105 protein-coding genes (2 of these 105 running past the window's edge) are annotated in these 115343 nt (G+C 60.0%); 45 read left to right on the forward strand and 60 right to left on the reverse strand.

Annotation, left to right across the window (positions count from 1 at the left end):
- Nucleotides 1–9, forward strand: partial view of a class I SAM-dependent methyltransferase gene (locus tag JOE33_RS02555; RefSeq protein ID WP_187625997.1) — the 3' end only. 954 nt of this gene lie to the left of the window's left edge; the window shows 9 of its 963 coding nt (coding positions 955–963); its start codon lies off the left edge, out of view; the stop codon is at nucleotides 7–9.
- Nucleotides 10–54: 45 nt separating this feature from the next.
- On the opposite strand, the gene JOE33_RS02560 is transcribed toward JOE33_RS02555, so the two are convergent.
- Nucleotides 55–894, reverse strand: coding sequence for an IclR family transcriptional regulator (locus tag JOE33_RS02560; RefSeq protein ID WP_010432634.1), 840 nt, complete (start codon nucleotides 892–894; stop codon nucleotides 55–57).
- A 241-nt stretch (nucleotides 895–1135) separates the two neighbouring features.
- Here JOE33_RS02560 and JOE33_RS02565 point away from each other — a divergent pair, with 241 nt between their 5' ends.
- The 9 genes from JOE33_RS02565 (at nucleotide 1136) to moaA (ending at nucleotide 10521) form a co-directional block, all read left to right on the forward strand.
- Nucleotides 1136–2164 (forward strand): ABC transporter ATP-binding protein, encoded by a 1029-nt coding sequence (locus tag JOE33_RS02565; protein WP_032613893.1) that lies wholly within the window; start codon nucleotides 1136–1138, stop codon nucleotides 2162–2164.
- Entirely contained in the window at nucleotides 2161–3033 is an 873-nt protein-coding gene (locus JOE33_RS02570; protein ID WP_003317898.1) for an ABC transporter permease, read from the forward strand. Before JOE33_RS02565 ends, JOE33_RS02570 begins: the two co-directional genes overlap by 4 nt.
- Before the next feature lie 3 nt (nucleotides 3034–3036).
- On the forward strand, nucleotides 3037–3831 hold the full coding sequence (locus JOE33_RS02575; protein WP_003348289.1) for an ABC transporter permease: 795 nt from the start codon (nucleotides 3037–3039) through the stop codon (nucleotides 3829–3831).
- 17 nt (nucleotides 3832–3848) lie between these two features.
- Nucleotides 3849–4139, forward strand: a complete 291-nt coding sequence (locus JOE33_RS02580) for a (2Fe-2S)-binding protein (RefSeq protein WP_054992896.1) — start codon at nucleotides 3849–3851, stop codon at nucleotides 4137–4139.
- On the forward strand, nucleotides 4136–5527 hold the full coding sequence (locus JOE33_RS02585) for an FAD/NAD(P)-binding oxidoreductase (RefSeq protein ID WP_122528979.1): 1392 nt from the start codon (nucleotides 4136–4138) through the stop codon (nucleotides 5525–5527). Before JOE33_RS02580 ends, JOE33_RS02585 begins: the two co-directional genes overlap by 4 nt.
- Complete coding sequence (locus JOE33_RS02590) at nucleotides 5524–6708, forward strand: FAD-dependent oxidoreductase (RefSeq protein WP_187625998.1); 1185 nt, start codon at nucleotides 5524–5526, stop codon at nucleotides 6706–6708. Before JOE33_RS02585 ends, JOE33_RS02590 begins: the two co-directional genes overlap by 4 nt.
- A complete protein-coding gene (locus tag JOE33_RS02595; RefSeq protein WP_032613883.1) occupies nucleotides 6705–7757 on the forward strand; it encodes an ABC transporter substrate-binding protein in 1053 nt (350 codons plus the stop codon). Before JOE33_RS02590 ends, JOE33_RS02595 begins: the two co-directional genes overlap by 4 nt.
- Nucleotides 7758–7911: 154 nt before the next feature.
- Nucleotides 7912–9261, forward strand: coding sequence for a sodium:proton antiporter (locus JOE33_RS02600; RefSeq protein WP_054992900.1), 1350 nt, complete (start codon nucleotides 7912–7914; stop codon nucleotides 9259–9261).
- Nucleotides 9262–9522: 261 nt separating this feature from the next.
- On the forward strand, nucleotides 9523–10521 hold the full coding sequence (moaA, locus tag JOE33_RS02605) for a GTP 3',8-cyclase MoaA (RefSeq protein WP_003317890.1): 999 nt from the start codon (nucleotides 9523–9525) through the stop codon (nucleotides 10519–10521).
- Between the two features lie 40 nt (nucleotides 10522–10561).
- On the opposite strand, the gene JOE33_RS02610 is transcribed toward moaA, so the two are convergent.
- From JOE33_RS02610 to JOE33_RS02640, 7 genes are all read right to left on the reverse strand, one after another.
- A complete protein-coding gene (locus tag JOE33_RS02610) occupies nucleotides 10562–11095 on the reverse strand; it encodes a DUF3833 domain-containing protein (protein ID WP_032613880.1) in 534 nt (177 codons plus the stop codon).
- Between the two features lie 17 nt (nucleotides 11096–11112).
- The gene (locus JOE33_RS02615) at nucleotides 11113–11631 is read right to left on the reverse strand and encodes a chalcone isomerase family protein (RefSeq protein WP_010432665.1); all 519 of its coding nucleotides are present in this window, start codon (nucleotides 11629–11631) and stop codon (nucleotides 11113–11115) included.
- 216 nt (nucleotides 11632–11847) lie between these two features.
- Nucleotides 11848–12165 carry a hypothetical protein gene (locus tag JOE33_RS02620; RefSeq protein ID WP_032613878.1) on the reverse strand — a complete coding sequence of 106 codons (318 nt, stop codon included), beginning with the start codon at nucleotides 12163–12165 and terminating at the stop codon, nucleotides 11848–11850.
- Nucleotides 12166–12782: 617 nt separating this feature from the next.
- Entirely contained in the window at nucleotides 12783–14744 is a 1962-nt protein-coding gene (locus JOE33_RS02625; protein ID WP_222943756.1) for a methyl-accepting chemotaxis protein, read from the reverse strand.
- Nucleotides 14745–15113: 369 nt separating this feature from the next.
- A complete protein-coding gene (gene poxB, locus JOE33_RS02630; protein WP_032613876.1) occupies nucleotides 15114–16832 on the reverse strand; it encodes a ubiquinone-dependent pyruvate dehydrogenase in 1719 nt (572 codons plus the stop codon).
- 157 nt (nucleotides 16833–16989) lie between these two features.
- Nucleotides 16990–18879: a penicillin-binding protein 2 gene (gene mrdA, locus JOE33_RS02635; protein WP_032613874.1), complete on the reverse strand. Its 1890-nt coding sequence runs from the start codon at nucleotides 18877–18879 to the stop codon at nucleotides 16990–16992.
- A gap of 138 nt (nucleotides 18880–19017) precedes the next feature.
- Entirely contained in the window at nucleotides 19018–19425 is a 408-nt protein-coding gene (locus JOE33_RS02640; RefSeq protein ID WP_162235644.1) for a helix-turn-helix domain-containing protein, read from the reverse strand.
- Nucleotides 19426–19570: 145 nt separating this feature from the next.
- Between JOE33_RS02640 and JOE33_RS02645 the strand changes: the two genes are divergently transcribed.
- From JOE33_RS02645 to JOE33_RS02665, 5 genes are all read left to right on the forward strand, one after another.
- Complete coding sequence (locus JOE33_RS02645) at nucleotides 19571–20428, forward strand: SDR family oxidoreductase (protein WP_096125388.1); 858 nt, start codon at nucleotides 19571–19573, stop codon at nucleotides 20426–20428.
- A 97-nt stretch (nucleotides 20429–20525) separates the two neighbouring features.
- Nucleotides 20526–20834 (forward strand): RcnB family protein, encoded by a 309-nt coding sequence (locus JOE33_RS02650; protein WP_010433214.1) that lies wholly within the window; start codon nucleotides 20526–20528, stop codon nucleotides 20832–20834.
- Nucleotides 20835–21179: 345 nt separating this feature from the next.
- Nucleotides 21180–21668: a DUF3828 domain-containing protein gene (locus tag JOE33_RS02655; RefSeq protein WP_010433212.1), complete on the forward strand. Its 489-nt coding sequence runs from the start codon at nucleotides 21180–21182 to the stop codon at nucleotides 21666–21668.
- A 63-nt stretch (nucleotides 21669–21731) separates the two neighbouring features.
- Nucleotides 21732–21935 (forward strand): hypothetical protein, encoded by a 204-nt coding sequence (locus JOE33_RS02660; protein WP_004404016.1) that lies wholly within the window; start codon nucleotides 21732–21734, stop codon nucleotides 21933–21935.
- Between the two features lie 153 nt (nucleotides 21936–22088).
- A complete protein-coding gene (locus tag JOE33_RS02665) occupies nucleotides 22089–22286 on the forward strand; it encodes a hypothetical protein (RefSeq protein WP_163023547.1) in 198 nt (65 codons plus the stop codon).
- On the opposite strand, the gene JOE33_RS02670 is transcribed toward JOE33_RS02665, so the two are convergent.
- On the reverse strand, nucleotides 22283–23743 hold the full coding sequence (locus JOE33_RS02670; RefSeq protein WP_187625999.1) for an MFS transporter: 1461 nt from the start codon (nucleotides 23741–23743) through the stop codon (nucleotides 22283–22285). The genes JOE33_RS02665 and JOE33_RS02670 overlap by 4 nt on opposite strands.
- A 61-nt stretch (nucleotides 23744–23804) precedes the next feature.
- Entirely contained in the window at nucleotides 23805–25061 is a 1257-nt protein-coding gene (locus JOE33_RS02675) for an Nramp family divalent metal transporter (protein ID WP_236274687.1), read from the reverse strand.
- A 793-nt stretch (nucleotides 25062–25854) separates the two neighbouring features.
- On the opposite strand from JOE33_RS02675, the gene JOE33_RS02680 reads away from it, so the two are divergent.
- A complete protein-coding gene (locus JOE33_RS02680) occupies nucleotides 25855–27273 on the forward strand; it encodes an MFS transporter (RefSeq protein ID WP_032613868.1) in 1419 nt (472 codons plus the stop codon).
- A 22-nt stretch (nucleotides 27274–27295) separates the two neighbouring features.
- On the opposite strand, the gene JOE33_RS02685 is transcribed toward JOE33_RS02680, so the two are convergent.
- The gene (locus JOE33_RS02685; protein ID WP_003407519.1) at nucleotides 27296–27520 is read right to left on the reverse strand and encodes a DUF6555 family protein; all 225 of its coding nucleotides are present in this window, start codon (nucleotides 27518–27520) and stop codon (nucleotides 27296–27298) included.
- Nucleotides 27521–27634: 114 nt separating this feature from the next.
- On the reverse strand, nucleotides 27635–29185 hold the full coding sequence (gene norR / locus JOE33_RS02690; protein WP_032613866.1) for a nitric oxide reductase transcriptional regulator NorR: 1551 nt from the start codon (nucleotides 29183–29185) through the stop codon (nucleotides 27635–27637).
- 357 nt (nucleotides 29186–29542) lie between these two features.
- On the opposite strand from norR, the gene JOE33_RS02695 reads away from it, so the two are divergent.
- The 5 genes from JOE33_RS02695 to JOE33_RS02715 are packed head-to-tail and all read left to right on the forward strand — an operon-like array spanning nucleotide 29543 to nucleotide 35486.
- The gene (locus JOE33_RS02695; protein ID WP_187626000.1) at nucleotides 29543–30994 is read left to right on the forward strand and encodes a UbiA family prenyltransferase; all 1452 of its coding nucleotides are present in this window, start codon (nucleotides 29543–29545) and stop codon (nucleotides 30992–30994) included.
- Nucleotides 30991–32307 carry an FAD-binding oxidoreductase gene (locus JOE33_RS02700; protein WP_209924031.1) on the forward strand — a complete coding sequence of 439 codons (1317 nt, stop codon included), beginning with the start codon at nucleotides 30991–30993 and terminating at the stop codon, nucleotides 32305–32307. Before JOE33_RS02695 ends, JOE33_RS02700 begins: the two co-directional genes overlap by 4 nt.
- On the forward strand, nucleotides 32304–33044 hold the full coding sequence (locus tag JOE33_RS02705) for an SDR family oxidoreductase (protein ID WP_122528970.1): 741 nt from the start codon (nucleotides 32304–32306) through the stop codon (nucleotides 33042–33044). Before JOE33_RS02700 ends, JOE33_RS02705 begins: the two co-directional genes overlap by 4 nt.
- Nucleotides 33041–34009 (forward strand): lysylphosphatidylglycerol synthase transmembrane domain-containing protein, encoded by a 969-nt coding sequence (locus JOE33_RS02710; RefSeq protein ID WP_096140301.1) that lies wholly within the window; start codon nucleotides 33041–33043, stop codon nucleotides 34007–34009. The genes JOE33_RS02705 and JOE33_RS02710 overlap by 4 nt, the downstream gene beginning before the upstream one ends.
- 52 nt (nucleotides 34010–34061) lie before the next feature.
- The gene (locus JOE33_RS02715; RefSeq protein WP_122693884.1) at nucleotides 34062–35486 is read left to right on the forward strand and encodes a glycosyltransferase family 39 protein; all 1425 of its coding nucleotides are present in this window, start codon (nucleotides 34062–34064) and stop codon (nucleotides 35484–35486) included.
- Nucleotides 35487–35541: 55 nt separating this feature from the next.
- Here JOE33_RS02715 and JOE33_RS02720 read toward each other — a convergent pair whose 3' ends face one another.
- From JOE33_RS02720 to JOE33_RS02735, 4 genes are all read right to left on the reverse strand, one after another.
- On the reverse strand, nucleotides 35542–37368 hold the full coding sequence (locus JOE33_RS02720; protein WP_010433177.1) for a glycoside hydrolase family 15 protein: 1827 nt from the start codon (nucleotides 37366–37368) through the stop codon (nucleotides 35542–35544).
- Entirely contained in the window at nucleotides 37361–38161 is an 801-nt protein-coding gene (locus JOE33_RS02725) for an SDR family oxidoreductase (protein WP_010433174.1), read from the reverse strand. The genes JOE33_RS02720 and JOE33_RS02725 overlap by 8 nt, the downstream gene beginning before the upstream one ends.
- A gap of 66 nt (nucleotides 38162–38227) precedes the next feature.
- Nucleotides 38228–39265: an NADP(H)-dependent aldo-keto reductase gene (locus JOE33_RS02730; protein WP_010410606.1), complete on the reverse strand. Its 1038-nt coding sequence runs from the start codon at nucleotides 39263–39265 to the stop codon at nucleotides 38228–38230.
- Between the two features lie 97 nt (nucleotides 39266–39362).
- Complete coding sequence (locus JOE33_RS02735; protein WP_010433171.1) at nucleotides 39363–41174, reverse strand: ABC transporter ATP-binding protein; 1812 nt, start codon at nucleotides 41172–41174, stop codon at nucleotides 39363–39365.
- An 88-nt stretch (nucleotides 41175–41262) separates the two neighbouring features.
- On the opposite strand from JOE33_RS02735, the gene JOE33_RS02740 reads away from it, so the two are divergent.
- The gene (locus tag JOE33_RS02740; protein ID WP_054992913.1) at nucleotides 41263–41688 is read left to right on the forward strand and encodes a DUF1810 domain-containing protein; all 426 of its coding nucleotides are present in this window, start codon (nucleotides 41263–41265) and stop codon (nucleotides 41686–41688) included.
- Nucleotides 41689–41695: 7 nt separating this feature from the next.
- Here the strand turns inward: JOE33_RS02740 and JOE33_RS02745 are convergent, their stop codons facing one another.
- The 3 genes from JOE33_RS02745 to JOE33_RS02755 form a co-directional block, all read right to left on the reverse strand.
- Nucleotides 41696–42766, reverse strand: a complete 1071-nt coding sequence (locus JOE33_RS02745; protein WP_054992914.1) for a DUF1615 domain-containing protein — start codon at nucleotides 42764–42766, stop codon at nucleotides 41696–41698.
- An 87-nt stretch (nucleotides 42767–42853) separates the two neighbouring features.
- The gene (glsB, locus tag JOE33_RS02750; RefSeq protein ID WP_010433163.1) at nucleotides 42854–43762 is read right to left on the reverse strand and encodes a glutaminase B; all 909 of its coding nucleotides are present in this window, start codon (nucleotides 43760–43762) and stop codon (nucleotides 42854–42856) included.
- A gap of 70 nt (nucleotides 43763–43832) precedes the next feature.
- A complete protein-coding gene (locus JOE33_RS02755; RefSeq protein WP_010433162.1) occupies nucleotides 43833–44648 on the reverse strand; it encodes a class II aldolase/adducin family protein in 816 nt (271 codons plus the stop codon).
- A 234-nt stretch (nucleotides 44649–44882) separates the two neighbouring features.
- Between JOE33_RS02755 and JOE33_RS02760 the strand changes: the two genes are divergently transcribed.
- Nucleotides 44883–45920, forward strand: coding sequence for an ABC transporter substrate-binding protein (locus JOE33_RS02760; protein WP_187626001.1), 1038 nt, complete (start codon nucleotides 44883–44885; stop codon nucleotides 45918–45920).
- 191 nt (nucleotides 45921–46111) lie between these two features.
- Here the strand turns inward: JOE33_RS02760 and JOE33_RS02765 are convergent, their stop codons facing one another.
- From JOE33_RS02765 to JOE33_RS02795, 7 genes are all read right to left on the reverse strand, one after another.
- Entirely contained in the window at nucleotides 46112–48520 is a 2409-nt protein-coding gene (locus JOE33_RS02765; RefSeq protein WP_209924032.1) for a TonB-dependent receptor, read from the reverse strand.
- A 282-nt stretch (nucleotides 48521–48802) separates the two neighbouring features.
- Nucleotides 48803–49204 carry a biopolymer transporter ExbD gene (locus tag JOE33_RS02770; RefSeq protein WP_004412667.1) on the reverse strand — a complete coding sequence of 134 codons (402 nt, stop codon included), beginning with the start codon at nucleotides 49202–49204 and terminating at the stop codon, nucleotides 48803–48805.
- Between the two features lies 1 nt (nucleotide 49205).
- Nucleotides 49206–49934, reverse strand: a complete 729-nt coding sequence (locus JOE33_RS02775) for a MotA/TolQ/ExbB proton channel family protein (RefSeq protein WP_010437171.1) — start codon at nucleotides 49932–49934, stop codon at nucleotides 49206–49208.
- Between the two features lie 130 nt (nucleotides 49935–50064).
- The gene (locus tag JOE33_RS02780) at nucleotides 50065–50877 is read right to left on the reverse strand and encodes an energy transducer TonB (RefSeq protein ID WP_010437168.1); all 813 of its coding nucleotides are present in this window, start codon (nucleotides 50875–50877) and stop codon (nucleotides 50065–50067) included.
- Between the two features lie 421 nt (nucleotides 50878–51298).
- Nucleotides 51299–51793 (reverse strand): copper chaperone PCu(A)C, encoded by a 495-nt coding sequence (locus JOE33_RS02785; protein ID WP_025991000.1) that lies wholly within the window; start codon nucleotides 51791–51793, stop codon nucleotides 51299–51301.
- The gene (locus tag JOE33_RS02790; RefSeq protein ID WP_003424002.1) at nucleotides 51787–52392 is read right to left on the reverse strand and encodes an SCO family protein; all 606 of its coding nucleotides are present in this window, start codon (nucleotides 52390–52392) and stop codon (nucleotides 51787–51789) included. Before JOE33_RS02790 ends, JOE33_RS02785 begins: the two co-directional genes overlap by 7 nt.
- 174 nt (nucleotides 52393–52566) lie before the next feature.
- Nucleotides 52567–53118 (reverse strand): LacI family DNA-binding transcriptional regulator, encoded by a 552-nt coding sequence (locus JOE33_RS02795; RefSeq protein WP_003317850.1) that lies wholly within the window; start codon nucleotides 53116–53118, stop codon nucleotides 52567–52569.
- A 179-nt stretch (nucleotides 53119–53297) separates the two neighbouring features.
- Between JOE33_RS02795 and JOE33_RS02800 the strand changes: the two genes are divergently transcribed.
- Both JOE33_RS02800 and JOE33_RS02805 read left to right on the forward strand, forming a co-directional pair.
- A complete protein-coding gene (locus JOE33_RS02800) occupies nucleotides 53298–54458 on the forward strand; it encodes an efflux RND transporter periplasmic adaptor subunit (RefSeq protein ID WP_025991001.1) in 1161 nt (386 codons plus the stop codon).
- A 33-nt stretch (nucleotides 54459–54491) separates the two neighbouring features.
- The gene (locus JOE33_RS02805) at nucleotides 54492–57614 is read left to right on the forward strand and encodes an efflux RND transporter permease subunit (RefSeq protein WP_187626003.1); all 3123 of its coding nucleotides are present in this window, start codon (nucleotides 54492–54494) and stop codon (nucleotides 57612–57614) included.
- Between the two features lie 42 nt (nucleotides 57615–57656).
- On the opposite strand, the gene JOE33_RS02810 is transcribed toward JOE33_RS02805, so the two are convergent.
- Together JOE33_RS02810 and sfnG are read right to left on the reverse strand one after the other, a co-directional pair.
- A complete protein-coding gene (locus tag JOE33_RS02810) occupies nucleotides 57657–59249 on the reverse strand; it encodes a sensor domain-containing diguanylate cyclase (RefSeq protein WP_010433412.1) in 1593 nt (530 codons plus the stop codon).
- Nucleotides 59250–59569: 320 nt separating this feature from the next.
- Entirely contained in the window at nucleotides 59570–60670 is a 1101-nt protein-coding gene (gene sfnG, locus JOE33_RS02815) for a dimethylsulfone monooxygenase SfnG (RefSeq protein ID WP_010433415.1), read from the reverse strand.
- A gap of 324 nt (nucleotides 60671–60994) precedes the next feature.
- On the opposite strand from sfnG, the gene JOE33_RS02820 reads away from it, so the two are divergent.
- Complete coding sequence (locus tag JOE33_RS02820) at nucleotides 60995–61330, forward strand: hypothetical protein (RefSeq protein ID WP_010433418.1); 336 nt, start codon at nucleotides 60995–60997, stop codon at nucleotides 61328–61330.
- 206 nt (nucleotides 61331–61536) lie between these two features.
- Complete coding sequence (locus tag JOE33_RS02825; RefSeq protein ID WP_096125807.1) at nucleotides 61537–62574, forward strand: LLM class flavin-dependent oxidoreductase; 1038 nt, start codon at nucleotides 61537–61539, stop codon at nucleotides 62572–62574.
- A gap of 512 nt (nucleotides 62575–63086) precedes the next feature.
- On the opposite strand, the gene JOE33_RS02830 is transcribed toward JOE33_RS02825, so the two are convergent.
- The 5 genes from JOE33_RS02830 to glnT form a co-directional block, all read right to left on the reverse strand.
- Nucleotides 63087–64412, reverse strand: coding sequence for an ammonium transporter (locus tag JOE33_RS02830; protein WP_209924033.1), 1326 nt, complete (start codon nucleotides 64410–64412; stop codon nucleotides 63087–63089).
- Between the two features lie 547 nt (nucleotides 64413–64959).
- Nucleotides 64960–66300, reverse strand: coding sequence for an FMN-binding glutamate synthase family protein (locus JOE33_RS02835; RefSeq protein WP_010434814.1), 1341 nt, complete (start codon nucleotides 66298–66300; stop codon nucleotides 64960–64962).
- 15 nt (nucleotides 66301–66315) lie between these two features.
- The gene (locus JOE33_RS02840) at nucleotides 66316–66999 is read right to left on the reverse strand and encodes a protein glxC (RefSeq protein WP_032614689.1); all 684 of its coding nucleotides are present in this window, start codon (nucleotides 66997–66999) and stop codon (nucleotides 66316–66318) included.
- Nucleotides 66996–67916 carry a glutamine amidotransferase family protein gene (locus JOE33_RS02845; RefSeq protein WP_096140493.1) on the reverse strand — a complete coding sequence of 307 codons (921 nt, stop codon included), beginning with the start codon at nucleotides 67914–67916 and terminating at the stop codon, nucleotides 66996–66998. The genes JOE33_RS02840 and JOE33_RS02845 overlap by 4 nt, the downstream gene beginning before the upstream one ends.
- 117 nt (nucleotides 67917–68033) lie before the next feature.
- Entirely contained in the window at nucleotides 68034–69368 is a 1335-nt protein-coding gene (gene glnT, locus JOE33_RS02850; protein WP_010434809.1) for a type III glutamate--ammonia ligase, read from the reverse strand.
- Nucleotides 69369–69657: 289 nt separating this feature from the next.
- Here glnT and JOE33_RS02855 point away from each other — a divergent pair, with 289 nt between their 5' ends.
- Entirely contained in the window at nucleotides 69658–70263 is a 606-nt protein-coding gene (locus JOE33_RS02855) for a helix-turn-helix domain-containing protein (RefSeq protein WP_003423969.1), read from the forward strand.
- A gap of 48 nt (nucleotides 70264–70311) precedes the next feature.
- On the opposite strand, the gene JOE33_RS02860 is transcribed toward JOE33_RS02855, so the two are convergent.
- The 4 genes from JOE33_RS02860 to JOE33_RS02875 all read right to left on the reverse strand — a co-directional run bounded on the left by JOE33_RS02860 (nucleotide 70312) and on the right by JOE33_RS02875 (nucleotide 74090).
- Nucleotides 70312–71478, reverse strand: coding sequence for a DUF1624 domain-containing protein (locus tag JOE33_RS02860; protein WP_187626233.1), 1167 nt, complete (start codon nucleotides 71476–71478; stop codon nucleotides 70312–70314).
- Nucleotides 71479–71529: 51 nt separating this feature from the next.
- The gene (locus JOE33_RS02865) at nucleotides 71530–72090 is read right to left on the reverse strand and encodes a carbonate dehydratase (RefSeq protein WP_024646862.1); all 561 of its coding nucleotides are present in this window, start codon (nucleotides 72088–72090) and stop codon (nucleotides 71530–71532) included.
- Nucleotides 72091–72101: 11 nt separating this feature from the next.
- Nucleotides 72102–73007 carry a GTP cyclohydrolase FolE2 gene (folE2, locus tag JOE33_RS02870; RefSeq protein ID WP_074594344.1) on the reverse strand — a complete coding sequence of 302 codons (906 nt, stop codon included), beginning with the start codon at nucleotides 73005–73007 and terminating at the stop codon, nucleotides 72102–72104.
- 174 nt (nucleotides 73008–73181) lie between these two features.
- Nucleotides 73182–74090, reverse strand: a complete 909-nt coding sequence (locus JOE33_RS02875; RefSeq protein ID WP_003408081.1) for a LysR substrate-binding domain-containing protein — start codon at nucleotides 74088–74090, stop codon at nucleotides 73182–73184.
- Between the two features lie 206 nt (nucleotides 74091–74296).
- On the opposite strand from JOE33_RS02875, the gene JOE33_RS02880 reads away from it, so the two are divergent.
- From JOE33_RS02880 to JOE33_RS02915, 8 genes are all read left to right on the forward strand, one after another.
- On the forward strand, nucleotides 74297–75817 hold the full coding sequence (locus JOE33_RS02880; RefSeq protein ID WP_096131408.1) for an ABC transporter substrate-binding protein: 1521 nt from the start codon (nucleotides 74297–74299) through the stop codon (nucleotides 75815–75817).
- 101 nt (nucleotides 75818–75918) lie between these two features.
- Nucleotides 75919–76836: an ABC transporter permease gene (locus tag JOE33_RS02885; protein ID WP_003348343.1), complete on the forward strand. Its 918-nt coding sequence runs from the start codon at nucleotides 75919–75921 to the stop codon at nucleotides 76834–76836.
- An 8-nt stretch (nucleotides 76837–76844) separates the two neighbouring features.
- Nucleotides 76845–77753, forward strand: coding sequence for an ABC transporter permease (locus JOE33_RS02890; protein WP_032614679.1), 909 nt, complete (start codon nucleotides 76845–76847; stop codon nucleotides 77751–77753).
- 16 nt (nucleotides 77754–77769) lie between these two features.
- Nucleotides 77770–78771: an ABC transporter ATP-binding protein gene (locus JOE33_RS02895; protein ID WP_004418028.1), complete on the forward strand. Its 1002-nt coding sequence runs from the start codon at nucleotides 77770–77772 to the stop codon at nucleotides 78769–78771.
- On the forward strand, nucleotides 78768–79790 hold the full coding sequence (locus JOE33_RS02900) for an oligopeptide/dipeptide ABC transporter ATP-binding protein (protein WP_096131406.1): 1023 nt from the start codon (nucleotides 78768–78770) through the stop codon (nucleotides 79788–79790). The genes JOE33_RS02895 and JOE33_RS02900 overlap by 4 nt, the downstream gene beginning before the upstream one ends.
- Nucleotides 79787–81214 (forward strand): M20 family metallopeptidase, encoded by a 1428-nt coding sequence (locus JOE33_RS02905; RefSeq protein WP_096243689.1) that lies wholly within the window; start codon nucleotides 79787–79789, stop codon nucleotides 81212–81214. Before JOE33_RS02900 ends, JOE33_RS02905 begins: the two co-directional genes overlap by 4 nt.
- Nucleotides 81211–82362 carry a M20 family metallopeptidase gene (locus JOE33_RS02910; RefSeq protein WP_187626150.1) on the forward strand — a complete coding sequence of 384 codons (1152 nt, stop codon included), beginning with the start codon at nucleotides 81211–81213 and terminating at the stop codon, nucleotides 82360–82362. The genes JOE33_RS02905 and JOE33_RS02910 overlap by 4 nt, the downstream gene beginning before the upstream one ends.
- Nucleotides 82363–82590: 228 nt before the next feature.
- Nucleotides 82591–84114, forward strand: a complete 1524-nt coding sequence (locus JOE33_RS02915; RefSeq protein ID WP_187626151.1) for an amidase family protein — start codon at nucleotides 82591–82593, stop codon at nucleotides 84112–84114.
- Nucleotides 84115–84123: 9 nt separating this feature from the next.
- On the opposite strand, the gene phnP is transcribed toward JOE33_RS02915, so the two are convergent.
- From phnP to JOE33_RS02985, 14 genes are all read right to left on the reverse strand, one after another.
- Complete coding sequence (gene phnP, locus JOE33_RS02920) at nucleotides 84124–84876, reverse strand: phosphonate metabolism protein PhnP (protein ID WP_187626152.1); 753 nt, start codon at nucleotides 84874–84876, stop codon at nucleotides 84124–84126.
- Entirely contained in the window at nucleotides 84867–85433 is a 567-nt protein-coding gene (gene phnN / locus JOE33_RS02925) for a phosphonate metabolism protein/1,5-bisphosphokinase (PRPP-forming) PhnN (protein WP_003423939.1), read from the reverse strand. Before phnN ends, phnP begins: the two co-directional genes overlap by 10 nt.
- On the reverse strand, nucleotides 85433–86578 hold the full coding sequence (locus JOE33_RS02930) for an alpha-D-ribose 1-methylphosphonate 5-triphosphate diphosphatase (RefSeq protein WP_010434785.1): 1146 nt from the start codon (nucleotides 86576–86578) through the stop codon (nucleotides 85433–85435). The genes phnN and JOE33_RS02930 overlap by 1 nt, the downstream gene beginning before the upstream one ends.
- Complete coding sequence (gene phnL, locus JOE33_RS02935; protein WP_010434784.1) at nucleotides 86572–87288, reverse strand: phosphonate C-P lyase system protein PhnL; 717 nt, start codon at nucleotides 87286–87288, stop codon at nucleotides 86572–86574. Before phnL ends, JOE33_RS02930 begins: the two co-directional genes overlap by 7 nt.
- Before the next feature lie 41 nt (nucleotides 87289–87329).
- Nucleotides 87330–88151, reverse strand: a complete 822-nt coding sequence (gene phnK / locus JOE33_RS02940) for a phosphonate C-P lyase system protein PhnK (protein ID WP_003403603.1) — start codon at nucleotides 88149–88151, stop codon at nucleotides 87330–87332.
- Nucleotides 88148–89035, reverse strand: a complete 888-nt coding sequence (locus JOE33_RS02945) for an alpha-D-ribose 1-methylphosphonate 5-phosphate C-P-lyase PhnJ (RefSeq protein WP_003367174.1) — start codon at nucleotides 89033–89035, stop codon at nucleotides 88148–88150. The genes phnK and JOE33_RS02945 overlap by 4 nt, the downstream gene beginning before the upstream one ends.
- The gene (locus tag JOE33_RS02950) at nucleotides 89032–90111 is read right to left on the reverse strand and encodes a carbon-phosphorus lyase complex subunit PhnI (protein ID WP_122578577.1); all 1080 of its coding nucleotides are present in this window, start codon (nucleotides 90109–90111) and stop codon (nucleotides 89032–89034) included. Before JOE33_RS02950 ends, JOE33_RS02945 begins: the two co-directional genes overlap by 4 nt.
- Complete coding sequence (gene phnH / locus JOE33_RS02955; RefSeq protein WP_010436598.1) at nucleotides 90111–90707, reverse strand: phosphonate C-P lyase system protein PhnH; 597 nt, start codon at nucleotides 90705–90707, stop codon at nucleotides 90111–90113. The genes JOE33_RS02950 and phnH overlap by 1 nt, the downstream gene beginning before the upstream one ends.
- Nucleotides 90707–91171, reverse strand: coding sequence for a phosphonate C-P lyase system protein PhnG (phnG, locus tag JOE33_RS02960; protein ID WP_010436601.1), 465 nt, complete (start codon nucleotides 91169–91171; stop codon nucleotides 90707–90709). Before phnG ends, phnH begins: the two co-directional genes overlap by 1 nt.
- A 14-nt stretch (nucleotides 91172–91185) precedes the next feature.
- Nucleotides 91186–91935 (reverse strand): phosphonate metabolism transcriptional regulator PhnF, encoded by a 750-nt coding sequence (gene phnF / locus JOE33_RS02965; protein WP_096140499.1) that lies wholly within the window; start codon nucleotides 91933–91935, stop codon nucleotides 91186–91188.
- A 36-nt stretch (nucleotides 91936–91971) separates the two neighbouring features.
- Complete coding sequence (gene phnE / locus JOE33_RS02970) at nucleotides 91972–92760, reverse strand: phosphonate ABC transporter, permease protein PhnE (RefSeq protein ID WP_003403611.1); 789 nt, start codon at nucleotides 92758–92760, stop codon at nucleotides 91972–91974.
- Between the two features lie 28 nt (nucleotides 92761–92788).
- Nucleotides 92789–93799 carry a phosphonate ABC transporter substrate-binding protein gene (gene phnD, locus JOE33_RS02975; protein WP_010436606.1) on the reverse strand — a complete coding sequence of 337 codons (1011 nt, stop codon included), beginning with the start codon at nucleotides 93797–93799 and terminating at the stop codon, nucleotides 92789–92791.
- A gap of 44 nt (nucleotides 93800–93843) precedes the next feature.
- Complete coding sequence (gene phnC, locus JOE33_RS02980; RefSeq protein ID WP_122693869.1) at nucleotides 93844–94677, reverse strand: phosphonate ABC transporter ATP-binding protein; 834 nt, start codon at nucleotides 94675–94677, stop codon at nucleotides 93844–93846.
- A gap of 240 nt (nucleotides 94678–94917) precedes the next feature.
- Complete coding sequence (locus tag JOE33_RS02985; RefSeq protein WP_032614658.1) at nucleotides 94918–96807, reverse strand: methyl-accepting chemotaxis protein; 1890 nt, start codon at nucleotides 96805–96807, stop codon at nucleotides 94918–94920.
- 333 nt (nucleotides 96808–97140) lie between these two features.
- On the opposite strand from JOE33_RS02985, the gene JOE33_RS02990 reads away from it, so the two are divergent.
- The 3 genes from JOE33_RS02990 (at nucleotide 97141) to JOE33_RS03000 (ending at nucleotide 100580) form a co-directional block, all read left to right on the forward strand.
- On the forward strand, nucleotides 97141–97968 hold the full coding sequence (locus tag JOE33_RS02990; protein ID WP_054993043.1) for an HDOD domain-containing protein: 828 nt from the start codon (nucleotides 97141–97143) through the stop codon (nucleotides 97966–97968).
- 170 nt (nucleotides 97969–98138) lie between these two features.
- Nucleotides 98139–100115 carry a DNA topoisomerase III gene (locus JOE33_RS02995; protein ID WP_187626153.1) on the forward strand — a complete coding sequence of 659 codons (1977 nt, stop codon included), beginning with the start codon at nucleotides 98139–98141 and terminating at the stop codon, nucleotides 100113–100115.
- 63 nt (nucleotides 100116–100178) lie between these two features.
- Complete coding sequence (locus tag JOE33_RS03000) at nucleotides 100179–100580, forward strand: RidA family protein (protein WP_187626154.1); 402 nt, start codon at nucleotides 100179–100181, stop codon at nucleotides 100578–100580.
- Nucleotides 100581–100587: 7 nt separating this feature from the next.
- Here the strand turns inward: JOE33_RS03000 and JOE33_RS03005 are convergent, their stop codons facing one another.
- The 3 genes from JOE33_RS03005 to JOE33_RS03015 form a co-directional block, all read right to left on the reverse strand.
- Nucleotides 100588–100899: a DUF6482 family protein gene (locus JOE33_RS03005; RefSeq protein WP_025991095.1), complete on the reverse strand. Its 312-nt coding sequence runs from the start codon at nucleotides 100897–100899 to the stop codon at nucleotides 100588–100590.
- A gap of 178 nt (nucleotides 100900–101077) precedes the next feature.
- Entirely contained in the window at nucleotides 101078–102874 is a 1797-nt protein-coding gene (locus tag JOE33_RS03010) for a methyl-accepting chemotaxis protein (RefSeq protein WP_010436626.1), read from the reverse strand.
- Between the two features lie 161 nt (nucleotides 102875–103035).
- The gene (locus JOE33_RS03015; protein ID WP_010436628.1) at nucleotides 103036–104649 is read right to left on the reverse strand and encodes a methyl-accepting chemotaxis protein; all 1614 of its coding nucleotides are present in this window, start codon (nucleotides 104647–104649) and stop codon (nucleotides 103036–103038) included.
- A 208-nt stretch (nucleotides 104650–104857) separates the two neighbouring features.
- Here JOE33_RS03015 and JOE33_RS03020 point away from each other — a divergent pair, with 208 nt between their 5' ends.
- Complete coding sequence (locus JOE33_RS03020; protein ID WP_010436630.1) at nucleotides 104858–105802, forward strand: DNA/RNA non-specific endonuclease; 945 nt, start codon at nucleotides 104858–104860, stop codon at nucleotides 105800–105802.
- A gap of 123 nt (nucleotides 105803–105925) precedes the next feature.
- Here JOE33_RS03020 and JOE33_RS03025 read toward each other — a convergent pair whose 3' ends face one another.
- From JOE33_RS03025 to JOE33_RS03045, 5 genes are all read right to left on the reverse strand, one after another.
- A complete protein-coding gene (locus JOE33_RS03025; protein ID WP_187626155.1) occupies nucleotides 105926–106762 on the reverse strand; it encodes a DUF1206 domain-containing protein in 837 nt (278 codons plus the stop codon).
- A gap of 108 nt (nucleotides 106763–106870) precedes the next feature.
- The gene (locus JOE33_RS03030) at nucleotides 106871–107962 is read right to left on the reverse strand and encodes an SMP-30/gluconolactonase/LRE family protein (protein WP_025991096.1); all 1092 of its coding nucleotides are present in this window, start codon (nucleotides 107960–107962) and stop codon (nucleotides 106871–106873) included.
- Nucleotides 107963–108081: 119 nt separating this feature from the next.
- Nucleotides 108082–108381, reverse strand: coding sequence for a hypothetical protein (locus JOE33_RS03035; RefSeq protein ID WP_025991097.1), 300 nt, complete (start codon nucleotides 108379–108381; stop codon nucleotides 108082–108084).
- Between the two features lie 25 nt (nucleotides 108382–108406).
- Nucleotides 108407–108916 (reverse strand): DUF2778 domain-containing protein, encoded by a 510-nt coding sequence (locus tag JOE33_RS03040; protein ID WP_074594322.1) that lies wholly within the window; start codon nucleotides 108914–108916, stop codon nucleotides 108407–108409.
- Nucleotides 108917–108939: 23 nt separating this feature from the next.
- Nucleotides 108940–109440, reverse strand: coding sequence for a type VI secretion system tube protein Hcp (locus JOE33_RS03045; RefSeq protein ID WP_010436640.1), 501 nt, complete (start codon nucleotides 109438–109440; stop codon nucleotides 108940–108942).
- Between the two features lie 329 nt (nucleotides 109441–109769).
- On the opposite strand from JOE33_RS03045, the gene JOE33_RS03050 reads away from it, so the two are divergent.
- The 3 genes from JOE33_RS03050 to JOE33_RS03060 all read left to right on the forward strand — a co-directional run bounded on the left by JOE33_RS03050 (nucleotide 109770) and on the right by JOE33_RS03060 (nucleotide 111685).
- Entirely contained in the window at nucleotides 109770–110141 is a 372-nt protein-coding gene (locus JOE33_RS03050) for a hypothetical protein (protein ID WP_010436642.1), read from the forward strand.
- Between the two features lie 2 nt (nucleotides 110142–110143).
- The gene (locus tag JOE33_RS03055; protein WP_010436644.1) at nucleotides 110144–110326 is read left to right on the forward strand and encodes a DUF1289 domain-containing protein; all 183 of its coding nucleotides are present in this window, start codon (nucleotides 110144–110146) and stop codon (nucleotides 110324–110326) included.
- Between the two features lie 105 nt (nucleotides 110327–110431).
- The gene (locus JOE33_RS03060) at nucleotides 110432–111685 is read left to right on the forward strand and encodes an MFS transporter (protein ID WP_010436646.1); all 1254 of its coding nucleotides are present in this window, start codon (nucleotides 110432–110434) and stop codon (nucleotides 111683–111685) included.
- A 6-nt stretch (nucleotides 111686–111691) separates the two neighbouring features.
- Here JOE33_RS03060 and JOE33_RS03065 read toward each other — a convergent pair whose 3' ends face one another.
- On the reverse strand, nucleotides 111692–112441 hold the full coding sequence (locus JOE33_RS03065) for a carbon-nitrogen hydrolase family protein (protein WP_025991099.1): 750 nt from the start codon (nucleotides 112439–112441) through the stop codon (nucleotides 111692–111694).
- Nucleotides 112442–112602: 161 nt separating this feature from the next.
- Here JOE33_RS03065 and JOE33_RS03070 point away from each other — a divergent pair, with 161 nt between their 5' ends.
- Nucleotides 112603–113904 carry an Nramp family divalent metal transporter gene (locus JOE33_RS03070; protein WP_010436649.1) on the forward strand — a complete coding sequence of 434 codons (1302 nt, stop codon included), beginning with the start codon at nucleotides 112603–112605 and terminating at the stop codon, nucleotides 113902–113904.
- Between the two features lie 185 nt (nucleotides 113905–114089).
- Nucleotides 114090–115343 carry the 5' portion of a TonB-dependent siderophore receptor gene (locus tag JOE33_RS03075; protein WP_054992975.1) on the forward strand. 858 nt of this gene lie beyond the right edge of the window, so only the first 1254 of its 2112 coding nucleotides appear in the window; the start codon lies at nucleotides 114090–114092; its stop codon lies off the right edge, out of view.

Here is a 115343-nt window from a genome sequence, read left to right on the forward strand (position 1 = left end):
TGGGCGTAACGGGCCAGGACTGACAGCCGCCTCGAAGCTGAAGAAGCATGCTGCTTAATCAACCTGCCCGAACACTTGACTGGGCCGTCGCAGCGACGGGTCGAACGGGTTGATTCGGGCACTGATGGCCGTGGCTTCGCGCTTGAGCAGTTCGACCACGGTCGTCAGGCGATCCGGTCCCAGCCGGTCGGATATGGTCGCCACGCTGAGCGCAGCCACTGCACGACCGCTGCGGTCCAGTATCGGCACTGCCAGCCCGGCCATGCCCGGTAACGCGCCGGTGTTGCGCCCGGCGTAACCCTGGCGACGCACGTTTTCCACCTCCGAACGCAGAAACACCTCGTCGTACAGGTGAAAGTCCTTGAGCCGTGGCAGGTTGTAGGCAATGACCGTTTCCCGCTCGTCCTCGGGCAGAAACGCAAGAATCGCCAGGCTGCCCTGCCCCACGCCCAGGGCAACACGGCCGCCGATGTCGCCGGTGAACGTGCGGATCGGGTACGGACCTTCGCTGCGGTCCAGGCAGATCGCATCGAAACCGCTGCGTGCCAGCAGAAACAGCGAATCACCCAGCGAGGCGGACAGGCGCAACAGACTGGGGCGCACCACGTCACGCAGGTTGCCGGTATTACCCGCCTTGGCGGCCAGGGCAAAAAACTCGATGCTCAAACGATAACGCTTGCTGAGCAGATCCTGCTCGACCATGCCCTCATCCATCAGGCTGCGCAGCAAGCGATGCGTGGTGGGTTGCGACAGCCCGACACGCTGGGCGAGTTGCGTGACCCGCTCGCCGCCTTCATCACAATCGCCCAGGCAGCGCAGCACCGCGAACAGCCGGGAAACGGCTCCCACACCGACCTCAGCTTTCGCATTATTCCGATCAGTGGAATTATCCATGACAATATCTCTTTATATTTCCACTAAAAGAATTAATTCAAAGAAAGATGTTATTCAGTGAAATTCCTTGTTGAGCCCATCCTAGCCTTCGCCCTACTCTCAGTCCACAGGGGCGATTTGAACAATCATCGGTAGCCGACTCAGAGCGAGCGCCAACGTCCACAGAATTGCATGACTTCATTTCGCATCTGCCCATGACAAACGCGTGCTTCGGCGCGCATGCACAAAGGTGGAAGCAGGCATGGCATTTCTGCAGCTCGAAGGTCTCTCCAAACGCTACGGCTCCATTGACGCGGTCGTTGCCACCAACCTGGCCGTCGACAAGGGCGAATTCGTTTCACTGCTCGGCCCTTCCGGCTGCGGCAAAACCACCACCCTGCAAATGATCGCCGGTTTCGTTGAAGTCAGTGACGGACGCATTGTGCTCGACGGGCGCGACATCACCCACGCCAAACCCAGCAGCCGAGGCCTCGGCGTAGTGTTTCAAAGCTATGCGCTGTTTCCGCACATGACCGTGGCCGACAACGTTGCGTTTGGCCTGCGTATGCGCAAGGTGCCTGCCGCCGAGTTGCACCCGCGTGTCAGCCGGGTGCTGGAGCTGGTGCGCCTTGGTCAGCATGCCGAGCGTTATCCGCGCGAGTTGTCCGGTGGTCAGCGCCAACGGGTCGCATTGGCTCGCGCACTGGTGATCGAGCCGCCAGTGCTGCTGCTCGACGAGCCGCTGTCCAACCTGGACGCCAACCTGCGCGAAGAGATGCAGTTCGAGATCCGCCGCATTCAGAATGAAGTCGGCATTACCACGCTGATGGTCACCCATGATCAGGCCGAAGCCCTGTCGATCAGCGATCGGGTGGTGGTGATGCAGGCCGGTCGTATCACCCAGATCGACGAGCCTTACAAGCTTTACGAACACCCGCGCACCCGCTTCATCTCGAGCTTCGTCGGCAAGGCCAACATGTTGCAGGGTGATCTGGACAGCAGCGGCATCCCGCAAATTCGTCAGAAGCCGGGCGATGGCAGCCTGACCCTCAGCCTGCGTCCCGAAAAGATCGATCTGGTGGCACCTGGCTGCGGGCGACTGTCCGGGCGCATCGTCACGCGCTATTTCCTCGGCAGCCAGTGGCTGTATCGCATCCAGACCGGCATTGGCGAAGTGACGGTAGTACGCCGTAACGACGGCCAGGCGCCGCTGGAACAAGGCGCAGCGGTCGACATGGACTGGCCCACCGAATTGCTGCGCGTGCTGGATGCCGACGAGGTGCGCGCATGAGCCTGCTGAGCGAAATGCGTCAGGGCGGCCGCGGCTATTGGCTGTCAGCGCCGGCGCTGGCGTTGTACATCGGCTTGCTGGTGTTGCCGCTGGGTCTGACCCTGGTGCTGTCGTTCAACGTGTTCGACTATCAGGTCGGGGTGAAAAGCGACAGCTACACGCTGGCCAACTACATGGCCGTGGTCACCGACTCGTATTTCTATGAAATCTTCCTGCGCACCTTCTGGATCAGTGCGCTGGTCACCCTGCTGTGCGTGCTGATCGGCGTGCCGGAAGCCTACATTCTCAGCCGCATGGGCACGCCTTGGCGCTCGATCTTCCTGATCCTGATTCTCACGCCGCTGCTGATCTCGGTGGTGGTCCGGGCATTCGGCTGGAGCCTGCTGTTGGGCGCGGACGGCCTGATCAATCAGGTCATCCAGTTCATGGGCGGTCGCCCGGTGAAACTGCTGTACACCCCGTTTGCCGTAGTCATCGCTCTGGTCCACGTCATGTTGCCGTTCATGATCATTCCGGTCTGGACCTCGCTGCAGAAGCTTGACCCCACCGCCGAACAGGCCGCGCTGTCGCTGGGCGCCAGCCAGGCGAAAGTCATGCGCCTGATCGTGCTGCCGCAAGTCATGCCGGGCGTGCTGTCCGGGTCGCTGATCGTGTTCGGTCTGGCCGCCAGTTCGTTCGCCATTCCAGGCCTGCTCGGCGGGCGCCGCCTGAAGATGGTCGCCACGGTGATCTACGACCAGTACCTCTCGGAGCTGAACTGGCCGATGGGCGCGACCCTTGCCGTGGCGCTGCTGCTGGTCAACCTGCTGGTCATGCTGTCCTGGAACCGCATGATCGAAGGCCGCTACAAAAAAACTCTGGGGGAATGATCCATGTCCAAGAACGGTCCGTTGGCCCTCTCGTTTCATGCGCTGGTAGTGATTTTCATGATGGCCCCGCTGGTCGTGGTGTGCCTGGTGGCGTTCACCCCGGAAAACACCCTGAGCCTGCCCACCACCCATTTTTCGCTGCGCTGGTTCAAGGCAGTCTTCGAGCGCGCCGACTTTATCGATTCGTTCTACAACAGCCTGATCCTGGCGTTCGTATCGGCGACGCTGGCCACGCTGATCGCGGTACCCGCCGCACTGGCAATCACGCGTCATACATTTCCCGGTCGCAATTTTTTCAATGCTCTGTTTCTGTCGCCGATCATCATTCCGCACCTGGTGTTGGGGGTGGCGATGCTGCGCCTGTTTGCGCTGATGGGCGTGAACGGCAGCTTCACCTGGCTGATCTTCGCCCATGTGCTGGTCATCACGCCCTATGTGCTGCGCCTGGTACTGGCAGCGGCGATCGGCATCGACCGCAGCGCCGAACACGCCGCCGAGTCACTGGGGGCCGACCGCTTCACGCTGTTTCGGCAGATCACCCTGCCAATGATCCTGCCCGGCGTGGCGGGCGGCTGGCTGCTGGCGTTCATCAACAGCTTCGATGAAGTCACGCTGTCGATCTTCGTTACCTCGCCCGCGACCCAGACCCTGCCGGTGCGCATGTATGTCTACGCCACCGAATCCATCGACCCGATGATGGCCGCCGTGTCGGCACTGGTCATCGCCCTCACCGCCGCCACCATGATCCTGCTCGACCGGGTCTATGGGCTGGATCGCGTGCTGGTCGGCAAACACTAACCCGGAGCTTTCACGTTATGGCATTGCTGAAACGACTGACCGAACATGATCGCCCGGTTGTGCCCTTCACCCTTGACGGCGAGCCGGCCAGCGGTCTGTTGGGCGATACCTTGCTGACCGCGGTACTGACCGCCAGCGACCACTTGCGCGGCAGTGACTTCAGTGCCGAACCTCGTGCCGGTTTCTGCATGATGGGCGCCTGCCAGGACTGCTGGGTGAGGCTGGGTGACGGTCAGCGCGTGCGTGCCTGTTCGACGCTGCTGGAGGCCGGTCAGGCAGTGATTCGTGAGCCGGGGCGGTGCGTATGAGCGATCAGGCCATTGCCATTATCGGCGCAGGACCGGCCGGCATTCGCGCCGCCCAGACGCTACTGGCCCACGGCATCAAGGCCTGCCTGATCGATGAAGGGCTGCGCGGCGGCGGCCAGATCTACCGTCGCCAGCCGGACAACTTCCAGCGTTCGGCCAAGGCGCTCTACGGCTTTGAAAGCGCCAAGGCGGTCGCGGTGCACGAGGCGCTCGACACGCTGGCAACGCAGATCGACTACCGGCCGCAGACGCTGGTCTGGAACGCCGAAGATCATCAACTCGATACCCTGCAAAACGGTAACGCCGCCACCCTCGACTTCAGCCACCTGATCGTCGCCACCGGTGCCACCGACCGAATTCTGCCAGTATCCGGCTGGACCCTGCCCGGCGTGTACAGCCTGGGCGCAGCGCAGATCGCGCTCAAATATCAGGGCTGTGCAATTGGCCAGCGTGTGGTGTTTTGTGGCACTGGCCCGTTGCTGTACCTGGTCGCCTACCAGTACGCCAAGGCTGGCGCGAAGGTGCTGGCGGTGCTCGACAGCGCGCCGTTTTCGGCACAATGCAAGGCATTGCCGGCGCTGCTGGGCCAACCGGCGCTGCTGGCCAAGGGCATCTATTACCGCGCGTGGCTGAGCGCACACGGCATTCCCGTGCATCAAGGTGCGCAGCTCACACGCATCGACGGCGAAAAACGCGTAGACGGCATTCAATGGCAACGTAACGGCAAATCGGGCCGCCTGGCCTGCGACGCGGTCGCTTTCGCCCATGCGTTGCGCAGCGAGACGCAACTGGCCGACCTGCTGGGCTGCGAATTCGCCTGGAGCCCGCTCAACCGGGCATGGCTGCCGACCCGCGACGACTGTGGACGCAGCAGCGCGTCAGGCATCTACCTGGCGGGCGACGGCGCGGGAATCATGGGCGCGGACGCTGCGGAAATGGCTGGAGAACTGGCCGCGCTCGGGCTGCTGCAAGACATCGGTGTTGTCGCAGACACTGCACGTATCGATACGCTGAAAACCGCACTGCGACGCATCGAGCGCTTCCGCCACGGGCTGGAAACCGCGTTTCCCTTCCCTGAGGACTGGGCCGCCAACGTGGCGGATGACACGCTGGTGTGCCGCTGCGAAGAAGTCTCCGCAGGCGAGATTCGCAGCGCCGTGCAGGACGGCCATTGGGAGATCAACCGGGTCAAGGCCATGTGCCGGGTCGGTATGGGTCGCTGCCAAGGCCGGATGTGTGGTCTGGCAGCGGCCGAGATCATTGCCCGCGAGAGCGGCCTGCCCGTCGAGCACGTCGGCCGCCTGCGCGGTCAGGCACCGATCAAGCCACTGCCCTTCGGGCTTGATACGCAGCGCATGGAGAAGCCATCAGTGGAGACGCAAGCATGAGCACACTGATTGAAACCGATGCGATTGTCATCGGCGGCGGCATCGTCGGCGCCTCGGCAGCCTTGACGCTGGCCCTGAAGGGCAAGCGGGTCGCCGTGCTGGAGCGCGATTTTTGCGGGTCGCACTCCAGCGGCGTCAATTACGGCGGCGTACGTCGTCAGGGCCGTACGCTGTCGCAGCTGCCCTTGTCGCAACGGGCGCACCAGATATGGGGCAATCTGCGCGAACTGATCGGCATCGACGGCGAGTACCAGCGCTCGGGCCATCTCAAACTGGCGCGCAGCGAACAGGACATGAATGCCTTGCGCGCCTACGCCGAAGCCAGTCAGGGATTCGGCCTGGATTTGCAGTTGCTTGATCGCGATCAACTGCGCGTCCGTTATCCCTGGGCAGGCGATGTCGCTGTCGGTGCATCGCTGTGCGCTGACGATGGACACGCCAATCCACGCCTGGTCTCGCCGGCCTTCGCCCGCGCTGCGCGTCGGGCGGGCGCACAGGTGTTCGAGCAAGCGCCGGTCAGCGAAGTCAGCCACGACGGCAACGCCTTCGTCGTCACGACCGCCAGCGGCCTGACACTGCGCGCCACCTGGCTACTCAACTGCGCCGGGGCCTGGGCCGCAGCACTGGCAGCACAATTCAACGAACCGGTGCCGATGTATTCGGGGCATCCGGCGATGCTGGTGACAGAACCGCTGCCGATGTTCATGGATGTCAGCACCGGCGTCGAAGGCGGCGGCATCTATGCCCGACAAGTGGCACGCGGCAATTGCGTCCTGGGCGGCGGACAAGGCTTTGCTCTCGACCCGGCGCGCGCGAGACCGGGGCAGGCGGCGGTGCTGGATATCCTGCGCAACGCCGTCGAGCTCTACCCGCCACTCGCCGGCGCCCAGGCGATCCGCACCTGGAGCGGCACCGAAGGCTACCTGCCGGATCGCGAACCGGTATTGGGCCCGAGCCTGAAACAGCCGGGTCTGCTGCATGGCTTCGGTTTTGCCGGGGCGGGCTTTCAGATCGGCCCGGCAGCGGGTGAAGCGCTGGCCGAATGGGTCTGTGACGGCGCCTCACGGATCCCGCTCGATGCCTTTTCCATCGGCCGCTTTCAGCAAATCGCCCTGCACCCCCCTGCTATCGAACCTGTTACGAACGTCATCCCATTGCACAGAGGAAGGTCGTCCCTATGAAAAACACCAAACGTCTCGCCCTCACCGCGCTGTCCTGCCTGCCGCTGGCCGCCGCACTCCTTTCCACGCCTGCCCGGGCCGAAACCACGCTGTACCTGGGCATGAACGGCGGGACCATGGAGCGCCTGTATGCCGATCAGGTGCTGCCGGCTTTCGAGAAGGCCAACAACGTCAAGGTGGTGATCGTGCCTGGCACGTCGGCCGATATCCTCGCCAAGGTTCAGGCGAGTAAGGACAACCCGCAGATGCACGTCATCTTTCTCGACGACGGCATCATGTACCGGGCCATTTCCATGGGCCTGTGCGACACCCTGAAACCCAGCGCCAGCCTGGCCGACCTGCCTGAAAAGGCCAAAATCAAGGAGCAGGCGGCAGCCGTCAGCCTGGGTGTGACCGGCCTGGCCTACAACACGCGAATGTTCAAGGAACAGGGCTGGAGCGCACCCACCTCGTGGATGGACCTGGCCGACAAACGTTTCAAGGACAAGGTGGTGTTCCAGTCACTGGCCTCCTCGACCTTCGGCCTGCATGGCTTTCTGATGTTCAACCGTATCCAGGGCGGCAGCGAGAAAGACGTCGAACCCGGCTTCAAGGCCTGGCCGAAAACCATCGGCCCGAACGTGCTGGAATACATCGCCAGCTCGGCCAAGATCTCGGAAATGGTGCAAACCGACGAAGCCGCCCTGTTCCCGCTGACGCCGACCCAGGTCACCGCGCTGAAGATCAAGGGCGTACCGGTGGAATACGCATCGCCCAAGGAGGGCGGCGTGGTGTTGAACGTGGCTGAATGTGCGATCGCCAACAACAATCAGCCGGAGCTGGCGCAAAAGCTGGCGGCCTATCTGCTGACCCCGGAAGCACAGGCGCCTGCGCTGGAGTTCGGTGACCAGATCCCGTCGAACCCGAAAACCCCGACCACTGACAAGACGCGCAGTCAGGTCGAGGCCATGGAGAAGTACCTGGAAACGGCGGTGACCATCGACTGGGATCAGGTCAATCAGATCCGTCCCGAGTGGAACGCACGCTGGAGCCGCAGCATCGAGCGCTAGCCCGACGCACGCCTGCACGCTGGATGCGCCCGTACTGGCCGCCAGCGGCAGCGTTTTGCAACCGCCCGGCAAATTATTTCAACTTATTACCGCATAGGGCAGTCCCACCGTTACGCCCTCTTCTCAAGGCGCATTCAACGGTGGTTCTTTCTCTATGAGTTTTCTGGTCTGCATGGGCGTGCTCGGCGTTTTATTGATGCTGTTGGCACTGACCTCTTCCTTTTTACGCTGGATGCCGGTGACAACCTCGGCAGTCTGCCTGGCGTTCGGTTTCAGCATCGGCCCGATGGGCCTCGATATCGTCGATCTCGATTTCAAGGCGTCTCATGAGTGGCTTGAGCGCCTGACCGAGGTGGCCGTGCTGTTTTCACTTTTCGGGACCGGCATCAAGCTGCGCTTACCGTTAAAGGGCAAGGCCTGGCACTCGGCGTATTGGCTGGCCGGGCCGGTGATGCTGGCGACGATTGCCGGAGTGAGCTTTGCCGCTCATTACATTTTCGGTATCGACTGGACCATATCCTTATTGCTCGGCGCCATGCTTTCACCCACCGACCCTGTACTGGCGGGAATGGTGCAGGTCAACAGTGCGCAAGATCAGGACCGTCTGCGTTTTGGCTTGTCGGGCGAGGCCGGGCTCAACGACGGCACCGCGTTCCCATTCGTTATTTTTGCGCTGCTCTATCTGACTTCCGGTGGAGGGATGGCCAACTGGGTACAGGACTGGCTGATCAAAGACCTGATCTGGGCAGTGCCCGCTGGCCTTCTGATCGGTTATGGCATGGGCCGAGGGGTTGGCCACCTGATGATTTTTCTGCGCATCAAAAACGCCGACAGTACCACCTCCCCCAACGACTTTTTGGCCCTGGCGCTTATCGCGCTGGCTTATGTGGTTGCCCAAAGCGTAGGGGCCTTTGGCTTTCTCTCGGTATTCGCCGCAGGCTTTGGCTTGCGTCAGGCCGAAGTGCGCACCACCCGCTCGGAACTGCCCTCCGAACATGTGGCACAGCCGGTGCTCGGGCACATGACAGCATCACTGGAAAAAGGCACCGTGGCCGAATCCGATGACCTGAGCGATTCACAATTGGCCGCCGGGGTGATGATGGGCGACATGCTGGCGTTCGGCAGTCTGGTGGAGCGCGCAATGGAAGTACTGCTGATCACATTGCTGGGCGCTGCGCTGGCCACTTATTGGGACTGGCGCGCCGTCGGCCTGGGGCTGGCGTTGTTCTGCGTCATACGCCCGGCCAGTGTCTGGCTGCTGGTCAGCCGACGTCTGCTAAACCGGAAACAGAAGGCACTGGTCGGCTGGTTCGGCATTCGCGGCATCGGCAGTCTTTACTACCTGTGCTTCGCTCTTTCCCATGGCCTGGCGGACGACGTCGGGGATGTCGTGATCGGTATGACGCTGTCGGTGGTGGCCTTGAGTATCCTGCTGCATGGCATCAGCATTCAGCCGTTGCTGGAGCGTTACGAGCGCAGCGCTTCAGCCAATCCTGATCCATGACGTCAGCGTGGCGTCGGTAATAGAGCAGGTCGATGAGCGTATCGGAACAAGCAATTGGACTGCGGCATTTCGACTCGGTTAGCGTGGCGTCATGCAGCCGGTGCAAACAGCAATGCGTGCAGCTACTATGTAATCCGTACAAGGCACTTTGCCAGTCTGCGATCAGGCCTGAAGTCGGCACGCTGTAATTTGGCTGAACCCTGGTAACGCACTGGCCTCCAAACCCGGTAATACAGCCCACTCGATTAGTTAGAAGGTGAAATGTCAGAACCCGTCCTGATGGACCGCTTTGCACGTAAAGTCGATTATCTGCGCATGTCGGTCACTGACCGCTGCGATTTTCGCTGCGTGTACTGCATGGCCGAAGAGATGACGTTTCTGCCTCGGCAACAGATTCTGTCGCTGGAGGAGATCCTCCAGGTGGCCGAGCGCTTCGTGGCACTGGGTACGCGCAAGATTCGTCTTACCGGTGGTGAACCGCTGGTGCGTGCAGGCGTGGTAGGGCTTTGCGAAAAGATCGCCGCCCTGCCCGGCCTGCGTGAACTGTGCATGACCACCAACGGTTCGCAGCTGGACAAGCTGGCTGCCCCGCTGTTCAAGGCCGGTGTCACACGCCTGAACATCAGCCTGGACAGCCTTGATCCCCAGCGTTTCCGCGAGCTGACCCGCACGGGCGATCTGCACAAAGTGATTGCGGGCATCGATGCCGCCAACGCCGCCGGTTTTGTGCACACCAAGCTCAACTGCGTGGTGATGCACGGTCGCAACGATGATGAGATCAACGACCTGCTGGCGTTCGCCATCGATCGCAACCTGGATGTCTCGTTCATCGAAGAGATGCCGCTGGGCATCATCAGCGAGCACAGCCGCGCCGAGTCCTTCTACTCCAGCGATCAGGTGCGCGAACGCATTGCCGAACGTTACACGCTGGTGCCGTCGACTGATTCGACTCAGGGGCCGTCGCGCTACTGGCGTCTGGCCGAGGCGCCGGGCATTCGCATCGGTTTCATCTCCCCGCACAGCCATAACTTCTGCGGCACTTGCAATCGCGTGCGCATGACTGTCGAAGGTCGCTTGCTGCTGTGCCTGGGTAACGAGCATTCCGTGGATTTGAAAGCGGTATTGCGCGCCAATCCCGGCCAGCCGGAAAAGCTCGAAAAAGCCATCATCGACGCCATGCAGCTCAAGCCGTGGAGCCACAACTTCACCCACGACGATGGCGTGCAGGTAGTTCGCTTCATGAATATGACGGGCGGCTGAGTAGCCGCCCTGAAGGATGACGCCTCATACGAGGCGTTATTTATTTACCGGCCTTGCGAAAGAACAACGTGATCTGCCCGACTTCGACACCCAGCTTGGTCATCGAGGAACGATTGGCCATGGTCTGCGCGTCGATCAGGTACATCCAGTCATCCAGGCTCACGTCATACTCGGTGCCATCCACCGGCAGCCTGAGCACATAGTTCCAGTGGAAGCTGTTGCCTGACACTTCGCCATAGGCCTCGCCAACCACGTCACCTGCCGTACCCTTCCAGCGCCCAGGACCATCGGGACGCAAGCGCCACTCCCGAACCTGCTTGGTGCCGTCGCTGTAACTGAAGGCCTCATGCATGACCAGCACTTCGCCTTCGCTGTGCCCGTCGATCACCACGGTGAAGCGCTTTGTGACTTCACCAGAGCGTTTTTGAAACATTCCCCAGGCTTCGACACGCCCAGTGAAGTACTGGCGCAGATCGAGCTTCGGCGTTTCCTGACTGTAACGGGTTACCGGCACGCCACCGCAGCCGCTCAGTACAAGCCCCACACACAGCATTAACATCCACTTTCTCAGCATGCGCCCTCCTTGATGGGTCATGAGCCGGTACTGCCGAGCAACTGCTCGCGAAGTTCGGGGTTACGGGTTTTCGGGTCCAGCCAGATGGAAAAGAAGGCCTTGGCGAACTGGCTGTCGGGCACCACATGCTGGAGCTTGTCGCCAACATAAAACCTCGCTTCGCGACCAGGCAGGTAGACGCCGGTAATCTTCATGCCCGGCTGAACGTCGACAAATGACTGGTTCATCTGCTGTCGCCATTCGGTCAGTTGCTGCTCATTCACCTTCGACCCGGAAATACGCTTGATCTCATCGATACTGGCATCGACCAGATCTTCACGATCAATGGCGCGATGGTAGGTCAGTTCAAGTGCCAGTGGCGCGTCTGCCACGAAAGGTTTGACCGGGCTGAGCAATCGGGCCGTATAAACACGAAAGCCGAACAGACTAAGGTCTCCGCCGCCGACGACCTGAGCATTGGGCAATGCCTCGCGCCAGTCCGCCGAAGCGCCGGCGCTGAGTAACATCACCAACCATAACCATCGTGGCGCACGCATCGGCAACCTCATCTATGTCATGTGCAGGCACTGCAGTGGCAATCACGGCAGGCAGCGAGTGAAGACAGTCAGGGTCGCTGACTCATGGCCGGAATCTATACCACCGAAAACACTTTGTACAACCTGTAGACCATCGCCCCTCTTGGCGCCGAAAAGCAAAAAGCCTGTTCCCGACCGGGATCGGGAACAGGCTTCAGGACCTGCGGAGCCCTGGGCTCAGGCAACCTGTGAGTGCGCCTGCCGGCGAGTCTTCTGCCATTCGCCTTTCAGCGCCTGCAGCGTGTCCTCCATGTAGGCGCGATCGGCAGCGGCTTTCTTGCCGACATAACCCTGGCCACGACGGAACATCTTCAGGGACGCGCGCAGTTGCGGATGCGCATCACGAAACTCGTGCTCCTGGGTGAACGGCGACATGGCGTCGACGCGAACTTCACCCGACTCGGCAACCCAGGCGATATGGTTATCCAGCGTGTCTTTGCACGCAGCAAACAGACGAGCCAGTTCATCAATAGTCGGTTGTGTGTTGATATTCATGTTGATGCCCCTTCGCTCATAGACTGTTCAATAATTGATACATCAAGTTCATTCGCCAGAACGTCAGCAACGCAACACGATTGAGTGTGCGTCGAATACCGTTCCAGCCCTCAAGGACATGCAGGTAGCCTTGATGAAGAGCCGCTACACAGCGGCATCAGCGTAGAGAGAAGAAGTCACGAAACCCAAAGACCCGGCCCAGGATCGGTAATCGATCCATTACAAGCATCATGAGGACATTTCGCCAGCTTCTCGCCCTTATCGACGACAAATGCCAGTTCAGCTCCATCAATCTGCCTTGTGGGCAGCCTACATCCGGGAACATCTCGACGGCTTGCCGAGCCTGTTCATCACACCTTTTGCAGCGCTCCCGATCAGGGAGACAGCTGCATAATGCAAGGGCAAATGGGGTGCGTCAACAATTATGTAGTGATTATTTTTAGTCACTACATAATCGTAAGCGGAACGTGGGGTTACATGAATAGGTGACTGAAGGGTCATGACTGACAGGCTATCAAGGGTGATCAGTTACCGCGGCACGACAGTATCCGGGGACCAACAAAAAGGCCTGAAAGCTTTCGCTCCCAGGCCTTTCACAACACACGAGCAACTGACTGTCAGCTCACCTTGAAGCGGCCCACCAGACCCTGCTGCTGCTCAGCCAGACGCGCCAGTTCGCGGCTGGTGACGGCGGTCTGCTCGGCACCGGCACTGACCTGGATGACCAGCGAGTTGATGTCATCGACGTTGCGATGAATCTCTTCGGCAACCAGACTCTGCTCTTCCGCGGCAGAAGCGACCTGGATGTTGCGGTCGCTGATGGTCGCGATGCCTTCGGCGATCTCTTCCAGCAGTTCACCAGCGCGTACGACATTGCTGGCACCCTCCTGCGCCTTGCCCAGGGTTTCCTGCATCGACGCTGCTGCGCGTTCCGAGCCGGACTGCAGGTTGGCGATCATTTTCTGGATGCTGACGGTAGAGTCCTGAGTCTTCTTGGCCAGATTGCGCACTTCGTCGGCAACCACCGCGAAACCACGCCCCTGCTCGCCGGCACGAGCAGCCTCGATGGCTGCGTTGAGCGCCAGCAGGTTGGTCTGGTCGGCGACGCCACGAATGACATCGAGCACCGAGGAGATCGAGTTGCTCTCGCCCTTGAGCTCGTCAATGATCCGTGAAGTCTCTTCAGCCTGCACCGAGAGCCCCTGAATCAGGCCGATGGTGTTGTCGATTTCGGTCTTGCCCTGCACGGTGCTGTTGTTGACGCGCTGTGACATCTCGGCCGCGTCGGTGGTGCTGCGCGCGACATCCTTTACCGTGGCACTCATTTCGCTGATGGCAGTGGCGACCTGATCAGTGCCCTGGCGTTGTTGCGCCACGTTCTGACTGGTTTGCAACGCCACAGCGGAAGACTGCTCGGCGGCGGTGGCAACCTGCGCCGTGGCGCTGCCGATTTCACTGATGACCTCACTGATCTGATGCGCCATGTTGTCCAGATTGCGCGAGATCTCGCCGAACTCGTCCTTGCCGACATAACGGGTCCGGGCGGTCAGGTCGCGGGTGGAAAGTGCCATCAAAGTGCGGTTCACATCGACAACCGCGACCTTGATGTTGCGGATGATCACCGACGCCAGCCACAACACTACGATCAGCATCAGAACGACAGTGGCAACCGCCACGTACAGGCTGCTCTGAGCGGAGCTGCGCGCATCCGTTGCCAGGCCGACGACGTTCTGGCCAAGTTCTGCTTCTACATTGGCCATCATGTCGATACGTGCGGTAGAGAGGTTGAACCAGTCTTCCGGCTTGACGTTGAGCGGGTCACCCAGCGGAGTATCGAAGCCCAGACGCTGCAAGCGCGCCACTTCGAGCGATCCTGGTTGCTGCAGAACGGCATTGAGTTTGGTTTTGAAGGCTTCCGGCGACCAGCGCTGGAACGCTTCGAAGTAACCGGAGAACTCGCCCAGGTTGCGACTGAAGCGTGATAACAGTGCGGCGTCGAAACGGTTCTGGTTGAATGCCAGGCCGAGCAATACACGTTCGCGACCGGCACGCTCCTTCATATCCACGAACTGATTGAGCGAACTCAGGCCGCGCAGTATTTCCGGATCCTCGATGCTCGATTCCAGTGAATAGGAGAAGCCGATGAGGGTTTTGATAATGTCAGTAAAACGCGTGCCGGATTCTGTGCTGTTGATCCCGAGTGTATCGACCTTGAGGCGCAGGGCGATCAGGTCCTCGAACGCACGGTTGACCTTTTCCGGGCCGGGAATGCCGTCAGTCGACTGAGCGCGCATCTCGCTTATCGCGTTGTCGGTTTCCTGACGAAACGTCTTCAGTTTGTCCTGCATGGACTTGCCGCCGCTGCCCAAAAACACGCCGCTGGCCCCGCGCTCGCGCTGGAGAGTGGTGACGACGTCACTCAGCTTCTGTGCGGCACTGCTGGCCGTCACTGCGCGCCTCATGTCACCGAGATTTTCGCTTTTGTCAGCCACGAACAGACCTGCGAAGGCCAGAAAGCCAAACAGGGGAAATATTAAAATAAGCAGCAGTTTCATACTCAAAGGAGCATTTCTAAGCATTGCAGACCTCATGACGTGCAGACTTTTCTATAAAGACTATCCAGGGCGTAACGTTCTGTAGCGTCGACGTTTTTTTGTCGCCAGGGACTGTTCGGTAATCAGCCTGCCGTAGCCGGTCTTGCTTCCGTACCACTGTCTCGGCTGTGGGCACAGAAGCTTTACCCACTATTTGAATTTGTTAATTCAAACAGCGAACTCAATGAGTAAAAGGTGTGAGAAGTTTGGATCCACAAATAATGACCGCCTTGAGCAGTCATTATGAAAAGAGCGATGTAAAGACGCCGAGATTGTCACCTGCAACAGTGGCGACAATCTCGGCGGATAGAAGTTGCAACTTTTTCTATTCAACCCATCAGTTTTTATAATGTATTAACGCAGGTTGGTTTTCGCCAGTTCCAGCACTTCACTGCCGCGCCCGCTCATGATCGCGCGCATCATGTACAGGCTGAAGCCCTTGGCCTGGGCCAGCTTGATTTTCGGTGGGATGCCCAGTTCCTGCTTGGCCGTGACGACGTCGATCAGCACCGGACCGGGATGATCGAACGCCTTGCGCAAGGCGGCGGGCAGCTCTTCAGCGTTCTCGACGCGCAGGCCCAGAATGCCTGCGCCCAAGGCAATACCGGCGAAGTTGGTTTCATGCAGATCAGTGCCGTGCGGCACGTAGCCGCTGGCTTTCATTTCCATGTCGACAAAGCCCAGCGAGCTGTTGTTGAACACCACCATCTTGATGGGCAGGTTCAACTGACGGATGCTCAGCAGGTCCCCCAGCAACATGGACAGGCCGCCGTCGCCACACAGGGCTACAACCTGACGATCCGGATGTTCAGCCTTGGCCCCTAAAGCTTGTGGCAAGGCGTTGGCCATCGAGCCGTGGTTGAACGAGCCAAGCAGACTGCGCTTGCCGTTCATGTGCAGGTAGCGCGCAGCCCACAGCGTCGGCGTACCGACGTCGACGGTAAAGATCGCATCGGCATCGGCCTGCTCGTCGACCAGTCGAGTCAGGTACTGCGGGTGAATCGGCGTGCCATCCGGCGTCGGGGTGGCCAGCTCGTCCAGTTCTTCACGGGCTTTGGCGTAGTGTTTCAGGGCCTTGTCGAGGAAACGGCGATCGGTATGCGGCTTCAGTTTAGGCTGAAGCGCATCGAGGGTTTCCCGCACACCGCCGACCAGACCCAGCGCCACCGGCGTACGGCGACCAAGCTGGGTCGGATCGAGGTCGATCTGGATGATGTTGGCTTTTTCAGGGTAGAAATTCCGATACGGAAAGCTGCTGCCCAGAATCACCAGCGTGTCGCAGGACAGCATGGCGTGGTAGCCGGAGCTGAAACCGATCAGGCCGGTCATTCCGACGTCGAACGGGTTGTCGTATTCGACGTGCTGCTTGCCGCGCAATGCATGAACGATCGGCGCGCCCAGCGTATCCGCCAATGCCAGAACCTGCTTGTGAGCACCTTCACAACCCGCACCGCACAGGAGTGTGACGGCTTTGGAATCGTTGAGCATTTCAGCCATCGACTGCAGGTCGTTTTCGGCAGGCACCACGTTGGGCGCAGTGGCCTCGATCCATTTTGCCGCCACATCCGGCGCATCGCTGAGCGCAACGTCGCCCGGCAAGACAATCACCGCAACACCTTTCTGGCTGATCGCGGCACGCATGGCACGCTCCAGCACTCGCGGGAACTGCTCTGGGTTACTGACCAGTTCGACGAAGTGGCTGCACTCTTTGAACAGCTCCTGCGGATGGGTTTCCTGAAAGTAATCCAGACCGATTTCCGAAGACGGAATGTGCGCAGCAATTGCCAGTACCGGCACCCGGTTGCGGTGGCAGTCGTACAGGCCGTTGATCAGGTGCAGGTTGCCCGGTCCGCAGCTGCCGGCGCAGACCGCCAGTTTGCCGCTGGACGCCGCCTGGGCACCGGCAGCAAAGGCTGCGACTTCTTCATGACGGGTGTGCATCCAGCGAATCGAATCGGTGCGTTCCAGGCTGTCGGTCAGGCCGTTGAGGCTGTCACCGGACACCCCCCAGATGTGGGAAACACCTGCCGCTGCGAGGGTTTGCGCGAGATGGTCGGCAATGGTCTTGGACATGCGGGGTTCCTTGTCGAGGCAATGATAATGAGTACGGTAAAACGCGCGCAGCGCTCTGCCACGCCTGTTGTGGTCGACCCGATGCATTCTCGACAGTTCAGAAAACCTGAGCCCTGTTCAGGGCTCGGTCATTAGGCCAGCGCTTTAAAAAGGCTGATCAGGCGTGGGGGTTGCCCGGCGCCTTGACGGGGGTGGCGTACTCCGGCTTGAGCTTGCCGTCGCTGTCCAGCAGCCAGGCATCGAGAATCTCCCGCACTACAGGACCTGCCACCCGGCCACCCGCCTCGCCGTTCTCGATGGTCACCGACACGACGATCTTGGGATGGTCGGCAGGCGCGAAACCAACGAACAAGGCGTTGTCGCGATTACGCTCGAGGGTCTTCAGGCGGTTGTAGCGCTCGCCCTGCTTGATCGCCACCACCTGTGCCGTACCACTTTTGCCGGCGATGCGGTACTGAGCGCCCTTGGCCGCGTCCCGCGCAATGCCGCGCGGGTCGTGCATGACCATCTGCATGCCGGTATTGACCTGATTCCATTCATTGGGATCGCGCAGCACGATGTTGGGCATCGGATGCTCGTCGACAGGCGCTTTATCACCGACTTCCATCGCCAGATGCGGTCGATGCCAGACACCCTTGCTGGCAATCAGTGAAGTGGCCTGAGCCAGTTGCAACGGCGTGACCTGCATATAGCCCTGACCAATGCCGAGAATCACCGTTTCGCCGGGGAACCAAGCCTGTCGACGCGTGGCCCGCTTCCATTCGCGGGACGGCATCAGCCCTGCAGACTCCTCGAACATATCCAGTGAGACCTTCTGGCCGATGCCGAACATAGTCATGTAGTCGTGCAGACGGTCGATGCCGAGCTTGTGCGCCACCGTGTAGAAATAGGTGTCATTGGAACGCATGATCGCCGTGTCCATGTCCACCCAGCCATCGCCACTGTGGTTCCAGTTGCGGTATTTGTGGTCGAAGTCCGGCAACTGGAAATAGCCAGGGTCGAAGACCTTTGTCGAGGCCGTCATCACGCCACTGTCGAGCCCGGCAATCGCCACTTCCGGCTTGACCGTCGAGCCCGGCGCATAGAGGCCGCGCAGCACGCGGTTGAACAGTGGCCGGTCGATGGAATCGCGCAGCGCGGCATATTGTTTAAAGCTGATGCCAGTAACGAACAGGTTGGGGTCGAAGCTGGGTTTACTGACCATCGCCAGCACGTCGCCGGTTTCGGGGTCCAATGCAACCACCGAGCCGCGTCGATCACCCAGCGCGTTTTCCGCCGCGGCCTGCAGGTGCGCGTCCAGCGTTAGGGTGATGTTCTTGCCCGGCACCGGGTCAGTGTGTTTCAGCACGCGCAGCACGCGACCCTGGGCATTGGTCTCGACTTCTTCGTAGCCTACGTGGCCGTGCAGCTCGGACTCGTAGAAGCGCTCGACGCCGGTCTTGCCGATGGATTGCGTGCCGCGATACTCGTTATCGAGATGGGCCGCTTCCTTTTCGTTGATACGCCCGACGTAGCCGATCGAGTGAGCGAAATGGGCGCCCAACGGATAATGACGAACGAACTGCGCCGCCACGTCTACGCCCGGCAGCAGGTACTGATTGACCGCCAGCGTTGCGATCTGTTCTTCGGTGAGTTCGTAAAGCAATGTAGCCGGTTCGAACGGGTGGCGAACCTGCTTCAGTTCCTTGTCGAACAGAATCCGGTCTTCATCGGGCAGCTCCAGCAGGGTCATCAGCTCATCGATCACCTTGTGCCAGTCGCCTGCGCGCTCACGGGTCAGGGTCAGGTTGAAACTGGGACGATTGTCGGCAAGCACTTCGCCATTGCGGTCAAAGATCAAACCGCGCTCGGGCGGGATCGGCAGTACGTGAACACGGTTGTTTTCGGAAATGGTCGAGTGGTAGTCGAACTCGGTAACTTGCAGGAAATACATGCGCGCGACCAGACAGGCAGCCAGCAGGCCAACCAGCACTGCGCAGGCAATCAGACGCTGATTGACCAGCCGCGTCTCTTTTTCGTGGTCTTTCAGGGGAATTGGATTGGGCATTTCTACAGCTTCTCGGTGAAGGGCAAACGGCGCAACTGAACGTGTATATAAAGATTTCGGCGCGCACCATACCAAGAAGCGGCTGATTGCAGGCGATCAAGCCGACAATCGCAGGATGAAAAATCTGTCAGAAAAGGCTCATTCGGGCGGGGTGTGCAGCGTATTCGACGCTTCGCGGGCCTGCATGATGCGCGGCAGATTGGTCTCGATCCAGGTGACGAGGGTTTCAACCTGCAAGGCGACCTCTTCGCCCATCGGGGTCAACCGGTATTGAACATGCGGGGGCACCACTGGCAACGACTTGCGGCTGACAAAACCGTCATGCTCCAGATGCTGAAGGGTCTGTGCGAGCATCTTCTCGCTCACCCCGCCGATCTTGCGACGTACTTCGCTGAAGCGATGCATGCCACCCCGCAACACGACCAGCACCAGCACGCCCCAACGGCTGCAGACGTGATTGAGCACCACCCGCGAAGGACAATCAGTGGCCAGCACCTGGCCCTGACGAACCAGCGCCAACAGCGTCTCGGCCGTTTCCGGCTGCAGGCCTGCCTGCGTAACACTTGGTTGCGAGGCGCTTGATTGCGAAGCGGATTCACTCACGACACTTACCTTTTTGTACGTACTTACTAAAGGTAAGCATCATGACTATGCTGGCGCTTCCTTTCAACCTGATTCAAGGAATCATTCCATGATCGTTGTCACCGGTGCCACCGGCCAGCTTGGCCGCCTCGTCATAGAACAATTGCTCAGCCGCGTACCGGCTTCGCAAATCGTCGCAGCCGTGCGCAGTCCGGAAAAGGCCGCTGATCTGTCCAGGCAGGGTATTCAGGTTCGTCACGCCGACTATTCACAGCCGGCAACACTGGACAGCGCATTTGCCGGCGCCGACAAAGTACTGCTGATTTCTTCCAGCGAAGTGGGTCAGCGTCTGCCCCAGCACAAGGCGGTGATCGATGCGGCCAAACGCGCCGGGGTCGCACTGCTGGCCTACACCAGTGTTCTGCACGCCGACACCTCGGCATTAAGCCTGGCCAGGGAGCACCGCGAAACAGAAGAGTACCTGCGCGCCAGCGGTTTACCGTTCGCCTTGCTGCGTAATGGCTGGTACACCGAGAACTACACCTCAGGCATTCCCGGCGCGCTGGCCCATGGTGCGGTAATGGGCTGTGCCGAAGAGGGCCGTATCAGCTCTGCTTCGCGCCTGGATTACGCCGAGGCGGCCGCTGTGCTGCTGACGTCGGAAACGACACAGGCCGGTAGCGTGTATGAACTGGCAGGCGACGAGTCCTACACGCTGTCCGAATTTGCGGCGCAGCTATCGACACAGAGCGGCAAGTCCCTGCCTTACGTCAACCTGCCACAAGCCGAGTTCGAAGCCGCGCTCGTCCAGGCAGGCCTGCCGGATTTCGTGGCACAGTTGTTGGCCGATTCCGATGCAGCCGCTGCCAAGGGCGCCTTGTTCGATGACAGTCGCCAGCTGAGCGCGCTGATAGGCCGCCCGACCACGCCACTCTCTGCAACCATCGCCGAGACCCTGAAAGGCTGAGCACAGCAAACCCGATCGAATGATTTGCAACAGTGGGGGTCCGAGTTATTACGAGGCATTAAGCCATCGCCTGATACCAAAGACTGGGAGTCTTCACATGAATAGCAAATCGTTGATCGCCTGCATGACCTTGCTCGGCTGCTTTTCCGCCGTCACCCTGCCCGTTCACGCAGCAGAGACGGCGGATCCGAAAGTCACCGAATCCAAGGACAACGTCCACGAGCTGGAAGTAGGCTCCCGCGTTCCGGAAAAATATCGCCGCAGCGATCTGGAAGTGAAGGACTGGAAAAGCAAAGGCCTGGAAACACCCGCCAAGGAAAGTGAATGGGTGAAGATTAATAACAAGTACGTGCGTTTCCAGAAGGTCAATGGCCAGATCATGGATATCGTGCCGGTCAAGAAGTAAGAACGACCCTGTCTGTTGCTCGCGCTCCGCGCGAGCACGTCCAAGTGACGCAGGCTTGACGACGAACATGCCAGTGCAGCGTATGTTTCGATAACTCCCCTGTGCAAACGCCCCGATGAATGCTCGACGCATGGCAAGCTTCTTTGAATACAGTGGGAAGTTCCCGGGTCCAGGGAGTGCCGGCAACATGCAGCGCATTAAATGAATACCCCTCAATCCGCTTCTACCCGCCCGCCTCCCCCTGCTGCACATGACCAAAAACATTGCTTTTTTGTCCGCTTGGCTTACAAATGCACTGTCATATGCCTGTCACCCTCACTGCCACCTTTTCTGCGAGCCCGCTCCATGTCCAGAACCGTCGCCATTGCCTTCGCCTGCCTGCTTTCAACCACCGCCCATGCGGCCTGCCCGGCTGCGACCCCGGTCGATACGGCGCGCTGGATTTACGAAAAGCATCAGGATTTTTATCTGAACGGCAAAGGTAGCGCTGATTATTTGTCCAAGCCTCTGCTGAGCCTGCTCAAGAAGGACTGGGCGTGCCAGAACGGCGATCAATGCGCCGTCAGTGCCAACCCGTGGACCGACGCGCAGGACGGTGATGTGCAAAAGCCGATTGACTGGAAGCTGGTGTCCAACTCGGACAAGCAGGCCGTGGTCGAAATGACCTATAACCTGGGCTACAAGGACGCCCCTCAACAGCCGGTCGCCAGCCAGACGACACGCCTGCTGCTGGCCAAAAATGCCAACAGTTGCTGGGTGCTGGAGAATCTTCAGGGGCCACAGGGCGTTGCGTTGATGCAGAGCCTGGAGGACTTTCCCTACGAAGGTGATTGATCGGCCTTGAAACAATCCGCCATTCTCGGTATCACAGGCACTTGAATTTCACGAGCGAGCACAATGAATACCTTTGAGCAATCGATTATTGAGGCTGCGCAGGCCGCCACGCCCAATAACACCGATGCCGAACGCGAAGCTGCCAGAGTTGCCGCCACGCAGGCGGTAGCCGAAATCATGTCCACCCGCAAAGGGCTGGACCGCACTCTGGCGCTGGCCGAGTTGCTGGACTCCTACTCGGAACACGATGATCAGGAAGACGAATAGATCGCTCGGCACGATGCAAAACATGATTGGCCTGTTTATTTACCTGCGGCATTAAAGAAAGCTGGCCTTGCCGCCGACAACCCGATTGGGTGGACTGACGATAGCCACCCATTCAATTAGTGCGCTCGGATGCGACCTATAAGGGGACCATCCGTGCAGATCGAACAGTTGCAAGACATGCAGGCGTACATCAGGCGTACTGCCGACGACCTGGAGCTTGTTTCGGCCAACCTGGCAGGACATCTCCTGTACCTTGAGCGAAGCTCGCGGGCACACGAAGCGCAAGAGGTCAGTGAGCGGATCATTGGCCTGCGTGCCTCCGTAGACAGCCTTCGCGGCATATTCCGCTAACGGACTTCTGGGTCCCCCGCCTGCGACAACGGTCTCGCCACATCTTCCAGAGACTTGCGCTCGGCAGCCGCGCCCCATATCGACTGCACAATCGCCGCCAGCAACATCAGCCCTGCGCCTATCAGATAGCCGATCAGCACATTGCTGCGCTCACCTGTTTCGATCAGCTCGCCGAACAGCGTCGGGCCAATCATCCCGCCCAGTCCTGTACCGAATGCGTAGAACACCGCAATCGCCAGGGCACGGATCTCCAGTGGAAAGGTTTCGGCGACGGTCAGGTAGGCCGAGCTGGCCGCGGCCGATGCAAAGAAGAAAATCACCATCCAGGCGATGGCTTGCTGGGTGACGTCCAGCAAACCTTGCTGGAACAGATAGCCGCTGATGGCCAGTAGTACGCCCGAGACGCCATAGGTGAGGCTGATCATCACCCGTCGACCGACCACGTCGAACATTCTGCCCAGCAGCAGCGGACCGCAAAAGTTGCCCAGCGCCAGTGGCAGCACGTACCAACCGACGCGCTCGGCCGGCACGTCATAGAAGTCGGTCAGCACCAGGGCATAGGTGAAAAAAATTGCGTTGTAGAAAAACGCCTGGGCCGTGAGCAGCGTCAGGCCTACCAACGAACGCTGACGAAACGTCACCAGCAACGTTCTGGCGACCTCGCCCAGCGGCGTGTGGTCACGGGCATGCAAGCGCAGGGGTTTTCCCGCTACGGCGGGCAATACGTGGCCCTGGCGCTGCAAGTCTGCTTCTATCTGCTCGACGATCTGCTTCGCCTGTTCAGCCTGGCCGTGTATCAACAACCAGCGCGGGCTCTCTGGCAGCCACAGGCGCATCAGCAGAACCAGCAGCCCCAATACCGCACCGATCCCGAAACACAGGCGCCAGCCCAGTTCGGCGCCGATCCACAGCGGATCGAGCAAGACAATCGAGCCAATCGCACCGAGCGCAGCGCCCAGCCAGAACGTACCATTGATGGTCAGGTCGACCCACCCCCGATAGCGGGCCGGGGTAAATTCCTGAATGGTCGAATTAATGGCCGTGTACTCGCCGCCGATGCCCATGCCGGTCAGAAAGCGGAACAGCATGAAGCTCCATACACTGAAAGAGAACGCGGTGGCGGCCGTCGCACCGACATACAGCAGCAAGGTGATGAAGAACAGTTTGCGACGCCCGAGACGGTCCGCCAGCCAGCCGAAGAACAACGCGCCCAGCACTGCACCGGCAATGTAAGCGGCGCCTGCCAGGCCAATGTCGCTGTTGGTGAGGTTGAGCGCCGGACTAGCTTTCAAAGCGCCAGCTACCGAACCTGCGAGGGTCACTTCCAGGCCGTCCAGTAGCCAGGTGATCCCGAGCGCCACGACCAGCAAGGTATGAAAGCGGCCCCAGGGAAGACGGTCCAGACGGGCTGGCAAATCGGTTTCGAAGACGCTGCCCTTGTCGTTCGGTGTGCTCATGTCCGGCTACCTGACGGCTGACATTGGTGTCAGGTGTGAGAGTCGCTGCAGCCGGTCAAGTTCAGCTGATCCAGAACCACAGCAACGTCAGGTTGGCCGCCGAGATCAGCCCGAACAGCCCCCAGGCAGCCGTTTTGACCAGCCGGCTGTTGACGAACGGCCCCATCAATTGTGGGTCGCTGGTAAAACGAATCAACGGCCAGAGCGCGAATGGCAATTGCAGGCTCAGCACGACCTGACTGAGCACCAGCATCTGCCCAACCGAGCTGTCACCCAACCAGACCACGCCGATCAGCGCCGGAATCAATGCCAGCGCACGGGTGATCAAGCGCCGCTGCCAGCACGGAATTTTCGCCTGCAGAAAACCTTCGAGCACCACTTGCCCGGCAATGGTGCCGGTGAATGTCGAGCTCTGCCCCGCCGCCAGCAAGGCAATACCGAACAACACGCTGGCAATCGCGCCGCCTACCAGCGGATCGAGCAGGTGATAGGCGTCCTGAATCTCAACCACCTCGGTATGCCCGGTCTTGTGAAACGCTGCAGCAGCGAGGATCAGAATCGCCGCATTGATCAGCAGTGCCAGACTCAGCGAACCGATGGTATCGAGCCGCGCATAGCGAATCGCGCTGGCCTTGCTGGCCTGGTCCGAACCGTTGACCCGCGTCTGCACCACGGATGAGTGCAGATAAAGGTTATGCGGCATGACGGTGGCACCCAGAATGCCGATGGCAATGTACAACGGCTCCTGGCTGCTCAACACATCCCAACTCGGCTTCAGGCCCGCGACGACGTCCGGCCAGAACGGCTTGATCAGAAACAACTCGACAGCGAAGCAACTGGCGATGGTTGCAATCAGCCCCAGCACAATGGCTTCCAGACGACGAAAATTGGCCCCCTGCAAGGCCAGCACAATCAGCGTATCGAAGGCGGTCAGCACCACACCGGTGGTGATGGAAACACCGAGCAACAGATGAAACGCCAGCGCAGTCCCCAACACTTCCGCCAGATCGGTGGCAATGATCGACAACTCTGCCAGCAGCCACTGGCCCTTGGCGACCTTGCGGCTGTAATGAGCCGCGGACAACTGCGCCAGATCACGGCCGGTGACGATGCCCAGACGCGAGCAAAGGTTTTGCAGCACCATGCCGGAAAGGCTGGCCAGCACCACTACAAACAGCAATGAATAACCGAAACGCGAGCCCGCCTCGATAGCTGTCGCCCAGTTACCGGGGTCCATGTAGCCGATGGAAACCAGCAGGCCAGGCCCGACGAACAGCATCATCTTGCGCAGCAGGGAGGCGTTTGACGGAATGGCCACGCTATCGGTGGTCGCCGAGGGGCAAAAAGGAGCAGTGGCTGTGGTGGGCAGTTTGTACGTCACGGGAACCAGTCGAGCAGAAGAATGAAGAAGCTCATCCTAAGGTTTTGCGACACATGTTGATACATGCGCAGCGAAATCGGCCCCTTGCTTTCAGCGGATGGGGAAGATTATTTACAGAAGCTTCCCTCGGTGGACTCGAACAAACCACTCGACCGCGGATCGGCCAGGCAGACCATTGAATACTCAGTGATCTGCCTTGAACTGTGCCTTCGCCTGAGATGATAGTGCCGACCATCGGCTTTCCGTTAATCAAAGGTTACGGTGGCTTTGGTTTCCTGGAAGTTCGACATATAAACATCCTTGTTATTGAGTTCAGTTATTAACGCTGTCTCAGGCAATGCCATCCTCAACGACGTTCATCTATAGCCGTCATTTGGATGCAACTTTCCATGTTGCACATACCCTTGGATGCAGCGTAGCGCACGATGCCGGCGACGCAGCTCCGGCTTGACGTGATCCGACCGATAACGCGCCGCAGACCGGGGCTATCTCATGGTCTGAAGGTCGATACATCAAGCTGAACTGGCGTGGGCGTATAAGCATGAGTGACGTAATGGACAAGAGCGGTTTGGCAGATGAATGATCAACCTGAAGTGAAATAAAAACTCAATAAAGCAGCCAGATAAACAATTATTAATCCTCAGACGGCTGATAAACGCAAACTGCTCTAATCATTACCAATTGTAAAGAGTACCATCCAGTCTCCAACAAGAACTCAGGATGGCCACTGATGAACCCTCCCCACCAGACACCCACCATGGCGGACGAAGCGTTACGTGCGGCTTATATCTCGGCACGTATCGACCGTTTGCCTGCGGTCTCGACCATCTGGCGACTGGTCGCGCTGCTGTCCATCGCCGGTTTTTTCGAGCTTTACGATCTGTTCCAGACCGCCTACATCAGTCCCGGCCTGATTCGCGAAGGAATCTTCGCCACGGGCAGTCAGGGCCTGTTCGGCTTTTCAGATCAGGCGGCCTTTGCCTCGGCGACCTTTCTGGGCCTGTTTTTCGGTGCCAGCCTCGTCAGCCCGATTGCCGATCGTTACGGCCGTCGCGCGATCTTCACCTTCGCGCTGATCTGGTACACCATCGCCACCGTAATCATGGGCCTGCAGACCTCCGCGCTGGGCGTGATAGGCATGCGCTTCGTTGTGGGTATCGGCCTGGGGGTCGAGTTGGTCACCATCGACACCTACCTGTCGGAACTGGTGCCCAAGCGCATACGCAGCTCGGCATTCGCCTTTGCCTTCTTCATTCAGTTTTTGTCAGTCCCCAGCGTTGCACTGATGTCGTGGTGGCTGGTGCCCCAGGATCCTTTCGGATTTTCCGGCTGGCGCTGGGTAGTGATCAGCAGTGCAGTCTTTGCCCTGTTCGTCTGGTGGCTGCGCTCGGCGCTGCCGGAGTCGCCGCGCTGGCTGGCGCAAAAGGGACGCTTCGATGAAGCCGAGCGAATCATGGACGGGATTGAGGCACGCTGCATCAAAGACCACGGCAAACCACTGGATGAACCTGAACCGGAAAACGTGGCGCTGTCAGGCAACGGCAGATTTGCCGACATGTGGCAGCCACCCTATCGTCGCCGCGCCTTGATGCTGATCGTGTTTCATGTTTTTCAGGCCATCGGTTTCTTCGGCTTCGGCAACTGGTTGCCCGCCCTGCTCTCTGGTCAGGGCCTGAGCGTCACCCACAGCCTCGCGTACGCGTTCGTGATTACGCTGGCCTATCCGCTGGGGCCGCTGCTGTTCGTAAAATTTGCCAACCGCTTCGAGAACAAATGGCAAATCGTCGGCTCTGCACTGGGAGCAATGATATTTGGCAGCCTGTTCGCGTTTCAAACCAGCGCGGCAGGGCTGATTTTCTGCGGGATCATGATTACGTTCTGCAACGCGTGGCTGAGCTTCAGCTATCACTCGTACCAGGGCGAGCTGTTCCCGACCAACATACGCGCTCGCGCGGTGGGCTTCTGTTATTCGTTCAGCCGATTGTCAACGGTGTTCAGCAGCCTGCTGATCGGGATATTTCTCGACCACTTCGGCACGCCAGGCGTGCTGGCCTTTATCGTCGGCAGTATGTTGATCGTGATCGTCACGATCGGCCGGTTCGGGCCACGTACACGTAATCTGGCGCTGGAGCAGATAGCTCATCGCTGACGGGGTGTACGGTCGAATGGGCTCAGGCCTGAGCCCATTCGACGTTGGTGACACCAAAGTGCTCCGCGTAAGGTTTCGATACGCGTGCAACCTTCTCCAATCGGTATTTAGGTATGCGTGCGAGGCCTGCGTCGACACTTGCACAGTGCCACGCTTCAGCGTTATCCATGTTCTCGGTTCGTATATAAAAACTCTTGAACGAACCATTCAGCAGATAATCAATGCGGTAATGCTTTGGAAGTGCCATTGAATGCCTGATCCTTTTTCAGCAGTGGCTTGAAGTATAGGTGACTCTGTTCACAGTAAAGAAATTCATTATTTTTTTGATGCGTGCGACCAATGAACACCTCATCTGGATATATCAGCGTATTCCCAGCCTCTTGGCGAGTCGATTGAGATTGGCCCTGTCTACGGATAATTCACGCGCCACTTCCACCCATCGTCCTTGATGCCGCTCAAGCGACTCGGCAATCAATAAACGCTGATAAGCATCAACCGACGCCTTGAGCCCTGGCCCCTCGATGATCGCCTGATGAGCGGGTGCCGCTGCAGGTAACGACACGCCGGGCGCCACGTCATCCAGCGCAAGCGCCCAAGCTTCAACGGTCAGGATGCGTGGCTTGTGAGGATGCGCAGACAGCGCCTTGAGCACTGCCCGGCTGATCAGGTGTTCGAGCTCACGAACATTGCCCGGCCAGTCGTGTGCAATCAGCGAGCGTTGCGCATCGGCGTTCAGGCGCAGTCCGCGCAACCCCATGCGCACGCGGTTCTCTTCCAGAAAATACCCGGCCAGCAGCAGCACATCGCGCCCGCGCTCACGCAGGGCCGGCACGTGCAACGGGTAAACACTGAGCCGGTGATAGAGATCGGCACGAAATCGCCCTGACCGCACTTCTTCGGCCAGATCGCGATTGGTGGCGGCGATGATGCGCACGTCCACATGATGCTCCTTGTCCGAGCCGACCCGCTGCAGTTGGCCACTTTGCAGCACACGCAACAGCTTGGATTGCACCGACAATGGCAGCTCACCCACCTCGTCGAGGAACAGCGTACCGCCATCGGCCAACTCGAACTTGCCGCTGCGGCCGTTGATCGCTCCGGAAAAAGCTCCTTTGACGTGACCGAAGAGCTCACTCTCGACGAGTGTTTCCGGCAGCGCCGCGCAGTTGAGGCTGATCAGCGGCTTGTGCGCACGTGGCGAATGCTGGTGGATCGATTCGGCCACCAGTTCCTTGCCGACACCGGTTTCGCCATTGATCAGCACGGTCAGCGGGCTGTTGCCGACCAGCCCTATCTCTTGCTGCAAACGCTGGTGAGCGGCACTCTGGCCAATCAGCTCGCGGGGCGCTCGCCCACCGGCAGCACGCTTGTAGACCTCAGCCAGTTGTCGCTGATCTTCAAAGCCTCGCGCCAGCTGGTTGATGCGCTCCCCCGCCATCACCGTTGCTGCCGCAAGGCTGGCGAAGGCCTGCAGACTGTCCAGATCGACACTGCCGAAACTCGCGGGGTCCAGAGAATCCAGGGTGATCAAGCCCCAGGGGCGGCCCTGCACAGACAACGCGCAGCCCAGACAGTCGTGCACTTCCAGCGCACCGTGACCATCGACCAGGCCGTCATAGGGGTCCGGCAGTTCGCAGTCGGCTGAAAACCGTACGGGCCCGTCACTCGCCAGCAGCGCATCGAAGCGTGGATGTTCGCTAACCCGAAAGCGGCGACCGAGCGTATCCGCGCTCAGGCCATCCACCGCGAGCGGAATCAACACGTCATCCTCAAGCCTGAGCAGTGCAGCAGCGTCGCACGGCAGCCAGTGGCGCAACGAGCGCAGCAGGCGCCGATAGCGCTCTTCGTCCGGCAACTCTCTGGACAGGTCGGACACCAGCGGTATCAGCTCACGCAACAGGGGATGGGTCATTACGACTCCGAAGGACGCTCGACAAAGACGTCATTATGACGCGTCAGGACAAAAAAACGGTCGTGGCGAACAAGGCCCGGAGTTCCGACCCTACAGCCGTGTTCGACGAACTTGAAGCAATGCGCAACGTCGGTTCTCTGGTGAACTAGTGACTCATGAACTTTACAGTTTCACCGCCAGATTCCGTCATGTGATCGACTATTGAATCAATAGTCATCGCGCCGTGCATATCAATACACCGTCGATTTTTCTGACGCCATCGGCACAGCTGAATTATTGATAGGGTTTAATTTTATTGAAGTGGCGAATGTCCGTTTTCGTTCCATAGTGCGCTCACGTTCACAGGAGCAACTATTCATGCCCGGTATTCAAGGAAGAATTCTTGAGGTTCATACACCGCTGGTTGTCGACCTCGACGGAACATTGCTGCGATCTGACATGCTGTTTGAAACCGCAGTGGCTTTTATCCGTGGACATCCGCTAAAGCTGTTCAGCCTTTTCGCCTGGCTGCTGCAAGGCAAGGCGTCTCTCAAGCAAGGTCTGGCCCTTGGTACCGATATTGACGTGGCGTTACTGCCCTTCAACCCTGACGTCATTGATTACATCCAGACCGAGCGGAAGACCGGTCGAAGCGTGATTCTGGCAACGGCCTCCCACGAAACCCTCGCCCACCGGATCGCGGCACATCTGCAACTGTTCGATCAGGTGTGGGCCTCGGACGGTAAAACCAACCTGTCTGCGCATCGCAAACGCGATTTGCTGGTTAGTCATTATGGTGAAGGGGGCTTTGATTACATCGGCAACTCCCAGGACGATCTGTGCATCTGGCAGGTCTCGCGCAAGGCCATCGTCGCCAGCCCGCTTGCCGGTGTCGAGCGCGAGGCACGGGCACACGGCAATGTCGCGCAGGTTATCCAATCGGCAGCGTCCGGGAACAGCGCCTGGCGCAAGGCGCTGCGTCTTCATCAATGGCTGAAGAACACGCTGATTTTTGTCCCCCTGCTGGCCGCGCATCAGGTCCAGAGCACGCAATTGCTGCTCGACGGTTTGCTGGCCTTTCTGTGTTTCGGGCTGTGCGCATCCAGCGTATACCTGCTCAACGACCTCCTTGACCTGGCCGACGACCGCCGCCATAGAAGCAAGCGCCAGCGTCCGTTCGCCAGCGGTGCGCTGTCGATAAAGTCCGGTCTGCTGGTCATACCGCTGCTGCTCGCCGCAGCCTTCTTCGCCGCAGCGATAGGATTGCCGTGGCAGTTCTCGGCAGTGCTGGCAGCCTATTACCTGCTGACGCTGGTGTACTCGCTCTACCTCAAGCGCCACATGGCCGTCGACGTCATCGTTCTGGCCATGCTCTATACCACGCGCATCCTGGCCGGTGCGGCGGCGTTTCAACTGCCACTGACGTTCTGGATTCTGGCGTTCTCGATGTTTCTGTTTCTCAGCCTTGCGCTGGTCAAGCGCTATGCCGAACTGCGCGAAGCACGATTGCGCGCGGTAACAGGCAAGACGGGTGGTCGTGGTTACTACCCGGGCGATCTGGACATGATCGCCTCATTGGGTGCCTCGTCAGGCAATCTGGCAGTGATGGTGCTGGCTCTTTACATCCACGAAGGAGCAACGGCGGCCTTGTATCAGCACCCACACGTTATCTGGCTGGCTTGCCCCTTGCTGTTGTTCTGGATTACCCGGATCTGGATGCTTACCCATCGCGGTGAAATGAACGAGGACCCGGTGGTCTTTGCGATTCGCGACCGGATCAGCCAGGGGATCGGCTTGCTGTTCCTGCTGGTGTTCTGGATCGCAGCATGAGCGGGCCTCTCTACTCTTGGGACCGCTACCCGCAGATTGCCCAGAAGGGTCACGAGTGTGACTCGATAAAACGCTTGCCCGCGCTCTTCTCGCAAGCCATTGCGCGCCATCACACCAGCCTGCCCTTCGGCAACGGCCGCAGCTACGGCGACAGCTGTCTGGCCAGCAGCGATCAGGTACTGGACATGCGCAAGCTGGATCGCTTCATTGCTGCCGACTGGCAACGCGGCGTGGTGCAGCTGGAAGCGGGCATGACACTGTCGCAACTGCTCGCGGCTGCCATCCCGCACGGCTGGTTTCTACCGGTCACGCCAGGCACACAGTACGTGACGATAGGCGGCGCGCTTGCCAATGACGTGCACGGCAAGAACCATCATCAGCGCGGCACCTTTGGCTGTCATGTCATGCGTTTCGAGCTGATCCGTCATGGCGAACCGCCCATGGTCTGCTCAGCCGTGGACAATCCCCGGTTTTTCGCCGCCAGCATCGGCGGCCTGGGCCTGACTGGCGTTATCAGTTGGGTCGAGCTGCAACTGATGCCTATCCGCAGCAGCCAGATTGACAGTACGGTAGTGCGCTTCGCCAATCTGGCGGAGTTCTTTACGCTGTCGCAAGAGCTGGATGCGCAGCATGAGTACAGCGTGGCCTGGATCGACTGCCTGGCCCGTGGTGTCAATAGCGGCCGAGGGGTCTACATCGTCGGCGACCATGCCCGTTACGGGTCACTGCCGGTTGAGGCGCGCAATCGCCTGAGCGTGCCATTCACGCCTCCGGTGTCGCTGGTCAACACCCTGTCCTTGCGTGCGTTCAATTCGCTGTACTGGTACGCGCACTCACACCTGCCGACGCCGCGCCGCAGCGCCTGCGAGGCGTTCTTCTACCCGCTGGATCGAATTCTGCACTGGAACCGCCTTTATGGTCGCAAGGGGTTTCAGCAATACCAGTGCGTGATTCCAGAGCCTTGCGCGCCCCAGGCCATGCAGTTGCTGCTCGATGCCATCGCAGCCTCGGGACAGGGATCATTCCTCGCGGTGCTCAAGCGCTGCGGTGACATCGCCTCGCCCGGGTTGCTGTCTTTCCCGATGCAGGGCACCTCGCTGGCTCTGGACTTTGCGCAGACGCGCGATCTGGCCGGGTCCCTGTTCCCGCGCCTGGACGCCATTGTCCGTGACGCGGGTGGGCGACTGTACCCGGCCAAGGATGCGCACATGAGCGGCAGCGACTTCCGTCAGGCCTATCCGGCGTGGGAACAACTGGAAGCCCTGCGCGACCCCTCTTTGATGTCCCGCTTCTGGAAACGAGTGATGTCATGAAAAAAATTCTGATCATCGGCGCTACATCGACCATTGCCCATGCCTGCGCCCGACTCTGGGCTGCGCAAGGCTGTGATTTTTTCCTGGTGGCGCGCAATACGGACAAGCTCTTGGGCAATGCCGCAGACCTCAGGGCTAGCGGTGCCGGACACGTAGGCACCTATCAAATGGACCTCACTCACTTTTCGGAGCACCCGGCGATGCTGGCCGGTTGCCTGGCTGCACTGGAGCAGATTGATATCGTGCTTCTGGCTCACGGCACCTTGCCCGATCAGAAGGCCTGCGAGAAGAACGCAGGGCTGGCCGTGCAGGAATTCGTCACCAATGGTGCATCGGTCATTGCCTTGCTGACCCTGTTGGCAAAGCATTTCGAGGTCCAGCGTTGCGGCACACTGGCGGTGATTTCCTCGGTCGCGGGTGATCGCGGGCGCCCTTCCAATTATCTGTACGGCTCGGCCAAGGCTGCCGTCTCGACGTTCTGCGAAGGGTTACAGGCGCGGATGTTCAAGCTGGGCGTACACGTAGTGACCATAAAGCCAGGCTTCATCGACACCCCCATGACCCGAGGGCTGCCGCTGCCGGCCTGGCTGGTGGCGCAACCGGAAGACGTTGCGCCACGCATCGTCAATGGCATTGCACGCCGATCCACAAGCCTTTACGCGCCAGGCTTCTGGGCATGGATCATGTGGGTGATTCGCTCGATCCCGCAGCCACTGTTCAAAAGGCTCAACCTGTGACCGGCTTGCCGCTGCTGTCCGGGTGGCGCTATCGGGCAGTGCTCCTGTCGATCGTCTTCTCGGCCATGGGGTATCTGGGTTTCTCGTTATGGGGCGGCTGGCAGGCGGTCAGCCAAGCGACTGGCAAGGTCGGGCTGCTCGGCATCGGCGTAGCGTTGTCGATGTCTGCCATCAACTACGCGCTGCGCTTCGTCCGTTGGCAACTCTACCTCTCGGTGTTGGGGCATCCGGTGGACTGGCGGAAAAGCCTGCGGATCTATCTGGCCGGCTTCGCCCTGACCACGACTCCCGGCAAGGCCGGTGAAGCGCTGCGTGGCGTATTGCTCAGGCCGCTAGGCGTGCCTTACCCGCAAAGCTTTGCCGCGTTTGTCAGCGAGCGTCTTTCCGATCTGCTGGCCATCGTACTGCTCACGCTGTTCGGCCTGTCTTGGTATCCGCAGGCGCAGCCGATGATCCTGCTCGGTCTGGCACTGGTTCTGACCGGTTCACTGGTGCTGTCTCGCCGTCATTTGCTGGAGCGTTTACAGGTTTCACCGCCCACCGGAAACACGCGGATCAGCAGCCTCTGGCAGCAATTGTTCAACGTGCTGCTTGCCGCTCGCCAGTGCCTGCATGGCAACGTGCTGCTGACCGCCAGCCTGCTAAGTCTGCTGGCCTGGAGCGCCGAGGCACTGGCATTTCACTGGATGCTTGGCTGGATGGGCGCACAGATCCCGCTGACCTTCGCGGTATTCACCTACGCACTGGCGATGCTCGCGGGCGCCTTGAGCTTCATGCCGGGCGGGCTGGGCAGCGCCGAAGCGGTGATGGTCGGGCTGCTGATGTTCAAAGGCATGCCGGGGGCAGATGCGGTTGCTGCCACATTGCTGATACGTCTGGCGACCCTGTGGTTTGCAGTGGCCATCGGGGCCGTGATGCTCTCGCGCTTTACCGGCGCGACACCGGCGGCGAATCCTCAGCCTTGAGGCCGTAAAACAGACTCCGCAAACCTTGTTCACCTCATGGAGGAGCGGCTCAATGCCAGCCGATTCGCGTAAATCGATGTATATCCCCCTGTTTTTGCTAAGTGCCGCCATCACGGCGAGCTTCATGGCCTCCAGCGGTCCGGTGCAATGGATGGACAATGGCATGTTCCTGGCCAACGCCCATGAAGGGCAGTATTTCAGTCAGTCGCTCGGCCCACTGGAGCATCCGTTTTATCAGTTGCTCAATAAGGTTTTTTTCAGCCTGTTCGGTGCACGCTCGCTCAGCCTGCTGAATTCGGTATTTCTCCTGCCGCTGGCATGGGTCGTCTATCGATTGGCACAGAGCGTTGGCGCGGGGCCACGCCAGGCGGTGCTTGCTGCCGTAGCGACAATACTGGCCCATGGGGTGTTCTGGGTGTCGACCAAGGCTGAGGTCTACCTGTTGCACACGCTGCTCGTGCTAATGGCCTATGCGCTGTATTTCAAAGACAGCCTCCTTCTGACGCCGCTGAAAAAACTCTTCCTGATTGGCGTACTGACCGGACTGGCGGCCTCGGTTCATCAACTGACGTTCGTGGTTCTGCTGCCGCTTTACCTGCACCTGCTGTTTCAATACAAGGCGCGAGTATTGATCACCCTGCCCGGCTTCATGCTCGGTTTCGTGGCCGCCGCCGTTGCGGTAATCAATGACCTGAACGCCGGGATGGGTCTGCTGGATATTGCGCATCGTTACATGACCGGGGCCAGCGCAACCGTTGCAGGGCCGGAGTGGGAAGGTAGCCTGTTGCGTTTCGACAAACTTCTGGAGGAAAAGAGCGCAGTAGCGCTGTTGCTGCTGTCGCTGATCGGGCCGCAACTGGCGGGGCTGCTGTTTCCCAAGGGAAGCCGGTTGCGCTTGTTATGGAGTGCCGCGCTGCTGAATCTGGTGTTCGCCATTTCCTACAACGTGACCGACCGCTTTACCTTTTTTCTGCCCGGGGCAGCGATGCTGACTATCATCGGCATGGTTCAGTTGCAGCGCATTCTGCCTCGCACAACGTCACGCGCCACGCTGCTGAATCTCTCGGCATTGTCGTCACCGGCAGTCATCCTGCTGACGTATTCACTGTACGTCAACGGAGTCATCACCCTTCCGGCGCACAAGGAGCAACTGCCTTATCGTGACGATATTCGCTACTTCATGGTGCCCTACCTGCACGATCGGTCCGCTGAGCATTTCGTGCGTGCCTACGAGCCGGTAGTGCCCAAAGGTGCGTTGATCATCGCCGACTGGACACCGATGGGCGCGATGCGCTCGGGGCAAGCGATCGGGCTGCTTGCCGGACGCACGCTGGCGACGTGTGATGACGACGTCGCCATTCGAGCGGCCATTCGCGACGGCGGCGTTTACCTGCCGCGGTTGAGTTATTGCGGGACAGTGGCGCAAAGCTACCGACTTGAAGAACAGCCCGTGGGGTATTCATTGCAGGCCAAGTGAAACGAATCATTAACGGAGCGTTGAGCGTCCATTCATGACCCGTTTCTGCACCTTGTCAGGGCTGCCAAAGCGCCTGCCCACCGCCCAGCTTGCGGTCCAGAAAACTGGCCGCACTGATCAGCGCCAGATGGCTCAGGGCCTGCGGCGTATTGCCGAGGTGATGAGCATGCGCGTCGAATTCCTCGGCGTACAAGCCCAGCGGATTGGCGTAACGCAGCAGTTGCTCGAACTCCAGGTGCGCCTGTTCGACCCGACCGGCGCGAGCCAGACACTCGACGTACCAGAACGAGCAGGCCACGAAGGCGCCCTCTTCACCTGCCAGGCCGTCGTCATGATCGTCGTCGTTGCGGTAGCGGAACACCATCCCGTCACGCACCAGCGCGGCCTCGATGGCATCCAGCGTCGCAAGCCACTTGGGATCGTTGGCACCGACGAAACGTACCAATGGCATCAGCAACATCGAGGCATCCAGATTGCGGCTGCCCTTGTGCTGCACGAAGTGCCCCAGGTCGTCGTTCCAGAAGTTCTCCCAGATATCGTTGTGGATCTCCTCGCGCACCTTGGTCCAACGCTCGAACGGCCCTGACAGCGAACGCTTGAAGGCCAGGCGCAGTGCCCGGTCCAGCGCCACCCAACACATGAGCCGCGAGTGCAGGAAGTGCTGATCGCCGCCGCGCATTTCCCAGATGCCCACGTCCCGGTCGTTCCAGTGCTCGCACACATAGTCGACCTGACGCACCACGTGCTGCCAGCCGTCATGGGAAATGGCGTCGCCGTACTTGTTGGCCAGGTACACGGCATCCATCAGCTCGCCGTAGATGTCCAGCTGAACCTGCTTGTACGCTTCGTTGCCAATGCGTACCGGCTGCGCACCGCCGTAGCCGGACAAGTGAGCGAGATTCTCTTCCGGCAGCTCTGCGTGGCCATCCAGCGCATAGAGAATGCCGAGTTTCTCGGTCTGTTCGCAGCAGTCATCCAGTCGCCCGCGCACCCAGCTCATGAATGCATTGGCTTCGTCGGTGTACCCCAGACGCATGAACGCGTAAACGGTGAACGACGCATCACGTATCCAGGTGTAGCGGTAATCCCAGTTGCGCTCGCCGCCCTCGGTTTCCGGCAGGCCGAACGTCGCGGCCGCAACAATGCCGCCGTGCTTGCGCGAGGTCAGCAGCTTGAGGGTCAGCGCCGAACGAGTGACCATTTCACGCCAGCGCCCGGTGTATTGCGATTGCCCGGACCAGCGCCGCCAGAATTTCAAGGTGTCATCGAAATAGCGCGAGCACCGGCCAGCTGCGACATTCGGGTCGTCGATTCCGCCAAGGATAAACTCGATGGTCTGGCCCTTGCGCATATGAAACTCGGCCACGGCGTCGTGCTGCTCGAGACGCAACGGCGTCGCCGCCGACAAGCGCATGCCCGGTTGCCCTGCCGCTTCGAAACAGATGTCGTCACCATCGACTCGCGCGGTGGTGTCGGCACGGCTGTAATCCATGCGTACCCGGCAGCGCATGCGCAGCGTGGCCTCACCAAAACGCACCTGAACGCGGCGCACGATGCGCGGCAGATCATCCTGATCCTCGCCGATCGGCATCAGGTCGGTGACTTCCACCACCGCGTCCTCGGAAATCCACCGGGTTTGCAGGACGTTGGTGTCCGGCAGGTAGATCTGCAGTCGCCTGGCGTCAGGCAGATCGGGCGCCAGCTGAAAGATCCCGGCGTCGGGTGTGTCCAGCAGCGCGGTGAAAATCGACGGGCTGTCGAAATCCGGCCAGCAACAGAAGTCGATACTGCCGGTGTCGGCGATCAGGGCAGCACTGCGCATGTCGCCGATGATGCCGTGATCCTCGATGCGGTTTTGCGCCTCTGCGGAAAAGTCAGCCATTGCCACGGAACTCCGGATAGAGGGTCATGCCGCCGTCGATGAACAGGGTGGTGCCATGCACGTAATCCGAGGCATCGGACGCCAGCCAGAGCACGGCATTGGCGACATCTTCCGGCTCGCCGATACGCCCATAAGGGATCAGCTTGAGCATTTCCTTTTCGGCGTCGCCCTTGCGTGCATCGGCATTGATCGGCGTGCGGATGGCACCGGGTGCAACGCTGTTGACGCGAATTTTCAGCTCGCCGACTTCCTGAGCGATGCTGCGCATCAACAGGTCGACGCCGCCCTTGGACGCTGCGTAATTGACATGCCCGGCCCATGGAATCAGCTGGTGCACCGAGCTCATGTGAATGATCTTGCCCATTGCCCGTGACACATCAGGACGCATGCCCTGCTTGATGAACTGGCGCAATGCCGCGCGGGCGCAGAGAAACTGCCCGGTGAGGTTGACGTTGATGACGGTATTCCAGTCTTCGAGGGACATGTCGACGATCGACGCGTCCTTTTGCAGGCCGGAATTGGCGACCAGAATATCCAGCGCGCCGAAATGTTCGATGGTCTGTGCGAAAAGCCGCTCGACGTCTTCTTCCTTCGAAACGTCGGCCCCCACAGCCAGCGCCTTGCCCCCGGCCGCACGAATCTCTTCGGCGAGCTTCTCGGCAGGTTCAGGCTTGGAGTTGTAGTTGATAACGACGGCGGCACCGGCATCTGCCAGCGCGCGTGCAGCACCTGCGCCCAGACCGGAACTGGCGCCGGTAACGATTGCGACTTGTTGCTTGAGTGAGATGTGCATCAATTTCAGCCTCGGAGTAAGCGTATTAGTGCTGACTGGCGAGGCTGAAATTAAGTTCAGTGCAGGTTACGGCGCAGGGTTGGGCTGCGAGGTGTGAATGGCCTCAATACCGGCGATGACCTCATCGGACAGCGTGACGTCGATGCTCTCCAGATTGATCTTCAATTGATCGAGTTTCGTGGCGCCGATGATGTTGCTGGTCACGAACGGTCGGCTGGTCACGTAGGCCAGCGCCATCTGCGAAGGGTCCAGACCATGCTCGCGAGCCAGCGCAACGTACTTGGCTGTGGCCGTGACGGCCTGCGGATTGTTGTAGCGCTGGAAACGCTCGAACAGGGTCAGGCGGCCATCGGCCGGACGCGCGCCGTCCAGGTACTTGCCGGCGAGCACACCGAACGCCAGTGGCGAGTACGCCAACAGGCCGATCTGTTCGCGAATGGCGATTTCCGCCAGACCGACTTCAAACGTGCGGTTAAGCAGGTTGTAGGGGTTCTGGATGGAGACGGCTCGTGGCAGATCCAGGGTTTCGGCAAGGTGCAGAAAACGCTGGGTGCCCCATGGCGTTTCGTTGGACAGGCCGAAGTGGCGAATCTTGCCCGCCTTGACCAGATCGCCCAGTACCGACAGGGTTTCTTCGATTTCGACGGCCTGATCATCGGGGTCGTGGGTGTAACCGAGCACGCCGAAGAAGTTGGTCTTGCGATCCGGCCAGTGCAACTGGTACAGGTCCAGGTAATCGGTATTCAGACGCTTGAGGCTGGCCTCCAGCGCCGCAGTGATGTTCTTGCGGTCAAGGCGCGGATTGCCATCGCGGATGTGATCCATGCGGCCTGGGCCGGCGACTTTGCTGGCCAGTACCCAGTCGTTGCGGTCGCCGTACTTCTTGAAGTACTCGCCGATGATGCTTTCGGTCTTGGTGTAAGTCTCGCCACGCGGCGGCACCGGGTACATTTCTGCCGTGTCGAGGAAGTTGACTTTGGCGTCCTTGGCCATACGAATCTGTTCGAATGCTTCATCCTGGGTGTTCTGCTCGCCCCAGGTCATGGTGCCCAGACAGATCGCACTGACCGACAGATCGGTTTTGCCCAATTTACGAAATTGCATCGATGTCTCCGTTTGATTCAAAAAAATACAGCTTGAAACAGGGCTCCCATAAAACGCCGACTGGTCATTCACTGCAACACTTTTTATCCGGTTTTACCTAGCGATAACCCTGCGCCTGCAGATCGAACAGCGCGGCGTAGCGCCCTGCGGCGGCGATCAGGCTGTCATGATCACCGCGTTCCAGCACCCGTCCGTGCTCCAGCACCACAATGTGTTCGGCGTTGCGCACGCTGGAAAATCGATGCGAAATCAGCAGCGTCATGCGCCCTTTGGCGTACTCGCGAAAATGCTCGAATACTGCGGCCTCTGCGCCGGCGTCCAGCGCGGCAGTCGGCTCGTCGAGAATCAGGATATCGGCGTCGCGGCGCATGTAAGCGCGTGACAGTGCGATTTTCTGCCACTGCCCGCCGGACAGTTCCTGACCTCCTGCAAACCAGCGACCCAATTGTGTGGCGTAGCCTTTGTCGAGCTGTTCGATGAACTGCGCAGCCATGCCCTGCGCCGCCGCTTCGCGCCAACGGCCCTCATCATGAAAGGCCTGAGTGTCACCAACCCCAAGGTTCTCGCCGACCTGAAACTGATAGCGAATGAAGTCCTGAAAAATCACTCCGATGCGCGAGCGCAAGGCGTCTTCGTCCCACTCCTGCAGGTCGCTGCCATCCAGCAGAATGCGGCCTTGATCAGGTTGATAGAGGCGCGTCAGCAGCTTGATCAGGGTGGTCTTTCCCGAGCCGTTCTCGCCGACCAGGGCCACGCTGCGCCCCGGTGCGAGGTGCAGGTCGATGTTTTCCAGTGCCGGACGGCTGGTCCCCGGATAGGTGAAACTGACGTTCTCGAAGCGCATGCCATCACCGGGCTGCGCGCCCACGGTCAGGCTGCCAGCAGACGGCGCAACCGGCTGACCGAGGTAGACATACAGGTCGGCCAGGTACAGCCCGTCCTCGTACAAACCACTGATGGCGCTGAGACTGCTGCTCACCGCGGCCTGCCCCTGTTTGAACAGCACCAGGTACATGGTCATCTGCCCCAAGGTGATCCGCCCGTGTACTGCATCGACCACCACCCAGGCGTAGGCCAGGTAAAACGCAGCCGTGCCCAGCAGACCGAGCAGGAAGCCCCAACCGTCACGGCGCACCGTCAGGCGCCGGTCTTCGGCATACAGACGCTCGAAGGTGTCGCGGTAACGTTTGAGCAGCAGCGGCGCGAAGCCGAACAGCTTGACCTCCTTGATGTAACCCTCGTGGGAGAGCAGTGTTTCGATGTAATTCTGCCGACGGGTTTCCGGAGCACGCCGGGTAAACAGGCGGAACGCATCACCGGAAAAATGCGCCTCGGCAAAGAACACCGGCAACGCGCCAAGCACCAGAATCAGCAATGCCCAGGGCGAGAAATGCACCAGCAATACGGCAAAGCTGATCAGCGAAATGAGGTTTTGCAGCAACCCCAACGACTTGGTCACCAGTGCCAGCGGCCGTGTCGAGGCTTCACGCCGGACACGCACGAGTTTGTCGTAGAACTCGGAGTCTTCGAACTGTGACAGCGACAGGGTCTGGGCCTTCTCCAGAATCAGGGTATTGACCTTCTGCCCCAGCAGCACCCGCAGCAACGCCTGCTGCACGGAAAGCCCACGCTGCGCTGCTGCCAGGAGAGCCAGCACACCGGCTTCGAACAACACATAGCGCAACACCGGCCACAAAGGTGCTTCGCCCGCACTGGCGTGCAACTGCATGGCAGCGACCACCGCATCGACGATACGCTGACCCAGCCAGGCGGCCAGCGCGGGCAGCAGGCCGGCGATCAGGGTGGCGACGATCAGCCCGATGGACAGCGCTCGGGAGGTGGTCCAGACCAGATGCATCGCGCGCAAGGCCTGGTGCATGAAAGAAATGAAACGTTTGAAAACCGGCATACGCTTAAAAACTCTTCAGACAGGTCGAACCCCCATGTCGGGCGGCCATCATACGACCACAGGTTCGTTGAAAAACAGGAAACTCATCATGAAAGATGCTTACAACCTGCAACGCTTTGTCGATGCCCAGCAACCGCTTTTCCAGCAGGTATTAACGGAACTCGACGCCGGGCAGAAACGCTCCCACTGGATGTGGTTCGTTTTCCCGCAGATCCAGGGGCTGGGGCGCAGCGACACGGCACGACATTACGCAATCACCGACCTCGCTGAAGCGCGGGCTTATCTGCAACACCCCGTGCTGGGACCGCGCCTGGAACAGTGCGCTGGCATTATTGCTCCTCAGGTAGAACGTTCGGCGCGACAGATCTTCAGCTCGCCGGATGACATGAAACTGCATTCGAGCATGACCCTGTTCAGCATCGCAGCGCCTGAGCGGCCCTTGTTTCAACAAGTGCTGGATACGTTTTTCGGGGGCGAGCAGGATGCGATGACGGTGAGACTCCTGTCACGCTGACTCAAACTCACCTGGGCGCACGCTGCACGCAACGTTCGCGTCGGTCGTCGACGCGCTCGGCAAACCAGGCGGTGGTGAGGTTGCGGGTGATTTTCGGGCTTTTCAGGGTAATGCCGGGCAGGATGGCTCTGGGCAAAGGCTTGCCCGCCGCCCTGTCCGCCAGTGCGAAGACCTTGCTGTACAGATCAGTCTCTTCGAATTCCAGCGTGTCGCCCTGCTTGAGCTGGTTCCATATCTGCGACTTGTTCATGCCCAGCCGATCGCCCAGCGTGCGCACTGCCAGCTCGGTGGAACCCGGCGAGGTGGAGTCAAAGCGGATCAGGTCGCCATCCAGCGCCAGCTCGATGCCGGTCGCACGACTCACTGCATTCTGGAACGCGGCATTGCGGCTGGCGTACCAGCCGGCATTGAAGTCGGCAAAGCGGTACAGCGACTGGCTGTAATTCACCGGATAGCCCAGCAGGTGGGCGATACCGAAGTACATGCCGCCACGGCGGGTAAAGACTTCGCGACGGATCGAACCATCGACCGTGTAGGGGTAATCCTCGGCGTGTTTCTCGGCAAAGGCGATGCTGACCTGCATCGGGCCGCCAGTCTTGACCGGGTTGAAATTGCCGAACAACGTCTGACCCAGCGGCACCATGCCGATGAAATCATCAAAGATCGCGCTGAGGTCTTTCTCGGTGCGCGCAGAATCGAGACGTTTGCCATAAGTCTTGCCGTCCGGCGAGCGCACGCGCAACGCGGTGGCGATCAGGGCGTTGGGAATGTGCAGTCGCGCGGCGCGGCGGTTGATTTCGGCGCGGGCGATGTGGCCCATGTCCGGCACCGCAGGATCGACCTGAAAGGTCGACTCCTGCTCGGTAACGGCCATCACCGAACACAGGTTTTCGGTGGTCAGCGGAATCTTCTGCGCGGCAAACGCGGCATGAATATCCGTGGCCCATGCCTGGCGATCCGTGACAGTCGCCGGCATCAGGCGCACGATCTGCGCGCGCGCCTGTTCAGGCGTCAGTTCGGGTTCCTGAACCCGCTGCGTACCACAGCCTGCCAGCACCAGCAGTCCGACGCTCAGCATGAGCGATTTGCATAGCCTTCGATTCAATCCATGACTCCTGTCTGGTTCGCGCTTTGACGCGCGGTTCACTTCAGAAGGCTTTTTACCTCAAAAGACCGACCAGTCGACCCTCGCGCTGAGTTTTTCCAGCGCAGCCATACCGACAAGGGAATTGCCCGCTGCGTTCAACTCCGGGGACCATACACAGACCGAAGCACGCTCGGGCACGATCGCAACGATACCACCGCCTACACCACTCTTGCCCGGCAGGCCTACACGATAGGCAAAGTTACCGGCTTCATCGTACAGGCCACTGGTGGCCATGATCGAGTTGACCTGGGTGGCCTGCCGAGCAGTGAGGATCTGCTCGCCGCTGTGCGCGCAAAACCCCTGATGGGCCAGGAAACCGAATGCCTTGGCCAGATCGATGCAGTTCATGCTCAGTGCGCAATGATGGAAGTAGCTGCGCAGCACGTCTTCCACATCGCCATGAAAATTGTCGAAGGATTTCATCAGATAGGCCGCCGCTGCATTGCGCGAACGGTGCTGGTATTCGGAGTCGGCGACTTTGGAGTCTGAGGTGATCGCCCGATTGCCGCACAGGCGTCGAACGAAGTCGCGCATCGACAGTGACGGTGCTGCAAACCGCGCCTGGTTAATGTCGCAGATCACCAGCGCACCGGCATTGATGAACGGGTTGCGCGGCCTGCCCTGCTCGAACTCCAGCTGCACCAGCGAGTTGAATGGCTGGCCGGAAGGCTCGTGTCCGAGGCGCTGCCAGATCTCCTCACCCGAGTGACCGATGGCTTGTACCAGGCTGAACACCTTGGAAATGCTCTGTATCGAAAACGCTGTTTCGGCGTCACCGGCGCTGAACACCTGGCCATCGTTGCCGTACACCGCGATGCCCAGTTGATCAGGCCGGACCCCGCCCAGTGCCGGGATGTAATCGGCCACCTTGCCCTGACCAAGCAAGGGTCTTACTTCATCGAGGATTTCATTCAGCAGGTCTTGCATGTGTGCGCCCCTTGTTTTGGCTGCGCACACTACACCAACCTCAAGCGCCTCGCATCACCGCGTTGCAGGCTCAGGTCCTGTAGTCAGTGTCGTTACGCTCCAGCTCGCGAATCAGGGCATTCCAGTGCCGTGCGACACCCGGCGCATGGCCGTCCTTGATGACCTTTGCCTGCTCCTCCACTTTGGCAATCACCTCTCGCGGCGGGAACACCAGTTCGGCGTTACCCGCCGACTGTGCCGCAATCTGAATGTTGCAGGCGTACTCGAGGGCATGAAGCTGCTGGAACGCATGCTCGACACTCACCCCACCGGTCAGCAACCCGTGGTTGCGCAGGATCATCACGCTCTTGTCACCCAGGTCCGCGACCAGCCGTTCGCGTTCACTCAAGTCCAGCGCAATGCCCTCATAGCCGTGGTAAGCCACCCGGCCGGAGAAGGCAATCGAGTGCTGGGAGATGGGCAGCAGACCGTCCTTCTGGGCCGACACGGCGATACCGTCACGGGTGTGGGTGTGCAGCACCGCTTGCAGGTCATGACGGGCAGCATGAATGGCGCTGTGAATCACGTAACCGGCGTAGTTGATACCCAGCCCGGTAGGGTCATCGACAATCGTGCCGTCAATGTCGACCTTGACCAGGTTGGACGCGGTGATTTCATCGAACAATAGCCCGAATGCGTTGATCAGAAAGTGCTCGTCCGGGCCCGGCACGCGTGCCGAGAAGTGCGTATAGATATGATCGGTCCAGCGCTTGAGCGCCGCCAGCCGATAGGCCGCCGCCAGCTTGACCCGGACTTCCCATTCTTCCGGCGACACTCTGTCGCGCACGCTGCCGCTACCCGACGGTGTCGTACCTGACTGGACTGGCAAAGCGCTGACGTTGCTCATGGTATTGCTCCTGGATGATTTCTGACTGATCAGCAAGACTAGGCGCATGGCAATCCGATTAAAAAGCACATTTACTTCTAAGCTAATTATAAAAAAAAAGAATATTAAAACCTGTCTTGCCTCCCTCGTTCACGTGCATGCCTGACGGCCTATGCTTATTCTTTAACGCTATTTAAATAACTTTTTATATAGCGATATGCTCCGTGAAAATCTAAATCCCTGTTGGAGCATCGCATGTCGACAACCGCCAGTTTTCTGCCCCGTATCAGCCGTCTCACTGCGGCCATAGGTCTCGGTGCTGCGCTGCTGAGCGCCACCCTCATCGCTCCGGCCACCGCGCAGGCCGAAGGTGAAATCCGCATTGCCGAGCAGTTCGGCATTGTCTATCTGCTGCTCAATGTGGTGCGCGATCAACAATTGATCGAGAAACACGGCAAGGAAGACGGCCTGGACATCAAGGTGGACTGGACTCAATTGTCCGGTGGTTCGGCGGTCAACGATGCGCTGCTGTCAGGCTCCATCGATATCGCCGGTGCAGGGGTTGGCCCTTTGCTGACCATTTGGGACCGCACCAAAGGCCGACAGAACGTCAAGGCGGTCGCGTCGCTGGGTAACTTCCCGTACTACCTGGTCAGTAATAATCCCAACGTCAAAACCATTGCCGACTTCACTGAAAAGGATCGCATCGCGGTTCCGGCCGTCAGCGTTTCAGTGCAATCGCGCTATCTGCAGCTTGCCGCCGCCCGGCTCTGGGGTGACAAGGAGTATGCGCGACTGGACAAATACACCCTGAGCCTGCCGCATCCGGATGCGGCCGCCAGCCTGATTGCCGGAGGAACCGAACTGACCGGACACTTTTCAAACCCGCCGTATCAGGATCAGGAGCTGAACAACCCCAACGTGCATGTGGTGCTCAATACCTACGACCTGCTGGGGCCCAATTCACCGACGGTACTGTTCGCCACAGAGCAGTTTCGTGAGGAAAACCCGAAAACCTACAAGGCGTTCATTGACGCGCTGGCCGAAGCCGAAGCGTTCGTCAGCAAGGACATCGGGGCTGCAGCCGACATTTACCTGCGCGTCACCAAGGCGAAGATCGACCGCGCTGAACTGCTGAAGATCATTGACCAGCCGCAATTCCAGTTCACCATCACGCCGAAGAACACCTACCCGCTGGCCGAGTTCCTGTATCGCGTCGGGGCGATCAAGAACAAGCCAGCGTCGTGGAAGGATTATTTCTTTCAGGATGCCAAAGTGTTGCAGGGGAGTTGAGCGTTCGTACTCATCCTCATACGCGTCAATTTCACTCCCCACGCTCTGCGCTCAGCGTCGTCAGTACCATCGCGACAAAGAGCGCTCTTGTTTATGTGCAGTGACTCCGAGCAAGGCATACCGTTGTGTTGCAGCGTCACAAGCTTTATGCAAACGCAACGCATTGGAGCGACAGTCAGCGGCAAATCGCGCTACCAGTTATACGTCACCTTGCCGTAGTAATAAGCGCCGCTATACCCGTAGGGCGAGAATGTGCTGTAGGCCAGGTTGCCGCCGCTGGAGGAGAAGTCGTTGAGCTTCTCGGGGTACTTGTCGGTGACGTTGTCGCCGCCCAGGGTGAAGACCCAGTTCTTGAGGGTGTAGTCCACCGCCAGATCCAGCAGCCAGGCGGCGCTGAAGGTCTGGTCGTTGACCTTGTCGGCCTGATAGCTGGTGAACTCGCCGTAACGCACCAGATTGGAGTGCAACGCCCAGTTGCCGAAGTTCAGGTCATTGCCCAGAGTCAGTTTGTGTTGCGGCGTGGTGTCGCCCAGCAAACCGATGCGCTCCCTGCGGTCTACCCGCATCAGGTTCACCCCCAACTGATCGAGAATCGCCGGATTGGCCTTCACGTCGGTAACTTTGGTGTGGTTGTAGTTGTACCCCAGCGTGCTGTTCCAGCGCACGCCGTTGTCGAACTGGTAGCGGTAATTGGCTACCAGATCGACGCCATCTGTGCTGGTGTCAGTGGCGTTGGTGAAATAGCGGGCACTGGTGTAGTTGATATCGCCCACGCCATTACTGCGCAGGTAATTGATGGCGGTGTTATTGAGCACCAGATTGGAGGACAGCGAGATACGGTCCTGAATGTCGATGCGATAGACGTCGGCGGTCACGGTCAGGCTGTCCAGCGGCTGGAGTACCAGGCCCAGGCTGTAATTGCGGGACTTTTCGGGCTTGAGGTCTTCGGCGCCCAACAGCTGCGCAACGTTACTGCCGGCCGGAAACGTGCCCGCTTCCTGGATGGTGTTGCCAATAAGTTGCGACGACGTGAAAGTGAAGTTCTGCTGCGCCAGCGAAGGCGCGCGGAAGCCTGTCGATACGCTGCCTCGCAAAGCCACCTGCGGAGTGAAATCGTAACGCGCCGACAGCGAGCCGCTGACATTGGAACCGAAATCACTGTAGTCCTCGTGGCGGACGGCAGCCGACACACCGAGTTCCTCGGTCAGATGGGTTTCCAGGTCCAGGTACTGGGCGAAGTTGTGCCGCGAGTAACTGCCTGCATCCGCCGCGCGAAAACCGCCCAGCCCGGAACTGCCGGTCTGGAAATACGACTCCGCCTGCCCTGCCTCGATCTGATAGCCCTGACGCAGGTATTCCGCGCCAAACGCAACCGATACCGGATAAGGCAACCACGCTGCATCGAATTCCCTGGACAGGTCGAGGCTCAGTTGCTTCTGATCATTGGTCAGCGTGCCGTTGTCGAACGACCGCGGCGTGTTCAGCCCCAATGAGATGTTGATTGTTTTGGTGCGCAGCTCGTAGGAATTCTTGCCATAGTTGGCGGACACGTCGTAGTGCCAGTCATACGCCAGTTCACCGCGCAGGCCAGCGACCAGCGAAGTGTCTTCGAGCGTGCCGTTGATCAGCGGCAGATAGCCGTTGGGATAAATCGCCGCAATGTTGTTCGAGGCATTGCTCGGCCGATAAAATGCAGCGGTTTCGCCACGCCGCTTGCTGTAGCCCCCGAAACTGTAGAACTCCGCCGCATCGCTGAAGCTGTATTCGGCGTTGTACTGCAGCTTGCCCTCGTGGGTCTGTGGCTCACCCTGGCGGAACACCTGCTGACCGTAAGTAGCGGACCCGATACTGGACGCTCGAAAGTCGTCACCGGCACGGTTGGTGTAGTCATTGTTGGCACCTTCACCGGAAAGGTTGAAGGTGCCATTGTCGCCCAGGGCAAAACCGGTATTGCCCGACACCTGGCGCTGGATCCCGTCGCCCTTCTTGTATTGGCCGTACTGGCTGGAAATCGACCCGCCATGGTCGGCGCTTTTGAGAATGATGTTGATCACCCCGGCAATGGCATCGGACCCGTAACGTGCCGACGCACCGTCGCGCAGGACTTCGATATGGTCGATGGCTGACAGCGGAATGGCATTCAGGTCGGCAGGTGCCGAACCACGTCCGACCGCCCCGCCCAGATTGACGAAGGCGGACGTGTGACGACGCTTGCCATTGACCAGCACCAGCACCAGCACCTGATCCGGCGACAGTCCACGCAATTGCGCCGGACGTGTCAGCTCCGCACCGTCCACGAGGCTGGGCCGAGGGAAATTGATCGAAGGTATCAAGCGTGCCAGCACGGTACCCAGCTCGCTGGAGCCGGAACTGCGCAGGCTGTCACCGGAGATCACATCGATAGGCGACAGCGAGGCGCTGGCGGTACGCTCCTGCGCACGGGTGCCGGTGACGATCACTGTGCCCAGGGTGGATGCCCCCTGATTGTTTTGTTCATTTGTCGCTTCTGCGGCAAAAGCGCTTGCACTGATACCCGCGATGCTCAGCAAATTGGCTGAAAAAATCGCCGTGGCCAATACACTTTTTTTGAAATTCCCCATACCACTACCCCTTGAATATCCCTGATCCAGAAACTCTGTTCTGGTTACAACGAGCGATCCGTGCGGCGGACGGTAGCGATCATTACGATGTCTGATTGAGGTTGCGGTAGTCCGATGTGATATAGCTTAATGACATTGATTTAAATATTTAAATACTAATAAAGAATAACAACCTGCCTTTGTGTCAGTACTGAAAAATGCCTGCGATGCAAACAAAAAAAGGGCCGCACCTGCCTGAGGATGCGGCCCAAAACCGTTGAAACTGTAGGTGGTACAGCTCAGTTACTTGGCAGTGATCACCGATAGCTTGGTAATCCCGGCACGTTCGATGGAAGCCATAGCGCGCGCGACTTCTCCGTAGTTGACGCCATTGTCCGCCTGCAATTGCACGCGCACGTCAGGAGCCTTGTCCCTGGCTGCCTTAAGGTTGCTTTCCAGCAAGTCCGGCTGGATTTCATCCTTGTTGATGAATAGCTTGCCTTGCCCGTCGATACTCACCACCAACGGGTCTTTTTGCTCCACTGGCGCGACCGATTCGGTCTTGGGCAGGTTGATCGGGATCGAGTTGGTCAATAGCGGCGCGGTAACGATGAACACCACCAGCAGCACCAGCATCACGTCTACCAGCGGCGTGACGTTTATCTCGCTCAGCACTTCATCGGTGTCTTGCGTGGAAAAAGCCATCTCAGGATGCCTCCTTCACTTTCTGCCCGGCGTGTGCGCCTGCAGTGCCGGACTTCAAGACCGGATGCAGCAGCACACGGAAGGCACTCTTCTGCGCCAGGCTATAGAAGTCGTGGGCAAAGTCGTCCAGGTCTGCAGCGGTCAGTTTCAGGCGTCGCAGAAAGTAGTTGTAGACCAGCACCGCAGGCACTGCGACGGCAATACCGACACCGGTTGCCACCAGCGCGGCACCGATCGGCCCGGCCACCGTTTCCAGGCTCGCCGAACCGGCCGCGCTGATGCCCTTGAGGGCCGACATAATGCCCCAGACCGTACCGAACAGACCGATGAAAGGCGAAGTGCTGCCGATACTGGCGAGGATGGCCAGACCGGTTTCCAGCGAACGGCGCTCACGAACGATCTGCTGGCGCAGTGCGCGCTCAAGGCGGTCCTGATGATTGATGGACTGACTGAGGTCATTGGCCTGCGCGCCATCCGGCACCTGAATGGCGGCGTAACCGGCCAGCGCAACCCGGGCGGCAGCACCCGGCTGCTCCTGGGCCAGTTGAGCGGCGGAATCCAGGCTTGATGCCGCCCAGAACTGCTTGTGGAACTTGCGATCCTGTGACTTCAGGCGTGAAAACTGCACCCCCTTGAGCAGGGCCAGGCCCCAGGTCGCGATGGAAAAAAGCACCAGCAGCCAGATGACCGCGTGTTCGATGGATTCAAAAGGCGAAGCAATCAGGTTCATGGCGTAGCTCTCTCTGAACAAAGTCTGAACAAGGCATGGAGTGTGTCGCGATGCGCCTTTGGTTCAGGTAGCTCGCCAGGTCAATCGAATAGCCGGGTTTGATTGTGAAACGTTATTTGATCTTGAAGCCTCATTTGATCTTGAAATCAATGGGCACGCTGACCCAGCCATCCTGGGCTACATCGCCCTGCTTGGCCGGAACGAAACTCCAGCGTTTCACCGCCGCAAGCGCGGCGTCGTCGAGCTGCTCGCGGCCACTGCTCTTCTGTATCTGAATCTCGCCGGGCTTGCCGCTGGCCAACACATGCACGCGCAAAAGCACAGTGCCTTCCCAGCCGCGACGCATGGCCAGTGATGGGTATTCCGGGGCCGGGTTGCGCAGGTAACCCGCACTGGCCGAAGCCGGGGTCACTGGTTTTGGTGCGGGCGGCGCAGGCGCGGCGACAGGGGCTGCCGATACCTGAGGTGCGGGCGGCTGCTCAACCGGTTTGGCCACTGGTTTCACGACCGGCTTGGGCGGCTGTGGCTTGGGTTTGGCAATCGGTTTTGGCGGTGGCGGCTTGACGGCCAGTTCGTCCTCGACCGGAGGCGGCGGCTCGACCACCGGCTGCACGACAGGCTCGGGGGGTGGCGGCGGTGTTTCCACAACCGGTGGCGCAGGCTGGGAAAACTCGATGGTCATCGGCGGAATTTCAGGTGGCACCACCGGCAGTTCGGGCGTCGGTTTATGGCTCAGCCAGTAAATGATCGCGGCATGGAACACCAGCGCCAGCGCACCGAGCAAAATGGCTTCACGTCGCCCGAGAATGGGCTTGGGGGTGCTTTGCAATCGCGATAACGCCAGAGGCGCACGGAAAGGACGCCCCAGATCGACCAGGTCGCCACTCGGCGTCTGGCGCCAGAGCACGTCATGTGCACTGGCTGCGGTCTGGACATTGCCCATTGATACACTCCTGCATTTTCATGATAAAAATCCAGGTTCTGTTGGTATCAGTCACCTTCCTTAGGCCGATTTGGCGAGGCAATCATCGCCGAAAGAGGCTTGTTCCTGAAAAGAATATTTGGTTAACCGGTTAGATCCTAAATGCATATAAAGATCTGACTGAATGCTTCCTTGGCCTCAGGCGGAATGCGGCTTGGATGTACGGGAAGAGACTATCGTGCCGACGTTCCGCGTCCGCTCATGAATGTGCAGTGCGGCGCAGAGCGTCACGAGAGGCATTCCCACGCTCGATGCATCGGCACGATAGCCATCAGGTAGATCACTATCGTGCCGATGCATCGAGCGCCCTGTTTGCTGGGGGTCTGTGCCGGCCTCTTCGCGAGCAAGCTCGCTCCCACAAGACCGGTTTATAACGCAGGCCTCAATGGCCGCTGTGATCACCGTGGCTGCTGTGATCGTCGCTGGTCAGTGACTTGGCGACTGCCATGACCTGGATCGATTGCTTCACGCCCTTGGCGTCTTCCACGGTCAGGGTCAGGGGCACCTGGTCGCCCTCTTTGACCTGTGCGGCCAGGCCCATGAACATCACGTGGTAGCCGTCGGAATCGAGCACCACCGGTTTGCCGGCCGGCAGGTCGACGGAGTTGACGCGCTGCATGCTCATCACATCGCCTTTCATGCTCATCTCATGGATCTGCACGGTTTTGGCAGCAGGTGAAGCAACGTCGACCAGCTTGCTGTCTGTGTCCGAGGTGATGCGCATGAACGCACCAGTGGCTGACTGGCCTGGCACGGTGGCACGCACCCAGGCGTCGTCGACGCGTGTTTCGGCCAGGGCCTGAGCGCTCAGGCCCAACAGCGAAAGGGTCAGCAACAGCGGCTTTGCAACGTTACGAATCAGAACGGTCATCAGCATACTTCCATCAAAGTGAGCAGATCTTCGGTGCATTGTTGGGCAGACAGCCGGTGCGACAACCCCAGGCGCAATACGCCGCGGGTGTCGTAGACGTAGCTGGTGGCGGTGTGCGAGATCGTGTAGGTGTCACCCAGCGGGACCTTCTCGAAGAATACGCCGAACTCCTTGGCCGTTGCGGCCGTTTCTTCGAGCGTGCCGGACAGTGCGACAAAGGTCGGATCGAAGGCCTTCACGTAGGCGTCGATCACTTCGGGCGTATCGCGCTCCGGGTCCAGGGTAATGAACACCACCTGCAGCGTCTTGCCCTCCTCGCCCATCAGTTTCCTGATCTGCGCGGCCCGCGCCAGCGCCGTGGGACAGATGGCAGGGCACTGGGTGAAGCCGAAGAAGATCATCGGCATGAGGCCGCGAAAACTCGACAGGGTCTTGACGTTGCCTTGCGAATCCTTGAGCCGGAAATTGCGGCCGACAATCTCGTTGCTCATGTCCTTGCCGTGTTTGAACGGCAATGCATTGGAGCTGCCGCAGCCGGTCAGCAGGCCAAGGCTCAGCAACGAGAGGCCAGCGACCACCTCGCGGCGTGTCAGATGTTGCGTCATGTCTTGCGTCCTCTGAGGATAAGGCGCGTGGGTTCAGACAAATTCAAAGGCGGCGAATTTACCACTCAAGGACAATGGGGAATACCGCCAATCCTGTATCAAGGCATGAGCAGACGCGCAAACGTCGCGCTCATGGGCTGCAACAGGTCATGCGACAAAACAGCACAGGCTGGCTTATCGTGCCGCCGCGCCCTGCAGGAAAAACTGGGTCACCAATGCGCCCATGCCGACGCGTGCCACACGGCCGCGGCGTTCTGCGTCGACCATCCCGGAGAGCAGCGCTGCGAACATTTCGGTAAGGACGGCGGCACCGACGTCGATCCGGAACAGACCTTCACGCTGACCACGCAGGAAAAACGCATCGAGGGCATCGGAGTAAGGCAGCCAGCGGCGCCCCCCGCTGCTTTCATCGAGTGAATCCGGGCGCCACTGGAACACCAGAAAGACCAGCATTTCGCGGTGCATGAGGTGGTTGTCGACCAGTCGCTGGAGCGCTTCCAGTGGCGGAGCATGCTGCAGGTCAGCGTCGGCGACCATCTGGTTCATCAGGTCCGAGGCGTGATTGAGCAACAGTTCCACGAGGTTGGCGCGGGTACCGCAGAAGCGGTTGAGCGTCGCCTTGCTGACGCCAGCTGCCTGAGCAATATCCTTGAGCGTACCGTTGGAATGGTCAACCAGCGCAACGGCCAGGGCCTTCAGAAATTTGTCGTCAGCAGGTAATTCCATTGGGTACGTCTTCAACTCGTATAAGTGGCGGGCGGCGCATTGTGCAGAAACCTTACTGCGTTCTCAAAGCCTATACACAATTAGTCACTAAAGCCTCATGTGAGTCAATATTGACTCATCGGCTTTCAGAGTGGATCATTCGCGGCTTTAGCATCTGATGGGCTGCGGCCGGGTGAATGATGAGTAGTTTCAGCGATTGGCGTGTCATGCCTGCAATAGCCCTGCTGGCAGCGTTGGGCCTGGCCGGGTGCGAACAGAAACAGCAGCAGGATCACGCTGCAGCGAAGCCCCCCAAAGAGGTAGAGGCAATTACCGTCAACACCGAATCGTTCACGGTCGTCGATGAATTGCCCGGCCGTATCGAACCGGTGCGTGTGGCGCAGGTTCGCGCCCGGGTGGCCGGTATCGTGCTGAGCCGCAACTTCGAGGAAGGCGCCGACGTGAAAGCCGGCGCAGTGCTGTTCCAGATTGATCCGGCGCCGTTCAAGGCCGCGCTGTCCAAGGCGCAAGGAGATCTGGCACGTACCCAGGCCACGTTGTTCGAGACTCAGGCCACGGTCAAGCGCTATGAGTCGCTGGTGGAAATAGAAGCCGTGAGCCGCCAGACCTTCGACACGGCCCGCTCTGCACTGCAAAACGCTGTTGCAGCGAAGCGTTCGGCCGAGGCCGATGTGGAAACAGCCAGGCTGAACCTGGGCTATGCCACCGTCAAGGCGCCTATTTCAGGCCGCATCGGCCGCGCCATGGTCACCGAGGGCGCGCTGGTCGGTCAGGGCGAAACCACGCTGCTGGCAACCATTCAACAACTCGACCCGGTCTACGCCGACTTCACCCAGCCAGCCGCCGAGGCCTTGCAGATGCGCGCCGCGATACAGGAAGGCCGCTTGCCCAAGGGCGGCGAAGACGCGTTGTCACTGAGTGTCGACGGCACCGATTACAAGAGCACTGGCACTCTGCTGTTTACCGATGTCGCAGTGGACCGGACCACCGGCCAGGTTTCGTTGCGTGCCCGCTTTGCCAATCCCAAGGGCGTGCTGCTGCCCGGAATGTACGTACGGGTACGCACACCACAGCGCGTCGACAGCAACGCCATTCTTGTTCCGCAGCGCGCCGTTCAACGCTCCGGTGACGGTGCAGCCCGCGTGCTGGTGATTGCCCAGGACGGCACGGTCGAGGCGCGCCCGGTAAAAACCGGGGCGATGCAGGATTCGCGCTGGCAGATCACCGAAGGTCTGAAGGCGGGCGAACAGGTCATCGTCGGCAACATGACCGGGCTCAGCTCCGGCGACAAGGTCGCCCGCAAATCGCCCTCCGCACAGCAGCAGGCCACGGCGCAATAAAGCCGCCTTCAGCGCGATCAAGGATCACTGTCCATGTCTCTTTTCTTTATCAAGCGCCCCAACTTCGCCTGGGTACTTGCCCTATTCATCCTCCTCGCCGGGCTGATGGCGCTGCCGTCTCTGCCTGTGGCGCAGTACCCGGACGTGGCGCCACCGCAGATCACCATCACCGCAACCTACCCCGGCGCATCCGCGAAAGTGCTGGTCGATTCGGTGACCAGCGTCATCGAGGACGAGCTTAACGGTGCCAAGGGGATGCTGTATTACGAGTCGACCAGCAACTCGACCGGCAGCGCGGAAATCAACGTGACGTTCGTGCCGGGCACCAACCCGGACCTGGCTCAGGTCGAGGTACAGAACCGTATCAAGAAAGCCGAAGCACGCTTGCCGCAGACGGTCCTCAGCCAGGGCCTGCAGGTCGAACAGGCCAGCTCCGGTTTTCTGTTGATCTACACACTGAACTACAAGGACGGCGCGGCCAACAAGGATACCGTCGCGCTGGCCGACTACGCGGCACGCAACGTCAATAACGAAATAAGCCGGGTGAACGGTGTCGGCAGGCTGCAATTCTTCGCTGCCGAAGCCGCGATGCGGGTGTGGATCGATCCGCAGAAGCTGGTGGGCTTCGGGTTGTCCATCGACGATGTGAATGCTGCCATCCGGGCGCAGAACGTGCAGGTGCCGGCAGGCAGCTTCGGCAGTAGCCCGGCCTCGTCACTGCAGGAGTTGACCGCCACGCTGGCGGTCAAGGGCACGCTGGACAACCCGGAAGAGTTCGGGCGCATCGTTCTGCGTGCCAACGAAGACGGCTCTGCGGTGCACCTGTCCGATGTGGCCCGCGTAGCCGTCGGCAGCCAGGATTACAGCTTCGAATCACGCCTGAACGGTCAGCGTGCCGTCGCCGGTGCCGTTCAGCTGTCGCCGGGCGCCAACGCGATCCAGACGGCCAGAGCCGTCGAGCAGCGGCTCACCGAGCTGTCGGTCAACTTCCCGGAAGGTGTCGGGTTTTCGATACCGTACGACACCTCGCGCTTCGTCGATGTGGCCATCGACAAGGTGATCTACACCCTTATCGAAGCCATGGTGCTGGTGTTTCTGGTGATGTTCCTGTTTCTGCAGAACATCCGTTACACGCTGATCCCGACCATCGTGGTCCCGGTGTGTCTGGCGGGGACACTGGCGATCATGTACCTGATGGGCTTCTCGGTGAACATGATGACCATGTTCGGCATGGTGCTGGCCATCGGTATTCTGGTCGACGACGCCATTGTGGTGGTGGAAAACGTCGAGCGGATCATGGCTGAAGAAGGCCTCTCTCCCGCCGCCGCCACGGTCAAGGCGATGCAGCAGGTTTCCGGGGCGATTTTCGGCATCACGCTGGTCCTCGCCGCCGTGTTCCTGCCACTGGCATTCATGGGCGGCTCGGTCGGGGTGATCTATCAGCAGTTCTCGCTGTCGCTGGCAGTGTCGATTCTGTTCTCGGGGTTCCTGGCCCTGACGTTCACCCCTGCGCTGTGTGCCACGCTGCTCAAGCCGATCCCGGCCGGGCACCATGAAAAGCGCGGTTTCTTCGGTGGTTTCAATCGTCTGTTCGGCAAGTTCACCGACCGTTACGAGCGCGTCAGTTCCAGCATGATCAAGCGCGCCGGCCGCTACATGCTGCTGTACGTCGGTATCGTCGGTCTGCTGGGCTTTTTCTACCTGCGCCTGCCGGAGTCCTTTGTGCCCGTGGAAGACCAGGGCTATCTGATCATCGACGTGCAACTGCCTCCCGGTGCAACCCGTTCGCGTACCGACCTCACTGCGCAACTACTCGAGAACTATATGCTGTCCCGCGAAGCCACGGGTGCGGTAACCATGCTGCTGGGGTTCAGTTTCTCGGGCATGGGTGAGAACGCCGGTCTTGCGTTCCCGACCCTGAAGGACTGGTCGGAACGCGGCAAGGGCCAGTCGGCGGCGGAAGAAGCGGCGGCGTTCAACCAGCATTTTTCCGGGCTCGGCGATGGTACGGTGATGGCGGTGACGCCACCGCCCATTGACGGTCTGGGCACCTCGGGCGGCTTCTCGCTGCGTCTGCAGGACCGTGCGGGCCTGGGCCGTGAAGCGTTGCTGGCAGCGCGCGACAAGCTGCTCGGCGAAGCCAACGGCAATCCGAAGATCCTCTACGCGATGATGGAAGGTCTGGCCGAAGCGCCGCAATTGCGACTCAACATCGACCGCGAAAAAGCCCGGGCACTGGGCGTGAGTTTCGAGTCGATCAGCAACGCCCTGTCCACCGCCTTCGGCTCCTCGGTGATCAGCGACTTCGCCAATGCCGGACGTCAGCAGCGCGTGGTCGTACAGGCCGAGCAGAGTTCGCGAATGACCCCGGAAAGCGTGCTCAAACTCTACGTACCCAATAACAGCGGCACGCTGGTGCCGTTGGGTGCCTTCGTTTCCACGCACTGGGAACAAGGCCCGGTGCAGATCGCTCGCTACAACGGCTACCCCGCGTTCAGGATTTCCGGCGACGCAGCGCCGGGGGTCAGTACCGGCGAGGCCATGGCGGAAATCGAACGGATCGTTTCCGAGCTGCCGCAAGGCATCGGTTACGAATGGACCGGCCTCTCCTATCAGGAAAGACTCGCCAGCGGCCAGGCGGCCGGACTGTTCGGCCTGGCACTGCTGGTGGTGTTCCTGCTGCTGGTCGCGCTGTATGAGAGCTGGGCGATCCCGCTGGTGGTGATGCTGATCGTACCCGTCGGCGCGCTGGGTTCCGTGCTGGCCGTGACGGCCGTCGGCCTGCCCAACGATGTGTATTTCAAAGTCGGCCTGATTACCATCATCGGGCTGGCGTCGAAAAACGCGATTCTCATCGTCGAGTTCGCCAAGGAGCTGTGGGATCAGGGCCATTCACTGCGCGACGCGGCACTTCAGGCTGCGCGGCTGCGCTTTCGGCCGATTGTCATGACGTCGCTGGCCTTCATCCTGGGCGTGGTGCCGCTGACCCTGGCCACCGGCGCAGGTGCAGCGAGCCAGCGCGCCATCGGCACCGGTGTCATCGGCGGCATGCTCAGCGCGACGTTGCTGGGCGTGGTTCTGGTGCCGATATTCTTCGCCTGGGTCCTGTCCGTGCTGCGCCGCAAACCGCATGCGCAACAGATTGCCGACGACTAGCAGTTGCCTGAGAAGCGATAGGCAGGAGGCGGCCGGCGAGTGTCAATCCCGCTGGCCCGACCTCGGCTCCGTGTCGGCTTGCGCGTCCGCAGAGGACTTGACGCGGGTCCAGGCCGGCAACGTACCGGTCGCGATTTCCGACGCCACATTCACCCGGTTGCGACCTTGCGACTTGGCGGCGTACAACGCGCGGTCGGCAAGCTCGATCAGGCTACGCTCATCGAGTTGTCGATCCGTGCCCATGAATGTCGCGACACCGAGGCTGATCGTCACGATGCCAAACGGGCTGGCAGGATGTTCGATCTGCTCGTCACGGATCGCCTGCAGGATCTTCTCGGCCACCTGGCGAGCGTTCGACTCGTCAGTACCGGGCAACACCACCGCGATCTCTTCACCGCCATAACGGGCGGCGACGTCACTGGGACGACGAATGAACTGCTCGACCACTCGGGCCAGCGCAATCAGGCATTCGTCACCGGCCAGATGACCGTAATGATCGTTGTAGCGTTTGAAATGATCGGCATCGATCAGAATCAACGACAGCAGGCTGCGCTCGCGTCTGGCGCGCTTGAATTCGACTTCCAGAAACTGATCGAAGCGTCTGCGATTGGCCAGCCCGGTCAGCTTGTCTTCAGAGGCGATCAACTCCAGGTGCTGGTTCAGCTGGATCAGGGCTGCCTGGGAATCAAGCAACTGGTCTTCTGCGCGTATGCGACTGTGAATATGCCCGATCAGACGAACGCCGAGTCCGATCACCAGACCGAGCAGCACCAGCATGACCAGAATGGATTGCTTGGTCTGGCCCAGCCAGTCGAGCATGGCTTCTTTCTGGCCCAGAGCGACAACGGTCACGATCGGGTAGACATCACTGCGTTTGAACGCATAAAAACGCGCAACGCCGTCAATTCTGGAAACGAATTGAGCCGTGCCTGAGATCAGGCCGCGTTTCGAGGTAAAAATGGGCGTCGATGACAGGTCGCGACCGATTTCCTGCTCCAGATGGGGATAGCGCACCCGCAGCTGTCCGGTCGTCGACGTCAGACTGATGATGCCGGTTTGTCCAACCTTGATATCCGAATAGAATTTCAACAGATGGTCGACACCGATGGTGGCGACCATCAGCCCGGCAAAACTCGCGTCGGGATTATTGATGCGCCTGCTGACCGATATGACCCATTCGCCTGAGGCACGGCTGCGAATCGTCGGGCCGATGTAAGGGGTTTTGTCAGGTGTTTGCAGATGGTGCTGAAAGAACTGGCGCTGCCCGCTGTTGATGCCAATGACTTTGGGATTGCTCGAGAAGATGCAAATCCCGTCAGCGTTGTACAGCGACACGGTGTCAATCTGCGGCAGCGCGCCCATTTCACGCGCTATGACCCACCTGAGACGCTCGATCTGTTCAGGCCCGACGCCGTCCTTTTCGACACGTTCCGTCAGGCCGATCAGCATCAGCTCGCTTTGCTTGAAAATGCCGTCCGTGTAGGTGCTCAGCGCTCCAGCCAGATTGATAGTGCTGGTCTGGATGTTTTCCAGAGTGTTGCGGCGCGCGGTCCATGCTTGCCAGGCCATCAACATCACCACGCAGGCGCACACTACGAAGATCAGCCATGACGCAAGCCGAAGGTCGCGTTTCAAAACATGCCTCCACAACAGGTGAGAACCAGTGCATATGGTTTTTCTGAAAACCGGACCTGATTGCTCAGGGGCCATCGACAATCCTTTCGCTATCAACTGCCATTGTCGGCAAGTGCTCGGCCATACCTGGAAGGCCTGGCATCGATAAAAGCATGCCAGTGAGTGGCATCATAATGCCACGTAGAGCTGTCTATGGGTTGATCGGGGTTGAACATACGGACGCAGGCGCACACTGGATCACAGTGGCGCCTGATTTTATGGCGGGCTGTAAGCGCGACCGGCTTACAGGGACGAGACGGGCTGTCGGGAATGGCCGGGGGTCAAGCCGTCTCGGCGACAGGCTTGCGTTGCACAGCAGCTTCCAGTTCGCGTACCAGAGGCAGTACGTGCTGGCCGAAATAGGCGACCTCTTCCTGGAAATGCAGGAACGCTGAAAGCACAAGGTCTACGCCGACGGACTTGAGTTCCACGATGCGCTCGGCAATCTGCCGGGGTGTGCCAATCAGGTTGGTCTTGAAGCCATCGTTGTACTGCACCAGATCCTGAAAGGTGGATTTGGCCCAGTTACCCTCGCCTTCCGGACTCGACTGGCCGGCCTGTTTCGCGGCATCACCAAAGGCGTTGACGGCTTCGGGATCAGCCTTATCGACGATTTCGGCGAGCACGGCACGCGCCTCCTCTTCAGTATCCCTGGCAATGATGAAGGCATTCACGCCGATCTTCACCGAATGCCCGTTTGCGGCAGCCTTGGCTCGAATGTCATCGACCTGAGCCTTGATGCCTTCGACGGTATTGCCGTTGGTGAAATACCAGTCCGACACCCGCGCCGCCATATCGCGCGCGGCCCGCGAACTACCGCCTTGAAAGATCTCGGGGTGAGGACGCTGGATCGGCTTGGGCTTGAGGGTGTAATCGTGGAAGCGATAGAAATCACCCTTGAAAGTGAAGTTGTCGGTAGTCCAGATCCCCTTGAGCGCTCGAATGAACTCCTCGGAGCGCCGATAACGTTCATCATGCTCCAGCCAGGGCTCACCGATGGCCTGGAACTCGCCCTTGAACCAGCCACTGACGATATTGACCGCGACGCGCCCCGCGGTGAGCTGATCAATGGTCGCCAGTTGCTTGGCGGCAACCGACGGCGTCCACGGCCCGGGCAATATCGCGGCAATAACCTTGAGCTTTTCGGTCGCGGCCAGTAGTGCGTGGCTGAAGGCTACGGACTCGTGCTGGAACTCGGCGCCATATCCGGCAGTAAAGCGGATCTGCGTCAGCGCATAGTCGAAACCGGACTGTTCGGCGATCTGCGCCAGTTTGCGGTTGTAATCGATAGTCCAGCTGGTGCGCTGCTCAATCTTGCTGACTACCAGCCCACCGCTGACGTTCGGTACCCAGTACGCAAATTTTATGGACGATTGGCTCATGTCGGTACTCCTCTGGCTGCAAGCTTCCCGAGCGCATTAAGCACCAGGGCCTGCATACCCATAGAGCAGCAACCGTGCCATTCAATAAAACACAGGCAGATCAAAGCGTTGCAACGGCTGGACATACGGCGTCAACTGTCCGTGCCACATCAGGCTGTGGAACCACTGTTGCCGGAGCAACAGCTTTAATGGATTTTTGGCCGGATGCGGGAGGCGATTCGCTGAAAACAAGCCGACGAGAGGCAGCTCGCCCTGCTATCCAGAAGCGCATTACGGTAGTAAATTTTGGATCCAACGAACCCGCATTCATCCGCAGGAGCACCGATGAAATTGCATGCCTGTTTTCTGGCCCTGATGATCCCTGCCCTGTCGGCGCATGCCGAAGGCAAAACCCTATCCATACCTCATGATCCGACCGGTCAGCACGCACTGGTAGAGAAAAGCGGCAGCGCAAAGGAGCGCGTGGTGATCACCCGGCGTGAAGGCATGCTTGGGGTGATCTACTCCAAGCGGGTCTATAACTGCGCCAACCATACGGTGAACCTGGTCGGCACCGGTTCCACTCTGGAAATCATGGAACAGGCAAAGGCCGTGAGCGGCATGGGCCCGGTGATTCGTGACTCCACGGCTGACTACATCGAATCCGAAGCCTGCAGTTGATCCCGACTGATCGAGCCAGCCCCGGCTGAATCCGCAACATCCGAAAGCGCCTCCCATGAGGCGCTTTTTTCGTTTCTGTCGTTGCGTTTCGCGGCGAGGAGCAGCACCGCAAAAAACACTTGCACCGAAAGTATTACGGTATACCATCAGACAACAATAACTCATCACGCCGGTGCAGGCGCCAGGATTTAAGCGAGGTAAGTGTCATGAAGTTTTCGTTGTTCGTGCACATGGAACGCTGGGATGACAGTGTCAGTCATCGCCAGCTTTTCGAGGACCTGACCGAGCTGACGCTGATGGCCGAGCAAGGTGGCTTCAGCACAGTCTGGATCGGCGAACACCACGCGATGGAATACACCATCTCGCCAAGCCCGATGCCTCTGCTGGCGTATCTGGCGGCCAGGACCACGCGTATTCATCTGGGCGCCGGCACCATCATTGCGCCGTTCTGGCATCCATTGCGGGTCGCGGGTGAATGCGCGCTGCTGGACGTGATCAGCAACGGGCGCATGGAAGTCGGCCTGGCACGCGGCGCCTATCAGGTGGAGTTCGATCGCATGGCCGGCGGCATGCCAGCCTCCGAAGGCGGCAAGGCGTTGCGTGAAATGGTCCCGGTGGTACGTGCGCTGTGGCAAGGGGACTACGCCCACGATGGCGACATCTGGAAATTTCCGACCTCGACTTCCGTGCCCAAGCCGATCAACACGCCCCCGATGTGGATCGCTGCGCGCGACCCCGACTCGCACAATTTCGCCGTGCAGAACGGCTGCAACGTGATGGTCACCCCATTGATGAAGGGTGACGAAGAAGTTGTCGACCTGAAGAACAAGTTCGAAGCCGCGCTGGCCAATAACCCCGACGTGCCCCGCCCGCAATTGATGGTACTGCGCCACACGCATGTGCATGCCGCAGATAATCCTGAAGGCTGGAAAGTGGGCGCCACTGCCATCGCGAAGTTCTACCGCACTTTTGACGCGTGGTTTGGCAACAAACAGACGCCGGTCAACGGTTTTCTGGCGCCCAGCCCGGAAGAGAAATTCAAGGAGCGTCCGGAGTTCGAGCTGGGCAACATCCGCAAAAACACCATGATCGGTACTCCGGAGGAGATCATTCCGCGTATTCGTCATTATCAGGAGTTGGGTGTAGACGAGTTCAGTTTCTGGTGCGACAACAGCCTGCCGCACGCCGAGAAGAAGAAATCGCTCGAGCTGTTCATCAAGCATGTGGTGCCGGTGTTTCGTTGAGCCGAGCGAGCGGTTTCCAGACTGTATTGATTATTGTACCCATGCTCTGCGCTCATCGTTATACGCAAGTCCTGGAGGCTCCAAATAAAAGGCTTCCAGGCTTCTGCCCGAATCGAAAATCACATTGCGACTCTCGTTCCCACGCTCCGCGTGGTAATGCCTTTCGTGACGCTCTGCGTCACACAGCGGTTCGGTGACATCAGGTGGATTGGTGTTTGGCTCAGGTCACCTTTGCGCCCTTACGGCGCCTTACTTTGAGGGACCAAAGTAAGCAAAGTCCCAGCTCCGTTTCCGGCCCGACTTCGTCGGGTTCCTTCGCCCTGTCACTGATCCGGGGGTCGCCGCAACGGGCCATCCATGGCCCGGTGCGGCTAACTCGGCGTCCTGCTGCTCTTCAACCGAACAGCATCCCCCGGATCAGCGCCAGGACTCAGCCGTCACTTACGTCGCACTCTACGTCGTCTGTGCCATCGCGATTAAAAGGTGCTTTTATTATGGGCACGACAGCCCTCTCAATGGTTGTAAGCCCGCTCGTTATGCTCGGCCAGGTCCAGGCCCATTTCTTCCATTGATTCATGCGCGCGCAGGCCGATCAGTGCCTGGACGGCCTTGAGGATGATCCAGCTGACCGCGAAGCAGTATACGGTGGTGAACAGCACGCCTTTGATCTGGGCAATCACTTGGGCCGCCATGCTGACATCAGGTACCAGGCCGCCCAGTGAGGGGACGCAGAACACGCCGGTCAGCACTGCACCGATCATCCCGCCGATGCCATGCAGGCCGAAGACATCGAGGCTGTCGTCATAGCCCAGGCGTTTCTTCAGCACGGTCACGCTCAGGTAGCAGAACACCCCGCACAGCACGCCAATCGCCAGTGCCCCGCCGACTCCGACGTAGGCACACGCCGGGGTGATGCCGACCAGCCCTGCCAATGCACCGCTTGCCAGACCCAGGGCGCTGGGCTTGCCGACCTTGAGCCACTCGGTGAACATCCAGCCGAGTATCCCGGCGCACGCCCCCACTTGCGTGTTGAGCATGACGATGCCGGACGTACCGTTCAGCCCGCCACCGGAACCGATATTGAAACCGAACCAGCCAACCCAGAGCATCGCCGCGCCGGCCATGGTCAGGCTCAGGTTGTGCGCTGGCATCGGGGTGTTCTGATAACCCTTGCGCTTGCCCAGTACCAGGCATGCCGCCAGTGCCGCGACACCGGCATTGATGTGCACTGCGGTGCCGCCGGCGAAATCCAGCACGCCCCAGTTGTGCATCAACGCACCCGCCCCGCCCCAGACCATATGGGCAACCGGCGCATACACCAGGGTGAACCACAGCGCCATGAACAGCAGCGCCGCAGAGAATTTCATGCGCTCGGCGAAGGCCCCGGCGATCAGTGCCGGCGTGATGATGGCGAAGGTCATCTGGAAGGTCACGAACACACCCTCCGGAATGTCGCCAACCAGACTGTCCGGCGTCATGCCGGCCAGAAACGCACGACTCAGGCCGCCAACGAAGCTGTTGAAACTCACCTGCCCTTCGACCATGTTGCTGGTGTCCACCACCATGCTGTAGCCGTAGATGACCCACAACACGCCCACGACCCCGGCAATACCGAAACACTGGGTGAACAACGACAGCATGTTCTTGGCCCGTACCAGACCGCCGTAAAACAGTGCCAGCCCCGGAAGGCACATGAACAGCACCAGTACGGCTGCGGTGGCCATCCAGGCGGTGCTGCCGGTGTTCAGAACGGGTGCGTCAGCTGCCTGCACAATCGGAGCAAAGGCGCCGAGCGCGAGTAAAGCTGTAAGGGATTTGCCGTGTAGACGATTGACCATGTTCAAAGCTCCCGCAAATGAATGGAAAGTGTCTGGCAGCAAAGAGGGTCATTGGGACAGGCGAGACTCTTCGGCCTCTTGAGGTTCATCGTCGTGCACTCCGTGGGTATGCACTCAATTCTCGCGGGGGCCAACGTGATCAAAAATCACATTGCGACGCTCGTTCCTACGCTCCGCGTGGTAATGCATTTCGTGACGCTCTGCATCACACAGCGGTTCGTTGACATCAGATGGATTGGTGTTTGGCTCAGGTCACCTTTTCGCCCCTCGGCGAGTTACTTTGATGGGGCCAAAGTAACCAAACCCCCTGGCTCCGTTTCCGGCCCGACTTCGTCGGGTTCCTTCGCCCTGTCACTGATCCGGGGGTCGCCGCAACGGGCCATCCATGGCCCGGTGCGGCTAGCCTGGCGTCCTGCCAGGCTACCCCCGGATCAGCGCCAGGACTCAGCCGTCACTTACGTCGCAATTTGCGTCGTCTGTGCCATCGTGATCGAAAAGCACGTTATGGCGTCAGTCAGTACATCGCGTTCGAAAGCACGTTATGGCGTCAGTAACCCGACCCTGAACCCGGAATCCATGACGTTCCGGCCAGGGGCACTCGGGCCATGGCTGCTGACTCGACGGTCAGTGCCACCAGATCTTCCGGGTCAAGGTTGTGCAGGTGGGATTTACCGCATGCACGGGCCATGGTCTGGGCTTCGAGGACGAGTACGCGCAGGTAGTTGGCCAGCCGCCGGCCGCCTTCGACCGGGTCGAGACGTTTGGACAGTTCCGGGTCCTGGGTGGTGATGCCCGCCGGGTCGCGGCCGTTCTGCCAGTCGTCGTAGTAACCCGCTGCCGAGCCGATCTTTCTCAGTTCTTCGTCGAGGCGCGGATGGTTGTCGCCCAGTGCTATCAATGCCGCCGTGCCGATCGCCACTGCGTCGGCACCCAGCGCCATGGCCTTGGCCACGTCGGCGCCGTTGCGGATGCCGCCGGAGACGATTAACTGCACCTTGCGGTGCATGCCCATTTCCTGCAGCGCCTGCACGGCCTGCGGGATGGCAGGCAGAATCGGGATGCCGACGTGTTCGATGAACACTTCCTGAGTCGCCGCCGTACCGCCCTGCATGCCGTCGAGCACTATCACGTCGGCGCCGGCTTTCACGGCCAGTTTCACGTCATAGTAAGGACGGCTGGCGCCGATCTTCACGTAGATCGGTTTTTCCCAGTCAGTGATCTCGCGAATCTCGGCAATCTTGATCGCCAGGTCGTCAGGGCCGGTCCAGTCCGGGTGACGGCATGCAGAACGCTGATCGACGCCGACCGGCAAGGTACGCATGCCGGCGACACGTTCGGTCACTTTCATGCCCAGCAACATGCCGCCGCCGCCAGGCTTGGCGCCCTGCCCCAGCACGATTTCGATGGCATCGGCCTTGCGCAGGTCGTCCGGGTTCATGCCATAGCGCGATGGCAGGTACTGATAGACCAGATGCTGCGACTGGCCACGCTCTTCCGGGGTCATGCCGCCGTCGCCGGTGGTGGTGCTGGTCCCCGCGATGGTCGCGCCACGGCCCAGTGCTTCCTTGGCGTTGGCCGACAACGCGCCGAAGCTCATGCCGGCAATGGTTATCGGGATTTTCAGATACAACGGCTTCTTGGCAAAACGATTGCCGAGCACCACGTCGGTGCCGCACTTCTCGCGGTAGCCTTCCAGCGGGTAGCGCGACACGCTGGCACCGAGCAGCAGCAGGTCGTCGAAGTGCGGCAGCTTGCGCTTGGTGCCGCCACCGCGAATGTCGTAGATGCCGGTTTCCGCAGCACGCTGGATTTCCTGAATGGTCAGGCGATCGAAAGTGGCCGACTCGCGCAGGACTGGAGCAGGTTTGTGGCTGATAGGGTCGCTCATGGTAATGCTCCTGGATCAGTACGCGGAGGCGTTATCGACTTTGAAGTTGTACAGCTGACGGGCCGAGCCGTAGCGTTTGAAATCCGCTGCCTTCTCGTTGAAGCCCGCGCGATTGAGCAACTCCTGCAACTCCTGCAGATGCTCTTCACGCATCTCCTTGGCGATGCAGTCAGAGCCCAGTGACTCGACCTTGCCTTTGACGTAGATCCGCGTCTCATACAGCGAGTCGCCCAGCGCATCGCCGGCGTCGCCACAGACCACCAGCCGCCCGGCCTGGCCCATGAAGCAGCTCATGTGGCCGATGCTGCCGCCGACCACGATGTCGATGCCTTTCATGGAAATCCCGCAACGCGCCCCGGCATCGCCTTCAATCACCAGCAGGCCGCCATGTGCTGTCGCGCCGGCCGCCTGCGAGGCGCTGCCCTTGACCCGCACAGCGCCGGACATCATGTTTTCCGCGCAGCCGACACCGACGTTGCCGTGCACGGTGATCGACGCTTTCTGGTTCATCCCCGCGCAGTAGTAACCCGCGTGGCCCTGGATATCGACGGAGATGGCTTCGTTGACGCCGACCGCCAGGTTATGTGCGCCATCGGGATGCGTGACCAGCCATTCGCGGTCCTGCAATTGCTTGGCCTGATCGTGCAGGGCCTGATTGAGATCACGCACGGTGGCGCTGGAAAGATCGACGGTTTTCATGGGCGTGCTCCCTCGGCTGGCTCGCGTTCCCAGATGTACATGGTGGCCGGGACCGGTTCCCAGACCCTGGCGTTTTCGATCCCCGGCAGGCTGGAAAGCGCCTGGTATTCCGAGGCCATGGCGACGTAGTCATCGGTTTCGGCAAGGATCGCCGGTTTGCAGGCGATCGGGTCGCGAATCACCGCAAAACCATTGCGTGTGCCGATGGCGAAGGTAAAGAAGCCGTCGAGGTCTTCAAGCGACTTGTCGAGCGCCTGTTTCAGGCTGTCGCCCTGCTGCAGACGCCAGGCCAGATAACCCGCGGCCACTTCAGTGTCGTTGTCGGTCTCGAAGTGAATGCCCTCGCGGCGCAGGTTCTGGCGCAGGCGAAAGTGGTTGGACAGCGAGCCGTTGTGCACCAGGCACAGGTCGGAGCCCGTCGAGAATGGGTGACTGCCTTCCATGGTCACGGCGCTTTCGGTGGCCATGCGGGTGTGGCCGATGATGTGACTGCCCTGCATCGACGCCAGGCCAAAGCGTTCGGAAATCTCCCGCGGCAGGCCCATGCCCTTGAGGATCTCGATACTCTGACCGGCACTCATGATGCGCACGGTGGGTGCCAATTCCGCCAGCACAGCGCGCACCGGAGCTTCTTCTGCCTGAATTTTCAACACCACGGCACTGGCGTTCTGAAACCAGTCCAGCGGCGCGTTCAACCTGCCTTGCAGCGCCGCAATCAGCGCCGTGAAATCATACTGTTCGGTAGTGGCCTGCAAGGTCAGCTTGACCCAGCCCTGCGCCACTTCATCCCCATAGATGGCGAACCCGGCACTGTCCGGTCCGCGGTCGGTCATGGCTTCGAGCATCGGCTCGAACAACTTGCCGAGTTGCGACTCCAGCGCCGGGTTTTTCAGATACAAACCAACGATTCCGCACATAAGCCTCACCTTGTTCGGGAGCGGCAGGCTTCAAGCTGCAAGCCAACCGCATAGACAGAAAAATCAAATACGCCGCAATCCAGCTTCTTCTTGCAGCTGGAAGCCTGAAACGTGCAGCTAGAAAAACTCGATATAGCGTTTCACTTCCCAGTCGCTCACGTGACGGCTGTATTCCACCCACTCCATGCGCTTGAGGCGGATGAATTCGTCGACAATCTCGCTGCCCAGCACTTCGGCAAACAGCGGGTCGGCCTGCAACGCATCGCAGGCTTCGTTGAGCGACTGCGGCAGGGTCTTGATGCCCCGTGCGGCAATCTCTTCCAGGCTCAATTTGTAGAGGTTCTCGTTGCAGACGTGATCGATTTCCAGTTGCCGGTCGATACCGTCGAGCCCTGCGGCAATGATCGCGGCGCTGACCAGATACGGATTGCAGCCGGCGTCGGGCAGACGAAACTCCAGGCGGCCATAGGGCACGCGCACCATCGCCGAGCGGTTGTTGGCACCAAAGGCAATGAAGGCCGGAGCCCAGGTGGCGCCCGACAGTGAATTGCCGACCACCAGGCGTTTGTAGGAGTTGACCGTGGGTGCGGCAAAGGCACACAGCGCAGGGCCGTGAGCCAGCAGGCCCGCGGCAAAGTGATAGGCCAGCTTCGACAACCCCATGCCGGAGGGATCGCTGGCATCGTGGAACAGGTTCTTGTTGCTGGCACTGGCGATCGACAAGTGAAAGTGCATGCCATTGCCGGCACGCTTGGGGTCGGGCTTGGGCATGAACGAGCAGATCATGCCCATGTCATTGGCGATCTCACCGGCGGCCATGCGAAAGAAGGTAAAACGGTCGGCCGATTCCATGGCCTCGCTGTAGGTGTAATTGATCTCGAACTGGCCGTTGGCGTCTTCATGATCGATCTGATAGATGTCGAAACCCACCGGCTGCAATGCCTCGGTCAGGCGCTCGAGAAACTCGCGAGAACGCGACAGCCCCTTGTAGTCGTAGCACGGCTTGTCGAGGTTATCGCTGGCATCGACCATCTGCAGGCTGCCGGTGACATCACGCTTGAACAGGCTGAACTCGGGCTCCAGGCCGGTATTGAGGGTCCAGCCGCGCTGGCTGAGGCGTTCGACCTGCTGCTGCAGCACATAACGGCTGTCATAAGGCCAGGGTTTGCCATCCACATGCCCGATGCACACCACCCGACCATAGCCCGGCTGCCACGGCACCGGTGTCAGCGATGACAGATCGCCCCTGGCCATGAAGTCCGGCCCGTGAGGCTCCATGCCCATGCCGCAGATTGCGAAACCGGCAAAGCCGGCACCGTCCTCTGCAACCATTTCAAGACCTGTCACAGGAACCGATTTGGTCTTGGCCGAACCATGAATGTCGACGAACTGGGCCAGTACGTACTTGATGCCGTGCTGTTCGATCAGACGTTGTGTTTCGGGTGGCAACATGGGACGTGTCTCCTGGCAAAAGCAAAACGTTTCAGGGAAGGACCGCTATTCACTGCCTTTCGGGATATATTCCGAACAGGAAAGTTACTTTCCCTTTAGGAATGCAAGGCGCTTGCCAGTTTGGTATGCCAGTTAAACGAGGCGACTCAGGAGGGGTAATTCAGCTGTTTATATGGGAAACTCGTTTTCCCTCTGGGAATAATCTGCAATCCGGCAGCGCCACGGCCGTAGCGAAACGCACATTCCCAGTGCGAAATAAAAATTATTGAACGGAAAGTGTGCAAAGCCGATGAATATGCCGACCGACCCTCATCCGAAATTGAAGCTCGAACAGTACCTGGGCATTCAGATCAAGCGTCAGCGCCAGGCACAGGAACTGAAGCTCGCCGACGTGGCGCGCATTGCCGGTATTAGCCAGGGCATGCTGAGCAAGATCGAGAACGCGCAGGTCTCGACCAGCCTCGACAACCTCAGCCGCCTGTGCGACGTGCTGGGCATGCCCATGTCCAAACTGTTCAGCCAGTACGACCAGCAAGGCAGCAGCGCCCTGCTGGTGAAGGCCGATGAAGGACTCGAAGTGGTGAGGCGCGGCACCGAGAAAGGCCACACCTATCACCTGCTCAACCATACCCGTGGGCCGAAGAAGAGTTTCGAGGCGTACATGGTGACGATGGACGATGCCAGCGAAGAGTTTCCGACCTTCTCACACCCAGGCACGGAGTTCCTGCACCTGCTGGAAGGTGAACTGATCTACCGTCATGGCAACCAGCTGTATCCGATGCAGGCCGGTGACAGCCTGACCTTCGACGGCGACATTCCCCATGGCCCCGAGCAACTGGTGCAAGTGCCGATCAAACTGCTGTCGATCATGAACTACGGGGCGCACGGAGATTGACGCCAAGCGAGAAGCAGTACGCCTGCAGGCGTACCGCTGTTGCGGGGACTAGAAGTATTTCAGCCAGCTGATATCCCGACGACGTGCCTTGAGCGCAGCGAACCAGCGCACCGCCGGGAACAGCAGTATGGCCAGTACCACCGACGTCAGCCAGACACCCCACATGTGGTCGAAACCGAAGTAGGTGCCCTGATTGGTCCCCCAGATCGCCAAGGCAATCAGGTAGAGGATCTTCAGCACGTAAAGGTGCAGCAGGTAGAAAAACATCGGCGCCGAACCGAGCACCACCAGCGGCCGCAAAACGCTTTTTTCCTGACCACGTTCGAAGGCGATGAGGATCAACAGACCAATCCCCAGCGTCAGGCAGATGAACAGCAGCGAGGGCGGGTATTTGGTGATGTTGAAGAAGCTCATGAGCGTCTGTATACCGCTGTCGCCGACGCTCCACGGCTTTTCACCGTAGCCGTTGATCAGGCGCAGAACCACGAAGCCCAGCAACGCCCCTGCCCCACACTTCCACAGATTCGCACGGCGTTTCGCCGCATCGTAGCTGCTTGAGAACCAGGGGCCTGCGGCGTAGCCCAGTGCGATGATGCCGATCCACGGCAACAACGGATAAGACGTACGCAAGCGCAGGTTATCGGAAGCCTCGATCCAGCCACGGTCGTGCAGAATCGCCCACGGCACGTGCATGGCCGACTCGACACCGAAATGCAGCGTGTCCAGCAGGTTATGCCCGGCGATGATCAGCACACCGATGAGCACCAGTGCCCAGCGCGGCAGGAACACCATCAGCGACAGCGCGACCATGCTCAGGCCGATGGCCCAGATCACTTGCAGGTAGATGATGGTCGGCGGGAACTGGAAGGTCCAGGCAAAGCTCACCAGCGTGAACTCCAGCGCAATCAGAAACAGACCGCGCTTGAGCAGGAACGCCGAAACGTCGGTTTTGCCCTGGTGTTTCTCGCCATAGAGGAACGCCGAAAGCCCGGTCAGCAGGACGAACAGAGGCGCACACAAATGCGCCAGCGTCCGACTGAAGAACAGCTCGGGCGCAGTGGTTGTGACGTCCATCGGGTCGATGACCTGATGGTGCATGAAGAACGTTTCGCGGACATGGTCCAGCAACATGAAAAGAATGATCAGCCCGCGCAGAGCATCGATCGAGCGCAGCCGTGATGCGGGTGCCCGGGTTGAGTGAACAGCTGTTGTCATGAAAGATCCAGATCCGTGGGCGGAAGTGCAATGAGTCGAAGGTGTACTGAGTCAGAACTCGTTCTGAAGCGCCTTGTAGCCGCGCACCAGATCAATATTGGTATGCGCCACATCTTCGGAAAATTCCGAAGCCGAAATGCTCACCGGCGGAAATTGCGAAAGGTCAGTGCCCGGCCCTATCCGGGTGGTGGACGGCACGTAAAAGTGCTCCGGCAAATCGCGACCGTCGACCACCGAGTTGTGCCTGACCACGCTGCCGTTGCCGACCTGGCAATTGAACAACACGCTATTGAAACCGATGAACACACGGTCTCCGACTATGCAAGGTCCGTGCACGATAGAGCGGTGGGCGATCGAGGTGAACTCGCCGATGGTGACAGCAGCACCTGATTTCGAATGGATCACCACGCCGTCCTGAATGTTGGAATTGGCACCGATGACGATCGGTTCCATGTCTCCGCTGGCATCGACTTCGTCGGCACGGATCACGGCGTAGGGGCCGACAAACACGTTGTCCTTGATGATCACCTTGCCGCAGATGATCGCGGTCTTATCGATGTAGGCGGACTCGGCAATGACCGGCAGATGGCCGGAAGGATTTTTACGGATCACGGAATGAAACCTCAGGACAGGTAATTGGAAGTCTGGGCAGCGGCATCGTGCGGATGCAGGCTTTCGAAGTGACGGACACTGACGCTGGAGGCTGCATAGCGGCCTTCGAGTGCTTGCTGGACCTTGCGCGCGGCGTCTTCGACGTACATCAGGTTCTGGCCGTTGAGCCGCGCGAAGGCCTGCTCGTCGGCCCGCTTGACGGCGGTTTGTACCGGAGTGCCCAGCGCCTGCTCGACACTGTCGATCAGCGTCATCAGGCCCAGTTCAGCCGCTTGCTCCGACACCCGCACCTTCACCGTCGCAACGCTGCGTTGGCTGTGCGGCGTGGCAAGCGATGCGTTTTCGCGCAGCCAGCTCGCGACCTGCATCGGATCGACAAACGACTGCCTGCCGAAGCGCGCCGCGAATGCCTCTTCCAGCAGTTGGCGAGACAATGCGGCCGAGCACGGACAGGTGGACGAGTAGGTGACATCCACCGAACTGTCCAGGCACAGACGGCCGGCATGCCAGGTAGCCTCAAGCTTAACGGGGTAGGATTTCCAGCCGCTGAGCCCTTCGGTAATCAATGCCGGCCGCCGGCACAGCAGATTGAAGCTCAGCGTCAGCCGGGCGTGACTGGAGTGGCAGTCGAGGTGACTCTCGACCATGGCTTCCAGCAAGGCAGCCAGCGTATCGGGACTGACGATCTGGCGCTCGGCATAGCCGTCGAGCAACCGATAGAGTCGTGACATGTGGATACCTTTGACGCTCGGGTCGGCCAGATCGACCTGCAGATCGACATGCGCGTGAACCGGGTGACGAATGCTCGCTTCAGCCAGTCTGATCGGCACCTCCACACCTTGCATGCCGACCCAGTCGAGTGACACCAGCGCCGGGGAAATTTCCGTCAGGGCAACATCCGGGAGAGGTTTGTTCATGTGCGTCGTTCGTCTCGTTGGCGAACTTCACCACGTGGGCGAAGCCTGATGTTGGCGGTTCACAGCCGTACAGTGCACGGCCATAAATTCGTTACACTATAACATCATGATTGTTAACTTCATCAACCAAACGTTACTCACCCCGCACCGCGCCCTCGCAATACCGCCAGCGGCTCAGGTCTTTGCCAGCTCCTCGATCAGAAAATCCCGAAAGGCGGCGACTGCCGCCGGCAGGTTGCGCCCGGCCATGCTTTGCAACTCGATACGCCGTGCCTTCATGCCATCGTCGCTGATCGGCAGCGATTTGAGCTGTTTTTCATGGGCGCGTTTGTCCAGCGTCATCTCGCTGGACAGGCTGATTCCGCCCTCCTCCCGTACAAACCGCAGCAACGCGCCGATGTAGTTACTGGTCAGTACCGGATCGAACAGCAGGCCCTGCACGCCGCAGCAGATATCAAACAACTGGCGCAAGGTCGTGTCGGTGTTGGTCAGGGCGATGGCGTAAGGCTGAAGTTCAGCCAGCGTGACCTCCTTGCGTGCGGCCAGCGGATGGTTATGACTGACCACTGCGCAGATCGCGCCGCTGTGAATGTGCTCGACCTTGATCTCGTTCTGCGGCGTCAGGCTGAAGGTCAGGCACAGGTCTGCATCGCCCGAGCGCACCCGTTCGGTGGCTTGCGCCGGGGCGCAGACCTCCATCGAGAAATGGATGCCCTGGTACTGCCGCCGAAAGCGCGCAATGCACTGCGGCAGAAAATCCAGGGCAAAGCCCTCCGAGCAGGCGATGCGCACATGACCACGCTGTAAGCCTTGCAGCTCGGTGATTTCCAGCACCACCTGCTCGGCCTCAAGCTGTGATTTGCGCGCATAGGCCGCCAGACGAACACCCGCCTCGCTGAGCATCATGCCGCGCGCCTGACGTTCGAAGAGCACAGCATCCAGCTCCCGCTCCAGTTTGCTGATCTGTCGACTGACTGCCGAAGACGCGACATTGAGGCGGATCGAGGCTTCGCTGATCGATCCGCACCGCGCCACTTCGAGGAAGTAGCGCAAGGCTGTGGACTGTACGCCGTAGAGTTGCATCGATGCTCCTGCGTTGCCTTTTCAGCAATGAAAGGTTCGAAATATTGTGCTTGTGGCATTGATACGCTTTGCCTAGAGTCGTGTCGAGGCGCAACTCATCAAAAGAAGCCAATCAAAAGAACACTGCGACCTCGTTGCTTCTTCCTTCTCGCATTTGCGACCCACTGCCCTTTGATACATCCACTTTGCCTTTTGGAGACGACGGCATGGGAATCAAGGGTTTCGCTCGCAGCATCGCGCTATTGAGCCTGTTCAGCAGTTTCTCCGTCCTGGCCGGCAAGGCTGACGACACACTGGTCTACGCCTCGGACAGCGAACCGGAAAACATCAGCCCCTATCACAATGATTTGCGCGAAGGCGTGATCCTCGGTCGTCTGATCTGGGACAACCTGGTCTATCGCAACCCGGACAATGGCGAATACCAACCGATGCTCGCCACCAGCTGGAAACAGGTCGACGATACGACAATCGATTTCCAGCTGCGCCAGGGTGTGAAGTTTCATAACGGCGACCCGTTTACCGCAGATGACGTGGTGTTCACCCTCAATTATGTGGTGTCGCCCGAGTCCAAGGTGGTCACCGTGCAAAACGTCGACTGGATCAAGAGCGCCGAGAAACTCGGTGACTACAGCGTCCGCCTGCACCTGAAAAAGCCCTTCCCGCCTGCGCTGGAATACCTCTCCAACGCTGTCCCGATGTTTCCGAAAAAGTATTTCGAACAAGTCGGCATGGCTGGGTTCAGTCGTAAGCCGATCGGCACCGGGCCTTACAAGGTCACGGCCATCGCCACGGGCGAAGGCGTGAAGATGGACAAGAACCCGGACTACTTCAAGGACAGTCCCCAGGGTCAGCCGAAGATCGGTCACATCAACTTTCGCGTGATCGCCGATGCCGAAACGCGTCTGGCCGAGCTGATGACCGGTGGCGTCGATTGGACCTGGCGAGTGGCGCCGGATCAGGCGGAAAACCTCAAGGCCATGCCCAATCTGGTGGTCACCAGCGGTGCGACCATGCGCATCGGCTTTCTGATTCTGGATGCACGCGGCACCTCCAGCGCCGATTCGCCGATGAAGCACCTGAAGGTACGTCAGGCGATCAATTACGCGATCAATCGTGACGGCCTGGCCTCGCAACTGGTCGGTGGCGAAAGCAAGCCGTTGCAAGTCGCCTGCTACCCTGGCCAGTTTGGCTGCGACACCACCGCCGCCACGGTCTACAACTACGACCCGGCGAAGGCCAAGGCGCTGCTCGCCGAAGCCGGCTACCCGAACGGTTTTGAAACCGAAATCTTCGCCTACCGCGACCGCGATTACGTGGAAGCCATCATCGGCAACCTGCGCGCCGTGGGCATCAACGCCAAGCTGCGTTACCTGAAGTACGCAGCCCTGCGTGATCAGCAGCGCGGCGGCAAGGTACCGATGTCGTTCCAGGCCTGGGGCTCGTTCTCGATTCTCGATACCTCGGCGTCGGCCGGCACCTGGTTCAAGGGCAACCCTGACGACAACATCAAGGACCCGCAAGTCCAGGGCTGGCTGCAGACCGCCGACAACGCGCTGGACCCGCAGGTGCGCAAGGACAACTACCGCAAGGCGTTGCAGCGCATCAGCGAGCAGGCCTACTGGGCGCCACTGTTCAACTATTCGATGAACTACGCCTATGTCTCGGACCTGAACTTCAAGCCTTACCCGGACGAGCTGCCGCGCTTCGTGCTGTCGAGCTGGAAATAAGCCTTGCCCGAGCCAGTCGGTGAACCTGGCTGTGAGGCGCATGCCGCGCCTTGCAGCAGGGTCAGCCACCCCGTCATCCCCTGAACACAAGGTCACTTGCCATGTTCGGATTTCTCTTGCGCCGCCTGGGTATTGCCCTGTGCGTAGCGATTACCGTGTCGGTGATCAGCTTTTCCCTGCTGCACCTGTCTGGCGATCTGGCCACTGCCATCGGTGGGCCGGAAGCCAGCAGCGAGCAGATCGAACAGATCCGTGTGCAGTACGGCCTCAACAAGCCATTGGTGACGCAGTATTTCGAATGGCTGGCCGACGTGGTGCGTCTTGACCTGGGCGACTCGTTCTTCTTTCAGGAGTCGGTCTACAACCTGATCGCCTCGCGGCTGTCGATCACGCTCGGGCTGGGCGCGATGGCCCTGAGTATTGCGTTGCTGATTGCCATTCCGCTGGGTGTGCTGGCCGCGGTGAAACGCGACACGTGGATTGATCGCCTGGCACTGAGCATCGCAGTACTGGGTCAGGCCATGCCGAGTTTCTGGTTCGCACTGATGCTGATTGTGGTGTTTTCAGTCACCCTGAAATGGCTGCCGGTGTCGGGCAATTCGACCTGGGCGCACTTCGTGATGCCTGCCATCGCCCTCGGTTATTACGCCACGCCGGCGATCATGCGCCTGACCCGTGCGGGCATGCTCGACGTGCTCAACTCCGATTACATCCGTACTGCGCGGGCCAAGGGCCTGCGCCCTGCCACCGTGCTGTTCAAGCATGCGTTACGCAACGCGCTGATTCCGGTGGTGGCCCTCGCCGCCGTGGAGTTCGGTTTCATGCTTGGCGGTTCGGTGGTCATCGAAACGGTTTTCTCGCTGCAAGGCATTGGCCAGCTGGCCTGGGACGCGATTGCCCGTGACGACTTCCCGGTGGTCCAGGCGGTCGTGCTGTTGATCGCGGTGATCTACATCGTCCTCACCCTGCTGGCCGACGTGCTCAATGCACTGCTCGACCCGCGCATCCGCGTGAAATAGGAGGCCCCATGAGCACAACCACCTCATCGCCGCTGCTGATCAACGATTACCAGCCCCCGGCACGCAGCGTCTGGCGTACCTTGCGCAGCAGCTTCGCGCATCGCGGTTTCGCCATCGGCGCGATACTGCTGCTGATCATCCTGCTCGGCGCACTGCTCGCACCCTGGCTGGCCCCCTACGACCCTTATGCGCAGGACGTAATGCTGCGCATGAAACCGCCAGTGTGGATGGCCAACGGCACCTGGGACTACGTGCTGGGCACCGACAAACTGGGCCGCGATTACCTGTCGCGCCTGCTCTACGGCGCACGCATCTCGCTGTTCATCGGTTTCTCGGCCGCGCTGATCTCCGGAATCATCGGCACCATCATGGGCCTGCTGGCCGGCTATTTTGGCGGCAAGACCGATGCGCTGATCAGCTACCTGATCACCACACGCCTGGCGATGCCGGTGGTGATGATCGCGCTGGCCTCTGCATCGCTGATCGGTGGCTCGCTGAAAGTGGTGATCGTGCTGCTTGGCTGCCTGCTCTGGGACCGCTTTGCCGTGGTAGTACGCGCTGCCGTGCAGCAGATTCGTGACGCCGAATACGTCGCCTCGGCCCAGGCCCTGGGTTGCTCGACGCTGCGCATTCTGGCCAGCGAAATTCTGCCCAATCTGGTCGGTGCGCTGATCGTCGTCGCTACGCTGGAAATGGCTCACGCGATCCTCCTCGAGTCGGCACTGTCGTTTCTCGGGGTCGGTGTGCAGCCGCCCATTCCTTCATGGGGGCTGATGATCGCCGAGGGCAAACCGTACATGTTCTTTTCCCCTTGGGTCATCGCCATTCCAGGTGTTGCCCTGATGGTGCTGGTGCTGGGCATCAATCTGGTCGGTGACGGCTTGCGCGACCTGATCCTGCCCGACGGGCGCAACTGACAGAGGAGATACGCACATGGCGCTGTTGCATGTTGAAAACCTGCGTGTCGAGATTCCTCTCGGGCAAGACACGCTCCACGCAGTGCGCGGCCTGGACTTTCAGGTCGAGCGCGGCGAAATGCTGTGCATCGTCGGCGAGTCCGGCTGCGGCAAATCCCTGACCTCGCTGGCGCTCATGGACCTGCTGCCGCGCAAGGCCCGGCGTACCGCAACGACCCTGAGTCTGGATGGCATCGACATGCTGACCCAGAGCGAGCGGCAGATGTGCGACCTGCGCGGCAACCGCCTGGCGATGATCTTTCAGGAGCCCATGACCTCGCTGAACCCGGCCTACAGCATTGGCGATCAGCTCAGCGAAGTGCTCACCCGACACCGCAAGGTGTCACGCAAGGAGGCCCTGCAGCGCGCCGCGCAGATGCTCGAGAAAGTCGGGATCAGCAACGCGGGCGAGCGCCTGCGCCAGTATCCGCACCAATTGTCCGGCGGCCTGCGTCAGCGGGTGATCATCGCCATGGCCCTGATGTGCGAACCGGACGTAATCATCGCCGATGAACCGACCACTGCGCTGGACGTGACCATTCAGGCGCAGATCCTGCGGCTGATCCGCGACATTCAGAAGGAGCTGGGTCTGGCCGTGATCTTCATCACCCACGACCTGGGGCTGGTGGCACGTATCGCCGACCGGGTCGCGGTGATGTACGCCGGACAGATCGTCGAGACCGCCCCGGCCATCGAGTTGTTCGAGAACCCGCAACACCCTTATACCCGCGGTTTGCTGGCGAGCATTCCGATCCCCGGACGCACTCAGCCGGGCCAGCCGCTGGGGTCGATTCCGGGGCTGGTGCCCAGTCTGGTCGGCGAGCAACACGGCTGCGCATTTCGCAATCGCTGCCCACAAGCGATCCCGGCCTGTGCCGACGACGTCCCGCCGATCAATAGCCACAACCACATGACTCGCTGCCTGTTTGCCGCAGCGGGCGCCGAACCTGTGTTTCACCGTGAGGGCGTACCGTCATGAATACCGCCGTGAAACAGATTCCGACTGCCAGCGTCAAGAAAGACATCGCGCTGGAACTGTGCGATATACGCCGCGAATTCAGCATCAGTCGTGGTTTTTTCAAACCCAATGCCACGCTCAAAGCCGTCGATGGTGTTTCGCTGCGCCTGATGCGCGGCGAGACACTCGGGCTGGTCGGCGAATCGGGCTGCGGTAAAAGTACCCTGGCAAAGATGCTGCTGGGTCTCCTTGCGCCCAGCAGCGGCGACGTACTGGTCAACGGCAAGCACCTCGCCGGTACCGACCGCAAGGAGATGGCGCGGCGCATTCAGCCGATCTTTCAGGACCCCTACTCGTCACTCAACCCGCGCAAGACCCTGCGCGAGATCGTCACGCTGCCGCTGATCGTGCATGGCATCGGCACCCCGGCCGAACGTCGCCAGCGCGCCGAAGCGATGATGGACGTGGTCGGCTTGCCCAAGCGCGTGATCGACAGTTACCCGAGCCAGCTTTCCGGTGGCCAGCGCCAGCGTGTGGCGATTGCCCGGGCGCTGGTGATGCGCCCGGATGTGTTGATCTGCGACGAACCGACTTCGGCGCTGGACGTTTCAGTACAGGCGCAGATACTCAATCTGTTGCAGGACCTCAAACAGGAATTCGGCCTGACTTACCTGCTGATCAGCCACAACCTGGCCGTCATCGAACATCTGGCCGACCGCGTGGCGGTCATGTACCTGGGGCGGATCGTCGAAGAGCGCAGCCGCGAATCATTGTTCGCCAGACCCGGCCATCCCTACACCCAGGCGTTGCTGGACTCGGTGCTGACCCCGGACCCACATCTGGGTATTCCTGACCTGGGTTTGCACGGCACTTTTCCCAACCCCATGTCGCCGCCGTCCGGCTGCGCCTTTCATCCGCGCTGCCCGGCCTGCATGCCGGTGTGCAAGGAAAAAGCCCCGGCCATTGGCCGCATGGAAGGCGGCACCGTTCGCTGCCACCTGCACGACACCTCGAAACCTCTGGAGCAGATGCCCTCATGAGTAGCCGTTCGCACGCCATCGAAAACGTCACGGAACAGTTCGACAACGGCGCCTTTTTCGCCCTGCTCGGCAAAAGCGTTGCCTACCCGACCCAGAGCCAGGAGGCCGAGAGCCTGCCCGAGCTGTATCGTTATCTTCATGAGTTCATCACCCCGCATGTCGAGCGTCTGGGTTTCAGCGTTGCCGTGCATGACAACCCGGTCGCAGGACGCGGCCCGCTGATGATCGCCACGCGCATCGAAGGCGCTGAACTGCCGACGCTGCTCAGTTACGGGCACGGGGACGTGGTTCGCGGCTATGACGCGCAGTGGCAGACCGGCCTGTCGCCGTGGCAGGTGATCGAACGTGGCGAGCGCTGGTATGGACGCGGCACCGCCGACAACAAGGGCCAGCACCTGATCAACCTGACGGCACTGGAGCAAACCCTCAAGGCTCGCGACGGCAAGCTGGGTTTCAACGTCAAATTGCTTCTGGAAATGGGCGAAGAAGATGGCTCACCTGGCTTGAGCGCGTTCTGCCAGGCGCACGCAGAAGAACTCGCCGCCGATATTTTCATTGCCTCCGATGGCCCGCGCCTGGCGGCGGCACGCCCTACCCTGTTTCTCGGCTCGCGCGGAGTATTCAACTTCGAGCTGACGGTAAACCTGCGCGAAGGCGCACACCATTCCGGCAACTGGGGCGGCCTGCTGGCCAACCCGGGAATCATTCTGGCCAATGCGATCGCCAGCATGGTCGATGAGCACGGTCGGGTGAAAGTCGCGGGGCTCATGCCCAAAGCCATCCCCGACGCGGTGAAGGCCGCATTGGCGGATATCGAGGTCGGCGGCGGCCCCGGCGACCCGTACATCGACGCCGACTGGGGCAACCCGGCGCTGTCACTCAGCGAAAAAGTCTTCGGCTGGAACACCCTCGACGTCCTCGCTTTCAAGACCGGCAACCCGGACGCCCCGGTACACGCCATTCCCGGCAAGGCTCACGCGTTGTGTCACATTCGCTTTGTGGTCGACAGCGATTACAACGCGTTCATCCCTGCCGTGCGTGCGCACCTGGATGCTCATGGCTTCGATCGTGTCGAGGTCCGGCAGACGCGCATGGAAGTAATGCACGCCACGCGTCTGTCGCCGGACAGCCCGTGGGTCGGCTGGGCGCTGGATTCGCTGGCCGCCACCACGGGCAAGAAACCCGCGCTGCTGCCCAATCTGGGCGGTTCGCTGCCCAATGACGTGTTCGCTGAAGTGCTGGGCCTGCCAACAGTCTGGGTACCACACTCATACCCGGCGTGCTCGCAGCATGCACCTGACGAGCACTTGCTGGCTCCGGTGGTCAAGGAGAGCCTGCAAATCATGGCCGGACTGTTCTGGGACCTGGGCACGGACGGCGCAAGATTGACCCGGGAGCAGCGGGCACAGGAGCTGAGTGAATGAATGAGGCACAACTGCACGCTACCGCGTGGCTGGCCGAGCAATATGAGGCGATGGAAGCGCTGCTGCAGCGCCTGGTCGATACCGATTCCAACAGTTACGACAAGGTCGGCGTCGACGCTGTCGGGGACCTGCTTGTCGAGCATTTGCAGGCCGACGGTATCGACGTCACGCGCATCCCGGTCGAAGGGTTTGGCGATGTACTACTCGCCGAATTGCCCGGCGGCCCCGGAAAACCGGTGCTGCTGCTTGGGCACCGCGACACGGTGTTTCCCAAGGGCACCACGTCCACCCGCGGCCATACCAAGGACGCCGAGTTGGCCTACGGCCCTGGCGTGGCCGACATGAAGGGCGGACTGGTACTCAACTGCTTCGCGCTGAAAGCCTTGAAGCGCGCAGGCCCGCTGCCGTTTCCGGTGCAGATCCTCTACACCGGCGACGAGGAAATAGGCTCAGCCAGCGCTCGCACTCATATCGAACACTACGCCCGCCAGGCGAGCGCGGTGCTCAACCCCGAACCGGGACGCGCCAGCGGCAATGTGGTCAGCGCGCGCAAAGGCGGTGCCACGCTGATCATCGAAGTCAGCGGCCGCGCGGCGCATTCGGGGGTCAATCATGCCGACGGCGCCAGTGCCATCCAGGCGCTGGCGCACAAGGTGATCAAGTTGCATGCGCTGACTGATTACGCGGCGGGCATCACCACCAATGTCGGGCTGATCTGCGGCGGTACCTCCAGCAACACGGTAGCGCCCAGCGCAACGGCGAAGCTCGATGTGCGTTTTATCGAGCTTCGCCAATGGGAGGAAATACTGGCCGCCGTGCAGGCCATCGTCGCCGAAGAGGAACTGCCCGGCACGTCAGCCAGACTGCTGGAAGCCACCACCTTCCTGCCGATGGAAGCCCGGCACAGTACCGAGTTGCTGAGCCTTTACCAGAGCCTCGCGCAGGAACTGGGTTTCAGCGTTGAAGGCGAGTTCACCGGGGGTTGCGCCGACTCGGGCTTCACCGCCAGCCTGGGTATCCCGACCCTGTGCGGCCTCGGCCCGGTGGGCGGCAAGGTCCACACCGACCGCGAGTACCTGGAACTGAACACCCTGGTGCCCAGAGGCCAGGCGCTGGTCGCGACGATTCTGGCGCTGGGGGATGTGTGACGCAGAGCGTCACGAAATGCATTCCCACGCGGAGCGTGCGGAACGATGAACATTCGGGATGGCAACTATCGTGCCCTTGCTCCGCGTTATACATGAGCCCGCTTCTGATTCTGGCCGTACGAAAGGGGCCAGCATGGTCGCCGAAAATGCAGCGCAGAATACGTGTCAAGACCAAGATACCTGACGCGATAACCCGTTCGATTTGTACAGTCCAGTGAGGAACACTCCATGCAAAATTCGTCCGAGCTGCTCGGTAAATCCGCCACCGAACTGCGTGCGCTGATCGGCAACAAACAGCTCTCTCCGGTGGAGTTGCTGGACGCCTGTATCGAGCGGATTGAACGCCTGAACCCGAAGATCAATGCGTTCGCCGCGACCTGTTTCGAGCGCGCCCGCGACGAGGCACTGCTGGCCGAACATGCCGTCATGCAGGGCCAACCGCAGGGCCTGCTGCATGGCCTGCCAATCGGCATCAAAGACCTGGAAGAAACCGCCGGGGTACTCACCACCTACGGCTCGCAACTGTTTCGCGACAACATTCCCGCGCAGGACAACCTGTTCGTTGCGCGCCTGCGTGCTGCCGGGGCAATCGTGGTCGGCAAGACCAATGTGCCCGAACTGGGCGCAGGAGCCAATACCCGCAATGTGGTGTGGGGCGCGACCGGCAACCCGTTCAATCCTGAACTGAATGCCGGCGGTTCTTCGGGCGGATCCGCCGCCGCACTGGCCGTCGACATGGTGCCGTTGTGCAGCGGCTCGGACACCGGTGGTTCGCTGCGCATTCCCGCAGCGCTGTGTGGCATCGTCGGCCTGCGCCCTTCGCCAGGACTGGTGCCGAGCGAACGCAAGAAGCTCGGCTGGACACCGATTTCAGTCGTAGGCCCCATGGGCCGCAATGTTGCCGATACCCTGCTGCAACTGCGCGCCAGCGCCGGGCTGGGGCAGTCCGACCCGTTGAGTTATGCCATCGCCGTTGACGAGTTCGCAGCACGCCCGATCGACCTCAGCCAGCTGCGTGTCGGCTACAGCGAAGACTTCGGCGCGTGTGCTGTGGATGACAGGATCCGTGCCGTCTTTCGGGAAAAGATCAACACCCTGAAATCGCTGTTCAAGTCCTGCGAAGCCATCGACCTGAAGCTGACCAGCGCCCATCGCACCTTCGACGTACTGCGTGCCGAAGCGTTCGTCGCCGGGCTGCAGGACGCTCACGACCGTGATCCTGATGCGTTGGGGCCCAACACCCGCGCCAATTTCGACATGGGCGCCGCGATGTCGTTACAGGACTGCGTCAAGGCGCATGGCGAGCAAAGCCGGATCTTTCGCGGCTTCCAGAAACAGTTCGAGCATTACGACCTGATCATCGCGCCCACCACGCCAGTCTCGCCCTTCCCCTGGAGCGAGCTGTACCTGCGCGAAGTCAACGGCGTGCCCCTGGACAATTACTATCGCTGGCTGGCGCTGTGCTACACCATCACCCTGACCACCAACCCGGCGTTGTCCATGCCCTGCGGCACCGACCACAACGGTATGCCGTTCGGGCTGCAAATGATCGGCGGATTCCGTGGCGACGCAAAATTGCTTGCCTGCGCCGAGGCGATCGAGCAGGCAACACTGAATGATCCACGCCTGTCACGTCCGCGTCCCGACCTGCAGAAGCTGCTGGCCTCGGCAGTCGACCTGACCCACATCGTCACGCATCCGCCGATTTATGGCGGGTCGAGAACGGGCAAGCCGGAGATTGGGGCGATGTGAAGACTTCTCTCAGACCACCCTCATTGCATCCCGCCCAACCACTACGTTGCCCGGCAACTGCCCGGAGTGCTCCATGAACCACGCATCCAGCGTATGGCCGACATGCGTCAGCACCGCCCTGCCCGGTCGTAGCCAATCGATGGTTTCCAGCGCCAACGTCAGGTCGTTGTGGTTACGCGGCGGCTGAGGCTGTGGCGGCATCGAGCAGTCGAGCACCAACAGGTCCAGCGGTGCACGTTGCAGATACTCGCGGGTGTCGTCTGGCAAGCCGACGGTGTCGGTCAGGTAGGCAAAACGTTGCCCGTCGCCTTCCAACAGGTAGCCGAACGTAGGCTTTGAGTGTGCCAGTGGTAGCGCTGTGACCTGCAATGCGCCCAGTGCACGACGCTCGAAAGCCGCGAATGGCTGGCTGAAATCCAGAATGCCGGGGTGTTTGTAGAGGTCGGCCAGGCCTTCCGGATCTGCCGGGCCGCGGACCGGAATCACCAGCCCCTGGCCCCAGCGCAGGTGCAACAGCCCCTGAGCGTGGTCGGCGTGGTAGTGGGTCTGCAGAATCCCGCTCAGGCTACGCGGCGGGAAACGCTCGGTGAGGTCGCTCAGGCCACTGTCGATCAACCAGCGCTGGTCGGCGCATTCGATCAGCGCGCTGCACGGCAAACGGCGCAGATCATGGTCGGCACGCGCGGCAGTACACGCCACACACTGGCAACCGTAGACCGGCACCTGTCGGGCGTCACCGGTGCCCAGCAGGGTCAGGCGCATGCGTGACGCTTGTCGAGCAAGCCCAGCAGCGTGGCAACGGTCTGCTGCAGGTCAGCGGAATTATCCAGCGGGAAGACCTGCGGATTGCTCGCCAGCAGGTCTCCGGCAAAACGCGAGTTGCGCGCAAGGCGCTCTTCGATTTCCGCGAGGCTTTCCCGGTTACGCGCCAGCAGGCGCTTGCGCAACACCTCCTGATTGACGGTCAGCAACACCGCCAGCAGCGTGGGATAACGCGCCTGCGCCTTTTGCAGATGCGCCCGGGAGCCGTTGATCAGGACGTCATGGCCTTCCAGCAGCCATTGATCGATCTCGACGGGAATGCCGTAGTGCAGACCATTGGCCTGCCAGCTCAAGGCAAACGCGCCTCGCTCGCGCATCTGCTCGAACTGCTCGACGGTCACCGCCTGGGCCGCCTCGCCCACTGCTTCGGCGGAACGGGTAATCACCCGCCGGACGATCCGGCAATCGCGTTGCGCCAGAGTATCCCGGGCCGCGTCCAGCAGGCTGTCCTTGCCTGACCCGGACGGCCCGATGAGATAGATCAACCTGCCAACCATCAAAACACCCTCTTGCCTTGTCGCCAGACCTTGTCGATAACCGGCAGGCCGGCATGATCACGCGCCTGGATCAGATCAGCGCGCAGCCCCACCCGTATTTCACCACGATCCGCCAGTCCGGCAGCCACCGCCGGCGTGCGGCTGACCATGTTGATCGCCTGCGGCAAGTCACATTCGTTGTCCTGAGCGGCGAGCATGAATGCAGACTGCAACAGACTGGCCGGGTAGTAATCGCTGGACAGAATATCCAGCAACCCGTCACGGGCCAGCGATGCTGCCGCCACGTTACCGGAGTGCGAGCCGCCGCGCACGATGTTCGGTGCGCCCATCAACACGCTCATGCCCAGTTGCCGACAGCCACGGGCCGCTTCGAGTGTGGTCGGGAACTCGGCGATGTTCATGCCGAAGCCCGCCGATTCCTCGACATGCGCCATGGTTGCATCGTCGTGACTGGCAATCGACAAGCCGCGCGCCAGGCACAGCTCGACGATCGCACGCCGGTAACGGTCGGCGTACTCATTGGAGTTGGCCACCTGCTCGACGATGAAACGGTCCATTTCCTCGTTGTTCATGTGGTACTTGCCCATGTAGTACTCGCGGTACTTGGATTCCAGGGCAAACTGGCGCTGGCCGGGCGCGTGGTCCATCACCGAGACCAGTTGCACCAACGGCTGGTCCAGCAGATCACGAAACACGCTCAAGGTATCCGGGTGGCTGACCTCGCAGCGCAGGTGCAGCAGGTGCTCGGCGCGGGTCAGGCCTGCCGCGTTGGCGTCGGCAATCGCCTGCAGCATGGCGGGCAATTGCTGCATACGCTTGCCTTTGGGGTTGATGTCGCCGATCGACAGTGCGTCGAATACCGTAGTGATGCCCGCCGCGACGATTTGCGCATCGTGGCTGATCACCGCCGACATCGACGGCCAGTCGACACCCGGACGCGGCGACAGGTGCTTTTCCAGGTTGTCGGTGTGCAATTCCACCAGCCCCGGCAGCAGGTAATCGCCCTGCATGTCCTGGGCCTGGCTCAACTGGCTGCATCCACTCTCGACCTCGGCAATCAGGCCGTCACGGACTACCACAGTGCCGGTGAATACCTGCTCGGCCGTCACCACGCGGGCGTTACTGAAAACCTGTTCGTTCAGCATTGCAGCAACTCCTTGGCGGTAAGGTCCACCGGGGTCATGTCGAGTTGACGATTGGCGACTGCCTCGCGGGCGTCGCGGTCATGGAAAATACCGATCAGGGCGGCACCGGCCTGTTTGGCCTCATCGACCAGTTGCAGCACCACCCGGCGGTTGGCGTCGTCCAGCGACGCCGTCGGTTCGTCGAGCAACAGTACCGGCCACGGCACCATGAACGCGCGCGCGATGTTGATACGCTGCTGTTCGCCACCGGAAAACGTACTGGGCGCCAGCGGCCACAGGCGCTGCGGAATATTCAGCCGGCCCAGCAGCAGTTGCGCACGCTCCTGCGCCTGCTCACGGGACCAGCCGCGCGCCAGGGCCGGTTCCATGACCACGTCCAGGCTGGACACGCGCGGAATCACGCGCAAAAACTGACTGACGTAGCCGAGCGTCTTGCGTCGCACCTCAAGTACCTGGCGCGGGGTTGCGCCGACCAGTTCGGTCCACTCGCCTTCATGCTGCACGCGAATACTGCCGGCGGCAGGCAGGTAGTTGCCGTACAAAGTGCGCAGCAGCGTGCTTTTGCCCGCGCCGGATTGCCCGCTGAGCACCAGACATTCGCCGGCGCGCACCGAGAAATTCAGGCCGCGCAGCACATTGAGGACCACACCGTTGTGCTGATGCAGGGTGAAGGTTTTCGACAGGTCACGGACCTCGATCAACGTTGTCATCGGGCTCACCTCTTCTGTACAGGCTGTTCGGACAGTGCCGCTCATGGCTGCAATACCGAGGACACCAGCAGTTGCGAATACGGGTGCTGCGGGTCATCGAGAATCTGGTCGGTCAGGCCGCTCTCGACCACTTCCGAGCGACGCATGACCATCAGCCGGTCAGCCAGCAACCGCGCGACCGCCAGATCATGGGTGACGATGACCACGGCCAGATCCAGCTCGCGCACCAGCCCGCGCAACAGATCGAGCAAACGTGCCTGCACCGACACGTCAAGCCCGCCAGTGGGTTCGTCCATGAACACCAGTCTGGGACTGGAGACCAGATTGCGGGCGATTTGCAGGCGCTGCTGCATGCCGCCGGAAAAGGTCCGCGGCAGGTCGTCGATGCGCTGCGGATCGATCTCCACCTGGGTCAGCCAGTCCAGCGCGGCACCCCGCAACTGCTGATAATTGCGTACCCCCTGCGCCATCAGACGTTCGCCGATATTGGCGCCGGCCGACACGCCCATGCGCAGGCCATCGCGCGGGTTCTGTTCGACAAAGCCCCACTCGGTGCGCAGCAAAGTGCGCCGCTGCGCCTCACTGGCGCTGTACAGGTCGAACCAGTCGCCCTCCTTGCTGCGATAGTCGATGCTGCCGCGGTCCGGCGGGCAACGTCCGCTCAACAGCGAGAGCAGCGTGGATTTCCCCGAGCCGGACTCGCCGACGATGCCCAGCACTTCGCCTGGGTAGAGATCGAAACTGACGTCCTGACAGCCCTTCTGTACACCGTACAGACGGGTCAGGCCGCGCACCTTGAGCAGCGGCTGCACCGCCTCGGGAAGGCGCTCGCCCGCCGGGTCCAATGAACGTGCACTGATCATCGGTCGTTCTCCTGCTGTTTGACGCGCTGGGCGCAGTAATCGGTGTCGGAGCAGACAAAGCTCTGTGTCCCGGCATCATCGAGAATCAGCTCATCAAGAAAGGAATCATGGCTGCCGCAGATCGCACAGCACTGCTCCCAGCGCTGCACCTCGAACGGGTGGTCTTCAAAGTCCAGGCTCACCACCTGCGTATACGGTGGCACGGCGTACAGACGCTTTTCGCGCCCGGCACCGAAGAGCATCAATGCCGGGCTCATGTGCAGCTTGGGGTTATCGAATTTGGGAATCGGCGACGGGTCCATCACGTAGCGCTCATCGACCATCACCGGGTAAGCGTAACTGGTAGCGATATGGCCGAAGGTCGCGATGTCCTCGTAGAGTTTGACGTGCATGACGCCGTAATCATCCAGCGCGTGCATGGTCCGGGTCTCGGTTTCCGAAGGCTCGATGAAACGCAGCGGCTCGGGAATCGGCACCTGATAGACCATGATCTGATCGGCCTGCAGCGGCGTTTCCGGGATCCTGTGACGCGTCTGGATGACGGTCGCCTCGGGCGTGCGCTCGGTGGTGGCGATGCCGGCCGTGCGGGCAAAGAAACGCCTGATCGAGACAGCGTTGGTGGTGTCGTCAGCGCCCTGATCGATGACCTTGAGCACATCATCAGCGCCCAGGATTGCGGCGGTCAGTTGCATCCCGCCAGTGCCCCAGCCATACGGCAGCGGCATTTCGCGACCGCCAAACGGCACCTGATAACCGGGGATCGCCACCGCCTTGAGCAAGGCGCGACGAATCATGCGTTTGGTCTGCTCGTCCAGATAAGCGAAGTTGTAGGCCTCATCCCGTGCAGGCCTTTGCTGTGCGGTGTTCATCGGTGCATTGCTCATTGGTCGCTCTCCGGTTTCGGTGCAGACTTGCGCAGCTTGCGGATCAGCTCCAGCTCGGACTGGAAGTCCACGTAATGCGGCAGTTTGAGGTGCGAGACGAAACCCGCCGCTTCCACGTTGTCGCAATGCGCCAGCACGAACTCTTCCTGCTGGGCCGGTGAGCGGACTTCTTCGTTGAATTCCTCGGCGCGCAGCGAGCGGTCCACCAGTGCCATGCCCATCGCCTTGCGCTCGGCGTTACCGAACGCCAGGCCGTAACCGCGGGTAAACTGCGCGGGTTCGCTGGCCGAGCCGACGAACTGATTGACCATCTCGCACTCGGTGACTTCGATGTCGCCGATCACGATCGGGAAGCCCAGCTCTTCAGGTTCGATCCAGACTTCCACCTCGCCGATGCGAATTTCCCCGGCGAACGGGTGATTGCGGCCATAGCCGCGCTGGGTCGAATAACCCAGCGCCAGCAGGAACCCTTCATCACCACGCGCCAAAGCCTGCAGGCGCTGGGCACGACTGGACGGATACTCCAACGGCTCACGGGTCATGTCCGCCACCCGCTCGCCATCGTCGACTTCTGGCTTCATCAACCCTTCTTTGGCCAGCAACCCGAGCACTCGCGGACAGGGCTCCAGTGTGGCGTGCGGGGTGACTTCCGGGCCCGGGTGCTCGCCTTCGGCCAGCAAGGTAAAATCCAGCAAACGGTGGGTGTAGTCGAAGGTCGGCCCCAGCAATTGACCGCCAGGGACGTCCTTGAATGTGGCCGAGAGGCGACGGCTGAGCTGCATGTGCGAAGTGTCGATGGGCACGCTGGCACAGAAGCGCGTCAGCGTGGTGCGATAGGCGCGCAGCAGGAAGATCGCTTCGATCAGATCGCCCGCCGACTGCTTGATCGCCAGCGCAGCCAGTTGCGGGTCGTAAAGCGAGCCCTCGCTCATGACCCGTGCAACCGCCAGCGGCAGTTGCTGACGGATCTGCTCGACGTCGAGTTCGGCAATGCCGGTGTCGCCACGACGCCTGCTGGCCAGCAGGCGGTGAGCGTTATCGATGGCCTGTTCGCCACCCTTGACTGCGACGTACATCAGGCACACTCCTGCACGCGGGTGCTGCGTGGCAAGCCGAGCAATCGATTGCCCGAGACAAAGAACACATCCAGCCCGCAAGGGAAGACATTGCGCGCTTCACGTGCGGCCCAGAAACCTTCATCCAGCGGCAGGGCCACCGAATTTTGTCGCTCGATGCCGGGACCGCTCCAGGCAAGCATCTGCCCGCCTTCCAGGCCAGGCAGCTGGATCATCAAGGTGCAGGATTGATCCGGGTAGCGGTCATTGCCGGTATCGAAATCGTGCAGTTGCAGGGCCGTCGACGCATCGAGCAACGCGAAGCGCGCTGCGTGCCGCTCCGTGACAATCGGGCTGCCGCAATGAAAGGCAATGTTCGCGCGAATCGCCGGGGTATCGAACGCCGGTGCCAGCCACACTGGCGTGTCCAGGTCCAGCAACGCCAGGCACAAGGCGTGGGTGGCACTGTCCAGGCCCTGCAAGGCCGGCGGCTGGTGCGCAGCGGGCAGGTTCTGGATCACCCCCGGCCCGGACAGCGCCTTGAGGGCGACGCGAAAACTGCGCTGGGCATCCAGTACCGGATCGGTGAAGGCAGGTTGCAAAAGAACGGCACTCATCAGTCTTCTCCTCGGACCAGGGTAAAGAATTCGACTTTGGTGGCAGCGGCCTCGGCGTCCTTGTGCGCCCGACGCTCGGCTTGCGCGCGCGCCAGGGGCTCGATCAGTTCGGACAGCCACCAGGCCTGCTGTGCGCCTTGCAAATGCGCGTCGGCCAGCGCCGCCAGTTCCGCGTGGTGCTTGTCGCGTCCAGCCAGATAGCTGTAGCCGGTGCGCCCATCGGCCAGACGCACCACACAGCGCGTCACACTCATTTCGCCAAGGTTGAAGGCTGAACCGGTGCCGCCCATACGGCCGCGCACCAGGGTCATGCCGATTTCCGGGGCGCGGATCATCTGGTAATCGGTGTCGCGCAACGCCGCTTCGTGACGCTGCAATCGCTCGCGGCTCGGCTCATCGACATGGGCGCGCGCCAATACGCCCATCCAGTGCTGACGTGCGGCTGTTTCAGGGGATGCTTGCATGGAACACCTCGGGGTCAGTCCGTCGTTGGGTTGCCAGCCATATGGCTGTCGGCAATCGCGTTGAATGCCACTTGATACTGGAAGCGGTCGGAACGGCTGACCGAGCGCGAAAGCTCTACAGGCTGCCCCGAGCGGTCACACGAAACCGTCAACACCGTCAGCACAGGTATATGCCGAGGCATCAGCAGCAGCCCGGCCTCTCCGCGGGACGGCAGTCGGGCACCGATCAGGCTCTGTGCACGGCTCAGCGGCAATTCGCGCTCGGCCAGGTACTGGCGCACCGAGCCGCCCTGATACTCAGCCAGCAGTTCACTGTAACGGGCGCTGTAGCGATGGCAGATCAGACTCACGGCCTGGCCGTCCAGCTTGCGCAAGGTCTGCAGTTCGATCAGTGGCGCATGCTCGGCCAGCCCCAGATGCAGCGCATCTTCCTGACTGGCGAGGCATTCGCGACGCACCAGCAGCACGGCCTCGACCCCGATGCCCTGCGCCGACAGCGACTTGCTGTAGGCGCTGTCAGCCTGCATCGGGTAGATCAACGGGCGTTCCAGTACTTGAGTGCCCTTGCCCTGGCGGCGCAGCACACTGCCCTCGCGGACCAGCTCGTCGACAGCGCGGCGGATGGTGTGGCGGTTGACGCTGAAGCGTTCGGCCAGCTGAAACTCGGCGGGCAGGTAATCGCCAGGCAGATACGTGGCCAGCTCGTCACGCAACGTCTCGGCCAGTTCCAGGTACATCGGCTCGTGTTGTCTAGACAACTGCATGGTTAAAAAAAGTGTTCATTGAACACCCCTCTTCTGTCAGATGAATTGCTTGCGCAGGCGCTGCGACATGATGTCGATGACGCTTACCACAACGATGATCACCAGCAGCACGGCGCTGGTCTGGACGAACGCAAAGGCGCGAATGTTTTCCCAGAGAATAACCCCGATGCCCCCTGCACCGACCATCCCTACCACGGTTGCCGAGCGCACATTGGATTCGAACCGGTATAGAGCATAGGAGATCCACAGCGGCATAACCTGCGGAATGACCCCGTAGATGACTTCCTGCAAGGCGCTGGCACCGGTGGCGCGCACGCCTTCGACCGGTCCGGGCTCTATGGCTTCGACAGCTTCGGCGAACAGTTTGGCGAGGACCCCGGTGGTGCTGATCCACAGCGCCAGCACCCCGGCGAACGGCCCCAGGCCGACGGCGACCACGAACAACATCGCGAAAACCATCTCGTTGATCGAACGAAAAGCGTCCATGCAGCGCCGCAACGGCAGATGAATCCACCACGGCGTGATGTTCTCGGCGCAAAGAATGCCCAGCGGTATCGAGCAGACAATCGCCAGCGCCGTACCCCACAGGGCAATCTGGATAGTCACCAGCATCTCCTTGAGGTAACTGCGCCACTCACGGAAGTCCGGCGGAAAGAAATCGGCGGCGAATGTCGCCATGTTCGACGAGTCGCGAACCAGTGCCATCGGGTTCATTTCTGCGCCGTGCCAGGCCCAGGCCAGTGCAGCGAGCAACAGACCCCAGCCCAGATAACGGGACCAGTTGGGTTTGCCCGCAACCTGGGTATAGGCAACGTGAGTGGTCATGACGAACTCCTGATCGTGAACGGCTGGCTCAACCTGCGGAGCTGCCTGCGGTTTTCTGGTTCAGCTCGGTGATGCGCTCCTGCAACTTGCTCAGGCTGGCATCGATATCCTTGAGACGGGTGGCTTTCTCCTGGGCATCCAGCGTGGTGCTGGCCACCACTTCGGTACGCTGCTTGAACAGTTCGAGCTGGCGAATGGGCAGCAACTGGTCATCGCTGGACTTGAGGAACTTGCCCATCTGCATGTTCTTCAGGACGGTCTTCTCTTCATCTGTGTTGCCATAACTGGTGAAGAATTCACGGATCTTTGCCTTGTCCTGGTCCGACAGCGCCTTGCTCCAGACAATCGGGTCGGCCGGGATCAGCGGCGATTTCCAGATCACCTTGAGTTGCTCGACCTTGTCGGGCTGGGTCACGGCCAGACGATCCCAGCTTTCGGTATTGAAGGTCGCAACGTCCAGCTGCCCCTTGGCAACACTGAGGGCGTTGACTTCATGACTGGAGTTCAGGGTGCGCTTGAAGGCGGTGGACGCATCGACGTGGTTTTTCGCGAACACGTAATAACCCGGCACCAGATAGCCTGAAGTGGAATTCGGGTCACCGTTGCCGAAGGTCAGGCTCTTGGCATTCTTGAGCATGTCTTCGACGCTATTGATCGGGCTGTCCTTGCGTACGATCAGCAGGCTCCAGTAGCCCGCGTCACCGTTGGCGGCGGAGGTCTGGGCAAAGATTTCGCCGTTGGAGCGGTCCACCGCTTCCATCGCCGCCTTGTTGCCCAGCCAGGCCACGTCCACCTTGTTGAAGCGCATGCCCTGAATCAGGCCGGCGTAGTCCGAGGCGAAAGTGGCGTTGACTTTTAGACCGGTCTTGCGGCTCATGTCATCGAGAAACGGCTGCCAGATACTTTTCAGGTTTTGCGAAGACTCGGTGGACATGATGCCGAAATTGATGGCTTTTTCTTCTGCGGCCTGGACCGTGCCCAACGCGCAGGCAGTCAGCAAGGCGGCAGAGGCGAGAAGACGACCGATACGCTTGAACATGCAGGCTCTCCGGAAAATGTCAGGTGGGGGATGGTGGAAGGACGTCAGACTTTGGCCAGCGTCAGGCGGGCTTTTTGCCGCACGCGCCGGCTTCGTTCGGTGATCATCAGACTCGCGTCCGCGTCTGCACCGTAGAGGTCGTTGAGGAACTGTTTGCTGAGGTCCTGCGCCAGGCCATCGAAATGAATGCGCCCTGCCTTGAGGGCCACCGCACGCGGGCAATAGCGCACGGCATAATCGACCTGATGCAGGGTCACCACGACTGTTTTGCCGTCGCTGCGGTTGATGTCGGCGAGGATTTCCATGACGCGGCGCGCCGACTCCGGGTCCAGCGAGGCAATAGGTTCGTCGGCGAGAATCACTTCGGCACGCTGGGTCAAGGCACGCGCAATTGCCACCCGCTGCTGCTGACCACCGGACAGGGTCGAGGCCCGTTGCGCGGCAAGGTCCGCCAGCCCGACCCTTTCCAGCGCAGCCATTGCGCGCTGTTTTTCCTCGTTATTGAACAGCGCCAGACTGCCGCGCCAGCGTGGCATGCGCCCCAGGCAACCAAGCAGGACGTTGTCCAGCACGCTGAGGCGATTGACCAGATTGAATTGCTGGAAGATATAGCCGATATCGGCGCGCAGACGTCGCACCTGGCTGTTGAGGCGGCCGGAGGACTGAACCTCGCGACCCAGTACCTGAACCTGACCGCCATTGCTGCGATCACAGCACGCCAGGCCTGCAAGGTGCCGGAGCAGCGTTGACTTGCCCGACCCGGAAGCGCCAATCAGCGCAACCATCTCACCGGGTTGTATAGACAACGCAAGGTCAATGAGCGCGCTTTTATGGGAAAAGGTCTTGTTCAGGCCTTGTACATGAATGGCTTCGTTCATGAGGCTTCTCGGTCTGTGCACGACCCGGGACAGGTCGCATTTGGTTGTCAACCAAACTGGACCTGTGTTGTTGCAGCCTCATGAACCGCGAGTGACCAAGTGATAACAGTTTGTCGCCAATGGTGTGGCATCGGACAGCGGTGGGAGCGTCATCCGCTGTATCGCCACACGGAAGCGTCAGAACTGAAAGAAGCCAGGCAGCCGCTCCCAGTACTGCGGAGCGGCGCAGAGGCAGCAGGATCAGATCCTGAAGCTGCCTACCAGTTGCTGCAGGCGCGCAGCCTGCTCTTCCAGCGAATTGCAGGCATCCAGGGTCTGGCGCAGGTTGTCGACGCCCAACTGATTGAGGGTGTTGATGTGAGTGATGTCGACATTGATCGATTCGACCACCGAGGTCTGCTCCTCGGTTGCCGCCGCGACCGACTGGTTCATGCCGTTGATCTCTTCGATACGGCGGGTCACGCTGCTCAGACGCTCGCCGGCCAGGTTGGCGATGCCGACGCTGTCCTCGCTCTGACGCTGGCTCTCGGTCATGTTGGTCACTGCGTCGCGAGCGCCGACCTGCAGCTCTTCGATCATGGTCTGCACTTGCTGGGCAGAATCCTGGGTGCGATGCGCCAGGTTGCGCACCTCGTCGGCCACTACCGCGAACCCGCGCCCCGCTTCACCGGCACGCGCCGCTTCGATGGCCGCGTTGAGCGCCAGCAGGTTGGTCTGCTGGGAAATACTGGTGATCACTTCCAGAATCTGCCCGATGTTGGCGGTCTTGCCATTCAGGCTTTCAATGTTCACGCACGACTCGCTGATCTTCCCGGACAGCTCGTTCATCGCCTTGATAGTCTGCTGCACGACGTTCTGACCGTCGCTGGCCAGGCCGCTCGCATCGCTCGACTGCTGCGAGGTGCGCGCCGCATTCTGGGCTATTTCCTGGGCTGCGGCGCCCAATTCGTTGATCGCCGCGGCCACGCTTTCGGTGCGGTTGGCCTGCTGGTCGGAGTTGCCCATGGACGCGTTGGAGACCTTGACCACCCGGGTGGCAACCTCGCCCAATTGCGCGGCAGTCGAGGCCACTTCACGGATCGAGGCGTGAATGCGCTCGACGAAACGGTTGAACGACTCGGCCAGTTCGCCGAATTCATCTTGCGAAGTGATGGCCAGACGCTTGGTCAGATCGCCCTCGCCGTCAGCGATATCACGCATCGCACGGCCCATCTGATGCAAGGGTTGCATCAACACCCGAATCAACAGACCCAGCAGCAGGATGATTACCACCACCACAACCACCATCGCCGTGATGGCCGAAGCACGGAACTCGGCCAACATGGCGTAGGCCGAGTCCTGCTCAAGTACCAGTGCCACGTACCAGTTGGCCGTCGAAACACCTTGAACAGGCGTGAAGGAAATGATCTCCGGCTTTTTACCGGAGTCGATTTCAGTCACCCCGGTGGCAATTTTCGGCGTGTTGGTCGGGTAGGCTTCACTGATGTTCTTGAGCACCAGTTTGCTGTCCGGGTGCACCAGGATCTTGCCGTCGGCACTGACCAGAAATGCATAGCCATGGCCATCGAAGTTCAGCGAGTTGATGATCTTGGTGACGTTGTCCAGAGCGATATCAGCACCGGCCACGCCCACGAACTGATTCTGGAACTTGACCGGTGTGGCCATGGTCATGACCAGCTTGCCGGAAGAGGCCGCGATGTAGGGTTCGGTCACGATGGTGCCGGGCGCATTCTGTGCCGCCTTGTACCAGCCACGCGCACGCGGATCATAATCAGCGGGGCGATTGGCCGATGGTACCGAGAACATGACGCCCTCGGTGCTGCCAAAGTAGCTCAACTGAAAACTGTCGCTGTAGGCAGGCAGGCCGATGGCGCGCTGCAACTGTGGCAGTTCCTTGCCATCCGCGGCGATTTGCTGCGACATCGACTGCAGCAATTGCATGCGGCTTTCCAGCCAGGTCTGAATATTCTGCGTGGTGAGCGTACCCAGTTGTTGCAACTCTGACTTGACGCTGGATTTGAGTGACTGACGCTGGCGATAGTCATTGACGACAATGAACACGCTGAACGCGACAACCACAATCAATGCAGCGGCAAGAAGGATTTTCTTGCTGAACCCCAGACTCTTCATAGCGGTGACTTCCACGGCAAAAAACCAATAAGGACGATCTCTGGATCGCCAATCAAACTTCACAACGGTGCCGTCTATTTCACGTTACAACCCACAGGCCGCTCAGCGGCCGGAGCCGAGACCTCTGCCACGGCGTCAATCAACGGACAGGCAAGAGCATCGAAACTTTATAGAGACGCTTGTATCGCCATATCGGCGCGATCCGCGAGTCCTTGATTATTTTTTTCGTCGGGGGTCGAGACGTCTTTCCCATAATCGACACTCAAGCGTGCAGAACAGGAAAAACTGGCTATGGTTGAAATCATCCCCCGCACTGCACAGGATGGCCACGCCATGCCAAGTATCGAGCAACTTTTTGACGGTTTGCATAGCCTCCCGAGTATTCCCAAAGTGGCTCAGGACTTGATGCTGCAATTTGACAATCCCTCTTCCAACCTGGAAAGCATTGCCCGCAATATAGAAAAAGACCCGGTGATTGCGGCCAAGGTATTGCGCCTGGCCAACTCGGCACGCTTTCGCGGCTCGAGGGAATCCTCAAGCATCGAAGACGCAGCCATGCGTCTGGGTTTCAATACGCTGCGTACGCTGGTGATGGCCTCGGCAGTGACCGGTGCGTTCAAGGCCGGGCCGAGCTTTGATCTCAAGGGGTTCTGGCTGAAAAGCTTTCAAGTGGCCGGCATCTGCCGGATGCTGGCGAAACAGACGGGCGTCGATCCTGAAATTGCCTTTACCTGCGGGGTGATGCATAACATCGGTGAGTTGCTGATCCAGACCGGTGCGCCCGATGTCGCCGAACGCCTGAACAACGCCGCCAAGGCCGGGACACCAGGACGTGCAGCCGGCGAAACCCTGCAACTGGGTTTCAGCTACCCGGAAGTCGGTGCAGAACTGGCCAGTCGCTGGCATCTGCCCAAGGTCATTCAACAGGCTATCGCCTATCAGGCAACGCCGCTGAAGGCACCGGCTGACGCACCGCTGCCAAAGATCGTTGCTCAGGCCATCACCATTTCGGATGCGCTGGAGGCCCACGGCGGCGCGACGCCTCAGGCGCAGCAGGCCTCAGGCGGGCCGCTGATGGAGGGCATTGATCTGGACGCGCTGTTTGCCGGGTTGCCGGCAGTGCTTGAAGCCGACAAGGCATTTTCCGAATTGTTGAGCTGAGCCATCGGCAACTCTTCAGCCTGACCAACGCAAGCGGGCATGGCGTCAAGCGGTCCATTTCAGGAGTCGCACAGCGTGTTTATCTGTATATCCATACAGATAAAACTTGCCCGCCACGCATTCAGCGTTCATCCTTGCAGCCCTTGCACCGGTAATCGACGACGGTAGTCATGCGGCTGTTTCTCTGCGAAAAACCTTCCCAGGCCAAAGATATTGCGGCTGCGCTCGGCGCCACCCGGCGTGGCGACGGCTGCTGGGTGGGTGCCGATGCGACAGTGACCTGGTGCATTGGCCACCTGCTGGAAACCGCCCCGCCCGATGCCTACGATGCACGCTACAAACGCTGGGTACTGGAAGACCTGCCCATCGTGCCGGAAAAATGGAAGATGCTCGTCAAGCCCAGAACCGCCAGCCAGTTCAAGGCAGTCAAGCGGCTGCTGGGTGAAGCCCGGGAACTGGTGATCGCCACCGACGCCGACCGTGAAGGCGAAATGATCGCCCGCGAACTGATCGAGCACTGTCGCTATCGCGGGCCGATTCAGCGCCTGTGGTTGTCGGCACTGGACGACGCCTCGATCCGCAAGGCGCTGGCGGCGCTCAAACCCGGTGCCGATACGTTCAGCCTGTATCACTCGGCACTGGGCCGATCACGCGCCGACTGGCTGATCGGCATGAACATGAGCCGTCTGTTCACCCTGCTGGGTCGACAATCCGGCTATCAGGGCGTGTTACCAGTCGGCCGGGTACAAACCCCGACCCTGCGACTGGTGGTGGACCGTGATCGCAGCATCGCCAACTTCGTCCCGGCGCCCTACTGGGCTATCGACGTCAGGCTGCTGCATGACAGTCAGGCCTTCATTGCCCAGTGGCGCGCACCCTCGGATGCCTGCGACGATCAGGACCGCTGCCTGAACCAGGCGCTGGCGCAACAGGCTGCGCACGACATGCGCGCCGCTGCCGGCGCACGACTGGTCAAGCTGCGCACCGAGCGAATGCGCGAAGCGGCGCCCTTGCCGTTCGACCTGGGTACCCTGCAGGAAATCTGTTCAAAGAAGCTCGGGCTCGGTGCGCAGGAAACCCTCGACATCGCCCAGTCCCTGTATGAAACCCACAAGGTCATCACCTACCCGCGCAGCGATTGCGGTTACCTGCCGAACAGTCAGCACGGTGAAGCCGCAGGCATCATCGCGGCGCTGTGCAAGGCCGACCCTGCACTGACAGGCCTGTCGCCGCACCTCGATCCACAACGTCGGTCCCGGGCCTGGAATGACAGCAAAGTGACGGCCCACCACGGCATCATTCCCACTGCGGCGGTACGCGGCGTAGAACGTCTGACCGGAAAACCGCGGGCGGTGTACACCCTGATCAGGGCGCGCTACCTGGCCCAGTTTCTGCCCAACCATGAATACGATCGCACCCAGGCTGACTTCGACTGTGCAGGCCATGCGCTGCGTGCGGTGGGCAAGCAGATTGTCGAGCCGGGCTGGAAGCGAGCGATGCCCGAAGCGCTGGCCCCGGCCAAGGGTCGCGAAGCGCCTGCGCCGCAGCCGTTGCCGGCATTGTTTCAGGGCTGCGAGTGCGCAGTCGCCGAGGTCATCCTCAAGGACCTCTGGACCCAGCCGCCCAAGCCGTTCACCGAGGGAGACCTGATCAAGGCGATGAAGAACGTCGCCAAACTGGTGGAAGATCCGCTGCTGAAACAGAAGCTCAAGGACACCACCGGCATCGGCACCGAAGCAACGCGCGCCGGGATCATTCAAGGCCTGCTGGACCGTGGCTACCTGACCAAGCAGGGCAAGTCGCTGTGCGCAGCACCGGCAGCCTTCAGCCTGATCGACGCCGTGCCCCGTGCCATCGCCGATCCGGGCACCACAGCCATCTGGGAACAGGCGCTGGACATGGTCCAGAGCGGCGAAATGAGCCTTGAAGAGTTCGTCGCCAAACAGGCGGCGTGGATGAGCAAACAGGTCAGCCGTTGCGTCGGCATGCGCATGAGCATCAGCGGACCGGCCAGCCCGGCGGGCATCACGCCGCCCTGGAAGAAAAAACGCAAGACCACAAAGCGCGTCGCCAAAACATCCTCCGCCTCGGCGGACACTCCAGCGAAAAAGCCGCGGCGTGCTGCCAGACCAGCCGCCAAGGCGTAGGCCGGAACAGTGACAGCCAGATCAGCCATTGCACATTCAAGCGTTACGAACAGGTGTTACAACATGTCAGACCGAGAGCTCATCATTCCGCCCACCATGCAGTCGATCATGGACCGTGCAGGCTATGCACCTGCGGTCAGGGTTGGGGATACCCTGTACTGCGCGGGCCAGGTGGGACGTACGCGGGATATGGAAGTCATTCTCAACCCGGAAACGCAATTCATCGCCTGCTGGGAAAATCTGCGCACGGTGCTCGCCGAGGGCGGCTGCACCTTCGACGACATCGTCGACATGACCACTTATCACGTCGCCATGAGCGAGCATATGGCGGTGTTTCGTGAGGTGAAAAACCGCATATTCCCGCGTGGCCAGTGCGCCTGGACCTGTATCGGCGTGGCCGAACTGGCACACCCTGGGTTGCTGCTCGAAATCAAGTGCGTTGCGGTCAGGCGCAGCAACGCCTGATCGGCGGTTACAGGCTGGAGCGCAAGGGTATCTCTTGCCGCGAAGCCTGTGCACGGACATCGTCCAGACCGACCATTTCGTCATGCGCCACAGCCTGGGTCATGAACAGCTTTACGTCAGACACTGAAGACAGCACCTTGCGCGCCTCTTCCACCGAGGCAACGTGCAGGGTTTTTCCGCTCGAATCCTCCACTGGCACAGACTGGCCGTCGAGCTTCGCGTGCAGTACGTAGGAACCGCCTTCCATGGATATCAGATCGAGTTCACGAACCGCTTGATCCTTTACATGCTTGGTCAGGTCTTGAATTTTCAAAGTCACACCTCCGGTGGCGTTCTGGAAATCAGCGCCGCTTGAAAATGGAGCTTTTATTGGCGCAAACGTTCAGTCGTTTCGGTTCAGGCCAGCCTGAACACGCCTGTCGTCAGTGCATGAAACACATTGAGCGATGTCACTGTGGGTCGGCATCGAACAACGGGCGCGCACGTCGCGCCCTCGCTTATTTGCCCAACAGCAGTGCTGCGTCGAAGCCCATCCGCAAGTTGCCCCAGTGGCGCCCCTCGAAAAAGAACGGCACATCGATTTCGGTCATAATCTCTCCGGTATCGCGCAAATAAGTCTGCAACAGAAAACGCTGTTTGTTGCCCGCAGCGCGCAGGCCGATCGGATCAGAGAACATACGTTTGTTGCGGCACACCGGCAGATCGACTTCGCGGTTGCCGGTAGGTTTTTGCGATACCCAACTGTTGTTGACCGGGCAATAACCTTTGCTGTCGACGATGAAGGTGACCTTGCCGCCGCGTGTGCCCTTGGTCAGCTTGTCGCATTCGTCCTGGCAGATTTGCGCAAAACGCTCGGTGTAGCCGGTGGTGTATTGTTTCGGATCTGTGCCGGGAATCAGCTTGTAACTCTGATCGAACAGATTGACGCCCTGCTTGTGCAGCTCGGCCAGGCGTACTTGCAGAATGTCACGGCACTGACTGGCGCGAGTAATCGCCGCATCCAGCTCGCCATGCCCAAGCACAAATCGCCCGAGCAGCGCCTGCACCTGCTCGGCCACACTGGACAGATCCCGGGTGGCGGTCGCGGAGTGCTGCATGCGCTGGTCGATGGCCTGGCTATCGGCATAGATCCGCGTTACTCGCTCATTGATCCCCGTGTTTGTGGAAGCGAACTGCTGAATGTGCGCAGCGATGTCGGCGAGCTTGTCGTTGGTCGACTCGAAATCGCCGATCATGCTCTCGAAATGGCCGGACGCACGTTCTACCACCAGCTGGGTTTCGCGGGCGCTGTGGCTGATCTGAATGGTCTGTTCGTGTGTGGAGCTGACTTCCTGAAGCATGGCGTCGATGTTGCGCGAGATGTCGTCAGTGGCTTTACTGACGTTTTGCGCCAGCGTGCGCACTTCGTCGGCCACCACCGCAAAACCTCGACCACTCTCCCCCGCCCGCGCCGCTTCGATGGCCGCGTTGAGCGCCAGCAGATTGGTTTGCGAGGAAATTTGCTGAATCAGGCCGACGATCGACTTGATGCTTGACGAGCGCTCATTCAAGCCGGAGACCAGCCCACCGAACTCATTGAGACTGCTGGATATCTGGCTGATGTTTCCAGTCACTTCCAGCAATTCGGCGTAAGAGTCGCGCGCCATGTTCAGGTTCTGCGCAGTGGTGCTGGAAATGCCCTGCGTCTGTTGCGAGACGTCTTCGATGCTGCCCACCGCCATGTTGCTCTGGTCCATCACCTCTCTGGCGAAGCGTGCCTGATCGGTCGCGCTGTCGCTGGAATCACTGATGTTCTTCAGCGAACGCGCCGACTCGACGGCGATCTGTACAGTCAGCCCCTGAATGCTGCTGATGATCTCGCGCTGTTTGGCCAGAAACAGATTGCAGGTACTGGCCAGCCCGCGAATTTCATCATGGGTGAGCAGCGGCAGATCCCTCGACAAATCACCCTCACCGCTGGCGACCTCCTCGAGCGCACGGGTCATGGACATCACTGGACGCACGATCAGGTGGCGGAAATACCAGACCATGAAGCTGACCATGACCAACGTAAACAGCGTGCTCAGCAGAATCGCGTTGCTCAGCAGATCAAGCTGGCTCTGGATCACGCCCAGCGCGACAGGGTCCGTTTGCGTACCGCGCAACTGCAGCATGATGTCGGAACGGATGTTCAGCGCCACCCAATACAGCAGGGCGCTGACCAGGACCAGCAGGAAAAGGCTTGATAGCTTCTTGGTCAGCGTGTTGAAAAACTGCTTTTCAACTGACTCATACAAAGCCTTTAACGTCTGCATTTTGCTGCTCCTGAGTACAAGGGTGATTCTCGTGCGATGGTTAACGTCTGTCGCTACCAAAGCTTTAATGCGTTCGCCTTCAGCGCAGGCGAAAAACTTCAGCCACACAGCTCACGGCGCTTTTCGCGCCGCAGAGTACTGCAGAGTTGGGCAATTTGATATCACAGCTGAAAACGATCAACCGATTGTGAAAGCTGCCCGGCCATCACCGACAGTTCATCGGTGGTACTGGCGGTCTGGACGATTACCCGGCTGTTGCCCTCGGACATGCTGGCAATCATTTCTACCTGATGGGCGATTTCATTGCTGGCCAGGCTTTGCTCGCCAATGGTGCGGGTGATGTCGTTGACCAATTGCGTGGTGCTCAATGTGGCATCCAGGATATCGCTGATCGCACGTTCCACTTCGGCGGTGACCGCCATGCCCTTGTCGACCTGAGCCACACCGGCTTCCATGCTGGTAACCGCCTCGCGGGTGCTCTGCTGAATGCGCGCGACCATGGCGGTGATTTCCTGAGTGGAAGCACTGGTGCGCCCCGCCAGGCTGCGCACTTCGTCGGCCACCACGGCAAAACCCCGGCCCTGCTCGCCAGCACGGGCAGCCTCGATGGCAGCGTTGAGCGCCAGCAGGTTGGTCTGGTCGGCAATGCCCTTGATGACCTGGATAATATTGAAGATTCCTTCCGAGTCCTTGTCCAGCGTGCGGATCACCTGAGCCGACTGCTGCGCCGAACGGGCGATGCTGTCCATATCACTAACCACCTGATGGATCACCCGACCGCCGTTCTTGGCCAGGGATTCGGCCTGACCGGCCATTTCCAGGGCTTGCCCGGCATGCCGGGTGATTTCTTCAATGCTTGCGGTCATCTCGCTGGTCGCCGCCGACATGGTGCCGGCAGCAGAACTCTGTTGCCGGCTGCTGTCGGCCACTTCATGGCAGCCACTGCTGAGCTGACGGCTCATGCCACTGACGTCATTGGCGTTGCTGCGCACCACTTCGATCATGCTGCGCAGGTCACGCTGCATGATCGCCAGGCTGCGAATCAACATGCTGGCTTCGTCACGACCACGGGGCTCGTCGATAGGGTCGCGGAGGTTGCCATGGGCAATACCATCGGCAATACGGCTGGCGGACGCGAGCGGGATCATGATGCTGCGCGTCACCCAGTGACCCTGGACCAGCAGCAGCAAAATACTGATCAAAAGCACGACCGCCAAGGTCACATTGGCACTGCTAGTGGCCTGACGGGTGCGTTCGCCGCTGGCTTTTGAGTGCCCCTCGATCAGTTCGCTCAAGGTCGACATCTGCCCTTCCAACTGCGTGAAGGCGTTGGAGAAAGTACCCAGCTCTTGCTGCGCGCGGTCCGGGCTATCGATGGCCAGCCCGACGATCCGCTCGCCCGCGCTGATATAAGCATCGAGGCTCGGCTTTATCTTGCTCAGCTCTGCCTTGATCGTGTCTGTGAGCGGCAGTTGCAGGTTATCGCTTACTACTTTGCGAAACAGCGCGGCATGCTCATTGAGCGACGCCTGCACTTCGTCACGCGTGCTGTCGCTCCTGCCCAGGCCGAACAGCATCGCTGACAGCACATCGGCACGCAGCGCGTCGTGCATCATGTCGGCTTCCAGGTGATTGCCCAGCGCAGCCATGCTGACTTCACTGTCGAGCATCGCTGCCTCTGTGCGCGTATTACCCAGATAGTTGACCAGACTGATGATCATGACGGTCAGCACACTGGTGCCTATCAGCAAGAACAGACGTAGTCTTATCGACATCCTGTAGCCCCTCCGGTCAATGAAATAACGCGAGCTGCGGATTGCTCTTATAAACAGCTTATCGACGCACGTTGCCAGATACTTAAGCCTATTTACCGGATAGTGCCGAATCGGCAGACGATAAGGTTGAACGTCCGGCCTGACGCCGCTCTGTAACGCGTCTATGGTGAAGTGAAGACATTCAATACATCCCACAGGAGCAAGCACTGTGCCAGACAAGAAGTTCGCCATCGATCTCGCCTACCGTCCCCGCCTTGCCGACCTCAAACCTCTGACGTCGACTACGACGCTGCTCGAGCCACAGGCGCTGGCCGCACCCCGTACCACACCGGCAAGCGACCTGAAAAAGCGCACCGGCTACGCCGAGAACTTCCTCGGTGATTTCATCGTGCCCTGGCCGACAGTTGACGAGGAACTTGCGCCGGATGTCTATCCTTTGAAGAACACAGGGGACCGCCTCGATTACACACACTTTTCCATCACCATGTCACGCAGTCGGCGTCTGGCGCTGTATGTCGGCGTCAACATCGATGGTGCCAATAGCGTAGAGGTCAAGCGCAGCAAGGATTCCTGGGCATTTGACGGCCGCCTGCCCGCCGAAGCGCAGATTGGCGAAAGCGTGTATGCCGACAACCTGCTGGATCGCGGCCATCTGGTCCGGCGTCAGGACCCTAACTGGGGCAAGGAAGCCGAAGTTGCCAACAGCGACACCTTCCACTTCACCAACTGCTCGCCGCAGATGGGTGCGTTCAATCAGAAGACATGGCTGGAGCTGGAGGACTACATTCTCGAAAACACACGGCGCTGGAAATCACGGGTAACGGTATTCACCGGCCCGGTGCTGCGCGACGACGACCGCAGCTACCGCAACGTCAAAATCCCTTCGGCATTCTGGAAAGTCGTGGCCTTTCTAGGTGATGACGGCAAGCCTTCGGCCAGCGCCTACATGATCGACCAGACCCGCGAGCTGGGTAAGCTGGACATCATGTTCGGGCCGCTCAAAACCTGGCAACGCAGCGTCGCGCAGATCGAGCAACTCACCGGTATCCGCTTTGGCGACCTGTCCAGCTACGACGGGTTCTCCAACGAAGAACGCCTGACAGGAACACGCATCGAAGCCCAGATCCGCGGTCCGCAGGATATTCGGGTCTGACTTGCAGATAGGCTTCCGGCACATTGAGGCTCGCGGTTACACGCAATCCGACGGACTGGCGTGCCAATGCTGTGCATTGGCGCGCCGTCAGTGGGTTCCGCGTCCTCTGACAAGGCGGTTGAATCAGCGGAAATGACGCGCTACGGCCTCCGGCGCGTCAGGTACATCCATATTGATACGGCGCCAGGCAGCCTGGGCAAAGCTGTACACCGAGAACGCGATCAGGCCCAGCGCCACGATCAGCAATACCAGGCCGCCTGCCGGCAGATCCTGCAAACCGTTGAGCGCATCTTTCATGCCCGGCGGGTGCATGGCCTGATAACTGGAACCGCTTACCGCCAGTAACGCGGCAATTTCGATGAATGCCACGCCGCGGGCGATCAGGCCGAAGCGCGATACCGGACGCACGTACTTCATGACGTCTTCATCGGCCTCGAAATACTTCTCGAAGGACGCCTTGTAGCCCTTGATGATGTGCACAATGCCCAGCCCCAGTGGCACCAGGGCGACCACGTAGACCAGCAGATTGGAGTGATCCCAGGACAGAATGGCTGCCAGCAGGTCCTTGGCCTGGCCACCCTCCGATGAGCCTCCGGAGCTCTTCAGCCCACTGACCAGCAGGCTCAGGGCAAAGAAGGCCAGAGCACCATAGGTGAAACCGCCCACCAACAGACCTCCGCGAATCACCAGCCCCTTGAACTCGCGACCATGATGATCAACGTCTCGCGTAGCCTGCAAAACGCGCCATGCCGCGAACGCCAGCAGACCGACGATCACCACCCCGACCAGAACGCCGCCGAAGGGCTGACTCAACAGCGCTTCAAGACTGCTGTGGCTGTCGGCCGGCTGCGAGGATCCTTGCGCCGCCAGTACCGCGAACAGACCGATAATCAGATAAACAACACCACGGGCGGCATAGCCGCCTCGTGCAAGTAGAACAAGGCCGCGTTGCGCCGACATAAATAACTATCCCTGAAAGTAATTACAGGAACAGACCGGGCACAGCCCTAGGGGTTCGACCCGATTGACGACGCGTCGTGTCATGCGCCGTCATCGGGCCATACGCCGTCAGGCAAACGTGGCACCGCGGGCGTTCACGAACACCGAATAAAGCGAATGGCTGCTGGCCATGAACAGCCGATTGCCCTCTCGCCCGCCGAAGCAGATGTTGGCGCAGCGCTCGGGCAGGCTGATATGGCCGATGGGCTTGCCTTGAGGGTTGAACACTCGCACGCCGTCGAGTTTCTCCATATCTGCCTTGGGATCACCATTACCGCCCCAGCCGCACCACAGATTGCCGCTCTCGTCGCACTTGATGCCGTCGATGGCTGCGTAGTCCAGGCCTTCGATGAGCTTGCGCCGTTCGCCCAGCGTGCCGTCGTCATTGACCGCTATCGCCCAGATGAGACCGTGGGGTTTGGCGCGCCCTTCGACCACGTACAAGGTTTTCTCGTCCGGCGAAAAGCACAGGCCGTTCGGACCTGCCAGATCATCGATCACCCTGGAGACTTTGCCGTTCGAGGGATCGATGCGATAGACGCCGAAGGGTTGCTCCTGTTTGACCTTTTGACCTTCGTAGTTACTTTCGGCCTGGAAGGTAGGATCGGTGAACCAGATAGACCCATCACGTTTGCAGGCGATGTCGTTGGGCGAATTGAAAGGTTTGCCCTCGAAACTGTCGGCCAGCACGGTGATGCGCCCGTTGTACTCGGTGCGCGTCACCCGCCGCCCCTCGTTGGTCGTGCTGGAGCCCTCACAAACCAGCAGCCGGCCCTGACGGTCGCGACACATGCCATTGGAAAAGTTCGAGTGCTCGCGGTACACCGACAGCTCACCCGTCACCTCGTCCCAGCGCATGATGCGATTGTTGGCGATGTCGCTGACCAGCAAGTAGCGACCGTCACCGATCCACACCGGCCCTTCGGCCCAGCGCATGCCGCTGGCCAGCTTCTCGACGCTGGCATTGAAGATTCGTATGTGGGTAAAGCTGTCGTCCAGCACACTGACCAGCGGGTCGGGGTAGCGCTGGGTCAGCGGCTGAGCACTGGAAAGACGCGGCAATGCGCCAATGGCGGCAACGGTTGCAGAAACCGCCAGCGACTGCTTGAGAAAGCCCCTGCGGCTGTGATCGGGTGTATTGCCTGACGATGAGAATTCCATGATGAGCATCCGTTATCTTTATTATCGGAAAGGCGCGCGTCTTGCGGCCGCACGTCATCCTACAAGATACCGCTGGATGGCTTGAATAATGGCCGAGTGCGATCAGATTGCGTTGAGCATTATCTGCCAGCTCTCTTATTTGCTGCTGACTGCCGTTCTGCTCTGAACTTGTCAAGCATTTTAGCTGCGGTGCCTACAAGAAACGCCGATGGCACCAGCATTACGAATACCATCAAGGCAAGGAGCATGAACTCTCCATCCTCGCCACCGATTATGCCCAGGGTATTTGTAGCCGAAACATACAGATCGAGGCCTGCTTCAGTTTGAAGTAGCCAGCCCAACAGACCCCATGCGACGAGCCATTTGGTAAGCAGTACAGAAAGCGCCAGAATCAGCACACTGTGAAAGATGAGTTTCATTATTTTTTTCATTCTGGATTGTTCACTACTCACTAAAAACAGATACATCTATTACGCCATAATACTTCAGATTCGTTCCCGGAAGCGTTTCACCGCGCTGACTGCGAAGATACTTCTTGAGCTCATCGAATCCAACCTGAGAGTTAAGGGTGATACAGCCTTGGCTTATACCACGCGGCCCAACGGGATGGAGTCTAAAGGCGCCACGCCTTATATTATCAATGGTGGTCTGATCATCAACCTCTCCATCATCCCTGTAAAGAGCGAACCACTCCCCCCGGTCCGTACCAGCTATAAAATCCTGTATGGGCTCTTTAATCCAACCGAGATGCCCCCCACTTTGCCGATCAACGATGAAATATCGCCCCGCTGGAATGGCACCCTTTTTTTCCACAGACTGATACTGCGGGCTATTAACAAAAGGAACGCCCATACCTGAAAACGCTTCATAGCTAGCATGTCCGCAACGCAAATGACTTGTAGGCTTACCATTTAACAAAAAACGGCAGTATGCAATATTAGGATTATCAGACATTGGGCACCCGTCTCTTGCCAAGATTAAGCATAGACTTTATTTTTTATGCCGTCCCATCCACCCGCGACCTGTCCGCCACCTTGGCCATCGGAACGCTTTTGCTGTGTATAGAGCATTTTTATACGCCCATAATTAAGACGTATTGTTTCAGTGGGAAATCCATTCTCGGCAGCGCCATTAGCATTGAGCGATACGGAAGAAATCATGACTTCTTCCAGTTTTATTTCTAGATATTTAATTTTTTCTTCACCCGCCCGATTTACTGCAATAGTCACCTCATTAAAGTGCTTCCCACTGCAACAAGCCTCGTGCAGCTTGGGGGTAGATTTATCTACTGTTTTGCGAAAAAAGAAGTCACTCATAGTGGTTCGTCCGCTGCTCGCTCCACCAGCGCTAGTCGTCGACACTGAAGCTGACTGACTGGCACCCACATCAAAGTCGGAAAGCTCAATCCAGTTTTTGAACACTTCATCAAACGATTCGCCCGGAATACCTTCGATGTGCATATAGGTATCAAATGCCATGTAACGCTCCTTGTCGATACATTAAAAACAGCTCAACGGCCTGGCCTTTCAAGCCTGTAACGCTCTTTAGCCCAGCTGAAACTACATCGGTTTACTGACTACCAGACTACCTGAACTGCGATCACCCACTCCATCATCCCGGTCCGAAGATCATGAGGGACTCATCGCAAAATTGTGTTTAACAATAAACATTCATTTGTTTGTGGCGCGTCACGTGAAGGGTACCGACGCCAGGCGCCGTTCCCCGTTTTATGTGGTTGATCAGTACTGCGAGCAATACCGGCATAAGGTATCGTGACCATCTTTCCCTCTACACTCCAAGGTCCACCATGCCATCCAGCAAACGCGAACAGGCCCGGACAGATCGGCGTCTGGTGAGCGCTCTGACGCACGCCTGCGAGACCGCCAAGGCCGAGATGCCCGGTTTTTGCTGGCTGACTCATGAAGTCGATTACGCGGCGTTCCCGGCCAGCCTGCAGGTGGTGTGGGTGTTTGATACGCTGGCCGACAAGAACGCTGCGCTGGCCCGCGGGCTGGTGGAGCGGATGATCGGGCTGACGGTAGAGGCACTTGACGATGCTCAGGTCAGCCTGTCGAATCCATCGGCCCATGTGCATGTTGACTGCGAAGAGCTGTGCCTGCGCGAGAACGCGGGCGACTGGCAGCAGCGCATCAAACGCAAATACGCCAGACGAGGTTGAGCATGGCCAAGGACATCGAAAACCCGTGCATTTCCGTATGCCAGCTCAGCGGCGATTTGTGCGTGAGCTGCGGGCGCACCAAGGACGATATCCGTAAGTGGAAGCGCATGAAACGGCCTCAAAAAATGGCTGCCGTGCAACGTGCGACCCAGCGGCTGAAAAGCCTGCAGAAAAAGAGCATTTGAAGCCTAAATTTCATCTTCGGTGTGGAAACTTCTTTAAAACGGCCCGGGTCAGTATTACCCGTGACTCGGTTGCCTGGGGTCGGACGAATTACAGGAACTTCACTCTTGGTCAGTCATGCAGATCGCCGCAACACCCTTTCACTGGATAGCCTGAACTTCTTCCTTGCCGATGTCCGCGATGGCCTGGGCCCGTACCTGGCGATCTATCTGCTGGCGGTGCACAAATGGGACCCGGCCAGCATCGGTGTGGTGATGACCATTGCCGGCATTGCCGGGCTGCTGACCCAGACACCAGCCGGGGCGCTGATCGACCGCACGCCTTACAAGCGCGCCATGATCGGTGTGGCGGCCTTGCTGGTGACGCTGAGTTGCCTGATTCTGCCCTTCACTTCGTCTTTTTCCATTGTTGCCCTGACCCAAGCGTTGAGCAGCATCGCGGCCTCGGTATTTGCACCGGCCATCGCGGCCATTTCGCTGGGCATCACCGGGCCCAAAGCGTTTACCCGCCGTACCGGGCGCAACGAAACGTTCAACCACGCAGGTAATGCCTGCGCAGCCCTTCTGGCTGGCGGCTTCGCCTATCTATTCGGGCCTATTGCGGTGTTTTACCTGATGGCCGCGATGGCGCTGGCGAGTATTGTCGCGGTCAGCTTTGTTTCCGCAGACGCCATCGATCACGACGTGGCTCGGGGCTTTGACGCCAGTCACGACGTCAGTGGTCATCAACCTTCGGGCCTTTCTGCGCTGTTAAGCAACAAGCCGCTGCTGATGTTCGGTATCTGCTGCGCCCTCTTCCATCTGGCTAACGCGGCGATGCTGCCGCTGGTAAGTCAGAAGCTGTCACAGATCAACATGCAAATGGCAACGCCGCTGACCTCGGCGTGCATCGTTGCAGCCCAACTGGTGATGGTACCGGCCGCGCTGCTGGTAGGCATGAAAGCCGATGTCTGGGGGCGTAAGCCGCTGTTGCTGGCCGGCTTTCTGTTCTTGCCGATTCGAGGTGTGCTTTACACCCTTTCCGACGATCCCTATTGGCTGGTGGCGGTGCAGATGCTCGACGGCATCGGCGCGGGCTTGTTCGGTGCCCTGTTCCCATTGATGGTCAAGGACCTCACTCAAGGCAGCGGACGTTTCAACGTGAGCCTTGGGGCGCTGTCGACGCTGTTCGGGCTGGGCGCAGCGCTGAGCAACAGCCTGGCGGGTTTTGTCGTGCATGCAGCAGGTTACAGCGCAGCATTTCTCACCCTTGCCGGTGTGGCAGCGGTCGCGTTCTGCCTGTTGTGGCTGACCGTGCCGGAGACCCTTTCACCCTCGCATAACCAACCCGGGCTCAAACCGGAAAATGCCGTGGGCGCGTGAAACGCCTTAGTCCACCGTAACCGCTCTGACCTGCCAGCCCTCGCGCTGGCGGGTCGCGACGACCAGACCACCTCCTTCACCTTGCATGCCGCCGACCCAACGCCCTGCTTCGTCCCACAGACCGCTGCGCCCCGCCGACAGCCAGCCGCCAGTTGCCCCGCCATGATTGGCCATCAACACCGGCAGCGAGTGACGGCGGGCATGCCCCGAAAGCAGTCCGGCATCGTATTCATAGCCGCCCGGCGAGATCAGCACACTGGCTGCGTACAGCCAGGCTCCACCTTGTGCCATGCGTTGCGCGTGCTCGGCGTGGCTGAAGTCTGCACATACGCACAGACCGATTCGGTGCTGATCAAGTAGCAGATAGCAGTCCTGATTGCCGGCAGTGAATACGGCGTCTTCACCGGGATGCAGGTATTGCTTGGCATAGGCGATGACATCGCCCGCAGCGGTGAAGGTCAATGCGCCTATCAGGACACTGTCGCTCGGCCCCCTGAGTGGCACGCCAACGGTGGTCGTCAATTGCAATTTCACAGCCAGTGCCGCGAGCGGCGCCAAACGCGCATCGTCGGCAAGCAGGGCCAGCTCGCGAGCCAGATCCGGTTCGTAGCCTGTCAGTGACAGCTCGGGAAACAGCAAGTAACTGGCGCCCAGTTCAGCAGCACGTTGCATGAACGCCAGGTGCCCGGAGAGGTTGTGCTGGATATCTCCACGTCTAGAGCAGGATTGGGCAGCGGCGAGTATTGGAAACGTCATTGGCTCTTCAGAGAAGACAGGATTGGCAGACGCGAGCTTAGCCCGACTCGCAGCCGGTTCACACATAGTTACATTTTCACTCACGACCAATGTTGTACGACGTCTTATCTTGTCTGGCAGTGACTGACATCTCATTACAATAAAAAATGGAGATTCACCGCATGCCGCATACCCCGTCTCTCAAAGAAACGGCCACGCCAGTAGCCGAACCCCGTCTCAAGAAACTTGCCAAGCTATTGGGGCCCGGCATTATCGCCGTGCTGTCCTGGCTGGGCGCGGGCGACCTGATCACCTCATCGGTTGCGGGCGCCAGTTATGGCTACGCCATGATGTGGGTACTGGCCATTTCGCTGCTGCTCAGGTTCCTGATCGTCAACATCATCGCCCGCTTCCAGCTCTGCAATAACCAGGGCATGACCATCCTCCAGGGTTATGCGCAACTGCACCCGCTGTTCGCCTGGTTCATGCTTGCCTACGCATTGCTGATGGGCCATTTGATCAACGCCTATATGATCAAGGGCGCCGGCGAGGCGCTTGCCATGCTGCTGCACATCAACCAGCCACTGCTCTGCTCCGTTGCCGTGGTGATTGCCGTGTGGCTGCTGGTGGGGCGCAATATCTACGCAATGATCGAAGGCGTGATGAAGGTGCTGCTGGCCATCATGACCCTGGCGTTTCTGACCCTGGCGATCATGTCCGGGCCCGATGTCACCGGCATCATCAAGGGCACCATCGGCTTCAGCATCCCACCCGATGAAGGCGTGCACGGCGCGCTGCTGGTAGCGGTCTCGGTGATCGGTGCCGTGGCCGGGTCCATCGCCAACTTCGTCCACCCTTACGTGATGCGTGAAAAAGGCTGGACCGGCCCCGAGCACAAGCGCATCCAGCGCAACGATCTGCTGTTCGCGGTGATCGTCGGCATCATCATCAACCTGGCCATCTGGGTGGTAGGCGTCGAAATCCTGCGGCCCAACGGCATTCAGGTCAATACCCTGGCCGACCTGGGCAAGGCACTGGAAATCTTCTTCGGCCCGCTGGGCTGGTACATCTTCTTCATCGGGGTGTTCGCCACGCTGTTTGCCAGTATTTCCGGCAAGACCACAGCCTTTCCGATGCTGATCACCGATGCCTTCCAGCACATCCAGCCCAAGCGCCGCGAACGCTACGGCAAAGTGTTTCACAACGACCCGATGCACCGCTGGTTCATGCTGTTCATTCTGGTCACCCCGCTGATCTGGTCGCTGCCCGGCATGCCGGACTTCGTGACCCTGACGCTGGGTGTCAATGCGCTGAATATCATCGGGTTGCCCGTCATCTCGCTGGGGCTGCTGATCATGTCCAATCAGAAGTCACTGTTGAGCAAGGAATACCGCAACAACTGGTTCGAAAACATCGCGCTGACCTTTGCCACCGGACTGGCGTTGTGGGTGGCATTTCAACTCGGGACAGAGTTGCTGGCATGAGTGAGCAAGGTCCATTTCCTCGACTGAAATGGACCTTGCACGTTACCCCCTTTCCCACCACGTGAATCCTGAGCATCAACCCGGGATCCCTGCTGATAGATGCCGCGTTTACATCTCCCTTAACAAACAGCAATAATTCTCAAAAGAGATGTTATATTGTATCTATTATCATCAGGAAGTCTCACATGTCGTCTCGTAGAATCGCGTCTCTGGCAGGCTTGGCAATCGGGGTTTTTGGTAATACGGGTTACGCGGAGGAAAGCCCGCAGACCATTGAACTGGAAAGCGTCAACGTCACTTCCGACTATCAGTACGAAACGGCGACCAGCCCGGTCCAGGGCTATCGCGCCACCCGCTCGGCCACGGCCACCAAAACCGATACCGCCATCGCGGATATTCCGCAGTCGATCAGCGTGGTGCCTGCTTCAGTGCTCAAGGACCTCGGCAGCAACAATGTCGAGCGCGCGCTGGATTTTGCCGGGGGCGTATCGAAGCAGAATAACTTCGGCGGCCTGACGCTTTACGAGTACAGCATCCGCGGCTTTACCACGTCCGAATTCTACAAGGACGGCTTCAGCGCCAACCGCGGCTACCCTGCCACGCCGGATGCCGCAAACATCGAGCGTATCGAAGTGCTGAAAGGCCCCGCCGCCAGCCTGTACGGGCGTGGCGATCCGGGCGGCACGGTCAACATCGTCACCAAAAAACCGCAGCGTGAAGCCTTTACCACCTTGCAGACCAGCGCAGGCAGTTGGGATCGCTATCGCACCGCGCTGGACGTCAACACGCCGCTGGATGAAGAAGGCAATCTGCTTTCGCGGGTCAATCTGGCTGTCGAAGACAACAACAGCTTTCGTGACCATGTAGAGAGCAAACGGGTGTTTGTCGCCCCGTCCTTCAGTTGGCAATTGAACCCTGACACCAGTCTGCTGGTGGAAACCGAGTTTGTGCGCCACACATCGACTTTCGACCGAGGCGTGGTCGCCCCCAATAACAAGTGGAGTGGCGTATCCCGCTCGACCTTCCTCGGCGAGCCGGACGATGACATCGATAACGACAACAACATGGTCCAGTTCGCGCTGGACCACCAGCTCAACGATGTGTGGTCGCTGCGTCTGGCCAGCCATTACAAACAGGGGGAGATGTCGGGTTTTGCCAGCGAGGCGCGCCCGCTGAACGCCGACGGGCACACTGTCAATCGCCGTTATCGTGAGCGCGACAACAACTGGCATGACAGCATCACCCAGTTGGAGTTACGCGGTCGTTTCGACGGCATGGGGGTCGAGCACGAAGTGCTGATCGGCACCGAGTACGAGAACTATCGCAAGAACGAACGCGTCACGACCATCGCCGGCAGCCCCTACGCCATCGACATCTACAACCCGGTCTACGGCCAGCCGAAACCTGCTGGCGCACGCTCCGGTACTGATTTTTACGAG

It is taken from the genome of Pseudomonas sp. PvP027, assembly GCF_017833005.1.
Lineage (GTDB): Bacteria > Pseudomonadota > Gammaproteobacteria > Pseudomonadales > Pseudomonadaceae > Aquipseudomonas > Aquipseudomonas congelans.

Bases quoted from the DNA above. Each gene is read 5' to 3' on its own strand.
- JOE33_RS02795 (WP_003317850.1), bottom strand. From the start codon at position 53,118: ATGGAATTACCTGCTGACGACAAATTTCTGAAGGCCCTGGCCGTTGCG.
- JOE33_RS02620 (WP_032613878.1), bottom strand. From the start codon at position 12,165: ATGAATATCAACACACAACCGACTATTGATGAACTGGCTCGTCTGTTT.
- JOE33_RS02840 (WP_032614689.1), bottom strand. From the start codon at position 66,999: ATGAAAACCGTCGATCTTTCCAGCGCCACCGTGCGTGATCTCAATCAG.
- JOE33_RS02780 (WP_010437168.1), bottom strand. From the start codon at position 50,877: ATGGGCAATGTCCAGACCGCAGCCAGTGCACATGACGTGCTCTGGCGC.
- JOE33_RS03065 (WP_025991099.1), bottom strand. From the start codon at position 112,441: ATGACGTTTCCAATACTCGCCGCTGCCCAATCCTGCTCTAGACGTGGA.
- JOE33_RS02830 (WP_209924033.1), bottom strand. From the start codon at position 64,412: ATGGTCAATCGTCTACACGGCAAATCCCTTACAGCTTTACTCGCGCTC.
- JOE33_RS03030 (WP_025991096.1), bottom strand. From the start codon at position 107,962: ATGGAATTCTCATCGTCAGGCAATACACCCGATCACAGCCGCAGGGGC.
- JOE33_RS02625 (WP_222943756.1), bottom strand. From the start codon at position 14,744: ATGCTTAGAAATGCTCCTTTGAGTATGAAACTGCTGCTTATTTTAATA.
- mrdA (WP_032613874.1), bottom strand. From the start codon at position 18,879: ATGCCCAATCCAATTCCCCTGAAAGACCACGAAAAAGAGACGCGGCTG.
- folE2 (WP_074594344.1), bottom strand. From the start codon at position 73,007: ATGAACAAACCTCTCCCGGATGTTGCCCTGACGGAAATTTCCCCGGCG.
- JOE33_RS02650 (WP_010433214.1), top strand. From the start codon at position 20,526: ATGAATAGCAAATCGTTGATCGCCTGCATGACCTTGCTCGGCTGCTTT.
- JOE33_RS02695 (WP_187626000.1), top strand. From the start codon at position 29,543: ATGCCCGGTATTCAAGGAAGAATTCTTGAGGTTCATACACCGCTGGTT.
- JOE33_RS02615 (WP_010432665.1), bottom strand. From the start codon at position 11,631: ATGCGTGCGCCACGATGGTTATGGTTGGTGATGTTACTCAGCGCCGGC.
- JOE33_RS03000 (WP_187626154.1), top strand. From the start codon at position 100,179: ATGTCAGACCGAGAGCTCATCATTCCGCCCACCATGCAGTCGATCATG.
- phnL (WP_010434784.1), bottom strand. From the start codon at position 87,288: ATGACAACGTTGATCGAGGTCCGTGACCTGTCGAAAACCTTCACCCTG.
- JOE33_RS03035 (WP_025991097.1), bottom strand. From the start codon at position 108,381: ATGAAACTCATCTTTCACAGTGTGCTGATTCTGGCGCTTTCTGTACTG.
- poxB (WP_032613876.1), bottom strand. From the start codon at position 16,832: ATGTCCAAGACCATTGCCGACCATCTCGCGCAAACCCTCGCAGCGGCA.
- JOE33_RS02890 (WP_032614679.1), top strand. From the start codon at position 76,845: ATGAGCACAACCACCTCATCGCCGCTGCTGATCAACGATTACCAGCCC.
- JOE33_RS02885 (WP_003348343.1), top strand. From the start codon at position 75,919: ATGTTCGGATTTCTCTTGCGCCGCCTGGGTATTGCCCTGTGCGTAGCG.
- JOE33_RS02855 (WP_003423969.1), top strand. From the start codon at position 69,658: ATGAATATGCCGACCGACCCTCATCCGAAATTGAAGCTCGAACAGTAC.
- JOE33_RS02785 (WP_025991000.1), bottom strand. From the start codon at position 51,793: ATGCTGATGACCGTTCTGATTCGTAACGTTGCAAAGCCGCTGTTGCTG.
- JOE33_RS02570 (WP_003317898.1), top strand. From the start codon at position 2,161: ATGAGCCTGCTGAGCGAAATGCGTCAGGGCGGCCGCGGCTATTGGCTG.
- JOE33_RS02825 (WP_096125807.1), top strand. From the start codon at position 61,537: ATGAAGTTTTCGTTGTTCGTGCACATGGAACGCTGGGATGACAGTGTC.
- JOE33_RS02930 (WP_010434785.1), bottom strand. From the start codon at position 86,578: ATGCTGAACGAACAGGTTTTCAGTAACGCCCGCGTGGTGACGGCCGAG.
- JOE33_RS02685 (WP_003407519.1), bottom strand. From the start codon at position 27,520: ATGGCACTTCCAAAGCATTACCGCATTGATTATCTGCTGAATGGTTCG.
- JOE33_RS02845 (WP_096140493.1), bottom strand. From the start codon at position 67,916: ATGTGCGGAATCGTTGGTTTGTATCTGAAAAACCCGGCGCTGGAGTCG.
- JOE33_RS03015 (WP_010436628.1), bottom strand. From the start codon at position 104,649: ATGTCGATAAGACTACGTCTGTTCTTGCTGATAGGCACCAGTGTGCTG.
- glsB (WP_010433163.1), bottom strand. From the start codon at position 43,762: ATGCAAGACCTGCTGAATGAAATCCTCGATGAAGTAAGACCCTTGCTT.
- JOE33_RS02585 (WP_122528979.1), top strand. From the start codon at position 4,136: ATGAGCGATCAGGCCATTGCCATTATCGGCGCAGGACCGGCCGGCATT.
- phnD (WP_010436606.1), bottom strand. From the start codon at position 93,799: ATGTTCAAGCGTATCGGTCGTCTTCTCGCCTCTGCCGCCTTGCTGACT.
- JOE33_RS02910 (WP_187626150.1), top strand. From the start codon at position 81,211: ATGAATGAGGCACAACTGCACGCTACCGCGTGGCTGGCCGAGCAATAT.
- JOE33_RS03010 (WP_010436626.1), bottom strand. From the start codon at position 102,874: ATGCAGACGTTAAAGGCTTTGTATGAGTCAGTTGAAAAGCAGTTTTTC.
- phnE (WP_003403611.1), bottom strand. From the start codon at position 92,760: ATGACCACTCACGTTGCCTATACCCAGGTTGCGGGCAAACCCAACTGG.
- phnH (WP_010436598.1), bottom strand. From the start codon at position 90,707: ATGAGTGCCGTTCTTTTGCAACCTGCCTTCACCGATCCGGTACTGGAT.
- JOE33_RS02880 (WP_096131408.1), top strand. From the start codon at position 74,297: ATGGGAATCAAGGGTTTCGCTCGCAGCATCGCGCTATTGAGCCTGTTC.
- JOE33_RS03040 (WP_074594322.1), bottom strand. From the start codon at position 108,916: ATGTCTGATAATCCTAATATTGCATACTGCCGTTTTTTGTTAAATGGT.
- JOE33_RS02820 (WP_010433418.1), top strand. From the start codon at position 60,995: ATGAAATTGCATGCCTGTTTTCTGGCCCTGATGATCCCTGCCCTGTCG.
- JOE33_RS02875 (WP_003408081.1), bottom strand. From the start codon at position 74,090: ATGCAACTCTACGGCGTACAGTCCACAGCCTTGCGCTACTTCCTCGAA.
- JOE33_RS02595 (WP_032613883.1), top strand. From the start codon at position 6,705: ATGAAAAACACCAAACGTCTCGCCCTCACCGCGCTGTCCTGCCTGCCG.
- JOE33_RS02860 (WP_187626233.1), bottom strand. From the start codon at position 71,478: ATGACAACAGCTGTTCACTCAACCCGGGCACCCGCATCACGGCTGCGC.
- JOE33_RS02735 (WP_010433171.1), bottom strand. From the start codon at position 41,174: ATGCCGGTTTTCAAACGTTTCATTTCTTTCATGCACCAGGCCTTGCGC.
- glnT (WP_010434809.1), bottom strand. From the start codon at position 69,368: ATGTTGCCACCCGAAACACAACGTCTGATCGAACAGCACGGCATCAAG.
- JOE33_RS02600 (WP_054992900.1), top strand. From the start codon at position 7,912: ATGAGTTTTCTGGTCTGCATGGGCGTGCTCGGCGTTTTATTGATGCTG.
- moaA (WP_003317890.1), top strand. From the start codon at position 9,523: ATGTCAGAACCCGTCCTGATGGACCGCTTTGCACGTAAAGTCGATTAT.
- JOE33_RS02945 (WP_003367174.1), bottom strand. From the start codon at position 89,035: ATGAGCAATGCACCGATGAACACCGCACAGCAAAGGCCTGCACGGGAT.
- phnF (WP_096140499.1), bottom strand. From the start codon at position 91,935: ATGCAGTTGTCTAGACAACACGAGCCGATGTACCTGGAACTGGCCGAG.
- JOE33_RS02835 (WP_010434814.1), bottom strand. From the start codon at position 66,300: ATGAGCGACCCTATCAGCCACAAACCTGCTCCAGTCCTGCGCGAGTCG.
- JOE33_RS02560 (WP_010432634.1), bottom strand. From the start codon at position 894: ATGGATAATTCCACTGATCGGAATAATGCGAAAGCTGAGGTCGGTGTG.
- JOE33_RS02775 (WP_010437171.1), bottom strand. From the start codon at position 49,934: ATGAACCTGATTGCTTCGCCTTTTGAATCCATCGAACACGCGGTCATC.
- JOE33_RS02755 (WP_010433162.1), bottom strand. From the start codon at position 44,648: ATGAGCAACGTCAGCGCTTTGCCAGTCCAGTCAGGTACGACACCGTCG.
- JOE33_RS02760 (WP_187626001.1), top strand. From the start codon at position 44,883: ATGTCGACAACCGCCAGTTTTCTGCCCCGTATCAGCCGTCTCACTGCG.
- phnN (WP_003423939.1), bottom strand. From the start codon at position 85,433: ATGGTTGGCAGGTTGATCTATCTCATCGGGCCGTCCGGGTCAGGCAAG.
- JOE33_RS02950 (WP_122578577.1), bottom strand. From the start codon at position 90,111: ATGTACGTCGCAGTCAAGGGTGGCGAACAGGCCATCGATAACGCTCAC.
- JOE33_RS02580 (WP_054992896.1), top strand. From the start codon at position 3,849: ATGGCATTGCTGAAACGACTGACCGAACATGATCGCCCGGTTGTGCCC.
- JOE33_RS02715 (WP_122693884.1), top strand. From the start codon at position 34,062: ATGCCAGCCGATTCGCGTAAATCGATGTATATCCCCCTGTTTTTGCTA.
- JOE33_RS02730 (WP_010410606.1), bottom strand. From the start codon at position 39,265: ATGCAATTTCGTAAATTGGGCAAAACCGATCTGTCGGTCAGTGCGATC.
- norR (WP_032613866.1), bottom strand. From the start codon at position 29,185: ATGACCCATCCCCTGTTGCGTGAGCTGATACCGCTGGTGTCCGACCTG.
- phnC (WP_122693869.1), bottom strand. From the start codon at position 94,677: ATGAACGAAGCCATTCATGTACAAGGCCTGAACAAGACCTTTTCCCAT.
- JOE33_RS02800 (WP_025991001.1), top strand. From the start codon at position 53,298: ATGAGTAGTTTCAGCGATTGGCGTGTCATGCCTGCAATAGCCCTGCTG.
- JOE33_RS02700 (WP_209924031.1), top strand. From the start codon at position 30,991: ATGAGCGGGCCTCTCTACTCTTGGGACCGCTACCCGCAGATTGCCCAG.
- JOE33_RS02805 (WP_187626003.1), top strand. From the start codon at position 54,492: ATGTCTCTTTTCTTTATCAAGCGCCCCAACTTCGCCTGGGTACTTGCC.
- JOE33_RS02705 (WP_122528970.1), top strand. From the start codon at position 32,304: ATGAAAAAAATTCTGATCATCGGCGCTACATCGACCATTGCCCATGCC.
- sfnG (WP_010433415.1), bottom strand. From the start codon at position 60,670: ATGAGCCAATCGTCCATAAAATTTGCGTACTGGGTACCGAACGTCAGC.
- JOE33_RS02725 (WP_010433174.1), bottom strand. From the start codon at position 38,161: ATGCACATCTCACTCAAGCAACAAGTCGCAATCGTTACCGGCGCCAGT.
- JOE33_RS03045 (WP_010436640.1), bottom strand. From the start codon at position 109,440: ATGGCATTTGATACCTATATGCACATCGAAGGTATTCCGGGCGAATCG.
- JOE33_RS03055 (WP_010436644.1), top strand. From the start codon at position 110,144: ATGGCCAAGGACATCGAAAACCCGTGCATTTCCGTATGCCAGCTCAGC.
- JOE33_RS03050 (WP_010436642.1), top strand. From the start codon at position 109,770: ATGCCATCCAGCAAACGCGAACAGGCCCGGACAGATCGGCGTCTGGTG.
- JOE33_RS02680 (WP_032613868.1), top strand. From the start codon at position 25,855: ATGAACCCTCCCCACCAGACACCCACCATGGCGGACGAAGCGTTACGT.
- JOE33_RS02745 (WP_054992914.1), bottom strand. From the start codon at position 42,766: ATGCTGAGCGTCGGACTGCTGGTGCTGGCAGGCTGTGGTACGCAGCGG.
- JOE33_RS02790 (WP_003424002.1), bottom strand. From the start codon at position 52,392: ATGACGCAACATCTGACACGCCGCGAGGTGGTCGCTGGCCTCTCGTTG.
- JOE33_RS02720 (WP_010433177.1), bottom strand. From the start codon at position 37,368: ATGGCTGACTTTTCCGCAGAGGCGCAAAACCGCATCGAGGATCACGGC.
- JOE33_RS03070 (WP_010436649.1), top strand. From the start codon at position 112,603: ATGCCGCATACCCCGTCTCTCAAAGAAACGGCCACGCCAGTAGCCGAA.
- JOE33_RS02990 (WP_054993043.1), top strand. From the start codon at position 97,141: ATGCCAAGTATCGAGCAACTTTTTGACGGTTTGCATAGCCTCCCGAGT.
- JOE33_RS02770 (WP_004412667.1), bottom strand. From the start codon at position 49,204: ATGGCTTTTTCCACGCAAGACACCGATGAAGTGCTGAGCGAGATAAAC.
- JOE33_RS02655 (WP_010433212.1), top strand. From the start codon at position 21,180: ATGTCCAGAACCGTCGCCATTGCCTTCGCCTGCCTGCTTTCAACCACC.
- JOE33_RS02740 (WP_054992913.1), top strand. From the start codon at position 41,263: ATGAAAGATGCTTACAACCTGCAACGCTTTGTCGATGCCCAGCAACCG.
- JOE33_RS02765 (WP_209924032.1), bottom strand. From the start codon at position 48,520: ATGGGGAATTTCAAAAAAAGTGTATTGGCCACGGCGATTTTTTCAGCC.
- JOE33_RS03025 (WP_187626155.1), bottom strand. From the start codon at position 106,762: ATGTCGGCGCAACGCGGCCTTGTTCTACTTGCACGAGGCGGCTATGCC.
- JOE33_RS02915 (WP_187626151.1), top strand. From the start codon at position 82,591: ATGCAAAATTCGTCCGAGCTGCTCGGTAAATCCGCCACCGAACTGCGT.
- phnG (WP_010436601.1), bottom strand. From the start codon at position 91,171: ATGCAAGCATCCCCTGAAACAGCCGCACGTCAGCACTGGATGGGCGTA.
- JOE33_RS02660 (WP_004404016.1), top strand. From the start codon at position 21,732: ATGAATACCTTTGAGCAATCGATTATTGAGGCTGCGCAGGCCGCCACG.
- JOE33_RS02985 (WP_032614658.1), bottom strand. From the start codon at position 96,807: ATGAAGAGTCTGGGGTTCAGCAAGAAAATCCTTCTTGCCGCTGCATTG.
- JOE33_RS02610 (WP_032613880.1), bottom strand. From the start codon at position 11,095: ATGCTGAGAAAGTGGATGTTAATGCTGTGTGTGGGGCTTGTACTGAGC.
- JOE33_RS02590 (WP_187625998.1), top strand. From the start codon at position 5,524: ATGAGCACACTGATTGAAACCGATGCGATTGTCATCGGCGGCGGCATC.
- JOE33_RS02575 (WP_003348289.1), top strand. From the start codon at position 3,037: ATGTCCAAGAACGGTCCGTTGGCCCTCTCGTTTCATGCGCTGGTAGTG.
- JOE33_RS02565 (WP_032613893.1), top strand. From the start codon at position 1,136: ATGGCATTTCTGCAGCTCGAAGGTCTCTCCAAACGCTACGGCTCCATT.
- JOE33_RS02895 (WP_004418028.1), top strand. From the start codon at position 77,770: ATGGCGCTGTTGCATGTTGAAAACCTGCGTGTCGAGATTCCTCTCGGG.
- JOE33_RS02900 (WP_096131406.1), top strand. From the start codon at position 78,768: ATGAATACCGCCGTGAAACAGATTCCGACTGCCAGCGTCAAGAAAGAC.
- phnP (WP_187626152.1), bottom strand. From the start codon at position 84,876: ATGCGCCTGACCCTGCTGGGCACCGGTGACGCCCGACAGGTGCCGGTC.
- JOE33_RS02670 (WP_187625999.1), bottom strand. From the start codon at position 23,743: ATGAGCACACCGAACGACAAGGGCAGCGTCTTCGAAACCGATTTGCCA.
- JOE33_RS02645 (WP_096125388.1), top strand. From the start codon at position 19,571: ATGATCGTTGTCACCGGTGCCACCGGCCAGCTTGGCCGCCTCGTCATA.
- JOE33_RS02905 (WP_096243689.1), top strand. From the start codon at position 79,787: ATGAGTAGCCGTTCGCACGCCATCGAAAACGTCACGGAACAGTTCGAC.
- JOE33_RS02995 (WP_187626153.1), top strand. From the start codon at position 98,139: ATGCGGCTGTTTCTCTGCGAAAAACCTTCCCAGGCCAAAGATATTGCG.
- phnK (WP_003403603.1), bottom strand. From the start codon at position 88,151: ATGATCAGTGCACGTTCATTGGACCCGGCGGGCGAGCGCCTTCCCGAG.